The following is a 115,343-nucleotide window of genomic DNA, read 5'->3' as shown; positions in this document are numbered from 1 at the left end:
TTAACCTTATTTACAGTCTATGTAGTTTTAGAGTTTGAAACAGTAGAAAAGAAAAATTTAGTTGAAGATTATGATCCAGGAGAAAATACCTATGTAATTAATGAAACTCCACCAATGGCATTTATAAAAGATATTCCAAAGCCAAAATTTGATGAGCCCGTTAAGCCAAAAACAACAGCTATTTTAAACGTAATTGATAAAGTAGATGAGACACATATTGAAAATGTGATAGATAAGCCAACAGATATAGTAGATACACCTATTTTGAATCCAGACGATATTGTTGAAGTTGTGATTGATGACCCAATTGAAGATGAGATCCCTTTCATAAGAATTGAAGAAGCTCCAATTTATAGAGGTTGTGAAGGTTTGTCTGAAGTTGAAAATAAAAAATGTTTTGTTAGAAAAATATCTAAGCATGTGCAAAAACACTTTAATAGTGGTTTGGGGCAAGATTTGGGTTTGTCTTCTGGTAAACAGAAAATGTATGCTTTGTTTGTAATAGATAAAATAGGGAATGTTACACAAGTAAAAATAAAAGCACCTCATAAAAGATTAGAAAAAGAAGTACAAAGAATTGTAGATAAAATTCCACAGTTTACTCCTGGAAAACAAAGAGGCAATGCTGTTAAAGTTAAATACACTTTACCCATTACATTTCATGTAGAATAATATTTTAAAACTCAGCTTTATTGCTGAGTTTTTTTATTTTTGCTATTAATGAATATCAACAATTACATAGATAGTACCTATCTTAAAACCGCTGAACAGGCTCATATTTCTGTTGAAGAAACTACTCAAAGAAATGTTGAGCTTATTGAAGATGCAATTAAATATGAAATGAAGTTGGTAATGCTTCGTAGCAACTATATTACTGTTGCTAAAGAATTGATTAGTGAAAATAATTCAGAGGTTTTAATTGGAACTGTAATAGATTTTCCTGAAGGAAACTCTTCGGTTGATGTTAAGATATCCGAAGCAAAAAAGGCAATTGAATTAGGTGCAGACGAACTCGATTTTGTTATCAATTATAATGCATTTAAAAATGGAGATTTAACATTGATAAAAACTGAAGTTGTAAACTGTACAAAACTTTGTTTAGAAAATAATAAAACTGTAAAGTGGATCATAGAAATTGCAGCGTTATCAAATGAAGAAATAATTGTACTTTCACAACTGATTAAAAATATAGTTATCAGTAATTTTGAAGAATCAAATTTTGAAAATATTTTTGTAAAATCTTCTACAGGATTCTTTCAAACTGAAAATAACAAACCAAGTGGAGCAACTTTTGAAGCAATGAAGTTAATAGTAGAAAATGCTTCACCATTAAAAATAAAAGCAGCTGGAGGTGTAAAAACTTTAGAACAAGCTAAAAAAATGATTTCAATTGGAGTTGATAGAATTGGAACTTCATCAGCAAAACAGATTATTTTAAATTTAAATACAGAAACCGACTACTAATAATGAGTGATTTTTTTGCACATGAAACGGCTGTTATAGACAACGGATGTACAATTGGAAATGGTACAAAAATTTGGCATTTCAGTCATATTATGCCAAATTGTACTATTGGAGAAGGTTGTAATATTGGTCAGAATGTTGTAGTTTCTCCAGAAGTAATTTTGGGTAAAAATGTAAAAGTTCAAAATAATGTTTCTATTTATACAGGTGTAATTTGCCAAGATGATGTTTTTCTTGGGCCATCAATGGTTTTTACGAATGTTATAAACCCAAGAAGTGCTGTAAATCGTAAAAATGAATACCTGAAAACTACTGTAAAAAAAGGTGCCAGTATTGGTGCAAATGCAACCATTGTTTGTGGAAATGATATAGGTGAGTTTGCTTTTATTGGAGCAGGTGCTGTTGTTGTTAAAGAAGTTTTACCGTATTCTTTAGTTGTTGGTAATCCATCAAAACACATTGGTTGGGTTAGTGAATATGGTCATCGCCTTAATTTTGATGAAAACGGATTGGCAACTTGCTCAGAGAGTTTAGAAAAATATCAACTAAAAGAAAATAGAGTTACAAAACTTTAATACATAATGAAGAAATCTATACTTGTTTTACTTCTTATTATTCCTACATTAATTTTTTCACAGAATTCTGAACGTTATCCAATGTTTAAAGAATGTGAAGATGTTTCTGCAGAAGAACAAGAGAAATGTTTTTATCAGCAAGCAAATACATATTTCTTTAAGGAGTTTAAAGTCCCAGAAGTATTAGAAAAAGAGAGTTTCAACAAAACAGTTAATGTTCTTTTTTATGTTGATGAAAAAGGAGTTTTTAATAGCTTATTAGTTAATTCTCCATATAAAGAATTACAAACTGAAGTTAATCGTGTTTTTGCTAAAATGCCAGCAGTTAAAGCCGCAACCTACAATAATCATACTGTAGAAATGCGCTTTGTGCTTCCTATAGCATTTCCGCTTTCAGAAAACCCTTCGGGAATTAAAATAAATGCAGAGCCTAAACTAGATATTAATGTTGTAGTTGCTCAGCAAAAACTAGCAGATAGTACTTTTTTAGAACACAATAGTCAGTTGAATATTCCTTTTACACATCAAAGTTATGTGGATTATGAATATGCTTTACATAAAAACAAAGGTACTCATACGGCTTCAAAGCCCTATATTCACAATGAAATTAACAAGGTTTATGATTTTGAAAAAGAAAAAACACCTTTTTTAAAGCCAGAAAAAAAATCTTGGTTTGGACGTAAACTTTGGAATGAGCATTTACTTCAAGTAAAGAAGGAAGATTATTGGTTAACATTAGATTTTCTAGTTGATGTTCAATTAGGAAAAGATAATTCTGATAGTCAAAAGTATACGTATAATAATACGCGTTTTATGAAAATTGATGGAGGCTTAGGTGATAAGTTTTCGTTTTCTACAACAATATATGAAAGCCAGGGAAGGTTTGCAGAATATGTAAACTTATATGCAAGTAATCCAGATAAGGAAACCTTTAAACCAGTAAGTTCAGAAGGATTAGTTCCGGGAAGAGGTAAGGCAAAAGAGTTTGGAACTGGTTATGATTATCCTGTAGCGGAAGGTTATATGTCTTATACGCCTAATAAGTTTTTGAATGTTCAACTAGGTCATGGAAAAAACTTTATTGGAGATGGTTATCGTTCTTTTTTACTTTCAGATGTTTCTTCTCCAGCAACTTATTTAAAAATGGATGTTAGTTTTTGGAAGTTTAAATACACTAACATTTGGATGTGGGCACAAGATGTAAGAGAATTTGCTGCAAATGCAAATGATAGAGCACATTTGCGTAAATACATAGCAATGCATTATTTGAGTATTAATGTAACAGATAAATTTAACTTAGGTTTCTTTGAGGCAGCTGTTTCTGCAGGGGAAAACGGAATAGACATGTCCTTTTTTAATCCGTTAATGTTTTACCGATCTGTGGAATTTAACAGAGGTGAAGATGTTGGTAATGCTTTAATAGGAATAACTTCGAAATATAAATTTTCAGATAAGTTTATGGGATATTCTCAATTGCTGATTGATGAATTTTCTTTCGGAAACTTAACCAATTTAAGTGATTGGAGAAATAAGTTTGGCTTACAATTGGGTGCAAAATGGTTTGACGCGTTAAATGTGAAGAACCTTTTTCTGCAAGGAGAATTTAATTATGCTAGGCCTTATACATTTGCACATCAAAATCCGGTGTTAAATTATGGACATTATAGTCAGCCAATTGGGCATTTATGGGGAGCAAATTTCTGGGAAATGATTGGTATTGCTCGCTATAAGAAAGATCGTTGGAGTGGTTATGGAAAATTAATTTTAGGAAAAAGAGGTTTTGATAAAGATGGAACTGTTAGTTATGGTGGTAATATTTATCAATCCTATGACATTAGGGTAAGTGATACAAACAATTCAATAGGACAAGGAAATACAGCCACAATTTTTATGTTTGATGCTCAGGGTAATTATTTATTGAATCCATCAAACAAACTAAGTTTATTTGCAGGTTTGTCATATAGAAAGTTTTCTCCTGAAACTCCAACCGCAACATTTAAAGCAGATACCAATATTTGGTTTACAGTTGGCTTGCGTGCAGATTTGTTTAACTGGTACTTTGATTTTTAGATAAGTAATCTTATTTTCCTATAATTAGCCATGAAAATTATGGTAAATCCATATTTATAGAATATCTTTGCAATCGAATTATTTTCGATGAATTCTACCATTATTTCAAACAATAAAACATCTGTGAAAACGCTCATTTCAGACTTTAAACAACTTACCAAAGTAGGCTTGTCTTTAAGTGTTGTTTTTTCTTCGGTTGCAGGTTATTTATTGGCGGCAGAAACTATAAATTATACTACCTTAATTTTACTTACAATTGGTGGTTTCTTAATGGTTGGTGCTTCAAACGCTTTTAATCAAGTAATTGAGAAAGACACCGATGCTTTAATGCAAAGAACCAAAGATAGACCTTTACCAACAGGTAGAATGAGTGTAAATACAGCTTTAACAATAGCAATTCTATTTACAATTGTTGGTCTTTCAATTTTATATTACATAAACCCTAAAACGGCTTTATTTGGGGCTATTTCAATATTTTTGTATGCTTGTGCTTATACACCGTTAAAAGCGGTAACACCATTAACTGTTTTTGTAGGAGCAATTCCAGGTGCAATTCCTTTTATGTTAGGTTGGGTTGCAGCAACAAATCAGTTTGGTATAGAAGCAGGAATGCTTTTTATGATTCAATTTTTCTGGCAATTTCCTCACTTTTGGGCAATTGGATGGTTACAATTTGAAGAATATAAAAAAGCAGGATTTGGTATGTTACCAATGAATAAAAAAGATAAAGGTGCTGTAAAGCAAATTATTTTTTACACAATAATAATGATTTTAGTTTCTGTTGCACCAGTTTTAAAAATGTCAGGAAACTTTTATATATGTCCATTAACAGCAATAATTATAGCACTATTAGGTGGAATTATGTTGTACTTTGGAATAAAGTTACACAAATCTGAAAGTAATATTGATGCGCGTAAATTAATGTTGTCGAGTGTTTTATATATAACGCTAGTGCAAATAATTTATGTCGTAGATAAATTTTTACATTAAATGAATAATAGAGAACAAGTAGATAAAGAATTAACTGTAGCTAGAAGAAAATCTGCAAAACCTATGTTATGGGTTTCAATGATTAGTATGGTTATGTTTTTTGCAGGTTTAACAAGTGCTTATGTTATTAGCATGAAACGTGATGATTGGGTAACTTTTGATTTGCCTCAAGCGTTTTATATAAGTACAGCATTAATTGTTTTAAGTAGTATAACATTATTTATATCGCAAAAATTATTAAAAAAAGATAATGTACCAACATCAAGAATATTTCTAATAATTACATTAATTTTAGGAATTGGATTTATTTGGTATCAATATGTAGGCTTTGATCAACTAAAAAGTTCTGGACTTTATTTTACTGGTCCAGGGAGCACAGTGTCTACTTCTTTTATCATTGGAATAACATTAATGCATGTTTTACACCTAATTGCAGGTGTAATTGTGTTATTAGTTGTTATTTATAATCATTTTAAAAACAAGTATAATGCCACGGAAACGCTTGGTTTTGAGCTAGGTGCAATCTTTTGGCATTTTGTAGATGTACTATGGATTTATCTATTTTTCTTTTTCTATTTTATTAGATGATAGAAAATGATTAATTTTGGCAAACTATTAAGAAAAATAACAAACTGAAATATATATGGAAGCAAATGTTGCTATACCTTCTGACAGCAAAGAAACTTGGGGCGGAGGCGGAGTAAAACCTTTTGGAGCTAGTTACGGTAAAATGATGATGTGGTTTTTTATCGTGTCTGATGCATTAACCTTTTCTGGTTTTTTAGCCGCTTATGGTTTAACTCGTTTTAAATTTATTGACTCTTGGCCAATTGCCGATGAAGTGTTTACTCACTTCCCATTTTTACACGGTGTACACGCACCAATGTATTATGTGGCTTTAATGACCTTTATTTTAATATTTTCTTCGGTAACAATGGTGTTGGCTGTAGATGCTGGTCATCAAATGAAAAAAAAGAAAGTTACTTTCTATATGTTTTTAACTATTGTTGGAGGAATTATATTCTTAGGTTCACAAGCTTGGGAATGGAAAAACTTTATTAATGGTTCTTACGGAGCAGTTAAAACTACAGATGGTAAAGTTTTACAATTTGTAAAAGACGGTCATCAAATAGCACTTGCAGATTTTGTAACTGGAGATAGAATGGACGAACGTGTTCAACAAACGCCTACAAACGGTTTATGGTTTGAAGGAGAAGGAGCTATGTCTCAATATTCTGTAGCTCAAGTTCAAAAATCATTTGCTTCAAATCCAGATGTAGCTATTCGTTCGGAGTTAATAGATCCGGCAACCAAACAAAAAATAATTTTATCAAGAGAAAAAGGTTTAGCAGAACTTGCTAAAGCTAAATTAGTGGTAGAAGGAGCAAACTTAAAAGTAAATGAATATGGTAATACAATTTTTGCCGATTTCTTTTTCTTTATTACAGGTTTTCACGGTTTTCACGTATTTACAGGAGTATTGATAAATATCATCATTTTCTTTAATGTAATCTTAGGAACTTACGAACGAAGAGGACATTATGAAATGGTAGAAAAAGTAGGATTATATTGGCACTTTGTAGATTTAGTTTGGGTATTTGTATTTACCTTCTTCTACTTAGTTTAAGATAAGCTTTTAAGATGTTTGCATCTTAAATTTCTATAGAATTGTCATTCCCGTGAAAACGGGAATCTAATAAAAAAATAAGCGAAAAAATGGCACACGCACACGAATCAAACACAAAGAAAATCTGGATAGTTTTTGGATTATTATCTCTTATAACTATTGTTGAAGTAATTTTTGGAATTATAAAACCAGATGTTTTACACCTTACTAGCTTTTTAGGCACAAGTCCTTTAAACTGGATCTTTATTATCTTAACATTAGTAAAAGCTTACTACATTACTTGGGCATTTATGCACATGGATGGTGAAAAAAAATGGTTAAGACGATCGGTAGTTTGGTCATCGGTGTTTTTAATATCATATTTAGTTACCTTGCTATTAATTGAAGGTGGTTATTTATACGAAACATTAGCACCACTTGTAAAATGGTAATTTAAAAAATATTTAAGGTGGTTTTAACCACCTTTTTTTATGACTAATTTTTATGACAAATAAAGTAAAAAAAACATTTGTATTATCAGCATTATTCCTATTACCATTATTGCTGTATATATTTATATCATCTGGAGTTAATAACTTTGGGAGGTTACCAATTCTTTCAGAAAATGTAATAGATGTTTCAGAAATTGATAGCGCAAAAACTACAACCTTTAAAAGAAATATTTCTATTGTTGTTTTTTTAGGTGAAGATATAGAAAGTGTAAAAGGAGGTTTTTTTAATTTGAATCAAAAAATATACAAACCTTTTTACGGTTTTAAAGACTTTCAATTAGTAGCTATTTATCCTAATGATAAAAAAGAAGATGTTTTAAAATTAAAACAAGAAATAGGAAAATTTACTGATTTAATTAAATGGAAATTTATCGGAGCTTCAGCTGTAGAAATAGAAGCAGTTTATGAAAGTTTTTCTACCAATGACTCTCTTAGCAATTTATATGCAAACAAAGCATTTATAATAGATAAAGAAGGTAAGTTAAGAGGTAGAGTAGACGATAAAGAATCCGTAGATGGAAAATTGTACGGATACAATATGCATTCTGTTGCAGAGTTAAACAATAAGATGAAAGACGATGTAAAAGTTGTACTTGCAGAATATAGATTAGCATTAAAGAAGAATAACGCAGATAGAGAAATATAAGAATTTTCTATCATTCCTGCGAAGGTAGGAAGCTCTTTAAAAAGAATAACTAAACAATAATAAGATTCCTGTCTTCGCAGGAATGACAAGTTGAAAATGAATAAAAAACACTCATATATAGGTATTTCATTTATTGTATTACTCTTCGGAATTTACGCAGTTCCAAAAATTGTAAAGCATTTTCAGAAGGCAGATTTGCATACTTTTACTAAAGTGCCTGCTTTTGAGTTTACAAACCAAGAAGGAAAAACAATTACAAATCAAGATTACTTAGGAAAGGTATATGTTGTTGAGTTTTTCTTTTCAACTTGCCCAACAATTTGCCCAATTATGAATGAGCAAATGCTTACTATACAAAATGAATTTTTTGGCAATCCAGAATTTGGGATAGCTTCAATTTCAATTACACCAGAAATTGATACACCTAAAGTTTTAAAAGAGTATGCGGATAGAATGGGAATTACGCATAAAAACTGGCATTTATTAACTGGGAAACCAGAAGCAGATGTGTATAAATTATCTAATCATGGTTTTAAATTATATGCTGGAAAAGGAGAACAAGATCATGGTGGGTTTGAGCATTCTGGTTTATTCGCTTTAGTAGATAAAGACGGTTATATTCGCTCACGTTATGATGAACATGGAAACCCAATAATGTATTATAGAGCACTACCTGAACAATCGTTTCCTAATCAAATTTCAGAATTAAAAAAAGACATTAAACTGTTGTTAAATGAATAACCAATTACAAGAAAAGAAATACAAAAAAATAATAACAATTTTATCAATTGCTATTCCAGTAGCTGTTGCCGCATTATTTGTTATTAAGATTCCTAATGTAGAACCTTTACGTTTTTTACCGCCAATTTATGCATCTATAAATGCATTAACAGCCGTTTTATTAGTTACAGCAGTTGTTGCCATAAAGAAAGGCAATAAAAAGTTACATGAACAATTAAACACAACAGCAATTATATGTTCTGTTTTGTTTTTAGTTTTATATGTAGCCTATCATATGACATCAGATTCTACAAAATTTGGTGGAGAAGGAATTGTTAAATATATCTATTATTTTATATTATTTACACATATTTTATTGTCGATAATTATTATTCCGTTTGTATTAATTACCTTTATGAGAGCTAGGTTGGGTAATTTCCCAGAACATAAAAAGATAGCAAAGATTACATTTCCATTATGGTTATATGTTGCTGTAACTGGAGTTATAGTGTATTTAATGATTTCACCTTATTATATTTAAAGATGAAAAAAAGTGTATTAATTATTTTAATGCTATTTATAGTTGAAATTTCTTCCGCGCAATGCGCCATGTGTAAAGCTGTAGTAGAAAATGGAAACGAATCTATGGGTGAAGGCGTAAACGACGGTATTACCTATTTAATGGTGTTTCCATACATATTAGTTGGTACTTTATTCTACTTTTTATACAAGCATAAACAGAAAGAAAAAAATTAACACTTTAATAAATAAGAATTAGTGTAACAAATTTTGTTTTTGAACGTCTTATTAAAACTATTAGTAAAAAGTCAACTTAATAATCTTATAAAAATAACGTGTTGAAAACTAAACTTATATTTTTTGCTGCTTTAATTGTATCAATTTCAGCATTTTCTCAAAAAAAATGGACGCTTAAAGAATGTGTAGATTACGCATTAGAAAACAACATTACTATTAAGCAAAACAAATTTAATATAGACATAGCAGAATCTGATGTTAAAAGCGCAAAAGGAAATAAATTGCCTTCTGTAAATGGATCTACAGGAGGAAACTTAAGATTCGGTTCTGGTTTTAATCCTATAACAAATGATAGAGTTTCAACAACAAATTTTGGAGGTTCTATTGGTGTAAATGCAGGTATTACTGTGTTTAATGGTTATAGAGTTTTAAACACTTATAATCAAGCAAAATTAGGTGTAGAAGGAAGTAAATTAGACTTAGAAGTAATTGAAAACGATATTGCATTACGTATAGTTAATACATATTTAAATGCATTATTTGCTAAAGAAAATTTACTAGTCGCTACAACTCAAGCTGAGATAAGTCAAAAACAAATAGACAGAGCAAAAGCACAATTTGACGCAGGGACAATCCCAAAAGGTGATTTGTTAAACGTGCAATCTACAGCAGCAAATGATACACAAAATGTGGTTTCTCAAGAAAACGCATTAAATTTAGCATTACTTAATATTTCTCAAATGCTACAAGTTCCTTTTGAAGGTTTTGATGTTGCAAAAATCGAAGTAGATTCACCTTCTGCGGCAATGTTATATAGTACTTCGGAAGAGGTATATCAAAAGGCATTAAGTAACAGACCTGAGATAAAAAGAGCGCAATTAAATATTGAAAGTGCAGATCTTTCTATCGAAATAGCTAAATCAGCATACAAACCATCAATTACAGCCTCTGCTAGTGTAGGGTCAAATTTTAATTATAATTTAGATTTACCAACTGGATTTTCTAATACAGGTTTCTTTGATCAATTAGATGAAACTTTAGGTTACGGTTTAGGATTTAATGTTAGTATTCCAATTTTTAACGGTTTTAAAACTGATGCAAATGTGGAGCGTAATAAAATCAGTAAATTAATAACAGAAACAAGATTAGAAAGCGAAAAACTACGTTTACAACAAACTATAGAACAAGCTTTCCAAGATGCAAAAGCAGCAGCAAAAGCATTTGAAGCAGCGGAAATTTCTTTAGCAGCACAAACTGAAGCTTTTAAAAACGCGCAAGAAAGTTATAATTATGGAGCAATGACATTATTTGATTTTGATCAAGTTCGAAATCGATTAGTTAATGCAGAAGGAGCAATGATTAGGGCGAAATACAATTATGTTTTTACTACTAAAGTTTTAAAGTTTTACTACGGAGAAAATATTTTACAAGACTAAAAACAATTTTAATATATATTGAAGACTCATCAACCCTAATGTTGATGAGTTTTTTGTTTTTAAAGCCTATCTTTGCTCAAATTTTTAGATTTTGGCACTTATACTTAATATAGAAACAGCAACCAAAAATTGCTCAGTTAGCTTAGCAAAAAACGGAGAAATTATTGCAATAAAAGAAATGAATAATGGAAATTATTCTCATGCAGAAAAGTTGCACCCTTTTATTGTTGAAATTTTAGAAGAAGCTAATACTTCTACAGATAAAATTGATGCTGTTGCTGTAAGTAAAGGTCCGGGTTCTTATACTGGATTAAGAATTGGTGTTTCTGCAGCTAAAGGTTTGGCTTTTTCTTTTGATAAGCCTTTAATTTCTATTGAGACATTAACTTCTTTAGCACATGCTATTAAAATTGAGGATGGTTTAATTGTACCTATGATTGATGCTCGTAGAATGGAAGTGTATGCTGCGGTCTATGATTCAAATTATAGTAAAACTAGAGAAATTCAAGCACAAATTATTGACGAAAATTCTTTTCAAGATGAATTATCAAAAGGGAAAGTATATTTTTTAGGAGATGGAGCAGCCAAGTGTAAAACTTTAATTACGCATAAGAATGCTGTTTTTATACAAGATAAATTCCCTTCAGCAAAAGAAATGGCTTCTTTATCATTTACTAAATACAAAAAAAACGACATCGAAGATGTCGCTTATTTTGAACCATTTTATTTAAAAGATTTTATTGCTATTCCTGAAAAGAAGAAATTATTTTAATGAAGTATAATATTTAAATATTTTAATTAAATCTTTTTCTTTCTTTAATTTAAGTTTATTTTTTTTAATAAAGGTCTTTACTTCTTTTGATTTATTTGAAACTATTTCTAAAAACTTTTTTGTTTTTGTTGGAATTTCTATTACCTCATCAGAATTTTTAAACTTTACAAAGTTAGTGTCTTTTTTTCGTTTAAAAGTTGGTGGTGTATAAGAACCATAACCAGTTTTAGCTTCAACTTCTTCTTTTAAAAGAATATTTTCTTTGAGTAGAATTTTAAATGAAGGATCTTCATGTTTAATTACATAGAAAGTTTTTTCATTTTGATTCTCACTTTTATTAAAAGCAGCATAAACTTTATTAGTGTAGACAAAAGTAAGTTTTAAAGGGCTTTTAACAGTAAAATATTTTGTTTGTCCTTTTCTTAAAACTTCAAAATAATCTTGATGAGCATTGTATCTAGCTTTTAAATCTGTCTCCTTATAGCCTTCAATAGTAACTGGTCTCAAGTCTTTATTAATAAAAGGAGTTCCTTTAAAGTTTTTATCAACATCTGAGAAAGTTTTAAATGACATAGAAGATGATAAGGAGTATCTATTCTCCATTTGTGCTGTTAATAATAATGCTTGTAATAATAGTAATATTGTTAATTTATATTTCATCTTATTTATTTTGGTTACAAAGTACAATAATTATACCATTTTTAATTTTCTTTATGAATCTCTACTGAATGTGGATAAGGAATTTCTATTCCAGCTTTATCTAACGCTATTTTTGTGTTTTCAGTAACATCAAAATAAACAGTCCAATAATCTTCTGTTTTACACCAAGGTCTTACAGCAAAGTTTACGGAGCTATCTGCTAATTCAGAAACATTTACTGTTGGAGTAGGGTCTTTTAAAACTTTAGGATGTGAAGTTAAAACATTCATTAAAACATCTTTTGTCTGTTTAATATCAGCGTCATAAGAAACTCCAAAAGTTAAGTCTACTCTACGAGTTCCTTCCGAAGAAAAATTAATAATATTTCCATTTGATAAAGCGCCGTTAGGTATTATTATTTCTCTGTTAGATAAGCCAGTAAGTTTGGTTGTAAAGATTTCTATTTCTTTAACAACTCCAATTTCTCCTTGTGCTTCTATTAGATCTCCAATTTTAAAAGGTTTAAAAATCATAATTAAAGCGCCTCCAGCAAAATTAGCTAAAGAACCTTGTAATGCTAAACCTAAAGCTAAACCAGCAGCACCAATTATTGCTGCAAAAGAAGTAGTTTCTATCCCTAGTTTAGCAATTACAGTAATTATTAAAAGTATTTTTAATGCCCAACCAAGTAGGTTACCGAAAAATTTTTGAAGTGTAATGTCAATTCCACGTTTATGCAATATTTTTTTTACAGCTTTAATTATTAGGTTTATAATAAATAAACCAACTATTAAAATTGCTAATGCTGTAATTACTTTTGGAGAGTATTCAACAAGTAACTCTTTAATTTGTACTATATATTTTTCCATTTCGTATTGTTTTTAATCAATACAAAAATACAGTAAAATGCTAGATTTTTTCTAAAGAAAAAGTGAAATTAATCCTAAGGTTGCAGGAATAGATTGAATATATAATATTTTAGTTTTTTTAGTAGAATAAGCTCCGTAAATACCCGCAACGAAAACACATGCTAAAAAGAAAATTGCTACATCCGTTTTATTTGAAACCATAGACCAAATTAAGCCTGCAGCTAAAAAACCATTATATAAACCTTGATTTGCTGCCATAACTTTAGTTTCTTCGGCAAACTCTTTGCTTTTTAATCCAAAAGCTTTTATTCCCTTTGGTTTTGTCCATAAAACCATTTCTAATATTACAATGTAAATATGTATAAGTGCTACAAAGCCAATAAGTGTAAGTTGAAGTATATTCATATTTCAAATATAGTAAAAACAATAATGCGATTTTACAAAAGTAAAACCGCATTATAAAGTAGTAGAAAAATATACAAAACTTACTTCACTTCGAAAGTAAGCTTTAGGTTTACTCTAAATTCAGTAACATCGTCTCCGTTTACTACTGCACTTTGAGATTGTACAAAAACAGATTTGATGCCTTTTACAGATTTAGAAGCTTGTTTTACAGCTTTTTTTGTAGCGTCTTCCCAGCTTTTTTCTGAGTTTGCTAATACTTCAATTACTTTCATTACTGCCATAACTTTTTGTTTTTTTAATTATAATTCTACCGTAAATATATATTTTTTCATTTTAAAAAAGCTAAACCATTTATAATAATTAATCGCAATGTTAATTTAATGTTATGTAAATATTGCTTTATTGTAAAAAAGAACTTATATTTGTAAAGGAAATGTAAATATAAAAATAGATATTATGAAAAAATTAATTATAATCGCTTGTATTTTAGCAGTCTCTTTAACACAAGCTCAAGATAAAAGTCCTTCATTTGAAAAAGTTGGTGATTTAGTTAAAGCTACTTATTTTTATGAAGATGGAAGTATTGAAAAACAAGGTTTTTTTAAAGATAAAAAATTAGAAGGAACTTGGACTTCTTTTGATACTAAAGGAAATAAAACAACAATTGCTCACTATAAAAGTGGTAAAAAAGTTGGTAAGTGGTTTATGTGGGAAGGAAATGTTTTGCGTGAAGTAAACTTTGAAAACAGTACTGTAGCTAGTGTACAAACTTGGAAAGAAGATACCAAGATAGCTGTTAAATAAATTTCATTTTTTGATTGAAAAGATATTTTTCTCAATAAAAAAAACGCGCCATTTGGCGCGTTTTTCATGTAATTAATTCAAATAATTAGTGCAATAATATTATTTATTGTCTTGTCCAACCTGCTCCCCAGGTAGCATAGTCAGTTCCTGTTGCAGTTGCATCTTCTGTATAGAAATCTGCATCTGTAAAAGTTTCACCTGTATCGTTTTTCATTTTTACAGTTATATCTTCAAAAGCTACAGAGCTAACATCTAAATCTCCGTTTATAACTCCTGTTCCTGTTGGGTTAGCACTTGTTGCTCCAGCATCACCATCAAGATCAAATCCTTCAGCAAAACCTTTTAATAAAACATTGCTAAAGATTGCTTGAGTTCCTGCTCTTAAACGAACAGCTTCATTACCAGTTCCAGAACCTAAACCAATAATAGTTAAGTTGTTTACTGTAGGTTTAGACCAAAATAAAGGGCTAGAGTTGTTTCCTATGTCTGTATTGTAACCATCAGCTTCAATACCTTTATCGTGATCAGTACCATGTTTTACATAAGCATCAGTAATTGTACCTGTATAACCTTCTGTCCAGTCAATAGAATCATCTTGAGCGTTTACAATAGAAATGTAACTTACATTTACTGTTCCTCCGTAAAACTCAACACCGTCATCTTTTCCTTCATACATTTGAATGTATTCTACTAAAGTTGAATTACCAACACCGTAAAAAGAGAATCCGTTGTTTTCTGAATTTCCATCAGCCTTTCCACCAGAATATTCAACACGTACATAACGTAATTTTCCAGAATCATCTGAAGCATCATTACCTCCAAAAGGTAAACTTGCAATTTCTGAAGTAGAAGTTCCTGAACCAGAAACAGAGTTAATAGGAGCTTTACCTAAAAGTATTAATCCTCCCCAATCACCAGCATTTGGTGTATTAGCAGCAGAAGTAAAAATAATTGGTTGGTTAGCTGTTCCTTGTGCGTCAATTTTTGCGCCTTGAGAAATAGCAACATAAACGTCAGCTCCTGTTGCAGCTGCTTTAATTGTCATTCCTGCAGGAATTGTTAAAGTTGCACCGTCTTCTATAATTACTGGACCAGTAACTATGTACGTATTAGCAATATCTAAAGATAAATCTGAAGCATAGTTTCCGTTTAATTCTATTTCTTGGCCTGTAGTTGCTGTACCACCACCATTTGTGTTGTTTGTTACGCTATTATCATTAATAATGATATCAGCTGTTCCGTCTTCACCACATGAAGCGAATAGTGTTGTTGCTATAGCTAATGCTAATAAATTATTTTTCATTGTTTTAAAGTTTGAATTTTTCATTTTTATTATTAAAGTTGTTTTATTTTTTAAAATTTATACGTAAGACCTAAGCCTAAGTTCATTCCTAATTTATATTCTGAAAGAGTTACATCTCCAATTGAAGTATTTTCTCTAATTCTTTTTATCGATGGGTCTAGTAAGTTTTTAGCACTTAAGTTTAATTCCCAATCTTCACCAATTTTATTTTTCCAAACAAAGTCTAAAACAGGAATTCCTTTTTCAATAATGTTTCCTAATTGTCCAGAACCTAAAGCATCTATTCTATCAGAGAAATAAGAAAATACTAATGATGCAATTGGTTTATAGTTTTCAAAGTTTGTTGGACTATAATTAATGTTTGCATTTACTAATATTGGAGATGCACCTTGTAGCTCATCACTAGTTCTATTAAATGATACACTGTATAAACCAGACACGTTTTTTAAGTCTTGTTTTGTGTGCATGTACGTAAAGTTGAAACCTGCGGAAAGTTGTGTTTGTTCATCTTCATTTAAAATTAAGTTTTTACGAGCTTCTAATTCCACACCATAAACTTCTGCTTTGTCTCCAGATCTAAAGTAACGTTGGTTACCAGAAGCGTCATTTGCTACTACTAAGTTTATTGGATTGTGTATTTGTTTTGTAAAAGCACTAAATGATAAAAGTTCATCTCTTGTTATAAACCATTCGTATTTTAAGTCTAAGTTATATACTTCAGAAAATGAAGGGTCGTTTAATAAATCTGGATTACCACCAACGCTTTCACCAATACCTTCGTAAAGGAATGGTGTAACTTCTTTAAATTCTGTTACAGATACTGTTTTACTAAAAGTAAAACGTAAATTTTGATTATCTGTTAAAGCGTATTTTGTATTTAAACTTGGTAAGATAAATGTTTCGTTTGCCTCTCTAAATTTAGCATCATTTGGATTAATATTAATTACATCATAACTAATATCTTGGTTAAATGACTCTAAACGAACACCAGGAACAATTGTCCATTTTTCGTTAGGTGTAATAGCTGCAGAAACATAACCTGCATATACACGTAACTCTCCAGAATACGTATTCTCATCTAAACCAGGTAAGTTTGTACTACCAAGTGTTGGAGGATCTATTGCATTAAAAACCTCTGTATTATATAGGTTTCCGAAGTTATTAATATTAATAATTGAATTGATATTGTTTACATCCGTTATTTCTTGGTTTGTGTTAATAAAGTCGTAACCGTAACGAATGTTTGTAAAATCTCTCGTTTTAATTCTTCCGTTATAACCAAAGTTCCATGTTAATTTATCGGAAGCTTTATATTCTAGGTTTATTCTACTATTTAATTCTTCATCTATAATCTTTTGAAAATAACGTTGATTGTCAAAAACTATGTTATTGTAAAAAGATGGATTTGTATTTGGGTCGTTATCTAAAGCTAAATGATAGTTTTCTAAACTAATTCTTTTTCTATCTGGTTCGTGTGCAAAAACATTGTTATACCCAATTCCCCAAGTAAGTTTAAGTTTGTCTTCTTCTATAGTATGCTCTCCAACCAATTGATTTACAAAAATTAAATCTTGGTTGTATTGCACATTCATTTGATAAAAACCTTTATCAGTATCTAATTGTGCATCTCTATTTTTACCTAAACCTTCTGTACCATAATAACCAACTTCGTCACTAGAGTTATTTAAGAATAATGAAGTGTATTTTAATTTATGGTCATTATTAATTCTATAAATAGCACTTGCCATTGCTGTAGTTGCTGTAGAATATTCATATTCTTTAGCATTCGGAAATTCTTTTTTAGCAACATTTGTATAGTTTACTAAGGGGCCTTCTCTGTATTTAAAGTCTCTTTCAAAAGAAACAGTACCAAAAAGACTTAAACGAGATTCGTTTTCAAAATCGAAAGATTTACCAGCGTTAATACCAATAGAGGTATTTATTGGTTCACCTGCGTCTACAGGATCAATTCCGTGAGATAAAACTACTGCAAACGGATTGTGTTTAAAACGGTTGTAGTAACCAAAATAACCGGTTCCTTCGCTCTTTTTAAAATTTTCTCCAGCTGCTCTTGTGTTTATTCCAGAACTAATATTAGCAGTTAAAAAACCATTTCCTTTATATTCTTTTGAAGTAATGTCTACATTACCAGCTGCAAAATCTCCATAAAAGTTAGAAGAATATGCTTTACTTATAGATACATTCTGAATGATATCTGAAGGAAAAAGATTTAAATTAATATTCTTTTTATTAATATCATTAGAAGGTAATGACAAACCATTCATTGTAGTATTTAAATACCTATCACCTAAACCACGTACATAAACATTGCTTGAACCTTCTTGTTTAGAAACACCTGAAATTTTTGCTACCGCACCAGCTGCGTCACTAATTCCTTTAGTAGCTAATTCTTCTGCTCCAATACTTTCTTTTATAACAACTGCTTTCTTTTGGTCTAATAAAAGAGCACTAGCTTTTTCTCTTGTAGTTACAGCTTTTACTTCTATTTCATCTAGAGCAACACCTTCTTCGGCGCTCATTAATTGATTTATAGTTATGGTTTCACCTGCTTTAATGATTAAAGGCTTTTCAATAGTTTTATAACCAATAAAACTAAAGACAATAGTGTAGTTTCCTTCTGCAATAGATAATGAGTATAAACCATCTATGTCTGATGTTGTACCTATAGTAGATCCTTTTATAAAAACATTTGCAAAAGGCAACGCTTCATTATTCATTTCTTTATCAGTTAATAAACCTTTAACTGAACCTTTGCTTTGAGCAAAACTAAATTGACTTACTGCCAATATTAAAATCAATACGATTTTTTTCATTTCTGTGAATTCTAATTTTATTCACGGCAAAGATGTGGTGCTTTTGTAAAATGAATGTTAGCTCTAATTTACGGTTGTATTATAGAAACATTAAGGCAATGTTAAGTTGAAATCTATTGGTAACAGTTTTTTAATTATCCCGAAACATTTAAGTAAATATCGAGTCTCATATTTGTATTAATCTTTTAAGATTTAAAATGTCATTATAAATTAATTAGTTTTTGTCGACTATTTTATATGACTTAACTGCCTTACATCAAGGCAGTTTTTTTTGTTTTAATAATATTTGATTAACATTAATTTAACATAATTATTGGTTATTTGCGGCGACAAAAACTAATAATTATGAAATTTAAATCAATACTTATAACGATAAGTATGATTGCCTTCTTGAGCGCTAATGCTCAAGAAACAAACGCTCCAAAATTTGGGAAAGGATTGTTTAATTTAGTAGGAAAAGACAGTACTTGGTCAATGAATGTTGGTGCAAGAATGCAATTTTTAGCAACAACACAATGGGATTCTAATAGCGATGGATTAACAAATCCAGAAACTTCTTTCTTAGTAAGAAGAGCTCGTTTAAAGTTTGGTGGATTCGCGTTTTCTCCTAAATTAAAATATAAATTAGAGCTAGGGTTGTCTAATAGAGATATTTCTGGAGCTTCAGAATTTACAAGTAATGCGCCAAGATATATTTTAGATGCGGTTGTAAAATGGAATTTCTATCAAAATTTCGAATTATGGTTTGGGCAAACTAAATTGCCAGGAAACCGAGAACGTGTAATTTCTTCGGCAAACTTACAGCAAGTAGATCGTTCATTATTAAACAGTAGATTTAATATTGATAGAGACATGGGCTTTCAATTAAGACACCATTTTAATCTTACGGATACTTTTATTGTAAAAGAAGCATTCTCGATTGCACAAGGTGAAGGTAGAAATATTACATCAGGAAACTTAGGTGGACATCAATATACTACTCGTTTAGAGTTTTACCCATTCGGTAACTTTACAAGCAAAGGAGATTATAAGGGAAGTGATTTAAAATTTGAAAAGAAACCAAAACTTGCAGTTGGAGTTTCGTATGATTTTAATAACGATGCTGTAAAGAATAGGTCTAATCAAGGTTCTTATATGACAAATGATGTTGGTTTTTATTCAACAAATATCTCTACAGTATTTGTAGATGCTATGTTTAAATATAAAGGATTCTCTTTTATGGGAGAATTTGCAAATAGAGATGCAGCAGATCCTTTAGCAAAAAATTCAGATGGAACGTTAACGGGAGCAGAAGTACAAGTTGGTAACGGATTAAATTTACAATCTGGTTATATGTTGTCTAAAACACTAGAGCTTTCAGGAAGGTATACCAATATAGATTGGGATAGAAATATTACAGGTAAAGGAGCAGAAAATCAATATACTTTAGGGGTTTCTAAATATATTGCTGGTCATAAATTAAAAGTACAAACAGATGTTAGTTATTTGGATTTATCTGATAAGACAAACGAGCTAATGTTTAGGTTACAAGTAGATGTACATTTTTAATTGAAGAAACTTTACTAAAGATTTTTTAAAATGTTTAGTATACACAAACATAACACAAACGTAACATAGGCAATATTGGATGTCTATTATATTTGCAAAAAATTAAAATTAAATTATGGATAATATTTATTTATTTATGTTAATCGCAATTATAGTATTAGCTGTTGCTGATATTATAGTAGGAGTTAGTAATGATGCAATTAACTTTTTAAATTCAGCAATTGGGTCTAAAGCCATTTCACTAAGAACTATTATGATAGTTGCTAGTTTAGGTATATTTATAGGTGCAGTTTTTTCAAGTGGTATGATGGAAGTTGCCAGAAAAGGTATTTTTGTCCCTGCCCAATTTGAGTTTGGAGAAATTATGCTAATTTTTATGGCTGTAATGATTACCGATATTTTGTTATTAGATTTTTTTAACACACTTGGTATGCCAACATCAACTACAGTTTCTATTGTATTTAACTTATTAGGTGCAGCTGTAGTAATGTCTTTAATTAAAATAAGTCACTCAGAAACACAAACTTTAGCAGATTTAGGAACTTATATAAATACAGCAAAAGCTATAGAAATTATATCTGGTATTTTACTTTCTGTAGTAATTGCATTTTCTGTAGGTGCGTTGGTTCAATGGGTTTCCAGAGTTATATTTACTTTTAATTATGAAAAAAGAATAAAGAACTTTGGAATTTTATTTGGAGGTGTAGCATTAACAGCTATTACTTATTTTATTTTCTTAAAAGGATTAAAAGGGACACCTTATTACAAAGAATTAAAAGGAATATTAGCAGGTAATGAAATCTATATTATACTTATCAGTTTTGCTTTTTGGGTTTTATTTTCTTTCGTTTTTGAAAAATTAACTAAAAAGACAGTACTATTAGTTGTTATTGCTGTTGGTACATTTGGATTAGCATTAGCATTCTCTGGTAACGATTTAGTAAACTTTATTGGTGTGCCAATGGCAGCTTATCATTCTTATGAAGCTTGGGTTGCTGGAGGTATGGATTCTACAATGTCTATGGCAGTTTTAGAGAAAAAAGTACCAGCAGAACCAGTTTTACTTTTTATTGCTGGAACTATTATGGTATTAACTCTATGGTTTTCTAAAAAAGCAAAAACTGTTGCGGAAACAGAAATAAGTCTTTCTCGTCAAGGAGAAACTCATGAAAAATTTGAACCAAACAGCCTTTCAAGAGGTGTTGTAAAAGTAACAACAAAATTATCTAGTTACTTTTCTGCAATTATACCGGCATCATTTAGTAGTAAAATTGGTAAAAGTTTTGAAAAGCCAAACTTTACAATGACTAAAAGTCAAAGTATAGACGCACCCGCTTTTGATATGATTAGAGCTTCTGTAAACTTAATGGTTGCAGGAGTGTTAATTGCAATTGCAACTTCAATGAAATTACCGTTATCTACAACGTATGTAACTTTTATGGTTGCAATGGGAACATCTTTAGCAGATAAAGCTTGGGGTAGAGAAAGTGCAGTTTATAGAGTTGCAGGTGTATTAAATGTAATTGGTGGATGGTTTGGTACAGCACTAGGCGCTTTTATTGCTGCTGGTACTGTAGTCTTTTTAATTAGTTTTAACCCACGTGTTATTATTCCAATCTTACTTTTATTAACTGTAATTTTATTATACAGAAACTACAAATCTCATAAAAAGAAATCTACAAAAACAGAAGATGAAGATAGCTTAAGTGATGCGGAAAGTAGTTCAGTACAAGGAGTAATTCACGAAAGTGCTAAAAACATTTCTAAAGTAGTTAAGCGTACCAATAGAATTTATACAAATTCTGTTGCTGGTTTAGCAGAGCAAAAATTACCTTTACTTAAAAAGAGTAAAAGTCAAGTTGTTAAATTATCTGATGAAATTGATGATTTAAGAGATAATATTACCTATTTCATTAAAAATTTAGATGCATCAAGTTTAAATGCAAGTGGATTTTACATTAATATTTTAGGTCATTTACAAGACATGTCTCAATCTTTAGAGTACATTTCTAAGATTAGTTATAAACACATTAATAATAATCATAAGAATTTAAAATCAACTCAGATTAATGAGCTTAAAGAAATTGATGACAAATTAGAAACTTTTTTCTCAGACATAGAAAAAGCATTTAAATCGGAATCTTTTGAAGAAATAGGCGTTATTTTAAATGAAAAGAAAGAGATTTTTGATTTGGTAAATGAAAAGATTACAAAACAAATAGCTAGAACTAGAACAGAAGAATCTAGCCCAAAAAACACAACATTGTATTTTGGTCTTCTTATAGAAACTAAAGATTTATTAAATGCAACCATGAATCTTTTAGAAGAATATCATGCTTCTTTTGACGGTTCTGTTGAGCCAGCAACAATAAGTCCATCAAAATAATTTAATAAAAATTAAATAGATATAAACCGATACGAAAGTGTCGGTTTTTTTATGCTTAACATATTAGGAATAGTGCATTGAGCGTAGTCGAAATGTGGGCGTTACCTTGCAGGTCGCGCTTTCACTACTCGCTGTTTCGTTCCTCAACGAGCTTAAACAAACCGTTCAATCGCTAACGCGGGCGTATTTAGTAAAGTAAGAGATTAACTATAAATAACATCAAATTTATAAACAGGATTCCTTTCTTCATATTCAAAAATCTTAGAATAATCCATCACGTTAGCTATGTTGTCTAAAGCACATAAATGAGAAACAACAGCACACAAACCATTAAACAAAGTTTCTTTATCAGTTGGGTTTTTAGGTTTTGGATTGTAATGACAAAGCGGAGTTTTAAATCCGCAGGCTTCCAAAAAAATCTTTTCAGTTTCTAATAATTCCAACGGAGAATACCCATTAAATTTCCTTCCTAAGTTCTCATGAACACGCCCAACATAACTTAGCTCTAAAGAACCATGACTGTTAGACAGATGTTTCCAACTATCAAAATTATCTAATATATTTCCAACAGCACAAGCCGTGCAACATTCCGGATTTAATTCATCATTATGAAACGAATTGTATAATTTAATTAAAGCCTCTTCTAAACGTTTAGGTGTCTTCATTCTTATAGGATTTGCTCACTAAATATACAAAATAATGGTTGTACCTTTGCAAAAATGTTTTTTTGATGACAACTTTTCTAGACTTAGACCTTTCCAAACAATTGCAATATGCAGTAGATGATTTAGGTTTTACCAATCCAACACCAATTCAAGAACAAGCCTTTTCTGTAGTAAGATCTGGAAAAGACGTTGTTGGTATTGCACAAACCGGTACCGGAAAAACATTTGCGTACATGATGCCAATTATTAGAGATTTAGCGTTCTCTAAACAAGTATCTCCGCGCGTATTAGTTTTAGTACCAACAAGAGAATTGGTAATACAAGTTGTAGATGAAATAGAAAAACTATCAAAATATATTAATTTACGTGTTTTAGGAGTTTATGGAGGAACAAACATAAACACACAAAAACAAGCTGTAGCGCAAGGAACCGATATAATTGTTGCAACTCCAGGACGTTTGTATGATTTGGCTTTAAGCAATGTTTTAAAGCTAAAAACAATACAAAAATTAGTTATTGATGAGGTAGATGTAATGTTAGATTTAGGTTTTCGTTTTCAGTTATTAAACATTTTCGATTTGTTACCACAACGAAGACAAAACGTAATGTTCTCAGCAACTATGACGCAAGATGTAGACGAGTTAATTGTAGATTTCTTTAAAAACCCAACAAAAATATCGATTGCAATTAGCGGAACACCGTTAGATAATATTAAGCAAGAATCGTACAATATTGTTAACTTCTACACAAAGGTTAACTTATTAAATTATTTATTACACGATAAAGAAGAATTTAATAAAGTATTGGTTTTTGCACCTAATAAAAGAACAGCAGATAGAATTTTTAATTGTTTAGAAGAATCGTACAATTCAGAAGCTTGTGTTATTCACTCAAACAAAACTCAAAACTATCGTATACGATCTATAAACCAATTTAACGAAGGTAAAAACAGAATTTTAGTTGCTACTGATGTTATGGCACGTGGATTAGATATTGATGAAATTAGCCACGTTATAAACTTCGATACACCGCATTTTCCTGAAAACTACATGCACAGAATTGGTAGAACTGGTAGGGCGGAAAAAGAAGGAAAAACCATCTTATTTTCAACAGAAAAAGAACAAGAAGCTAAAGCCAGAATTGAAGAATTAATGGATTATAAACTTCCATTATTAGAACTTCCAGAAGCGGTAGAAATATCAAAAGAACTTACAGAAGAAGAACGTCCGAAGGAAGAAAGAGAGGTTTCTAAAAACAGAACTTCATTAGAATATGTTCCTGGACCTGCATTTCACGAGAAGAGTGAAAAGAATAGTAAAGTTAATTTAGGAGGTTCTTATAGGCGAGAAATTGCAAAAAAATACAAGAAGCCAAAAACACGTGGCGACAAAAACTACAACAAACGTAACAAGAAAAAGTAATGCAAATTTTAACGGAACAAGAATTGCACAACTTAGCAATGAATATTGTTGGTAAGAGATTGCAAGAAATGGGTTATGAGTTTCAGGCAATTAATAGTCAGTTAAAAAGACATCCGCAATTTGTATTATTTAAAAAAGGCGAACCTACTATTTTTGTCTTAGTAAAAGCAACTCAAAATATTCAAAATCCAGAAGAATACGATGTTTTATGGATGGAAACCTTTAAAGAACACGCCAAAAAGCAAAACGCAAAAGTATGGTTTGCCGGCGTTGGTTTAGCAAATGCAGAAAGTGTAGAAAATCCAGTTTTTAAAGACCAGCCGTATTATGTAGCCTTTGAAGATTTTATAAAGATCCTTTAAGTTTTTACTCTTGTTTAATGAACAAAAATCTTTATTTGTTCAAAACTCCTTTCATTTTATAGATTTTTAAAATTAAGTGTTTTCCCCTAATTTTAAAAAGTGTTATTCATAATTATATGTAAATCAGTATATTGTATATTTATTGTACACTTTAAATGATTTAATTATGAAAAATTTACTATCCGTTATTTTAATTTTATTTCTTGCTATTGGAGCAAATGCGCAAATAAAAAAAGTAAATACTAAAAAGAAGCCTTTGAAGATAAAGGTTAATAAAGATAAAAAGTTACAATTAATTAAACTTAAAAAATCAAATCTTGTTTTTTTGAAAGAATTTAAAGTTAAAGATAACTTTACAAGTAACTCCGATACTTATGGTGAAAGGAGGATCAAAATTATTTCAACAGACTATGAGGATAAAGTTAAAACAAAAGTAACAGATGTAGGTTCTAAAGAAATTGAAGAAGGCTTTGAGTGTGTAAACCAATCTATAACTATTGATGCAAATAGCAGTTCTTTCAAAGAGTTTACTACACAAGGTATAGCAGATTGGATTAAGCCTGGAGTGCTTCTTAATGTTGTCGATTATTTAGATTTTAACAGGAAGGCAATTACTTTACCAAGACAACCAATAAATATTTCTACTAATTTATCTAAAAGTGGAAGTTCTATTCAAACTATAGAAAATCCAGAAAAAAATAGTGAAATGCAAGAAGCTGTTAATAAATTAAAAAGAAATGGAAATGTAGCTTCAAATTTTACTTTTGATTATTCTGAAGTACACAACATAGATCAGCTAAGTTTTGATGTTTTTGGTGAATACAGAAACAATTTATTAGGTTTAGAAACTAGTGTCGGTTTTAGTAGTGATAAAAGAAAAGAAAGGCATTATTATAAAGTAGAGTTATTTCAAAATATGTTTAGTATTAGTGTTGATGCGTTAAATGCTGAACAACTTTTTGAGGAGAAACCTACAAATATTAATATGAAAGATTTAATGTATGTTTCTAAAGTTAACTATGGAAGACGTGTTATTATTATTCTTGAATCTAAATTTAAATTAAGTTCAAAAGAAGTAGAGTTAGAATCACAAATCAATAGGTTACTTCAAGGAGGAGAGATGAGCTATGGTTTTGAGCGTTTAAAAGTAAATCAAAACTTAAATATCAAAGCTTTTTTCTATGGAGGAACTACTGGAGATGACTTTAGAGCTTTGGGTAATTTAATTGAATCAGGAACTCTTAATGTAAACGAAACACTTAAAAGTTATTTTAATAGTTTACAATCAAATTCTGAGGAAGCATTACCTATAAGTTATGAATTAAGAAATTTAAATAATGATAGATTGGGAATGGAAAGTGCATTTACTCAGAATATTAGAACATGTACTCCGAAATTAACTGAAAATTTAAAATTAAAAGTTACACTGACAGGTATTCAAAACATCCATACAAGAGATTCTAAAACCAAAGCTGATAAGTATGGCCTACAACAGTATATTGATTTTAAGTTAAAGAGAGGAGAAATCACTGATTTAACTATGAACAAACAAAGCATTAAAGAAAGAGCTGAATATCGTAGGTTCTCAAATAGAATTGGTGTTAAAAATGAAGATGGAAAAATACATGTAAATCAAGTTATTAATGGGAGTAAAAACAACATAATTTCTGTACAAGAAAACAAAGTAGATAACCCTTCTAATATTAACAATTCTCTAACTTTTACAATTACACCATCACTTTTTAAAGAGGATGTAAATTCACAGTTTAGAGTTTATTCTTGGTTAAAAGAATACACACATAGAAAAAGAGGAGCAAAGAAAGATGTAAATCCAACTGTACTTGTAAATTGGGAATATATTGATGTAGACTTAAAAGTAGTTATTCAGTATTTATTAAATCCGAATTCAGGGATGATTTTTGATAAAGCGTATCATGATAAGAGGTTGATAGATGATGGAGGATACATGTATTCGGGCGCTGAGAATGTTATTATGCCTTTAAAAAAAGCAAATGATGCAACTTCATTGATTGGTCCAATAAGATTGAATAAGTCTGGAACAAACGCAACAGCTATAGCTTGGTATAGATTTGAGTTGGTAGATTAAATTTAAAAATTTATATAAAAAACAAAACAACCAAGTATAATATTTGGTTGTTTTGTTTTTTAATGATCTACCGTATTACATAGCTTTGGATGATTTTTTTAAGATTTTGGAGTAGATTTCACTAATGTGTTTTAGCAAAACAGCATAATAACTATAAATCTTGTTATTTACTTACTGCTTTTTAGTACTTTAAATATGGTGTTGTCAATTTGAACAAGGTATAATCCATCACTCCAATTAGTTGTAACAATAAATTTAGGTACTTCATTGTTTTTGTAAACTAATCTTCCTTGAATATCTAATATTTTAATGGTTAAATTTTTACTGTTTTGTAAATTCGTAATAGTTAAAACATCTTTTACAGGATTTGGAAAAAATTTAAATCTGGGGCTTTCTTCATCTTGCAAATTAAGAGTTATTAATTCATTTTCAATTATTCCTAATCGTTTTGTATCAAAATTACTGTGTGCATACCAAACAATGTCGTTGTCAGAATCATTATCTAAGTCACCTCCCGTTACATAGGAATATTCGTATGTAGAATCAATAAGGTTTGGTGTGCTTAAATTACCATTTCCATCATTAGTTCTATACCTAATTTCCTGTGGTGATATTGGAGTATAGATAACTTCAGAAAAAGTATCAGCATCTAGATTTATAAATTTAAAAGAAGGGTTTTGTACTACTCCAACATTAAAATTATTGGACTGAAAAAGGCTAAAATTACCAACACCATCATTCTTTAATGTTTTTATATTACCAGATTGCGAATTATCTCTATAAAAAACATCAAAATCTCCATCATTATCTATATCATGTGTTTCTAACAAAGCATGTAGTTCATTCGTAATTATTTGAGATGTAAAAGTAAGATCTTGATTATTTGTGTAAAGTTGAAGACCAAATGCTGAATTCACAAAGAAATCTACAAAACCATCATTGTTATAATCTTTTACAACTAAGTTATAGTATTCACTATTATTTGCTACACTTATTTGGTTTGAAAAAACACCATCTGTGTTTAAGTATATAGATACATCTATTTCGTGAGCACTAATTATATCTAGGTCTCCATCATTATCTAGATCTGCAAACATACTTCTTGATATACCAGCAGGAATATTTTCATCTATAATGGTTTCTTCCCAATTTGTACCATCACTCATGTTTTTAAATACATGTATTTTTGATAAGTCAGCGCTATTTGATACTAAAAGGTCTTCTAAACCATTTCCATCTATATCTGCATAATCTATATAAACAGGTTTGTTCATAGAATTTGTTATTGCAGGCATTTCAGTAAAATTGAGATTTTCATTTTTGTACCATATAATCGAGTTGTTACTGTATGAAACAATAATATCTTTTTGATTATCATTATTTAAATCAATAATTTTGATGTTTTTTATATGTTCAAGGTCATCATCATCAATAACAACAGGTTGCCTAAATTGACAAAAAGATACATTAGAAGCTATAATAAGTATGAATAATATTATCCCTTTCATGTTTATTATTTTAATTACTACCTATTTAGTAAAATTCCTTATTTTCAATATTGTAAAATTAGTAAGGATTCCTAACATAAACAAATTATTTTATACCTAGTTTACTTTTTGTTTAAATTCTGAAGTGATTTTATAAATGATATGTGTTGATTAAACAACACATGTTAAAAATTAGTGAGCTTATTCTTTTTTAATGTGAAAATTATAGCGGATAAACTACTTGTAAATTGAAAAAAAACCTCGCAGATTGCGAGGTTTTAAATTATATAAAATAGCTAAAAACTACTCAGGTTTTTGCTCTAAAATATCAAAGAATTCTTCTAGTTTAGGTAAGATAACAATACGTGTTCTACGGTTTGTTGCTCTTCCTTCTACAGTATCATTACTTTCTAAAGGAACATACTCGCTACGTCCAGCAGCAATTAAACGTTTAGGATCAATGCTAAAATCGTTTTGTAAAACTCTAACTACAGAAGTAGCACGATTTACACTTAAATCCCAGTTGTCTTTTGCGTTAGCTGAAGAAATTGGCACATTATCTGTATAACCTTCAACTTGTACTTCCATTTCTGGTCTAGATGCAACTACTTTTGCAACTTTTCCTAAAACTGCTTTTGCTTTCTCAGAAACGGTAGAACTACCACTTCTAAATAATAATTTATCAGCTATAGAAATATAAACTACCGTTTTTTCAACATCAATTTGTATGTCTTGATCTTGAATACCTGCGTCTAATTCTTTCTTTAAGTGAAATGCAACCGCTAAATTAATAGAGTCCTTTTTAGTCATTGCACTTCTAATACCGTTAATGTATTTATCTTTTTCGCTAAGTTGAGAAACAACTTCTTTAATGTTATCACTTGCAGATTGTGTTAAAACCGTTAAGTTTTCTACTTGTTTTAAAGATTGCGCTTTATCAATTTTTAAATCTTTAATCTGATTTTCTAATAATTCAACTTTCCCTTCAAGACCAGATACATTAGAGGTTCCAGCGTTCTTTTCAATCAAGCACTTTTGTAAATTGGCTTTTACATCTACTAATTCTTGCTGGCTACTAGTTAATCTAGATTGTAATGCAGCATATTCTTTGTTAGATTTACAAGAACTCATTAAAACTGCAACCGCAATAAATAAAATTGTTTTTTTCATCATTTATACTAATTAACGTGAATAACAAAGTTAAAAAAAGCAAAGCACAAAAAAGACAAAAGAGCATAGTTTTATGAGCATTTTATGATTTATCTTTGCTAAGCACAATTAAAACTAAAATGAAAAACACGTATTTAGTATTTCTTCTTTCTTGTATTTTTCTTCTTTCTTGTAAGGATAAACATCATTTAGATTCGGTAAAAATTAGTGGTAATGTCTTTGGAACTACCTATAACATAACGTATTTAAATACTAATGTGAGTTATCAAAAATCAATAGATAGTTTGTTTTTATTGGTTAATAAATCGTTGTCTACTTATATACCAACTTCAGATATTTCAAAAATTAATGCTGGTGATTCTACCATTGTTATTGATGAATTTTTTACTGAGGTTTTTCATAAATCGATTAAAATCCACAAAGAAACTAACGGTTATTTTGATCCAACTGTAGGTAATTTGGTAAATGCTTGGGGTTTTGGGCCTAAAAATGAAAAGAAGAATTTAGATAGTTTACAAGTTACAAAGATGATGCAGCTTGTAGGTTTGGATAAAGTTTCTTTGGTTGAAGGTAAAATTAAAAAAGAAACTCCTGAAATTTATTTAGATTTTAACTCAATTGCAAAAGGATATGGAATTGATGTAATTGGACGCTTTTTTGAAAGTAAAAACTTACATAATTATCTAATTGAAATTGGTGGAGAGATTAGAGCTAGAGGTAAAAATGCTAAAAACAAAATCTGGAGAGTAGCAATTGACAATCCTAATACAGATGGAACAAGAAGTTTTGCAGATGTTGTAGCTTTGGATAATCAATCCATGGCAAGTTCGGGTAACTATAGGAAATTTAGACTTACAGAAAATGGACAGAAATATGTACACACTGTAAATCCAAAAACGGGTTTTGCTACAGAAAGCAATTTATTAAGTGCAACGGTTTACGCTCCTTTAGATTGTGCAGATGTGGATGCGTATGCAACTGCATTTATGGCAATGGGGCTTGAAAAAACTAAAGAATTTTTAGAAGAACACAAGGAAGTTAAAGCCATTTTAATGTATGTAAATAAAAATGGAGATTTAGTTGAATATAAAAATAACAACTAAAGCTTATAACAAACTGGCAAAATTTCACCTTTCATTAATGCAAATCGTTTTAGTAAATCTGGAGCGATTTTTTTTGTGTAATCAATTTCATCAACTTTAAAACCTATTGACCTGAGCTTGTCAAAATAATCGCTGCCATAAACTCTTACATGATCGTATTGCCCAAATATTTTTGCACGTTCTTTAGGATCTGTAATAGAATTATCTTCAAAAGTTTCTGCTCTATTTATGTCTTGTGGAATCTGAAAAATCCCCATTCCATTCGGTTTTAAAACACGATATAATTCTTGCATTGCTTTTGTGTCGTCCGGAATATGTTCTAAAACATGATTGCAAAAAACAATATCAAATTCGTTGTCTTTAAAAGGTAAATCGCAAATATCTGCTTTTACATCTGCTATTGGAGATTCTAAGTCAGACGTTATATATTCTAGGTTTTTTTGTTTTCTAAAAATATCTAAAAAGCATTGCTCAGGTGCAATATGTAATACTTTTTGTTTTTCTATTGCAGTAAAAAAAGAAGTTTCATCTTTTAAAAACAACCACATTAATCGATGTCTTTCTAATGATAAAGTCGAAGGAGAAAGTGCGTTTTCTCTTTGCTTTCCGTAACCATAAGGTAAAAACTTTTTGAATGATTTACCATCAATAGGATCCGTATAATTATCACCTTTTAACCACCAAGCAATTGTAGGGCGAACCCAATAACTCATTTTTATTAGAAATGGTCTTGGTATGGTATTTAATATGGTTTTGAATAAAGACATTTATTGATTTAAAATATCTTTATAGTTCTTGTTAGTTAGCAATTTCCAAATTAATAGGATTGCAGAAATGATTTTTAAAAATGTACCAACTGTTAATAATTCTGATGCAAATTGCCAATGTAAAATTTTAAAAAGTGCACCTAAAACAATTAATATAAACCCTAATATAAATATGATAATTATATGTTTATACTTCATCATTATACGTTTCTAAACTCATCTTCTTCATTAGAAGTAATTCCTAATGCGTCATAAATATATTTAAAGGTAGAAAGTAATTCTGGTTTTCCGTTTACAATAGCAACATCATGTTCAAAATGAGCAGAAGGTTTGTTGTCTAACGTAGTAATTGTCCAACCATCATTATGTTGTCTAATTTTTTGAGTTCCTAAGTTTATCATAGGTTCAATAGCAACCACCATTCCTTCTATAAACTTTTTACCACGACCACGTTTACCATAGTTTGGCATTTCTGGGTCTTCATGCATTGTAGTTCCAAGTCCATGACCAACTAATTCTCTAACAACTCCGTAACCGTGTTTTTCACAGTAATTCTGAATTGCAAAACCAACATCACCAACACGATTACCAACTTTTAATTGTCTTATACCTTCGTATAAACTTTGTTTGGTAACGTCAAGTAATTTTTGAGTTTCTGCAGCAATTTCTCCAACAGCAAAAGTATATGCATGATCTCCGTAAAAACCGTTCTTAATAGCACCACAATCTATAGAAATAATATCTCCTTCAATTAATGGTTTGTCATTCGGAATTCCATGTACTACTTGAGAATTTGGACTCATACAAAGTGTATTAGGAAAATCATACAAACCTAAAAAACCAGGAATTGCATCTTGCTCTCTAATAAAATCTTCTGCTAATTTGTCTAAATATAAGGTAGTAACTCCGGGTTTAACTTCTTTTGCAAGCATTCCTAAAGTTCTTGAAACCACTAATGCACTTTCTCGCATTAATTCGATTTCTTCACTTGTTTTTACTTTTATCATTTTGAAAAAATTGAAAGGCAAAGATACTGTATTTTAAGATATTTTACTTTGCGTACGAATGTTTATAATCTTGTCCAGAAACTATCTTTAAAATATCTTTTTCTATAGTTTCTCTAGGATATTCTACAAAACGACCAATTTCTTTTCCTTTTTTATAAAAAATGAAAGTCGGTACTTTAATAATATCTAAACCTTCTTGTAAGTTATCTGGAGTTTTTTTAGAACGATTTACTGTTGCTAATTCAACTTTATCTTGATTAAAACCAACTTGGTCTAAAATCTTATAAAATTTAGGTGTTTCTCTTTTACTATCTCCACACCAAGTTCCCATAAAACCTTTTATAGTAACTCCTTTTAGATTCTTTTTAATTTCTGAAACAACTGTAGCATCTGGTGTAAAATTATCGTAGTTTCTATTAAACCAAGAACTATATGGCGCTTGATTAAAAGATTCTTTATTAGCTAAACCAACAAGGTTTCCTTTTGCATTTTTCTCTGCATTAATAACTGGTTTTTTGGTTGTTTCGCATGCAGTTAAGCAAATTATAAATGCGAAAAGAATACTAAGTTTTTTCATGTTTAATGTTTTATACAAGTGAATTTTGTGTCATTTCTTCTGGCTTTTCAACTCCCATTAAATGAAGAATTGTTGGCGCAATATCGCCCAATATACCACTTTTAACTGATTTTATTTCTTTATCAATTAAAACAAAAGGAACAGGATTTGTTGTGTGTGCTGTATGTGGGGAACCATCTGGATTCATCATAGTTTCACAATTTCCATGATCTGCTATTAATAAAATTGAATAGTCATTTCTTAAACCAGTTTCAATAACTTCTTTAGCGCATTCGTCTACAGCTTCACAAGCTTTAATGGCTGCTTCCATAATTCCTGTATGCCCAACCATATCTCCGTTTGCAAAATTTAAACAAACAAAATCGGTTTCTCCTTTTTCTAAATCTTCACAAAGAGCATCTGTTAATTCATACGCAGACATTTCTGGTTTTAAATCATACGTAGCAACTTTTGGAGAGTTTCTTAAAATTCTAGATTCACCTTTAAAAGGCTCTTCTTGTCCTCCAGAAAAGAAAAATGTAACGTGTGGATATTTCTCTGTTTCAGCAATTCTAATTTGCTTTTTTCCAGCTTTTGATAAAACTTCACCTAACGTATTTTTAATATTATCTGTATTATAAATAACGTTTATCCCTTCAAAACTTGCGTCATATAAAGTTATAGTTGTGTAATAAAGGTCTAATTTTTTCATTCCAAATTCAGGAAAATCGTTTTGAGACAACGCATTTGTTAATTCTCTTCCTCTATCTGTTCTATAGTTGAAGAACAGCACAACATCTCCTTCTTTAATTTGTGATTTTGGTGAACCATCTTTATTAGTTACAATTATTGGTTTGTGAAATTCATCTGTAATACCAGCTTCGTAATTTGCTTTTACAGCATCAATTGCATTCTCAGTTTTTGTTCCAATTCCATTAACAAGACCATCATAAGCTTCTTTTATACGTTCCCATCTATTGTCTCTATCCATTGCGTAATAACGACCTGTTACTGTTGCAATTTCACCTGTACTTTTATCCATATGTTCTTGCACTTCATTTAAGAAATAAGGTGCCGATTTTGGATCACAATCTCTACCGTCTGTAAATGCGTGTAAAAACACATTGTCTACTTCATTTTCTTTAGCAACATCTAACAATCCTTTTAAGTGATTAATGTGTGCATGAATTCCTCCATTAGAAACTAATCCTAATAAATGAACGGTTTTGTTATGCTCTTTTGCGTATTTAAAAGTGTCTAATAAAACTTTTTCTTTTCCTAAAGTTTTTTCTTTTACGGCTTTATTGATACGTGCTAAATTCTGATACACAATTCTACCCGCACCTAAATTCATATGACCAACTTCTGAGTTACCCATTTGTCCTTCGGGTAAACCAACATGTTCTCCGTCTGTACGTAATTCCGCATTTGGGTATTTGTCATACAAAGAGTTAATGTAAGGCGTTTTGGCGTTATAAATTGCTGATACTTTTGGATCTTGGGTAATTCCCCAACCATCCAATATCATAAGTATTACTTTTTTGTTCATCAGAATAAGTTTGAACAGTAAAAATACAAAAGATTTTAAGGAGATTTTTAAAAATCTACGAAACCGTTAACTTTACAGTTTTAATACTTGTGGAATGCGAAAAAGTAAATAAATACACATAGTAGAACAATAAAAATAATACTATTTTTAACTAGTGTCTTTTTGTTTTCTTCTTGTAGTTTCTCTTTGATAATAGTAAGCTGTTTTTTTGATGCTTTTTTATCAAAATGAAGTTTTCCAGAAAGACCACCAGTATTTTTTAATTTCTTAAAAGCACTAGTTCTTTCACGTTTATTACTTTTTAAACTCGATATCATCGCAGAAACTGAACCACCAAAACTCATAGCAAATAAATTTAAAGTTACATCTATGTGTCGCTAAAACTCAACAAATGTTACAATAAAAAAATGCTTTCAGTTTTTCTGAAAGCATTTTTAGTGAAGTTTTATATTTAAAAATTAACGCCTATATTTTGCAATAGCTTCGTTGATTTTTTCAATTCTATTTTCTGGATCTGGATGCGAGCTTTGAAATTCTGGAACTCTATTTGGTCCAGCTGCGGCTTTTAAAATTTCCATAACCCCAATTAATTCTTCAGGATTGTAACCTGCGTCAATCATTAGTTTTACACCTAATTCATCACTTTCTAACTCATCTCCACGCCCGTTTTTAAGTAAGGTTTGTTGCCCAATTCCGTTGGCCAAACTCCCTAAATCTGCACCAACAGAAGCGCCCATTGTTAAGAGTTTCCAGAAATTTGCATCTGTAATTCTTTCATTGGAATGTTTACCTAAAACATGCCCAATTTCGTGCCCTAAAACACCGGCTAATTGATCTTCATTTTTCAATTTAGAAAATAATGCGTAGGTAATAAAACATTGTCCACCAGGTAATGCAAAAGCGTTTATTGCTTGGTCGTCACGCAGTAAATGGAATTCATATTTATAGCCAGAGTTTTTGGCAATTGTATTATTTATTAATTTTGCACCAACTTGGTCTACTAATTTCTGTGCATTATCATTTGGATATAAACCACCATGTTGCTGTGCCATAGATGGCGCTTGTTGCAAGCCAATAGCTATTTCTTGATCTACAGATAAACTAACTGCTTGTGTTTTTCCAGTATATTTATTTACTTCCTGTTGACTACACTTTTTTAAATAGGCAAATGCTACAATTGCCACACCTATTAATAAACGTATTTTAAATCCGCTACTTTTTCTCATTATTACTTTGATTTCTTGTTGTTTGCGTAAATATACAAAATCTGTATATTTTTTAACACCTTAAATTAAAGTATTGAATTGTAAAATTCGTAATTTTACAAGGTAAAATTTATTATATTTTTAATGAAAACTCATTTTGAACTTAACCAGGTTACCAAGAAATTACCAAAACATTTACACAAGTTTGTGGTAAAACAACCATATGACGAATATACTGCGCAAAACCAAGCTGTTTGGCGTTATGTAATGCGTATGAATGTAGATTACTTGAGCAAAGTAGCGCACAAATCATATACAGTAGGTTTAGAAAAAACAGGTATTTCTGTTGAATCTATTCCTAAAATGGAAGGAATGAATAGAATTTTACAAGATATTGGTTGGGCTGCAGTTTCTGTTGATGGCTTTATTCCGCCGAACGCATTTATGGAATTTCAAGCATACAATGTACTGGTTATTGCTTCAGATATGAGAACAATAAATCATATAGAATACACGCCTGCGCCAGATATTATACATGAAGCTGCAGGTCATGCGCCAATTATAGGGAATCCTGAATATGCCGAATATTTAAGACGATTTGGAGAAATTGGAAGCAAAGCAATATCTTCTGCCAAAGATTATGAAATGTATGAAGCAGTAAGATTATTGTCTATTCTGAAGGAAAATCCTAATTCAGATGAAAAAGAAATTGCGGAAGCACAAGAAAAAGTAGAGTGGTTGCAAGATAATATGGGCGAATTATCTGAAATGGCTCAAATAAGAAACTTGCATTGGTGGACGGTTGAATATGGTTTAATAGGAACACTTGAAGAACCAAAAATATACGGAGCAGGTTTGTTATCTTCTATCGGAGAAAGTGCTTGGTGTATGAAAGATGAGGTGAAAAAAATACCGTATTCTTTAGAAGCTTCAAACATCAATTTTGACATTACAAAACCGCAACCTCAGTTGTTTGTAACACCAGATTTTGCACATTTAAGTTTAGTTTTAGAACAATATGCAAACACCATGGGAATTAGAACTGGTGGAACAAAAGGTGTTCAGAAGTTAATTAACTCTAAGAATTTAGGTACAATTGAATTAAGTACTGGTTTACAAATTTCAGGTGTTTTTACAAATGTTATTAAAGATGAAGATGGTAAGGCAATTTATGTGCAAACCACTGGAAAAACAGCTTTAGCTAATAGAGATAAAGAACTAATTGGTCACGGAACTGCATATCATGCAGAAGGTTTTGGAAGTCCAATAGGTATGTTAAAAGGAATAAATATTCCTATTGAACATATGAGTCCTAGAGATTTAGGAGCTTATCAAATTCATGAAGGAAAAAGAATAACTCTAGAATTTGTTGGCGGCATAAAAGTTGAAGGTGAAGTAATAACAGGAACAAGAGATTTACGAGGTAGAATTCAATTAATTTCTTTTAAAGATTGTACTGTTACGCATAAAGATACTGTGTTGTTTCAACCAGAATGGGGAGTTTATGACATGGCTGTTGGTAAGGAAATTAAATCGGCATACTCAGGAACGGCAGATTTAAATTCTTTTGTAGATAGTAGTAAAATTTCTGAAACGAAAACACATAAAATCAAGTATTCTGACTTTGAAAAAGGATTGTATGAATTGTATGCTGAAGTAAGAAATATGAGAGAAAATGTTGAGGTTTCAGAAGAAAAAATTAAAGTTATATTTGCTACTTTGCAAACCACTTATAAAAGCGATTGGTTATTACCTTTAGAATTATACGAATTAGCTGTCGAAAATAATTTTAGTACACAATCAGAAATTTTAAAGTATTTGGGAGATTTGCAAGAAAATACAACATATAAAAAATTAATACAAAACGGATTGGATTTATTAAAAATCAATCAATATTCATAAAAAAGTAAAATGGGATTATTTGGAATGTTTAGCAAAAAAGATGCTACAAACGAAATTAAAGAATATTTAGAAAAAGGAGCTGTAATTTTAGATGTTAGAACTAAAATGGAATGGAATGAAGGTCATTCAGAAGGTGCAAAACATATTGTTTTGACAACCATTCCTTTAAATATTGATGAAATAAAATCTTGGAATAAGCCTGTAATTGCGGTTTGTAAAAGTGGTGGAAGAAGTCATCAAGCAGCACAATTTTTAACAAATCACGGACTTGATGTTATAAATGGAGGACCTTGGCAAAATGTTGATCAGTATTTAGATTAATTTTTGCTTTTTAGCTTTTAAAATAGCTTCTATTTTATTGTGTACTTGTAGTTTTTTATAGATGTTTTCTATGTGTTTTCTAACTGTAGAAGGAGATATAATTAAGTTTTCTGCAATTAAATTGTAATTAAGACCTTTGCTTAAGTGTAATAAAATTTCGGACTCTCTTTTAGATAGTTTTATGTCTTCTAATTTTTCTGTTACAATAATTGGATTTCTTAGTAAATTTAACGCTTTTAAGGCTATACTTGGTGTCATTGGGGCGCCGCCATTAATAACTTCTAAAATGCTTTTGTGTAATTTTTCAGCATCTATTTCTTTTAGTAAATAACCATTTGCACCAGCTTTTATTGAGCTAAAAACACTGTCGTCATCATCTACAACAGTTAACATTATTACTTTTATTTGTGGATATTTATTCTTAACAATTTCTGTGGCTTTTACACCATTCATTTCTGGCATTTGAATATCCATAAGAATAGCATCGATATTATGATTCTCTTCTAACTTACCAATAAGTTCTGCGCCATTTTTTGCTGTAAACTTTATAACAATGTCTTCAAAAAATGACAGCTTTTCCTTTATAGCTTTTGCTAAAAAGTGATTGTCTTCTGCTATGCAAATTTTTAGTTTCATAAAAGTCTGATTAGGTGCTAGGTAAATTTAAGTTATTTTAAACTTAATTTTTATACGTCATCTGCCGTATTTTCTAAAACAACTGAAATCAAGATTTTTGTTCCTTTTTTTTCTTCTGAGTTTATCTTAACTTTTCCATTAATTTCACTCATTCTTTTCTCCATATTACTTAGTCCGTTTCCTAAGTCTATCGATTTTATATTAAATCCAACTCCGTTGTCCTTAATAATAGCTTCAAAAAAGTTGTTTGTTTTTTGAAGTTGAACTTCAATTTTAGTTGCTTCCGCGTATTTTAAAGAATTGTTTATTGCTTCTTGAATTACTCTAAAAATATTCATTCCAACAAGAGAAGAAAAAGACATGTTTTTGTCTATATCGTAATTTACTTCAAACTCAATTTTTTCGGATGCTGTTTTAGCTTTTTCAACAAAGGTTAATATTCTAGAATGTAAATCTTCAATAGTAATTTTAGATTTATTCATTGCCCAAATAGTATCTCTTAACTCGTAAATAGTTTGAGATGTAAATGAGCTAATTGTAGATAATTTGTCTTTTAACCTTTGATTTACATCAATAGAAACATACTTTAAATTATCAATTGAAGAAATTATAAATGTAAGCTGAGAACCGATATTATCATGTAAATCTCTTGAAATTCTTAAACGTTGTTCTTGTAATCTGTTTTGTGTTTTTATTGTAGACAATGCATCTTTTAAATCAATTTCTTTTTGTAGTTGTTTTCGTTTAAATTGATGCTTCTTATAAAAACCTATTGATATTATTGCTAAAATTAATAATGCGGACCCTAATAAAACAGCGTAAAGAGTTCTGTTTTTTATAGACAATTCTTTTTCTAAAAGTTGTTCTTTTTGAATTGCAATTTCTTTTTCTTTTTTTGAAGTTTCATACTTGAATTGCAGTTCAGCAATATCTTTAATTTTCTCTTTTTTAAAGAGACTGTCTTTTAATTTTAAGTGTAGTGTTAAATATTCATTTGCCTTTTTAAATTTTTGGACCTTAGCATAGCTTTTGGCCAAATTTTTACTAGAATTAGAAATAAATTCTAGCGCATTTACTTCCTTTGCAAATTCTAATCCTTTCTCTCCAATTTTAATAGCATCTGCATATTTTTTTTGTTTATAATTTAGGTTGCTATATGCATTGTATAGAAAAGCTAATTCGTAGGGTTCTCTATTTTTTGTTTGTAACTTTATAGCTTCGAGGTAGTTCTTTTTAGCTTTTATTGGCATGTTTAGACTGTCATAAGAAACTGCTATATTAGTAATTGGGTAAGCACTATATCTAATATAATTGTTATCAATAAAATATTTCTTAGCAATTTCTGCGCTTTCTATTGCTTTTCTATAGTTTTTATTTTTATTATAAACACCGGCTAAATTATTATTTATTGCAGCTACGTTTAGCAAGTCATTTTTGTCTTCAAAAATCTTTATGGCTTTTAAATTGAATTCAATACACTTATCTAATTCTTTAACCTTTTTTAAGTCTACAGCTATATTAAGGTAGCCAATAGCAATGTTTTCTGTGTCATTTAATTTTTCGTAAATAGAAATAGCTTGATAAAAGTTTTTAATAGCCGTTCTAAAATCACCTAATCGACTACTTACAATTCCAATACCCGAATATGAATTTGCAATGAGTGTAGAATCCTTTAATTCATTACTCATTCTAAGAGATTCTTCGAAATGTTTAAGTGCTTTAGAATAATCAGAATTTTCTCTAGCAAAATTTCCTAATTGATGTGTGGTTACAATTATTAATTTTTGATTACCAGATGAAGTAGAAATTTGATGAGCTTTTTCCGAATAAAGTTTAGCCGAATCTAAATTTCTACCAGTGTAGAGTTCAGCAATTTTAATATAAGACTCAATTTTATTGGTATCATTTTGAGTTTTTGATAATATTCTTAGACTATCTATTGGATCTGATTGACTAAACAATGCTGAAGTACAACAAGGTAAGAACGCAAAAAATAATAATAGTTTTATGTATAATTTCATATTACAACTTGTAAATTATTCTGGTCTATTAATTCACTTTAAAAAACACCTTAAAATATCTCTTTCAAAGTATAATCAATATTCAAAATATCAACTTTAATTTTTTGGGTTTTTTTTACAATTTCATCATTTATGGCGGTTAACTCTTTATTGCTATACTTTAATTTTTTAGCTATACTTTTCTCAAAATGTATTTCTGAAGATAAAATATGTATTTTATTAATCTCAATTGTTTTTATGTTATAATAATCTTTTATAAAATAGATAATTAATACAATTGCTAATATTAGTATAAAGAATAATAATTCTGTTTGCATTGTTGTATAGAGTGTTTTTTTATTCTAGATAAAAGGATGTTTTTTGCCCCTTTACTTTATTATTCATCAAGAAAATACCTTTTATATAGATGTTTTTTGCTGCTATATATTCTGGCTTGTCATAGAGTGTTAAACTTGTAGTTAAGTCTTTATTACTTGTATGATTTAACATCCAGAATTTTTTCCCTTCACCTAAATCTAAAAAAGAATCTATTTTGTAATAACCAGTAGCATCCTTTTCTCTACTTTCCATTTTTATGGTTATAGAAACGGTGTTACCTTTATTCATCTTAGGTCCATCAGTAACATTTAGTTTAAAACTTCCTTTTGCGGGAAGTACTTTTCCGTTTAAATTAGCATACGTGTATTTCCAAGATTTACTTTTAAAGTTAGGTATTAATGGATTGTCATTCTCATTTTTATTCTTTTTGGGAGTTTTTTTAATTACCTTCTTTTTTAAAGGAACAACAGCAACATTATCAAAATTTCCATGTAGATTAATAAAATATTTATCAAAATTTGTGCTTCCAGTAACATCTCCATTAGAAAAGTAAATTTCTCTAAAATAAAAATATTGATACTTACCAGAGCGATAGTGTTTTTTTACCCAATTATCTTTTTTATCGTAAACATAATTATATGTTACGTCTGATTTTTTATCTGAAGTAGTATTTGTAGCTCTAATTAAATTGTCATTATCATCGTATATATAGCTTTTATTGGAGTTTGAGTATTTGCTATTAGATGTATATTTTGTTTTAACACCATCTTCATAGTAGGTTACATAAGTTCCTATGATACTACCGTCTTTAGAGTTGTAAGAAGTATAAGTGTTTGTTTTTTTGTCTCCGCTATACGTATTGGTTCTTTCTCCAGTTAATTTCCCTGATTCTGAATATGAAGTAGAACTTATTTCCCTGTTTTTTTTATCGTATTTAAATTCTTTATAAGAGAATTTTCCAGGATTAAAATGGGTTTCCTCTTTAACAAGATTACCTTTATTATTGTAAAAATATTTTTTAGTTGAAGAATATTTTCCTTTTACATCACTTACATCTTGTGTATTAATAAGTTGGTTTTTATTATTGTAGTTGTATAGTTTTTTAATGGCATTACTAGTTTCACTGTATTTGCTATTGTATAAAGAATAGGTTTCAATTAAATTTCCATCATCATTAAAATTATCAATATTAACAGATTGCTTAACAAAACCACCACTTTCTTTATCATAACTATAGTAATGTTGAATTACCTTACGAACCTTTTTATGTAAGTTTTTTCCTTTTAAGTTAAGATTACTTACTTGCGCTTTTGTTAGGAATGAAAAACTTAATAAAAGCAAAAATGTTAAGTTTAGTTGTTTCATAGTAAAAGTTTGTGGTTGTGGTTTAAATTTAAGAATATTTTCTGTAAAAGAATAGTAATATTTATTTAATTTATGACTAATCAGTTGTTTACTGTTTTAAATAGCCTTTTTTTAGAAATAAAAAAGATAGTCGATTTTTAAAAATAGCACCCTTAAAACTAAATTTAATATCTCTCAACTACCTTAATTATTTTTGATTATTTTCTAACTCTTTTATTGCTTTTCTGCACTAAATTCTCCTTGAGTAATTGTTTTATTTGTGCTATCTGAAGAGTTTAATCCAGTAAAAGAAAAGGTTCCTTTTACATGCGTAGCGCTATCTTCTGTTATTTCTACAGTTCCGTTACCTATGTCAAAAGTTGTAGTCCAAGCTGCTAAAGGTGTTACTGAACCATAAGAAAGAGAACTTACATTTGTTATTGCATCTCCAGTTGTATAAGTTCCTACACCTGTGTAACTTGTAATGTTTATTCTTATATAATCTCCTGAGTTATTAGAGCCTTGAACAGCTAAAACATCTCCAGCTCCTCCTGTTCCTATAGAAGCTCCTATAGAATCTTCAAAAGAAGAAAAGTCAGCGCCATCTACTTTGGCAGTTAAAAATTCATCTCCACTTGATGGGTTATTACTGTCATCGGAACAACCAACCCATAATAAAGTTGCAAATAATAAAATTGATAATTTTTTTAAAGTTTTCATATTAATAGATTTTTAGATTAACACTACAAAACTCTCAAATATTTACTCACAAAAAAATACGGCAATTGCCGTATTTTTTTCTTTTTTACCTATAAATGAATCTTCTACATTTTAAAATCTTACAAAAGGAAGGTTTTTTTGAAGGTTTTCGATTTTTTGATTTAACTTTTCTAAAAACTGTTGATGCTGTTCTGAGTTTTCATTAAATGGTCTATGCGTTAATCCTTTTTGTATAGTTGCTACTTCTTTCATTGTTTTGATTGCATTATCAGAAATCCAAACATCAGAAAATTTTTGCCAGATATAATTGATGGCTGTTTGGTTAGGATGAATCATGTCTTCTGCATAAAAACGATAATCACGTAATTCGTCCATCATAATTTCATAAGAAGGAAAATAGAAAGAATTTCGTTTATCAATTATTTGATTAATTGCCGAAATTAAATGCGCTTTACTTTGAGTATTTTCTACAAAACCATCTTTTAAATGTCTTACTGGGGAAACTGTAAATAATACGGTTGCTCTATTATTTATCGATTTTATTAGTGCAATTATAGCCTCTAAGCTTTCACTAACTTCATCAACAGAAAGAATCTCTTTTAAGAATTTTTTCTGCGGTATTTTATGGCAATTCGCCACAATGGTATCTGAAGAAATGTCTCTATAAATCCAAGAAGTTCCAAGTGTAATTATAATATGAGAAGCGTTTTTTAATTGTTGATGTGTATCTTGTACAGCATTGTTTAAATTGGATAATAATTCGTTTTTATTATTAGAACTTAAACTTGAATGAGCTTCAAAACAATGCCAACGTTCGTTGTGAGAGAAAACATCACTATCAATATATTTTTTCTCATTAATTGCATTAGTAATTAAATTTTCAATTGCTTTTGGTTGGAATAATATTCCTAAAGGATTTTGTGCAGATTGAAATTTAAAATAAGTCAATTTATTACCGATGTTTTCAGAAAAACAAGATCCAATTAATACTAATTTTGAACTATAATCAATTTTATTATGAGGTTGTTTTTTTAAAGGTACTTGAGTTTGAAACTGCATCGATTATTTTAATAAGTAGTTCAAAATAAAGATATTTTTGTCAGAATTCATCAATATATTTTGATAATATATTTTAAATAGTATCTTTGTTTAACTTAAAATAAAATACATTGAACAATATTAAGAGTGTTTTTACCATAAAAGATTTAGAAAATATTTCAGGAATTAAAGCACATACAATCCGTATTTGGGAGAAAAGATACAATCTTTTAGTACCAGAAAGAACAGATACTAATATACGTTATTATTCTTCAGATAATTTACAAAAATTATTAAATGTTGTTTTATTAAACAATAATAATTTTAAGATTTCTAAGATTGCATTAATGTCTAACGATACAATAAAAGTTAAAGCGCGCGAGCTTGCTTTTAATAAAGCGGTTAATGATGAGGCTTTAAATTCTTTAAAATTATCAATGTTTCAATTCGATAAGATTTTATTTAATAATACTTATAGTGTTTTACTTCATAAAAAAACGTTTAGAGAAGTTTTTAAAGAAGTATTTATCCCTTTTTTAGATCAAATAGGTTTGTTGTGGCAAACTGACACCTTGCTCCCTGCTCATGAACATTTTATATCTAATTTAATTTCTCAAAAAATACAGATAAATATAGAAAAATTAGATTATACAATCACAAAATCTAAAACTACTTATGTGTTGTTTTTACCTGAAAACGAAATACACGAATTAGGATTAATGTATTTAAATTATGAATTAGCTTTAAGAGGTTTTTCTACTATTTATTTAGGGCAAAGTTTACCTGTAGATAATTTAAGTTACTTCATAAAAAATGAAACAGAAGTTTGTTTTGTTACTTCTCTAACAGTAAAACCTTTTGATGATAAAGTACTTTCTTATTTTATGAGTATAGATGAGAAAATTACAGGTACTAAACATCGTTTAATCGCTTTTGGTAGAAAAACAACCTTAGTTGAAGGCAGTAAATTTAATTCTAACATCAGTTTATATTCCTCTTTAACGGAATTACTTTCTTCATTATAAAACATTTTGTTCAACTAAAATTTGTATTAGTTAAACAAAATATATATATTTGCATTGTTGTTTTGTTTATCAAAGCATTTTTTTTCGAAAAATATCATTTTGTTTAACAATTATTAATTTAAATTAAACAAAAGTCTTAAAAGCTGAAAAAAGACTTAAAAAAGAAAGTAGGCAAATATTAAAACATCAATTATGAAAATCAAGAATTTAACCAAAACAATTTTATTTTTAAGCTTATTTTTAAGTGTAACATTCTTTACATCATGTTCGGATGATGAAAATCAAGAAGTTGAACAAGAAGAGCAAATAGATATTGTACAAACTGCAATTAACTCACCAGATTTAAGCATTTTAGTTGCAGCTTTACAAAGAGCAGAATTAGTATCTGCTTTACAAGGAGAAGGGCCTTTTACAGTATTTGCACCAACAAACACTGCCTTCCAAGCTTTGCTAGATAGCAATGCTTCATGGAATTCTCTAGAAGATATTCCGGTAGCAACTTTAAAGTCTGTTTTATTGTTTCATGTTTTGTCAGGAAAGGTAATGGCTTCAGATTTATCTGATACTTTTGTAAATACATTAGCTACTGGTCCAGGAGATAATTCATTATCGTTACAGGTAGAAGTAACCGGAGGCGTTGAGTTTAATGGAGATGCTAAGCCAATTAGTACAGATATTATGGCAAGTAATGGAGTAATACATGTTATAGATAAAGTAATGTTGCCTGCAAATATTGTTACGTTAGCACTTAATAATGCTGGTTTTTCAACTTTAGTTGCTGCGTTAACAGATAATCGTCATACTACTGATTTTGTTACTTTATTACAAGCAGATGGTCCTTATACAGTGTTTGCTCCAACAAATGATGCTTTTCAAGCTTTATTAGACAGTAACTCTTCATGGAATTCTTTAGGAGATATACCAATTGCTACGTTAGATGCAGTTTTAAAATATCATGTTTTTGCTGGAGGAAATGTACAATCTTCAGAGTTAGCAGACAATCAAGTGATAACAATGTTTGATGGAAATGATATAACTGTAGATTTATCAAACGGAGCAAAAATAGAAACATCATCTTCTCAATCTGTAACTATTTCTTTAACAGATGTTCAAGGAGCAAATGGAGTAATACATGTAGTAGATAGTGTTTTATTACCGTAATTATTTATAACAAAAATTGTGAAAAAGAAAATACACATTATTGGTTCAGGTTTTTCTTCATTGTCAGCTGCTTGCTATTTAGCTAAAGCTGGCTTTGAGGTTACTGTTTTAGAAAAAAACAATACAATTGGAGGTAGAGCAAGGCAATTATTAAAGGAGAATTTCACTTTTGATATTGGTCCAACTTGGTACTGGATGCCAGATGTTTTTGAGAAATTCTTTGCAGATTTTGACAAAACTCCCTCAGATTTTTATGAGTTAGAAAAATTAGATCCTGCGTATCAAGTATATTTTGATAAAGAAGACTCTATAACCATTCCAGGAAGTTTAGAAGAAATTTATGAAGTATTTGAAGCTGAAGAAAAAGGAAGTTCAAAACATTTAAAAGAGTTTTTAAAATCAGCCAAATACAATTATGATGTTTCTATAAACGATTTAGTTTATAAACCTGGAGTTTCACCTTTAGAATTAATAACACCTGTAACAATAGGGAAAGTATCTCAATTTTTTTCAACAATCAGAAAACAAGTTAGAAAAAAAATAAAAAGTAAAAAATTAATTCAGATTTTAGAATTTCCTGTATTGTTTTTAGGTGCAAAACCAAGTAATACACCAGCGTTTTATAATTTTATGAACTATGCTGATTTTGGTTTAGGAACGTGGCATCCAAAAGGAGGAATGTACAAAGTTATAGAAGCAATGGAAACTTTAGCTGCAAGTTTAAATGTAACATTTAAAACCAATGCAAATGTGCAAGAAATTACAGTAAATGAATTGGGTGAAGCAATTGGATTGGTGGTAAACGAAGAGTTTATTCCTTCAGATATTATATTGAGTGGAGCAGATTATTATCATACTGAAACTTTGGTTCCGGAGAAATATAGACAATATTCAGAAAAATATTGGGATAAAAAGGTTTTTGCACCTTCTTCACTATTATTCTATGTTGGATTTGATAAAAAATTAGAAAATGTTTGTCATCATACTTTATTTTTTGATACAGATTTTGATGTACACGCAAAAACAATCTATGATTCCCCAAGTTGGCCTAAAGAACCACTGTTTTATGCCAGTTTCCCTTCAGTGACAGATGGTTCTTTTGCGCCAATTAATAAAGAAGCAGCAACTTTTTTAATTCCATTAGCACCAGGAATTAAAGATACTCCAGAAATTAGAGAGAAATATTTCAACATAATTATAGAAAGATTAGAGAAATTAACGAATCAATCTGTAAAAGATGCAATTTTATTTAAAGAAAGTTTCTGTGTAAACGATTTTGTTAAAGATTATAATTCTTATAAAGGTAACGCCTACGGATTAGCAAATATATTAACTCAAACAGCTTTTTTAAGACCAAAAATAAAAAGTAAAAAAGTTAAAAATTTATTTTTTACAGGACAACTAACTGTTCCAGGTCCTGGTGTTCCACCAGCGTTAATTTCTGGTAAAATAGCTTCAGATTTAATTTTAAAAAATCATTAAAAATGAAAAAACAATTGTTTGATGAGGTTTCCTTTGCAAGTAGCAAACTTGTTACCAAAAAGTACAGTACCTCTTTCTCTTTGGCTACAAGAATGTTATCGCCAAAAATTAGAGAAGCAATTTATAATATTTATGGTTTTGTTCGTTTTGCGGATGAAATTGTAGACTCTTTTCATGGTTTTAATAAAGAAAAACTATTAAATAAATTTGAAGCGGAGTATTACGATTCTAAAAATGATGGAATTAGTTTAAATCCTATTTTAAACTCATTTATTCAAACAGTAAATAAATATGATATTTCTGATGATTTAGTTCAGGCTTTTTTAAAGAGTATGAAAGCAGATTTATTCAAAACAGAATATAAAACTGAAGAAGAATATAACGCTTATATATATGGCTCTGCAGATGTAGTTGGTTTAATGTGCTTAAAAATATTTGTAGATGGAAATCAAGCAAAATATGACGAATTAAAAGATGCTGCTCAACGTTTAGGCTCTGCATTTCAGAAAGTAAACTTTCTACGTGATATAAAAGATGATTTTGAAGAATTAAATCGTTCTTATTTTCCGAATGTGAATTTTGGCGATTTTAATCAACAATCTAAAGAAGAAATAATAAAAGACATTGAAGCAGATTTTGATTTTGCTTTTAAAAACGGAATTTTAAAATTACCAGCAGAAGCTAAATTTGGAGTATACGTTGCTTATAGATATTACAGAAGACTTTTAAAGAAATTAAAGGATGTTCATCACACGAAAATTATGGAAACACGTGTTAGAATTTCTAACCCAATGAAAATAAATTTATTGGCAAGAAGTTATGTAAAGTATAAACTAAACATCATTTAATGTTTTTAAAAATAACAGCAATATTTCTATTTTTAGGTATGCAAAATAATACACCAGATTTTGTAAGTCAATTTCATGCTTCTTTAACCGAAAAAGAAGAATTAAATTACATCAAAAAATATAAGGATAACAAGAGTGTTGACGTACAAGCATATGTTGTTTCTTTACAAATGAAACAAGCTAAATACAAAACATTTCCTTGGAGTAAGTTGTCAGTTTTTAACAAACAAAAAAAAATATTAAATAAACTTATAAAAACGCATCCTAAAAATGTACATTTAAGATACGTAAGATTAGTTATTCAAGAAAAAACACCTAAAATTTTAGGTTATAATGATCATATTAAAGAAGACAAAACTTTTTTAAAAGCTATTCTTAAAAAGAGTGATAAGTCAGATTATTTAGACGAATTTATAATTAAAAACACCTCATTATGATTTGGTTTTATTACATATTAATTACGCTCGGCGTATTTATTACAATGGAAGGAATTACCTGGTGCACTCATAAATATATAATGCACGGTTTTGGATGGTTTTTACATGAAGATCATCATCAACCAGGTTATCCACATGTTTTTGAAAAAAACGATGCTTTTTTTGTTGTATTTGCAATACCAAGCATTTTGTTATTTTATTTTGGAATAAGACCAGAACTTAATTTTTTGTTTTTTATTGGATTAGGAATTTTATTTTACGGAATCGCTTATTTTTTAGTGCACGATGTGCTAATTCATAGACGATTTAAGTGGTTTAAAAACACCAATAATCAATATTTAAAAGGATTGAGAAAAGCACATAAAATTCATCATAAACATTTAGATAAACCAGATGGAGAATGCTTTGGGATGTTATTTGTACCGTTTAAATACTTTAAGAAAAGACAGTGAGCCAATACTTGTATCTCATATTAAATTTAGGAAGCATAAGTATTCCTTTGTTATATAGCATTTTTGAAAAAAAATTCCATTTTATTCAATATTTTAAAATTGCTTTTATAAGTATTCTTTTAGTTGCAATTCCTTTTTTAATTTGGGACGGACTTTTTACCATAAACGGAATTTGGGGTTTTAATTCAGATTATTTTATTGGTACTAAGTTTTTTGGGATGCCAATGGAAGAGTGGTTATTTTTCTTTTGTATTCCTTATGCATGTTTGTTTACACACGAAGTTTTAAAATATTATGTACCTAATTTTAAATTATCAAAATCCGTTACGGTAATTTTAAGTTTTCTGTTGATAGTTTTAGTACTATTATTACTGATTTTCAACTTCGGAAAATGGTACACAACTTTAAATTTTAGTGTTTTTTTACTATTAATGGTGTATAGCTTAAAATATCATATTAAAACTTTACAAGAATATTACCCGAGTTTTTTAGTGATTTTAATTCCTTTTTTAATCGTAAACGGAATCTTAACAGGCAGTTTTATAGAAGAACCTGTTGTTTGGTATAATAATGATGAAAATTTAGGATTTAGAATTTTTACAATACCATTTGAAGATGTTTTTTATGCGTTTAACTTGTTGTTTTCAATTCAGTTAGTATTCAATTATTTAAAAAAGAAACAACTTGAAAAGTAATAAATACATACGGTTTATACTATTTTTAATTGCTAACTTTTTAGCGCTTGGAATTGGAGGGTTGTTAATGAAAAATGGACCACAAACAGAATGGTATCTTTTATTAAATAAAGCACCTTGGACGCCTCAAGGTTGGGTTTTTGGAGTTGCTTGGACAAGTATTATGATTTTCTTTTCTTTTTACATGACAAAGCTGAGTTTTGAATATCGGTTTTTAGACAAAAAACTTGTAAGGCTTTATATAGTTCAATGGATTTTAAATGTAAGTTGGAATTATTTTTTCTTTAATAAGCATTTAACAGTTGTTGGGTTGGTTGTAATTACTTTATTATGGTTGTTAATTGGATATTTTACATTTAAAAACTTTAAAAAAATAAAAGTGTTTACGTTGTTAATACTTCCGTATTTAATATGGATGACCATTGCAACAAGTTTAAACGCTTACATAGTGTTTTACAATTAAAAATATGGCAAAAAAAAAGTACATAACACAAGATAAAATAATTGATTGGTATATGAATTCGGTTTTAATAACTGGTAAGCCAACTTCTGTTTTTTCATTTGCAAAAGAAAATAATTTCGAAGAATCAGATTTTTACAGTCATTATTCAAATTTTGAAAGTTTAGAAAAATCAATTTTTAAAATTTTTGTTGAAGAGACAATTCAACTTTTACACTCAACAGAAGCGTATCAAGAGTATTCTTCTAAAGATAAATTATTAAGCTTTTATTTTACCTTTTTTGAATTTCTGGCTGCAAATAGATCGTATGTTTTGTTTTCATTTAAAGAGATAAAATCCAACTTTTCTAAAGTAACAGTATTAAAAGAAATGCGTTCAGAATTCATCAATTTTGTGCATAGTATTAATATAGAAACTCTTGATTTTAAGAACGATAAAATTAACAAAATTCAAGATAATACTATTGCAGAAGGCTATTGGTTACAATTATTAATGGTTTTAAAATTTTGGATAGAAGACACATCTTCAAACTTCGAAAAAACAGATGTTTTTATTGAAAAATCAATTAAAGCAAGTTTCGATATTCAGCAAATTGCACCTATAAAAAGTGTGATAGATTTAGCAAAATTTTTGTGGAAAGAAAAAGGAACATCAATATGAAAAGATTAAATAAAATACCGACTTCAAAAATTGAAAGAGCGACTAAATTGGTTACAACCGGTCTCAAAGTTGGCGTTAATTATGCCAAGTATTATGGGAGTAAAATAACAAAAACAGAAGAAGAGGCAAGAAGTAAATTAAATGAAGACAACGCTGCAGATATTTACGATGGTTTAAAAGAATTGAAAGGCTCTGCATTAAAAGTAGCACAAATGTTAAGCATGGAAAAAAGTTTGTTGCCAAGTGCTTATGTAGAAAAGTTCTCATTATCTCAGTTTTCTGTACCACCACTTTCTGGTCCTTTAGTGGTTAAAACATTTCAAAAATACTTTAAAAAATCACCAAATGAAGTATTCGATACATTTACAGTAGAATCTGTAAATGCTGCAAGTATTGGGCAAGTTCATAAAGCTACTAAAAACGATAAAACGTTAGCAGTAAAAATTCAATATCCAGGCGTTGCAAACAGTATTTCTACAGATTTAGCAATGGTTAAGCCAATTGCCATGAAAATGTTTAATATTAAAGGTGAAGGTTCTGACGAGTATTTTAAAGAAGTTGAAAATAAATTATTAGAAGAAACCAACTATGTTTTAGAGTTAAAACAAAGTAACGAGATTTCTGATGCTTGTAGTCATATTCCAAATTTAAAATTCCCAAAGTATTATGAAGCATATTCTTCGGATAGAATTTTAACAATGGATTGGATGGAAGGAATTCACCTTTCTGAGTTTACAAAAAAAGAACAAAACCAAGCTACTGCAAATAAATTAGGACAAGCTTTATGGGATTTTTATATGTATCAATTACATGTCTTAAAAAAGGTACATGCAGATCCGCATCCAGGAAATTTTTTAGTTTCTGAGAATGAAGAATTAATAGTGATAGACTTTGGTTGTATGAAAGAAGTTCCGCAAAGTTTTTATGTACCTTATTTTGAATTAGCTGTGCAAGAAAACATTGATGATCCTGCTTTTTTTGAAAGTAAACTTTATGAGTTAAAGATTCTAAGAAAAGACGATAAGCCAGAAGAAATAGCCTTTTTTAAAGAGCTATTTTATGAAATGTTATCCTTGTTTACACAACCATTTCAACAAGAAGAATTCGATTTTTCTGATGAAAATTTCTTTGGTAAAATAGCAGATTTAGGTCAAAAATATTCTCAAAGTACAGAGTTAAGAAAAATGAATGGTAATAGAGGTTCAAAACACTTTATTTATATGAATAGAACTTTTTTTGGACTGTATAATTTAATGCACGATTTAAAAGCAACTGGCATTAAAATTAATAACTATAAAAATATATAATGCATTTATCTAGAAGAGAAATAGATGAAATGGACCATTTATACAAAATAAATTTAATGAACAGTATTTCTGGCTATAAATCAGCAAATCTAGTAGCTACAAAGTCAAAAGATGCAATAACAAACGTTGCCGTTTTTAGTTCTGTAGTGCATTATGGTTCTAGTCCTGCAATTCTAGGTTTTGTGTTGCGCCCAACCACAGTGGTTAGAAACACGTATGATAATATAAAGAAGACAGGTTTTTATACCATAAATGCTATAAGTGAAGATATGATAGCAGATGCGCACCTTACTTCTGCTAAATATCCTTCTGAAATTTCTGAGTTTGATAAAACAAATTTATTACCAGAATATAAAAACCAATTTCATGCTCCATTTGTAAGTCAATCCCCATTGCAAATTGGAATGAAATTTTTAGAAGAGTATCATATAAAAGCTAACGGAACTATTTTAATCTTAGGTGAAGTTACGGATGTGTATTTTGAAAAAAACATGCTTAATAAAGATGGTTTTTTAAACTTATCGAAAGAAAAAATAACCACAATAAATGGTTTAGATGGCTATGCCGTACCTAATTTAAAAACTAGAGTTGAATATCAACGACCAAAAAAAGAGAATTAATATAGATGAAAATTCTAATCACAGGAACAACAGGTTACATTGCTAAAAGATTGGTGTTAAAACTGCTTGAAGCAGGAGATCAAGTAGTTTGTTGTGTGCGTGATTTAAATAGAATTCCTGATGAAATAGAAAACAAGAAAAATGTTCAATTTATAAAAGTAGACTTTTTAGAGATAAAGGAAGTTGTTCTTCCATCAGATATTGATGTTGCTTATTATTTAATACATTCAATGGCAACCAATGCTACTAATTTTGAAGATTTGGAGCAAACATGTGCTAAAAATTTTAAAAATTTAGTAGAGAAAACAACGTGTAAACAAGTTGTTTATTTAAGCGGTATTGTAAATGATAGTAATTTATCTAAACACCTATCTTCTCGTTTTCAAGTTGAAAAAAACTTACAATCAGAAAAATATGCTCTTACAACATTTAGAGCAGGAATTATTGTAGGTAGCGGAAGTGCATCTTTTGAAATTATAAGGGATATTGTAGAAAAACTTCCTGTAATGATTACCCCAAAATGGTTGAATACTAAATCACAACCAATTGCCATTAGAGATGTTTTATCCTTTTTAGAACGTGCAGTTGGTAATCAGAAATTGTACAATAAATCTTTTGATATTTGTGGAACAGAAGTACTTACTTACAAGGAGATACTCTTGCAATTTGCAGAAGTTAGAGGTTTTAAAAGATATATTTTTACGTTACCCGTTTTAACCCCAAAATTATCATCTTACTGGTTGTATTTTGTAACATCTACCTCTTTTAATTTGGCACAAGCTTTGGTAGATAGCATGAAAGTTGAGGTGATAGCAAAGCCAAGTGCTATAAATCAGCTATTAAATATTCAACCTATTTCTTATAAAGAATCAGTTGATTTGGCCTTTCAGAAGATAGAACAAAATGCAGTTGTTTCAAGTTGGAAAGACGCTATAAGTAGCGGTGTTTTTCAAGATCAATTATCAGATCATATTCAAATACCAGAATATGGTTGTTTTAAAGACATACGCTCACTAAAAATTACTGATGAAGAATTCACGCTCACTAAAATTTGGTCAATAGGAGGAAAAAATGGGTGGTATAGTTTTAATGGTTTGTGGAAAATACGTGGCTATGTAGATAAGGTTTTTGGAGGTGTTGGTTTACGAAGAGGAAGAACACATGATACATATTTAGAAGCAGGTGACCCATTAGATTTTTGGCGTGTATTATTGGCTGATAAAAAAGAAAAACGATTGCTATTATTTGCTGAAATGAAGTTGCCAGGAGAAGCATGGTTAGAGTTTAAGATTGTAAAAGACAAACTATATCAAACAGCAGTGTTTAGGCCAAAAGGTGTTTTAGGGCGCTTATACTGGTACGCCGTTTTACCATTTCATGCCTTTGTTTTTAAAGGAATGATAAATGCATTAGTCAAAAAATAAATATTCATCCAAAAATATAAAATTATGACGTGTAGAGAATTAGACCGAATTATAGAAATGGCTTGGGAAGATAGAACCACTTTTGATGCAATAAAGTTTCAGTTTGGTTTAAAAGAGCAAGAGGTAATAAGTTTAATGCGTAAAGAATTAAAATTATCTAGTTTTAAACTGTGGAGAGCTAGGGTAACAGGTCGTAGCAGTAAACACCAAGCAAAAAGAGACTTTGTAAAAGGTAGGTTTAAATGTACAAGACAACAAAATATTAGTAACAATAAAATTTCTAAACGATGAAAAAAAATAGGAAAAAGTTAGTAGAGCAAGCGTTAGATTTTGAAGTGAATTATAAATCATTTAGAACCAGAAATGAAAAGATAATTGCTGCGCGTACTGCAAAAGAAATTGTCTTATCAATTAATGAAATTTATAAAAAGACAAAAGAAGACACTTTAATGGATGTTATGAAAAGAATTACAGTGATTAAAAGAAAATTAGAGCTAAGATTAAAAGGTAGATTAACAGCAAATTAATAATTTATGAAAACAATTTTGGTAGTAGGAGGAAGTAGAGGTATTGGTAAAGCTATTGTTAATGCTTTAAAAGATACGCACAAGATTATTAATTTTAGCAGAAATAGAATTGAAGATCATGTTAATGTAACTCATTATTCTTTAGATGTTTTAAAGGATAATTTACCAGAGATAGAAGTGCTTAACGGGCTCGTTTATTGTCCAGGAAGTATAAATTTAAAGCCAATTGGGCGTTTAAAAATTAATGATTTTCGTGAAGATTTTGAAATTAATGTTATTGGCGCTGTAAAAGTTATTCAGAAGTATATCAATCCATTAAAAAATAATAACGGAAGTGCAGTCTTTTTTAGTTCTGTAGCAACTAAAATGGGAATGCCATTTCACGCTAGTGTTTCTGCAAGTAAATCTGCTGTAGAAGGCTTAGTAAAATCTTTAGCAGGAGAATTTGCTACAAAAGTTAGGTTTAATTGTATTGCGCCAACAGTTACAGATACTTTGTTGGCTGAAAAATTATTAAGAAATGACAAACAGCGTGAAAATATGAAAGAACGTCATCCTCTTAAAAAAATTTTAAAAGCAGAAGAAGTTGCAAGTTTATCAACCTATTTATTGTCTGATCACGCATCTGCAATATCAGGACAAGTTTTTCCAATAGATGCAGGAATTGTGTCGTTAAAATTATAAGAATGAAAACGCTCTTACATCTTTTACTAATTACTTTTTTTACTTCAGAAATAATGGTCTTTAATTTTAATAAAAACGCAGATATAAATAAGTGGTTAATTACCAATGATGATGTTATGGGTGGTTTATCTACTTCTAAAATGACACTCAATACTGAAGGAAATGGTGTTTTTTCAGGAACTGTTTCTTTAGATAATAATGGAGGGTTTGCTATGACACGGTTGCCAGTTGACCTAATGATTGATGACAAAAAATCTAAAATTGTTATCAAGTTAAAAGGTGATGGTAAAATGTATCAATTTAGAATAAAATCAAGTAAAAATCAACGTTATTGGTATATTCAAACATTTCAAACAACAACATCTTGGCAAACAATAGAATTACCTTTAAACAGTTTTTTTCCTTCTTTTAGAGGAAATAAATTAAATAAAGATAACTTTTCATCAAACACAATTAAAGAAATTGCCATTTTAGTAGGTAATAAAAAGAACGAAGCGTTTAAATTAGAAATAGAAAAAATAGTACTTAAATAAGCAGATTTTTATAGATGATAAACTTTAAAAAACATTCCGGTATTTATACGTTAAAAACCCAACAAGAACTAAATATATCGATAGAAAAAGCTTGGGATTATTTTTCGTCCCCAGAAAATTTAGCAAAAATAACGCCACCCAAAATGGGATTTAATATCACTTCACAAGTAGATAAAAAAGCCTATCAAGGACAAATAATTACTTATAAAGTATCTCCAATTCCATTTATTAAAACAAATTGGGTTACAGAAATAACTCAAGTTAAAGAACAAGCTTTTTTTATAGATGAACAACGTTTTGGGCCTTATAAAATGTGGCATCATGAGCATTGGTTTGAAGAATTAACGAACGGGAATACATTAATGAAAGATAAAATATCGTATAAAATTCCGTTTGGGTTTTTAGGACATTTAGCACAAAGTGTATTTATTAAAAAACAATTAAACACTATTTTTAATTATAGATTTATAACATTAGAAAAACTATTTAATGGCAAATAAAGTTTCTGTTTTTTGGTATCGTAGAGATTTACGTTTAGAAGATAATGTAGCATTGTTTAATGCGTTAAAATCCAGCAATAAAGTACTGCCTGTTTTTATTTTTGACGAAGAAATTTTAGATAGATTATCAAAAGATGATGCACGAGTTTCTTTTATTTATTCAACTTTGTCAAAGCTAGATGGGCAATTAAAAAGTGAAGGTTCGTCGTTATTGGTTAAAAAAGGAAATCCAATAGAGGTCTGGAAAAGTTTAATTTCTGAATTTGATATTTCAGCTGTTTATACAAATAAAGATTATGAACCGTATGCTATAAAAAGAGATCAAGAAGTTAAAGCGTTTTTAACTTCAAACAATATTGAATTCTATAGTTATAAAGATCAAGTTATTTTTGAAGAAAATGAAGTAACCAAAAATGACGGATTGCCATACACTGTTTATACACCTTATAAAAACAAGTGGTTACAAGGTTTTAATAGTGAGATTGATACCAAAGAATATCCTATAAATTTTTCAAGTTTTCATCAATTTTCTGTAGATTTTCCTTCATTACAATCAATAGGTTTTGAAGAGAGTGTTATAAAAGTAAAGCCGTACAATTTATTGAACTTAGAAAATTACGATGAAATTAGAGATTACCCTTTTCAAGATAAAACATCGTATTTATCACCTTATTTCCGCTTTGGATTAGTAAGTGTTCGTAAAATGGTTCAATTTGCGTTAAAAACAAATGCTACTTTTTTAAATGAATTAATTTGGCGTGAATTTTTCATGCAAATTCTATTTCATTTTCCGAAAGTAGTTACCAATAATTTTCGCCAAAAATATGATGCAATTCCTTGGAGAAATAATGAAGCTGAATTTAAAAAATGGTGCAAAGGAGAAACAGGTTATCCAATGGTAGATGCAGGTATGCGAGAGCTTAATAAAACTGGTTATATGCACAATCGTGTACGTATGATTACCGCAGGATTTTTATGTAAACATTTATTAATTGATTGGCGTTGGGGCGAAGCTTATTTTGCAGAAAAGTTATTAGATTATGAGCTATCGGCTAATAACGGAAATTGGCAATGGGCAGCAGGAACAGGATGTGATGCTGCTCCATATTTTAGAGTTTTTAATCCAGAATCTCAATTAAAAAAGTTCGACAAAGATTTACAATATATTAGAAAGTGGATTTTAGATTTTGATGAATTAACCTATCCACAACCAATGGTAGAACATAAGTTTGCTAGAGAAAGGGCTATTTCTACCTATAAAAAGGCGTTGCAATAAAAAAAGGCTCAAAGAAATAAATCTTTGAGCCTTTGTAGCTTTTACACTTTGTAGTTTTTTAAACTAAATAATCTTTAGCGCGTTCTAATACTTTTGGAATTCCGCCAGGATTTTTACCACCTGCAGTTGCAAAGAAAGATTGTCCACCACCACCACCGTGAATAGCTTTCCCTAATTCTCTAACAACTTGACCAGCATCATAACCACGTTCTGTTGTTAATTCTTTAGAAATATAACAAGTTAACATTGCTTTTTGTGGAGAGTCTGAAGTAGCAAAGAATAAAAATAAATTTTTATATTCTTGTCCAAGTTCAAACATTAAGTTTTTAATACTATTCTGATCTAAATCTATTTTTTTTGATAAAAATCGAACCCCATTTATTTCTTGGAGTTGATTCTTAATTTCAATTTTCATGTTATTTGCCTTGTCCTTTAATAACGATTCAATTTGCTTTTGTAAAGAAACATTCTCATCTTGAAGTTTCTGGACAGCTTTTATAGGATCTTTTGTATTATTCAATAGTCCTTTTACTTCATGTAAAGCTTTGTTGTTTTCAGTATAAAAATCTTTTACAGCATCGTTTGTGATTGCCTCAATTCTTCTAATTCCTGAAGCAACTGCGCCTTCAGATTTAATTTTAAAATGCCATATGTCTCCCGTGTTTTGTACGTGAGTTCCTCCACATAATTCAATAGATTGCCCAAACCTTACTGTTCTAACTGAATCTCCATATTTCTCACCAAACAATGCCATTGCACCTTCTTCAATTGCCTTTTCCATGGGTACACTTCTATTTTCTTCAAACGGGAGTTTTCCTTCAATTCTTCTGTTTACAAAATTTTCTACTTCTGTTAATTGCTCTGAAGTTACTTTAGAAAAATGAGAAAAATCGAATCGTAAATATTTAGAATGAACAGCAGAGCCTTTTTGCTCTACATGTTCACCTAAAACTTCTCTTAATGCTTGGTGTAATAAGTGCGTTGCAGTATGGTTGCATTCTGTTCTGTATCGTTGTTTTGCATCAACTACTACTTTTAATACTTCGTCTTTATGTTTAGGTAAGTTTTTTGCAAAATGAATAATTACATTATTCTCCTTTTTTGTATCTAATATATAAACTACATCACCATGCTCATCTTCCAAATACCCTTTATCACCAACTTGACCACCGCCTTCTGGATAAAATGGAGTTATATTAAAAACAAGTTGATACATTTCACCATCTTTTTTAGAAACAACTTTACGATAGCGCGTAATTTTTACATGCGCTTCTAAAGTATCATATCCAATAAATTCTTCAACTTCATCATGATGTAAGATTGTCCAATCATCAGATTTAACTTGAGATGCTTGTTTTCCTCTTTCTTTTTGCTCTTTAAGTTTTTGGTTAAATTCTTCGCTATTATACGTATAACCTTTTTCACGAAGAATTAAATCCGTTAAATCTTCAGGAAAACCATACGTATCTTTAAGTTCGAAAACTTTTTCTCCTGAAATTTCTTTTGAATCTGTCTTAGAAATAATTTTATCTAATAATAGTAGTCCTTGATCTAAAGTCCTTAAAAAAGAAGTTTCTTCTTCTTTTATTACGTTTTCTATAAGTTGTTTTTGTGCTTTTAACTCTGGGAAAGCTGTTCCCATTTTTTTGCTTAAAACATCAACTAATCGATATATAAAAGGTTCTTTTTTATTTAAGAATGTAAATCCGTAACGAACGGCACGTCGTAAAATTCTTCTAATTACATAACCAGCACCATTATTACTTGGTAATTGACCATCTGCAATAGAAAATGCTACAGCTCTTACGTGATCTGAAATTACACGAATTGCAATATCAGTTTTTTCACCTTTATTGTATTCAGTATTAGTAATTGTTTCAATTTCACGAATAATTGGTGTAAAAACATCAGTGTCATAATTAGATTTTACATCTTGTAAAACCATACACAAACGCTCAAAACCCATTCCTGTATCAATATGTTTATTTGGTAAGCCTTCTAAAGAACCGTTTGCTTTACGGTTGTATTGCATAAAAACTAAGTTCCAAATTTCTACAACCTGCGGATGATCTTCATTTACTAAAGTTTTACCATCTACTTTTGCTTTTTCTTCAGGAGTTCTAATATCTATATGAATTTCTGAACACGGTCCACAAGGTCCTTGTTCTCCCATTTCCCAGAAATTATCTTTCTTATTTCCCATAAGAATTCTGTCTTCCGGAATTAATTCTTTCCAAAGATCATACGCTTCTTGATCCATTTTTAGATTGTCAGCATCATCGCTTCCTTCAAAAACAGTAACGTATAAAATATCTTTATCTATACCGTAAACTTCAGTCAATAATTCCCAAGCCCAAGCAATAGCTTCTTTTTTAAAGTAATCTCCAAAAGACCAGTTTCCTAACATTTCAAAAAGCGTATGATGATAGGTGTCATAACCAACTTCTTCTAAATCGTTATGTTTACCAGAAACACGTAAACACTTTTGAGAATCTGAAATTCTATTATTTTTTGGAGTTCCATTTCCTAAGAAATATTCCTTAAAAGGCGCCATTCCAGAATTTACAAACATTAATGTTGGATCATCTTTAGTAACCATTGGTGCTGATGGTACTATTAAGTGCGATTTTTCTTTAAAAAAGTCTAAAAATTTTGCTCTTACTTCTTGAGATTTCATACAGTAAAACTGTTAAATTATCATTAAAAAACAACTAAAAAAAAGTAGTTGTAAAACATTTTGTAAATTTGTGAGTTTCCATTTTGGACGTACCAAATAGAAAACCACAAAAATAGCATAATTAGCTGTATGGCAAAAGTAAAATATTATTACGACGCAGAAACGCTTTCTTATCGTAAAATTGAAGTAAAAAAAAGCGTACTTTATAGAAAAACCATTTTTGGTTTCATGGCAGTTTTATTAATTGCTTTCTTCGGTTTTATTGGCTTTAGTCAATTCTTAATGTCACCAAATGAGCGTGCACAAAAGCATGAGTTAGATAATTTAATGCTCCAATATCAAGTTTTAAATAAGCGAATGGAAGAAAGTTCTAACGTTTTAGGACAGTTACAAGAAAGAGATAATAATATTTATAGAACTTATTTTGAAGCAAATCCAATACCAGAAGAACAACGTAAAGCAGGTTTTGGTGGAGTTAACAGATATAAACATCTTGAAGGTTTTGATAATTCTACAATGATTAAAGAATTGACTAAAAATGTAGATGTTTTGTCTAAACAGTTAGTGGTGCAGTCTAAATCTTTAGATGAAATTGTACAATTAGCTAAGGAAAAAGAAAAAATGTTAGCCTCTATTCCAGCAATTCAACCTGTAAAAAAAGAAGACTTAACTCGTATGGCATCAGGTTTTGGAATGAGAATGCATCCTATTTTAAAATACCCTAAAATGCATAATGGAATGGATTTTACAGCTCCAACAGGTACTCCAATTTACGCATCAGGAAATGGTAAAGTTATTCATGCAAAAAGAAGTTCAACTTTTGGTAAAGTTGTATATATAGATCATGGTTATGGTTATACTACCATTTATGCTCACATGAGTAAAATAAAAGCAAGAAAAGGTCAAAAAGTAAAAAGAGGAGATTTAATTGGTTATGTTGGTAATACAGGAAGATCTGTTTCTGCTCATTTACATTATGAAATCCATAAAGATAATAGACCCTTAAATCCTATTTATTATTATTATGGAGATTTAACTCCTGAAGAGTTTTTGGCTATGCAAAAAGCTGCTGAAGAAGAAGGCCAATCTTACGATTAATTTTTGAGTTTATAGACGAGAAATAAGAAATTTGGTGAGTTTAATTTATTCTTATGTATTCACTTTACTTTTTTTCATTTTTGAATACTGAATACTGAATACTGAATACTGAATAATGCATATAAATTTACCTGAAAAGAGATATTATAAAATTGGCGAAGTAGCCAAAGCTTTTGATGTAAACACATCGCATATTCGTTTTTGGGAAAAAGAGTTTGACATTATCAAACCAAAAAAGAATGCAAAGGGTAATCGACTGTTTACTAAAGAAGATGTAGAAAACTTCAAATTAATCTACAATTTAGTTAAAGAACGTGGTTTTACATTAGAAGGAGCAAAACAAAAGCTCAAGAAAAATCCTGAAACTGTTGTAAATAATCACGAAATTATTAGCAGATTAGAATCTGTAAAGGCAGAACTTCAGAAGATTAAAGACCAACTTTAATTTTACTTTCTTTTTAAAAAATCATCTTACATTTTAATTTATTATGCACGCATAATATTTTTCGTTATATTTGAGAACTAATCAAATTTAAAACTAAATATTATGCCAAAGAAGTATGTAGATCTCGAAACACTTAAATACATACTTTATGATATCCACAATTTAGAAAATTTACTTACAGCAGAAAGGTTTCAAGATCACGATATGGAATCTTTAAATCTTTTTATAGATTCTGTAAAAGAGTTTTCAGACAGAGAATTGTATCCATATTTTAAAGAAATGGATGAAAATCCTGCGTATCATAAAGACGGAACTGTAATTGTGCACAAACAAGTGGGCACAATGATGAAACAATCTGGTGAAATGGGCATTATTTCGGCCTGTTTTAACTATGAAGATGGAGGGTTGCAGATGCCTTTTTCGGCACTACAAGCTGCAGTTTATATTATGGATGCAGCTAACAATCATTTACCTGGTTATCCAAGTTTAACACAAGGTTCAGCAGAATTAATTACCGAATTTGGAACCGAAGAATTAAAGAAAACCTACGTACCAAATATGCTCTCTGGAGTTTGGGGAGGAACCATGTGTTTAACAGAGCCGCAAGCGGGAAGTTCACTTTCGGATATAACAACAAAAGCAACTCCAACTGAAGAAGGTTTCTATAAAATAAGCGGGCAAAAAATATTTATTTCTGGTGGAGATCATCAATACGCAGATAATTTTGTGCATTTGGTTTTGGCAAGAATAGAAGGTGCGCCAAAAGGAACCAAAGGAATTTCTCTTTTTGTAGTTCCTAAAAATAGATTAAAAGAAGACGGAACATTAGAATATAATGATGTAATGACAGTTGCCGATTTTCAAAAAATGGGACAAAAAGGTTATTGTACCACACATTTAGGTTTTGGAGATTCAGATGATTGTAGAGGTTGGCTTGTTGGTGAAGAACACAAAGGTTTAAATCAAATGTTTTTAATGATGAATGGCGCAAGAATTGCTGTTGGTCGTGGTGCTGCAGCAATTACTATGGCAGCTTATAGAGCATCGTTACAATATGCAAATGAAAGACCTCAAGGAAGAAAGTTAACTGCGGATGGAAAGAAAAATCCGACCGAAAAACAGAGTCTAATTATTGAACATCCTGATGTTAGAAGAATGTTGTTGTTGCAAAAAGCAATTGCAGAAGGTTCTTTAAGTTTGGTGTTTTTAGCATCAAAATATCACGATATTATTCATTCAACTTCTTCAAAAGAAGAGAAAGAAAAATACAATTTGTTGTTAGAAATGATAATTCCAATTGTAAAAACGTTTCCTTCGGAAGCTGGAGCAGAATCGGTAGATAATGGCTTGCAAGTACTTGGTGGTTACGGATTTTGTACAGACTTTTCTTTGCAACAATATTATAGAGATATTAGAATTTCTGCTTTGTATGAAGGTACAACCGGAATTCAATCACAAGATTTGTTAGGCAGAAAAGTGCCAATGCAAAACGGAAAAGGATTAGAGTTGTTGGTTGCTGAAATTATGCAAACAATTCAGTTGGCTTCTAAAGATGATGACTTAAAAAAGTATGCTGCTATTTTAGGAGAAAAATTACAGCTTTCACAAAAAGTATTGGGTCATTTAATGCCTTTTGCCATGAAAGGAAACTACGAGCGTTATTTAGCAGATGCCAATTTATTTATGGAGTATATGAGTATTATTACTTTAGGTTGGTTGTGGTTAGAAATGGCTGTTGATGCTAAAAGTGAATTAAATAATCCTAATAAAAAATATTCAGAAACATTTTATGAAAGTAAAATTCATACGATGAAATTCTACTTTAAATATGAGGTTCCAAAAACAAATTCGTTAGCAGAATCTTTAATGAATAATGAAGAAATAACCATCAAAAAAGACAAAGAATACATTTTATAATGAATATAAAAGAACAATTTAATTTAGAAGGAAAAGTAGCTATTATAACAGGTTCCAGTAAAGGAATTGGAAAGGCAATTGCCAAAGGTTTAGCAGAAAACGGAGCACAAGTTGTAATTTCAAGTAGAAATCAAGAAGCCTGCGATGAAGTTGCAAAAGAATTTACAAACGAAGGTTTAAAAGCAATCGGAATTGCCTGTCATATTGGTAAAGAAGATCAGCGTAAAAATTTAGTAGAAAAAACAGTTGAAGCTTTTGGACGCATAGATATCTTGGTAAATAATGCAGCAATAAATCCAGTTTTTGGACCTATTGAAGATGTAGATCCTGCAATTTTTGATAAAATTATGGATGTAAATGTAAAAGCGCCTTGGTCTTTATCTAACTTGGTGTTACCACATTTTAAAGCGAATAAAAACGGAAGCATCATTAATATTGCATCTGTAGAATCTTTAACTCCAGGTTTCGGATTGGGAATTTACAGCACAAGTAAAGCAGCAATTTTAATGCTGACTAAAAATCAAGCAAAAGAATGGGGACAACACGGTGTAAAAGCCAATGCAATTTGTCCAGGTTTGATTAAAACAAAATTCAGTGCAGCCTTATGGCAAAACGAAAAAATATTAGGTAAGATTGAAAAGTCTTTGCCAAGTGCAAGAATGGGAATGCCAGAAGAAATGGTTGGTTTGGCTTGTTTATTAGCTTCTGATGCAGGAAATTATATGACAGGAGGAGTTTACACTGCTGATGGTGGTTATATGATTGCTGGATAAACAATTAACATTTAACAATAATAAATTATCAATTTTTCATTTTTTTATAATTGATAACTGATAAAAGAACATTGAATAGATGAACTTCGAATACTCACAAAAATCAAAAGATTTACAGCAAAAGTTAAGAGCTTTTATTGATGAACATATTGTTCCTATTGAAGAAGAATTTATTGCTTTTCAAAGTAATAAAGACAATATGTGGAAGCGTTTTCCGAAGACAGAAACGTTAAAACAAAAAGCCAAAGAAGCTGGTTTGTGGAATTTATTTCTACCAAAAGATTATGGAGATTTAAGTCCAGGTTTAACCAATTTAGAATATGCGCCACTTGCTGAAATAATGGGCGAGAAAATCTGGATTTCAGAAATTTTTAATTGTTCAGCTCCAGATACAGGTAATATGGAAGTCTTGGCAAAATACGGAAATGAAGCCCAGAAAAAACAATGGTTAGAACCATTAATGAACGGAGAAATTCGTTCTGCTTTTTTAATGACAGAACCACAAGTTGCTTCTTCAGATGCTACAAATATTGAAACATCCATAGTTTTAGATGGCGATGAATATGTAATTAACGGAAGAAAATGGTGGTCTTCTGGCGCAATGGATCCGCATTGTAAAGTTGCCATTATTATGGGGAAAACCGATGTAAATGCGCACAGGCATCAACAACAAAGTATGGTGTTGGTTCCTATGAATACTGAGGGTTTAGAAATTATTCGTCCACTTTCTGTAATGGGTTATTACGATTCTCCTGAAGGTCACGCAGAAATTCAGTTAACAAATGTTCGTGTTCCGAAGGAAAACTTAATTTTAGGTGAAGGTAGAGGTTTCGAAATTGCCCAAGGTCGTTTAGGTCCTGGTAGAATTCATCATTGTATGCGTTTGGTTGGTATGGCGCAATATGCGTTAGAAACAATGTCTAAAAGAACGTTGGAAAGAGAAACTTTTGGTAAAAAGTTTTACGATTATAGTAGCATTCGTCATGAAATTGCAAAATCGCAATGCGAAATTGAACAAGCACGTTTGTTAACACTTTCTGCAGCCGATAAAATGGATAAGTTAGGAAATAAAGAAGCTAAAGATATTATTGCTATGATAAAAATTGTTGCACCCAATATGGCACTGAATGTTATCGATAGAGCGATGCAAATTTTAGGTGGAAAAGGTGTTGGTCCAGATACGTATTTACCGCATTATTTTGCCATTGCAAGAATGTTGCGTTTAGCAGATGGACCCGATGAAGTACATATGTATCAATTAGGAAAAAGTTGTATTAAGAAATACGGAAGTAAGTAATGAGTAACCAAAAAGTAAGAAAAGGCGAAGAGTTAAATGAAGTTTTATTGAAGAAATACCTTCAAGAAAATGAATTGATAAATTCAGTTGAAAGTTATTTGTTTGTCAATCAATTTACACACGGTTATTCTAACTTGACGTATTTACTTCAGATTGAAAATAAAGAATATGTGTTGAGAAAACCACCAGTTGGCGCCATTAAACGCGGTCACGATATGAGTCGTGAATTTAAAGTACAAAGTGGTGTAAGCAAAGCGTTTTCAAAAGTTCCTAAAATGTATAGTTTTTGTGAAGACGAAGCTGTTTTAGGAAGCGATTTCTACATTATGGAAAAAGTAGAAGGCATCATTTTAAACTATAAAGAAGCGAAACAAAGAAATATTTCGCAAGCGGAATATAAAATGATTGCAAACTCTTGGTTAGATACGTTGGTAGAATTACATAATGTAGATTATAAATCGGTTGGTTTAACAGATTTAGGAAGACCTGAAGGATATGTAGAAAGACAAGTTATCAATTGGGGAAAGCAATATGTAAAAGCAAAAACAGACGAGTATCCAGAAGCAGAAATGGTAATGAAATGGATGCAAGAGAATCAGCCAACAGCATACAATCATTGCTTGATTCATAATGATTTTAAGTACGATAATGTTGTTTTTAAAGATAATTCTTGGAAAGAAGTTTCAGCGGTTTTAGATTGGGAAATGGCAACGTTGGGAGATCCGTTAATGGATTTAGGAACTTCACTCGGTTATTGGACAATTGCCACAGATAATGATTTTGTGAAACAAGGAATTCCGTCGCCAACAATTTTTGAAGGAAACCCAATTAGAAGTGAAATAGCTCAAATGTATGCTGAAAAATCAGGAAGGAATGTAGATAATTTGGTGTTTTATTATGTCTTCGGATTATTTAAAATTGCGGTAATTGCGCAACAAATTTACTATCGATATAAAAAAGGTTGGACCACAGATCCACGTTTTGCTAATTTGAATAAAGCAGCCGAATTATGCTGTAAATTGGCTCTAAAATCGATAAAAACCAACAAAATTGATTAAAAAGAATCACGAACTGTCAGTTCGAGTGATTTTGAGGAACGAAAAAATTGTATCGAGAACACGCTAAAACTTCTCGATACAAAATTCTTGAAAAAAGAATTTCACTCGAAGTGACAATACTGAAGAAATATGGAAGAAAATCATCAAAATATAAATAAAGAAGGTTTAGCTGTTTTGTCAACTTTTGATGAAAGCACACCTGTTTTTATGCTTAATTATTTAAATTATAAAGAACAAGTTTCTTCCACAGGAAAAACAGGAAAAGAAACCTATAAAGAATATATGAAAGCTGCCTTTCCTTTTTTTCAAAAGATAGAAGCAGAAATCATTTTTAAAGGAAAACCAATGACAACAATAATTGGTCCTTCAGAAGAAAAATTATGGGATGAAGTTCTCATTGTAAAATATGCTAACAAAAACGAATTTTTTAAGTTGATGCAATTCAAAGAGTATCCAAGAGAATTAAGAGCATCCGCATTATCAGATTCAAGATTAATATGTTGTAAATTATAATATGACATCATAATTATTTTAACAAGACGGATTTGCGTTAGGGATTGAAACGGCATCCTTTTACTGTCAGTTCGAGTGAATTTTTGAAGAATGAAAAAAATTTGTATCGAGAACAAAGTAAAAGATATAGTGTAAAGCCCGACCTTTTTAGGAACGCCCAAATTAAAATTTAATAATATGGAAGTAAAAGATAAAATTGTAATAGTTACTGGAGCAGGTTCTGGAATTGGAAGAGCAACAGCAATTCATTTTGCAAAATTTGGAGCAACCGTTGTAGTTTCTGACATCAATACCGAAAGCGCTCAAAAAGTAGTTGATGAAATAATTTCAAACAAAGGAAAAGCAATCGTTAATAAATGTAATGTTGCAAAGTTTGAAGAGGTAGAAAACCTAGTAAATTCTACAGTAAATGAGTTTGGGAAGTTAGATGTAATAGTAAATAACGCAGGAATTGGTCCTAATTTATTAAGAACTCATGAGTCTAGATTAAAAGATTGGGATGCGGTAATTGCTGTGAATCAAACAGGGGTTTTTTATTGTATGAAGGTTGCATTACAACAATTTTTAGAGCAAGGTTATGGTAATATTGTAAATATTGCTTCTTTGGCAGGTTTAAAAGCGTCACCCAATAATATTAGTTACAGTGCAAGTAAATTTGCAGTTGTTGGTATGACAAAGTCTGCGGCGATGGAATATGCTACTAAAAACATTAGAGTAAATGCCGTTTGTCCTGGTTATACGGAATCGGCTTTATTAAATCAGTTAATTGGAGCAAAGCCAGAAATGGATGCCATTCTTAAAAGTGTAATTCCGATGAAGCGTTATGGAAAAGCAGAAGAAATTGCAGATGCAGTTGTTTGGTTGGCTTCCGATAATACACGCTTTATTACGGGGCAAACCATTACGTTAGACGGCGGAACATCGCTTTAAAAACTCGAATTTATTGCGTATTATTGTAAAACAAAAAATCAATCAAAAATTAAATATTTAGAAATTATGAAAAAATGGTTAGTACCCGTAATAATTCTTGCAGTTATTGCTTTCGCACTTTATAATTGGGGAGTTGGATTTAATAATGACGCTGTAGTTTTACAAGAAGACGCAAAAACTACATGGTCTAATGTAGAAAGCTCTTATCAACGTAGAAACGATTTAATAGGAAACTTAGTAAAAACAGTACAAGGAGCTGCAGATTTTGAAAAAGAAACATTAACAGATGTAATTAATGCAAGAGCAAAAGCTACATCAGTAAATATTAATGCTGGAGATTTAACACCAGAAAAAATGGCTCAATTTCAACAAGCGCAACAAGGTATGAGTGGAGCGTTATCAAAATTATTAGTTTCTGTTGAACGTTACCCTGAATTAAAAGCAAATGCTAACTTTTTAGAGTTGCAGAGCCAGTTAGAAGGTACAGAAAACAGAATTAATGTAGCAAGAGACCGTTTTAATGAAGGTGTAAATAAATATAATAAGCATATAAAAGTATTTCCTGGTTCTTTATTAGCAGGTTTATTTAATTTCGATGAAATGACTCGTTATAAAGCGGATGCTGGTTCTGAAAATGCTCCAGATGTTGATTTTGACTTCAGTAAAAAAGACAAATAAGAATGTCTAAAGTAGAAGATTTTCTATCTATAGAAGAAGAACAGGAAATTGTTTCTGCAATTAGACAAGCAGAAAGAAATACTTCTGGCGAAATTAGAGTGCATATCGAAAGAAAAACCGATAAAGCGCACTTTGAAAGAGCGTTAGAAGTATTTCACATGCTTAAAATGTTCAATACCCAACTAGAAAACGCAGTGTTGATTTACGTTGCCGTAGATGACCATAAGTTTGTTATTTATGGTGATAAAGGTATTGATGCAGTTGTACCTAAAAACTTTTGGGAAACAACAAAAAACACCATGCAAAATCATTTTAAAAACGGAAATTTTAAACAAGGAATTGTTGACGGTGTGTTAAGTGCTGGTAAAGAATTACAAGCTCATTTTCCTTGGAGTATTAAAGATGAAGATGAATTATCTAATGAAATTTCTAAGAACTAAAATGAGTTTTAAAAAAACTACATATTTACTTTTCTTAATTGGGCTTTTGTTTGCTCAAAACTTAATTGCGCAAGGATTTCAGATTCCTGAAAAACCTAAAAAAAATACAGATCAAACAAGTGTTTATGATTACGTAAACTTACTTTCTCCAAGTGAAAAGAAATCATTAGAAAATAAGTTGATTAAGTATTCTGATTCTACTTCTACACAAATTGTAGTAGCCATTATTAAATCTACTGAAGGTGAAAATATTGCTTATTTAGCAGCAAATTGGGGAGAAAAATGGGGAATTGGTCAAGAAAATGAAGACAATGGTATTTTAATGTTATTGGCAGAAGATGACAGAAAAATTACAATTGCTACAGGAAAAGGAACAGAACATTTAATGACGGATTACACTTCACGTCAAATAATAGAACGTGTTATTTTACCAGAATTTAGAAATGGAAGTTATTACAGAGGTCTAGACAAAGGTTCTGATTCAGTTTTTAAAGTAATGAATGGCGAGTATCAAGGAACTCGACAACAAAATTCTGATGGTAGTATTTTACCGTTTATTCTTTTTATAATTTTTATTGTCATTATTTTCATTTTAATTTCAAGAGGAAATAAAGGAAACGGCAATGGAAATAGAAGAAGCTATAGAAGAGATGGAAATACAAGAAGTATACTAGAAACTATTATTTTAAGTAACTCAGGTAGAAGTTCAGGTGGTTTCGGCGGCTTTGGCGGTTCTTCTGGCGGAGGAAGTTTTGGAGGCGGCGGCTTTGGCGGTGGTTTCGGAGGCGGAAGTTTTGGTGGAGGTGGAGCAACTGGTGGTTGGTAAACGTATCTATCATGAAAAATTATATACTTCTCTTTTCTTTTTTAACATTATTAAGTTGTCAAAACTATGGTAAACTTACTGTAGTTGCTGATTTGCCAAAAACTTTGAGTGAAGTTTCTGGAACAGAAGTTACACCAAATTCCGACTTAATTTGGATGCTTAACGATGGTGGAAATAAACCACGTTTATATGGGATTTCTTCTAAAGGGAAAATTGAGAAAGAACTTAAAATTCAAGCTAAAAATCACGATTGGGAAGATTTAACTTCGGATAAAGATGGTAATCTTTATATTGGAGATTTTGGAAATAACGATAGTAAAAGACAAAATTTAGCTATTTTAAAAGTTAAGAATCAAGATTTAGTTTCAAAAAGTGAAATAGAGATTGAAAGAATTCGATTTTATTATCCTGAACAAACTAAATTTCCCGCAAAGAAAAAAAATAGATTTTTTGACTCTGAATCACTACTTTATTGGAATAATAATCTATATGTTTTTACTAAAAGCCGTGTAAAAAATCACTATGGAAAAACAAGCTTGTATAGAGTTCCTGCTAAAAAAGGAAATTATAAAGCTGAGTTTATTTCAACTTTTGAAAACGATTGTAACGATTTATCTTGTTGGATAACATCTGCAGCAATTTCTCCTGACGGAGAAAAAGTAGTGTTGCTTACATCCAAATCGGTTTTGTTGTTTACAAATTTTAAAGGAGATGATTTTTTAAGTGGAACTGTGAAAAAACTACCTTTAGAACATACTTCTCAAAAAGAAAGCATCACTTTTAAAGACAAAAACACTTTATATATTTCTGACGAAAAAGCACATGGAGCAGGTGGCTTTTTATATGAGTTTTCTTTGAATTAAACTAGACTATAAATTTATAAGCTAAAAGTGCCCAGCCGCAAACTAAAAACAAACCTCCAAGAGGTGTAATTGGTCCTAGAAATTTTAGTTTCTTATTTTTTGCGGATGAAATTACCAAACCGTAAATTGAAAAAGAAAATAGTAATATTCCTATAATAAACGAATAAATAATGTACTTGTCTAAGCTAATATTTGGGTTTAATTGAAAACCTAAAACTAGTAAAACAATTGCATGATACATTTGATATTTTACGCCAGTTTCAAAAGAATTTAATTGCTCTTCAGATAATATTTTCTTTAAAGCATGTGCTCCAAAAGCACCAAATGTTACTGCTAACAATCCAAAGATAGCACCAATAGCTATTATAGTTTCTTGTGTCATATTTAAAATTTAAAACCTAAGCCTACAGCAAGTCGCATTCCATCTTCACTCTGAAAGGCAGCTATATTTGCACCTAACATGTTTGCTGCATTAAAGAAAACTCCAGCTCCATATGAAGTATTAAAACTTGTTGAAGGTAAAGAAGGTGTTCCCCAAACTTTACCATAATCGAAACCTCCATAAATTCCGACGTTTAATGGAACTAAACTCGTTTTAATTGTGCTTAAAAGTAAACGAACATCTGATGTATGATAAAAGGAATTCTTTCCAGTAAAACGTTGATTCCTATATCCTCTTAAGCCATGTTTATTCCCTCCAATACTTGCAGCTTGATAAAACTCATAACCGCTTCCAAATGTAAAATGAGAATGTAATTTAGTTGCGAAAACTAATTTTCCGCTATCCGAAAGTTTTTGATTAAATGAAATTGAAGGAATTAAATAACTAAAACTATTAGCGTTTTGCAAGTTTGCTGTGTAACCAACTTTTAGTTCGGTTTTCATTCCGTTTGTTGTAAAAGCAGGATTGTCTGTATTTTCAAACTCGTAACTGGCCTCTGTATTTAGAAAGTTTTGATTGCTAAAAATAGGGTTATTTGCATTGAATTGTGTGTTAATAAATCTATCAGGAGTGTTTTCTACTTTATAATTTTGGTAATTAGCGCCAATTTTAATTTTTGCTCCTAAATCTCCTTTCCAGTTTAAAGATGTACCTGCTGTTAATTTCTTTATTTTTACTCTATTAAAATCTAAGTTAGATTCTTCTTTATCGGCTTCAGGATTTAAACTACTATTTCCTAGTCCAAAGTAATTTATCGCAAAATTTGGACTTGTAAAATGTGCTTCTATTCCTAAATTCCATTTACCAATAACGTTTGCAAATTCACTTGAGTAATCTAATTCAAAACCATTAGTTGCAAAATAAAAGGCTCCAGATAGAATGTGTTGTGAAGTATATGGATTTCTTTCAAATTTATTAATCGTTAAAACATTTACTAACCCTAATTTTATTCCATCGTCTGGATTAAACCATATTGATGGATTTATAATGTTTAAACTATTAGGTATTTTTTTATAATTATAAACATTTGTTTCATAATCATCAGTTAGTTTGATGCTTCCGTTATTATTTGTAAAAGTGTTTTTCTTTGATTTTTGATCATAAATTTTCACCTTTTTGCCATTTTGAATAGTGTAGGTATCATTGTTTTGACCACCAATAATTCTGATTTTTATAAGGTCTTTAGCTTCTCCTTTTACAATAAAAGTATCATCATCATCCAAACCGTAAATCCAAATTTCTTTGGTTTTTGAAGTGCTATAAGTTCTTTGATGAAAAATAGTTGATTTTTCACCCTTTTTAATTCGATACCCGGTAACTTTTGTTTGCCCGTTTGGTAATCTTTCAATATCAAACCAATCATCTTTATTAGTTCCTTTTATTACTTGGTATTCATTCAAATGATTATAATAAGAATCAGATATTTTCTGTAAATTTCTTCTACGTCCTTGTAGTTTTCGTTTAATTTCTGATATCGTTTCATCTTTAACTTCATCAGGAAAAAGAGAAAAAGCATCATCAATAATTTCATCAGTAATTTTTGATGTGATTAATTTAACTTGAGCATCCCAATGTTGTTTATCAGACTTAATTAAAGACATGTCCAATGCGTTTGGTGATAAATTAAACCATTTTGGACTTTTTAATTCTTCACTATACGCTCTCATTCCTCTTAAAGTAGGTACATTATTAGTAGCAAAACCTAACAAAGCACCGTCTCCCATTATAGAAAACGCCTGATCTCTATCTCTTGGAATTGGTCTGTAAATTGTTTGTTTACCCTCTTTAAAAACGGCCCATCTCCACTGATCTTCATGTCTATCAAAGTCACCAATTAACATATCAAACAAACGTGCTTTTATGTAAGATCCTTCATCTATAACATGGTTTTCACTCTTAGTTAAATTCTTTAATAAATCGTCTGTACTAATTACTTCGTCAGCAAAACCAAAACTAGCTTTATCTCCATGTCCAGATGCGGCACGTTCTTCAATCATATACAATTCATCTCCAAATTCTGAGTTAAAGTGCCCCAAACTATTTTGCTTAGGAATGTAATATAAAACAGGATTTGTATGATAAACACCAATGGCATCAGATAATTTACCTATTGTAAATGGAGCGTAAGGATGTGATCCTGTAAAAACATCCATTAATAAACCCTCAGTTTTTGTATTATCAAATTGTCCTTCTATATATTGATCTTTAAAAGCAACTGCTTGTAGATATTGAACTGCATTTTTACGCAAAGCTCGCATAACATATTCGCGCCCTTTTTTATCTTTTAATCTCAAAGATTTAGATTGATGTCCGCCACCTTTTCTAACAGGTTTTAATCCGCCAAAAAGTGTATCTAAATCTACTGTTGGTGCACTTACTTCTGTCCCAAAATATTTTCTGTAACGTTCTCCCCAGAAATAACGATAAAGGCCATTTTTGGTTACTTCTTCTTTAGTATAAATTGAAGCTTTCTTTTCTGTAATTTTATTTTTAGGAAATGTATTGAAAACTTTTTTCTCATTTGGAGGTAAAACTTCAGTTTGATATACAATTTTATCATCTTTTACAGTATGAAAACTAACAGATGAAGATCCATCTTTATAAACATCTAATTTGGCAAAACCTTGAGCTGCATAGGTAAATTTTGCGCCTCCAGATAATTTTGTAGCCATTGTTTTAGAGCCAGAACCACTTATTATTTGTGGTAAATTATCTTGAACTATGTATTGTAAATTATGATCGTGACCAGACACAAAAATTGTTTTATCGTTTTCTTGAGAAATAGTAACTAAATGTTTTTTTAGCGCATTGTACTTTTTATTTTGAATATCGGTATTTGTTATTCCTGAAGATTTTCTAATTAAGTTTTTAAGTGTTCCTAAAACAGGTGTAGGTTTCATATGGCTTGCAAAAGAATATTTTCCTCCATGAGAACCATTTGTAAACATTGGATGATGCATTGCAATAATGGTAGTTTTTCCCCTACTTTTTTTAATTAAACCTTCAAATTCATCAAAAAACTTTGTTCTTGTTTTTATCTCACAATTGTCATTTATTGTTGGATGATTGTCCCAATTTGTTAAATACCAATGTGTGTCAACAATTATTAAAACAATATCTTTAGAGATGTTAACCTTCTCTAAAGGACAACCGTTTTGAGGTAAAAAAGATTTTTTCCCTAATACTTCTTCTACTAATCTTTCTTCACGTTTTAAGCCATCTAAACCGTTATACCAATCGTGATTTCCAGGAATAAATATTGATTGTCCTTTAAAATCTTTAGCAACATCTGTTTGCGCTTCTATTCTTCTTTTTGCTAAAGCATAATTTTCATTATTCTTATTTGGAATTCCAGTTTCATAAACATTATCACCTAAAAAAAGCAACGTAGCATTTTCGGAAGTATTTTCAGTTTTACGTTTTAAATAGTTTAAAGCGGGTGAGTTTTTAGTTAAAGTTGAGTTGCCAGCATCTCCAATTAAATAAAAAGAATGTTCTATTTCTTTGTTGTTAGCGTTGACTTTGTTTAGTTTATTTTCTGAATATTGAGGTTTGTAAGTTGCGCAATTTGTAACGAATATAAAAAGAATAAGGAATATAAAAGTTCTAGTTAACCTCATGGATTTAGTTTAGTTGATTCTGCTAATTTAATTTTTTTAGAATAAATGGAAAAAAGACACTGTTTATAGCTTTTTATAATCCTCTTTTGTGTCAATGTCAATTAGGTTAGAGGATTCTATTGAAATTAATTTTGAAGACATTTTTATTAATAGATTCTTAGCTCCTTTATCTCCTTTTAAATCTAATAACTCTAAAAAATAGCTCTTCGGAAAAATTGCAGGAACACCAATATTTTTCCCATAATTAGATGCTATTATTTTAGAAGGATTTTTTATTGATATTTTTAGTAATTCATTTAAAAATACGGGAGTTATTTTAGGTTGATCTGCCAACATAATTAAAACAGTATCAAAATTTTTAGGAAAAATATGATGAATTCCTGCAACAATACTTGAACTTAATCCTTCTTTAAAATTTGGATTTAAAATAGTTTCAACTTGCTGTTTTTCGATAGATTTTTTTATGATTTCAGCTTTATGTCCTAAAACACAAAAGACTTCGTTTGCTGTAGTTTTTTGTGCAGTTTCAATTGCAAAACCTAACAAAGTTGTGTTTTTATAAGGTAGTAATTGTTTTGTAGCTTTCATTCTTGTAGAACTTCCGGCCGCTAAAATAAGTATTGCTGTTTTTTGCATTTTAACTATGAATTCTTCCTGTGATTTTCTTTAAAGAAAACACTTCTTTTTTTCTAACTACGGATAATATTTCAGCTAATATTGATAAAGCAATTTCTTCTGGCGTTTCTGCTCCAATATTTAAACCTGCAGGCGTGTGAATTTTTTCTAAGAATTCGTCAGAGATATCGGGAGCAATATCAAATAACTCATTTAATAGTTTTTCTCGTCTTTTAGCGGCTCCTAAAATTCCAATATAAACTGGATTTTCATTTTGTAGAGTTGTTAAATAACGTAAATCATACGTGAAATTATGATTCATGATTACTATTGCTGTATGCTTATTTATGTTATTCAACTCAAGAATTTCAGGAGTTTGTGCGGTTACAGAAGTTGCTCCAGGAAAATCAGTTAATTCTTTAGGGTCTTTTATAGAAGTTATTACTTCTACTTGCCAACCTAATTGAATTGCTTGAGCGCAGAGCTTTACAGCATCGTGTTCTCCTCCAATAATTAGAAGTTTAAAAAGTGGTTGTAAGGTTTGAGAAAAAACTTCATTTTTTGTATTTATTTTCCCTTCTGAAAAAGTAAATTTTGCTCCATTTTCAAATTGAATTATTGAGCCAAAATCACCGAAAACTTCATCTTCTTTTTGGTAGTAAGATTCAATAATAAATGATTTTCTCTCTGATATGTTTTTTGAAAACTCGGTAAATAAATCATCAGAAATAAAAAAAGGTTCTAATAAAATATATAAAACGCCTTCGCAACCTAATCTGTAGCGACCATCATACGTTATAATTTTTGCTTTTTTGTCTTTAAAAACAGTTTGTGCTCTGCGTTGTATTTCTTTTTCTACACAACCACCACTAACCGCACCAACCATTTTATCATCAGAAGACAATAACATTCTAACTCCTGGCTTTCTGTAAGAAGAACCGTCTAAGTTTACTACAGTTACCAATACGTTATTCAAACCTTTTTTTTGGTTGATTAACGCTTGCTGTAAAATATTTATAAACTCGTGAGTCATGATTTCTAAAGTACAATAAATTATATTAAGAGCTACAACTTAGCATTGAACAACCAACTTTATTACGTGCCCATTCTGGTCTTTTTGCAAACCATTTTTCATTTTTTGGTTGTTCTGAATATGGGTTTTTAAGCATTTGATATAACTCATCAATTAACTTATAATCTCCTTTGTCTGCATCGTCAATTGCTAATTGTGCCATGTAATTTCGCAATACATATTTAGGATTTACCAAATCCATTTTTATTTTTCTTTCTGTATTAGAAAAAATCTCTCTTTGCAACCTTTGTAGATATCGTTTAAACCAATCTTGCCAATAATCTTTAATTTCGCCTCTAACTTCATCTAAAACATAAAAAGCATTTGTTACTTTTTTAAATGCTGAATCAACGTCATCGTTTGCTGATACATTGGCTAAATTTCTAAAGAAAATTGTCATGTCCGTTTCAGTAAGTTGCAAGGTTTCTTCTAAACGACCAATAAGTTCAGAGTCGCTTTCTTCCGAAGAAAATAAACCGATTTTTTCTTGCAACATTTTTAAGTATTTCTCCTTAAAAATAGCATGATAATCGTTTAGGATTTCCTGTAAAGGATCAACTTCTTCAATTAAAGGATACAAGGCATTTGCTAATTTCAGTAAATTCCAAATCCCAATATTTGGCTGATTTTCAAATCGATATCGTTTGTTTTGAATATCTGTTGTATTTGGTGTCCAACCTAAATCGTAACCTTCTAACCAACCATAAGGTCCATAATCTATGGTTAAACCCAAAATAGACATGTTGTCGGTATTCATAACTCCGTGCACAAAACCAACTCGTTGCCAATGCACAATCATGTCAATGGTTTTGTTTCTAACTTCGGTTAAAAAATCAAGATATTTTTGTTTTCCTTCGGAAGAAATTCCCGGATAAAAATGTTTAATTGTATAATCTGTAAGTTGTTTTAAAGTTTCAATATCTTGTCTTGAAGCAAGAATTTCAAAATTTCCAAAACGGATAAAACTCGGTGCTAAACGAGAAACTATTGCGCCTTTTTCGTACGCAGGATTTCCGTTGTACATAACATCTCGCAAAACTTCACTTCCAGATAAACTTAAACTTAAAGCACGCGTAGTTGGAACGCCTAAATGAAACATTGCTTCACTACATAAATATTCTCTAACAGAAGAGCGTAAAACAGCTAAACCGTCTGCAGTTCTTGAATATGGCGTTTCACCAGCGCCCTTTAACTGAATTGCCCAACGTTTATTATTGTGTACAATTTCTGTTAGGTTTATAGCTCTTCCATCACCTAATTGTCCAGCCCAATTACCAAATTGATGTCCGCCATAACACATTGCAAATGGCTGCGTATTTTCTAAGATTTCATTTCCTGTAAAAACGTTTAGAAAATCATCTGATTTTGCATCTTCAGAAGTTAAACCTATAGTTTCTAACATTTCTTTAGAAACATGTACTAAGCTAGGCTTTGCTGTTTTTGTTGGTGTAACAAAAGAATAGCAAGAGTTTACAACTTGCCTGCGTGAATTTTCTAAAATTGTATCTGCAGGTAGCTCTTTATTAAAAGTATCTTGAATATTTAACTTCATTTTGTTAAGGTAGTTAGATGGCTTTTATTTGTGTGATATTTTACAGGTTTCACAAATTAAAACGTCGTCTTTTAAGGTGATTTTGTCTAGTTTTTGTGCTACTTCATTTATAAAACTAGTATATAGGTTGTTGTCAGGTGTAATATTGTTGGCTTTTATTTTTTTGTAAAAATCACCTTCCCATTCTTGTTTTCCCCAACAATTAGGGCAAACTCCTTCTGGAGCTTTGCTAGTTGTTTGGTTGTTTGCTTTTTTACTGAAATAACTTTTTAAATTTTCTATTAAATTCATGTTTTAAAATTTTAGTTTTCTAGGATTGATGTATCAAAAATAACTTTACTTGCTAAAGTTTTATGCACTGGGCATTTAGAAGCAATTTCTTTTAACCGTTGTTTTTGCTTGTCGTCTAAATTACCAACAAATTTTAATTTTTTAGTTATAAAATCTAAATAAGTAGGTTTGTTAACTTGAACTTCTAGATCATCACTATGTTTTTTAGAGTGAGAAACATAAACAAATACCTCTTGTAAATCCCATTTTTTGCGTTCTGCATATAGCTTTAATGTCATTGCTGTACAGGCAATTAAACCTGCATTTAAATATTCATAAGGAGAAGGTCCAAAATCATCACCGCCAACAGATGTTGGTTCGTCTGCAATCATAAAATGATTTTTAGTTTGAATTGATGTGGTAAAATTATCTTCGAGTAGGTTTAAATGACCAACAATTTGTTCTCCTTTTGTGGTTAACATTTGGTTTTCTTTTGGCTCAAAATAACGTTCTGCCCAAGCTCCAATAACGTTTCCAACATAAATACTATCCTTAGCATTAGATAATAAATGATCTGTATTATCTAACGTTACAAAACTTTTTGGATGATGTGCATTGTGATAAATTTGTTCGGCATTTTTAATTCCAACAATAGTATCTGTTGGAGAATGAAGAATTAATAAAGGTTTTCTAAGATTCTTTACAACTGAAGGTAAATCTGTTTTATCAAAATTTTCAACAAAATCATTATTTATTTTAAATGGTCTTCCTCCAATATTAACTTCAACTTCTCCTTTGGATTTTATGTCTTCTATTCCGTGAGAAAATAAATGTTTTACATGACTAACAGTTGCTGGTGCGCCAACAGTTGCAACAGCTTTTACGGTATTAAGTTTAGCTGCTGCGGAAATAACTGCAGCGCCTCCTAAAGAATGTCCAACTAATAAAGTTGGCGCCTCATAATTAGATTCCATGTAATTACTTACTGCAATTAAATCATCAACATTTGCAGAAAAATGGCTTTCAGCAAATTCTCCTTCACTTCTTCCTAAGCCAGTAAAATCAAAACGAATGACTCCAAAACCGTAATTGGTTAGTGTCCTACTAATATTTTTTACAGCACCTAAAGAACTAGAACATGTAAAACAATGTGCAAAAATTGCATAGTAATTAGGTTTTTGATTTGCTGGTAATTCTAAAAATGCATTTAATTGCTGATTTTTTGAATTTGAAATAGTAAGTTTTGTGCTTTTCATTTTATAGATGATTTTGGTGTTCTGTTTTTAATTGTTTAGAAAATCGTTCTTGTAACAATTGTAATTTTGGATTGATGAATTTTTCGCAAAAAGGTTTCTTAGGGTTTGTGTAATAATAATTTTTAAATTGCTTTTCGGATGGCTTAAATTCTTTGAAATCTAATATTTGTGTAATGATTTCTACAGCTGATTTTGACTTAAAATAACGCATAACTTCTTCAATTAGCAGTTTTTGTGTGTCTGAAAATGTATAAATAGCTGATCTGTATTTTTTACGCATAGAATGGTTACTTGTGCTTTTATGTGTTAGTAAATGCACTTCAACTAAAGTTTTTAAAGAAATTTTTTCAGAATTAAAATGTACAACAACTGCTTCTGAAAATGTACTATTCTCATTAATAGATGCTACAAAACCTTGTGCTACTTCTTTAACACCTTTTAAGGATTGAAAGACAGCTTCTGTACACCAATGGCAACCACCGCCAAATGCTATTTTAGTTTCTTTATCCACTTTTCTAACTCTTTATCTGTTGGATTTCTTAGCTTTTTCTGATTAATAGTAATTGTAGGGAAATTTAGCTTTCTATTTTCATATAGATTACGTAATTCTTCTGCAAACTCATTATTTTTTTCTACATCTAAAAACGCGTAATCTAAATTACGCGTTTTTAAAAATGTTTGATAATATTGTGTTTTATGACAGCGTTGTGCTCCAAATAACTTTATCATTTTACTTTAATTTATCTGCATGTAGTTTTCTCAGTTTTGCCAACTTTGGTTCAATTACAAAACTACAATACCCTTGTTGTGTATTTTCTCTATAATAATTTTGATGCTCTTTTGTAGCTTTATAAAATATTGGTAAAGGACTTAATTCAGTTACAATTGTATCGTTATAATACGGTTGAATTTGTTTTAAAACCTCTTGTGCTATTTTTTGCTGAACTTCATTCTGATAAAAAATCACTGAACGATATTGTGTTCCTCTATCCGCACCTTGTTGGTTCAACGTTGTTGGATCATGAGTTGTCATAAAAATGACCAAAATATCTTCAAATGAAATTATATTTGAATCAAAAGTAATTTCAATTACTTCTGCATGACCTGTTAAACCAGAACAAATTTCTCTGTAAGTTGGTTCTCCAGGAACATTTCCTCCAGCATAACCAGAAACTACTTTCTCTACACCTTTTACTTCTTGAAATACAGCTTCTGTGCACCAAAAACAACCTCCGCCTAAAGTGGCAATTTGTAAATTATTAGTTGTCATTTTCTGCTCCTTTCTCTAGTTGCATAGATTCTGAATTAATACAATAACGTAATCCGCTTGGTTCTGGTCCATCAGGAAAAATGTGTCCTAAATGTGCGTCGCAAGTATTGCAAAGCACTTCTACACGTACCATTCCAAGAGTAATATCCTTATGATACTTAATTGCGTTTTCTTCAATTGGTTGTGTAAAACTAGGCCAGCCAGAACTAGATTCAAATTTAATTGTAGAATCAAATAGAGGGGTTTTGCAACAAACGCAATTATATTTACCTTCTTCGTAAATTGAACAGAGTTCGCCAGAAAAAGGTCTTTCAGTTCCTTTTAAACGTGTTACTCTAAACTGTTCTGGAGTTAGTAATTCTTTCCATTCATTTTCCGTTTTTTCAACTCTTTTTGTTGGAGTCGGGTTTCCATTTACAGTAAAATTAATAATGTTTTTCCAAGTAAGCATAATAAATTTCGTTATTTTAAGTTATTAAAAATATGAAAATTTTGAGCAAAAAATATAGTACAATCTCAATAATTATTGAAACGGTACTATTTAATTTTTCACTTATTATTTTAGTCGGAAATTTGTAATAAAACTTACATTGTTAAAAGTCCTAAAAACTTTACTTATTTTTACTTTTTAAAATTACTCAATTTATGGATACTTTGATTTCAAAAACAGAAAATTTTGTTATTAATTTTTTAAACTCAAACTTAGAAAAAAGTTTTGTGTATCATAATGTTTCTCATACACAGCGCGTAGTAGAGAAGACTGTGGAGTTAATTGAGATTTTAGATTTATCTGAAATTGAAAAAGAAAATTTAATATTAGCCGCTTGGTTTCATGATATTGGTTACACCAAGGTTATGGATGGTCATGAGACGGAAGGAGTGAAAATTGCTGCTAAATTTTTAAAAGAAAACGGTTTAGCTTCTGAGAGAATTGAAGCAATTTCACAGATGATTCTTTCTACAGAAATGGGAGTAGAACCTGTTTCCGAATATGAAAAGATATTAAATGATGCAGATTGTTCTCATTTAGGAAGTAAAAACTTTAGTTATTTAACAGAGTTGCTTAGAAGAGAATGGGAGCTTTCCAAAGATAGGGTTTTAAATGAATCTGATTGGTTGAAAGAAAACATAGATTTTTTAACTAATAAGCACCGTTATTATACTAGTACAGCCTCAAAAATTTGGGACAAACAAAAAAGTAAAAACTTAGCACAGTTAATAAAAACGGAAAAGAAAATAAAAACTGAAAGCACAAAGTTAAAACATAAAAAAGAAGAATTAGCTCACAAAAAAAGTAAGATTGAATTACCAGAGCGAGGTGTTGAAACTATGTTTAGAGTTGCACTTAGAAACCATATTACATTAAGTGATATTGCCGATACGAAAGCAAATATTTTACTTTCTGTAAATGCTATTATTATTTCTATGGCACTTTCTACTTTACTCCCAAAACTAGATAACCCATCTAATGATTATTTAATAACTCCGTCTATTATTTTTATAGCATTTACTGTTGCATCTATAGTTTTATCTATAATGGCAACTAGACCAAATGTTACGCAAGGAAAATTTACAAAAGAAGATGTAGCAAATAAGAAAGTAAATTTGTTGTTCTTTGGAAATTTTCATCAAATGAAATTACAAGAATTTGAATGGGCAATGGAAGAAATGATGAAAGATAGAGATTACCTTTATAGTTCTCTTACAAAAGATTTGTATTTCTTAGGATTGGTTTTAAATAGAAAATATAGTCTTTTAAGACTAACTTATACTGTTTTTATGATCGGTATTTTGGTAAGTGTTATTGCTTTTGTTTTTGCTTTTTATGCACAAGGTAAAGCCTAACTGTTTTATTTTAACTCATTCATTAACTGATCTATTGTTATTGTTTTTTTAGCATCAAAATCTTCTTTGTAAATTATTTTTACACGTAAAGCTTTTAAGCCAGAAACGCCTTGTAAATCTTCTAGTTCTAACTCTTCAATTTTACCTAGTTGATTTTTAGATTGTAAGAAATTTATATATTTAATATATTCTAGCTTGTCTTTATCTTGAGAATAAACTATTGCAATTTTACCAGGAACAGTTAATCTTTCATCGGTTCCTTTTATATGGGCTTTGTCTATACGTTTTTTGATGATTTCGTAACGAATATTGTAAGCGCCATCAACATCAAACTGCTTTTCATCCATTCTAAATTTAATAGCCAAAGGATTGCTGTGAACCAATATTAAAGAAGCAACACGTAATTTGTGTTCCATTTCTTTGGTAGCATTCATGGCAAGGTTTTCCATTTCATACATTAACTGTATTTGCCAAAAACGAAGATTGTATAAGTACAGATTATCAAACTTTTTCTTTTTTGTTAAAGATTCACCTATATACATGTTAAACTCAACGCCATCGGTTTTATAACGTTCAAAATAATGAGGAAACATTTGTTGGGCTCCTTCTTGTTTTTTGTCGATATATTTAGAAAGCTTATCATTTAATAAAGTTACACTTTCTTCATAGGCTTTCCTTTTTTCATATACAACTTGTAAGTTATTATCTAACCTGCCCATGTAAGTATTTACTAGAGTTTCGAGTTCTAAATTTATGTCTTTTATGTGTGTGAAAACGGGATAAATTTCCGTCTTTAAAAAATCTAAAATCGCAATTTCATCTCCTGCTTTTAATCCTTTTTTCACCTCTTTTAAATAGGCTGAAACACGAAACATTAATTCATTGTAAATAGGTAAATTTTCTGAATTACAAGCTTCTCTTAACACAGAAATTGCTAATGTAAGTTGTGTTGTTAAGTCTTCTAAAATTGCGTTATTTCGGGCAACAGAAGATCCTTTTATGTCTAGTTGACCATATAGCGGATGTACATCATTAAAAATTATTTCTTCTGGTTTTGGGTTTTCCGCATTTTCAAAAATATCTTGAAGATAGTTTTCTGCAGCGTTATTAAATTTCCATTTTACAGAAGGGTGAATAGAGGTGTAATGTTCTTGTATTGTTGCCTCTAAAGTGTTAGCGTATTCTTCAGAAAAACGATCTACGGCTGCTTTTAATACAGGGATTATATCTTGAAGCTTTTGTTTGTTTACAGAGTTTAATTCGTAAGCTCTTGGAGAACCAATTTCTAATAAAGCAAGATCATTATTCTCAGATGTTTTTATTGGAATTAATATTATGCTTCCAATATTTCTTGACTTTAATTTTTTGTAAAATGGATTTTCATTACTGCCTACACCATATTTTTCAACGTCAGAGATTACAATACTTTTGTTTTTATGGAATACATTTTCCATTATATGATCACAGAAAAAATCTGAACATGAAATGCTTTTTTCGTTATCAAGTAAAATACTATCTGCTTTTTTTATTTTGCTAGTCCCGTAATTTAATTCTGATGTATCAAAAATAGAAAACCCTACTTTAAGGTCTTTAATATTATAAAAAGAACTTAAGTCTTCTTGAAGTTTTTCAACAATACTTCCATCATCTTTTCGTAATAAATTTGTTCTTATAGAAGATATTGTTTCATCTGCGGTAACGTCAAACAAATTCATGATACCAAATCCTTTGAAAATATAACTTTTTAACGGGAATTTTTCTTTCCAAACGTCAATATTATCATAATTATCTAGCAGTAATTTTATATCTTCCTCTGTAATTTTTGGAGCATTTTTAGATGGAAATATTTCCATAAAATCAGCATTAAAAGCAACTCTATAGTTCTTTGTAATGCCTAATTTTTTGTCAGGAATATCAAAGAAAAAAGGGCGTTTTAAGTCTATTGGGTGTTTGTATACTGAATTTAAAATAAAAGTACATGCCATAATATATAAGGCATTTTCTTCTATGTTTCTTATTTTTAACTCATAATCGTCACCAGCATTTTTTAAGATATTTTCAAAGCGCTTTGTAAACTTAAATGAAGTAAAGGTAAAAGGAATTGTTACTGCTTTTATTTCATTTAAAGTAAGTAATTCAGGAAACAAAGCTTCTAATAAAAGTTCAATTAAATCTTCGTGTTTTTTTAGCGTAGTTAAATCTGTAAAACCTGTTATTAATTCAGGATTTTTCTCAACTTCTTCTACGATAATTTTTGATGAAGCATAAAAAGGGTGGCTTTTAGATACTGGACTTGCGTATGTTTTAAGCATGTCGTATATCTTCTCAAAACTAATATTTAGTTGAAGTGGTAAATCTAAATTCTCTAATCCTTTATGTAATTTTACTTCCAAAATTCAATATTTAATATAACAAAGTTACAAAATGTAGAATAATAGTCGGTTTTTAGTATGTAGGTTTACAAAAAGGACATTTTAAAAATGCATGTTGTAATCCCTAACTTTTCCTTTTTGACCTAAACTATTAAACTTCCAGTTAAAGCCCAACATAAAATATTGTTGTAAAACTGTGCTTTCTGAATCTTCAATATAATTAGCGGTAGCTCTTCTTTGTGCGTTTGTGTTTTGATTTAATAGATCGTACGCTTTTAAAGTAATTGAAGCTTTATCATTTAGAATTGAATAGGCTAAAGTTGAATTCCAAAACCATGAAGATTGATTAAAACCAACAACATTTGGGTTAAAGTTATAACGAATATCGTTACGCCATTCTAATTTTTTAGGAACCGTAGTTTTTGTTCTAACTCTAAATGAGTGTCTTGTAAACTTTTGATTTTGGAAATTACTTAAATCGTAATTCGTTTCCGAAAAAGAGATTGTATAACTTGGTTCAATACTTACAACTTTGTTCCATTCATAGGTTAAACCTAGATTTGGAGATATTTCAGTTGTTTTTGCGCCATATTCAGTATCATTAAAAAAGTTTATGTTTTTATTGATGTTTAAACGCGTACCAACTCTTATTTTTAAATTGCTAATTGTATCTAATTTTACACTTTTACTATAGCTTCCGCCACCCCAAACATCATAAGCACCGTCAACGTTTTCATAAGTGGTATTTCTTACTAAATCATCTCCAATTATACTTTTAGAAACTACTTGGTTGTTTCTTAATCCACCACTTACATAAAGGTATAATCCAGTACGTTTTTGCCAATTAAATTTGTTGAAATTAACATACATTCTATGGTTGTTAGAGGGTTTTAAGTTTGGGTTACCAGTAACAATGTTTAATGGATTAGAAACATCTGTAAAAGGTTGTAGTTGATTAATTCTAGGCGCTCCGTTTTCTAAGCTATAATCGAAGTAAATAGAAGCTTTTGAGTCAAAACGATAACGTAAACCTGCATCTAAATTAACATTATTAAAATCTCTTTTTAAGTTTAAATTAGGTCTTAATTTATCTTCGTTTTCAATAGTTCTGTTTTGAAAACCAGTTTCAAAATTAAAACGCCATTTTTTATCTCTATATACAATGGCTAACGAAGGTGTTTTTGTAATATCATTAAAAGTAAAATCTGAACTTAATTGTGTGTTAAAATCAGAAAATTGCTGCGTATTTGTGTCAAAATCAAATGTACTTTCCTTGTTTTCACGTTCGTCTTTTTGATAAATATATTTAGCATCTAAAAATAACTTTTTAGCAATTAAAGGAAAACGATAGGTTACTCTTGTTCTAAGTCCGTTTAAATTATTTTCAATATCACTAAACTGATTTCTTATTTCGGTTGAAGGATTGTTTCCAAAAATTTCAATGGTAGAATTATTGTAATCGTCCGTATTTGTTTTATCAATTTGGTTTCTAACAGATGCTTTAATAAAAGAGCCCTTGCTTCCTATTTTTTTAGTTAAATCAATTTCGTTGCTAAAGTTTTTCGCTGAAGATTCTGAGCGAGTATTACTATTAGAACTGTTCGTTAAAACATTGTTTTCATCTAAAGACTCTTCAAATTTATTATAAGAACCTTTACGGTCATTTAATACAAAAGACGGATTTACATTAATTAGAAAAGTTGAATCTATTTCAATGTCAAATTCTAAATCTAAACTATGATTGTCGTTTTCGTCTTCAGAAGAAGAGTTAGAATTAGAGAAATAACGCCTATCTGGTAAGATGTTTTCACGATTATTTTTAGACTCATTGTTAGAGCTACTTCCAGAATAAAAATAATTTGCATTTACGTCTAAACCTTTACCGTATTTATCGGCATAAGTTACTCCTCCAATTTTAGATTTTACAATTCCTTGTCCTCCTCCAAAATTTCTTCCATTTACGTTAAAAGCACCATTGCTACTAAATCCAATTCCACCGCCTCCGCCAAACATTTTCTGAATTTCACCAAAGCTAAAACCAGGCGAATTAATGTTATTTGTACTCGCTAATACACTAACACGAGTTTCATTATCAAAACGATTTACCATGGTTGCTGCTTCGTATCTTTTTTCGGTTCCAGCACCAGCAGAAACTCTACCAAACCAACCTTTATTGTTTTCTTTTTTAATGGTTAAGTTAATGGTTTTGTTATTATCATCACCTTTTTCTCCAGTAAAACCTTCCGACTTAGTTTTTGTGTTGGTTATTTGAACTTTTTCAATAATATCTTTGGTTAAGTTTTTTGTTGTTATAGACGGATCATTACCAAAAAACGGTTTTCCATTTACTAAGATTTTATTTACTTCTTTACCATTTACGGTAATTTTTCCTTCAGCATCTACTTCAACTCCAGGTAATTTTTTTAGTAAATCTTCAACATTAGCGTCTTTTTTTGTTTTAAAAGACTTTACATTAAACTCTAAAGTATCTTTTTTAATTGTTATCGGAGCACGAGATTTAACTACAACTTCTTGTAAAAGATTATCATCTTCTTTTAAGCTTATTGTGCCCAAATTAAAGTTTGATTTTGTAAGTATTATTTCTTTTGAATACGATTGCATTCCAACAAAAGAAATAAATAGTTTTAAGTTATTATGAAAAGATTTTCCTTCCAAAGAAAAATTTCCTTTCTCATCTGTTATAGTATAAGAAACTATAGCACTGTCTTTTGCTTTTTCTAAATGAATAGTTGCAGATTCAATTGGAGCTTTTTCTTTTTCAGAAACAACTATTCCTTTGATTTTGAAGTTTTTAGACTGAGCAAAAGAATTTACTGCGAATAATATCGCAATTAATAGTATAGTTTTTTTCATAGCGGAATTCGTTTTTCGGTATAAAAAACCGAAAAATATTAAAATTAGTACTCTAATAAAACGTTAATGTTTTTCTTAGGGATGTTAAAATTTATTTTTGTCTAAAGTAAATTACAATTGGCACACCGTTGAAATCGTAAATTTCACGCATTTGATTTTCTAAATAACGTCTATACGGATCTCTAACATACTGTGGTAAATTTGCGAAAAACGCAAACTGTGGAGTATGAGTTGGCAACTGCATACAGTATTTTATTTTTACAAACTTCCCTTTTATTGCTGGTGGTGGAAAATTTTGAATAATTTCCAACATAGTTTCGTTTAACTTGCTAGTTTGTATTTTACGTTTTCTGTTCTCAAAAACTTCAACAGCAGTTTCTATAGCTTTTAAAAGACGTTGTTTTGTAAGTGCAGAAATAAAGATAATTGGCACGTCTGTAAAAGGCGCAATTTGTCTACGGATTTTTGCCTCATAATCTCGCATTGTGTTGGTCTCTTTTTCAATTAAATCCCACTTATTTACTAAGATTACAATACCTTTTTTATTTTTTTCGGCCAACCAAAAAATCTTTTCATCTTGCCCTTCAAACTCACGAGTAGCATCAATAACTAAAACGGCAACATCACAATGTTCAATTGCACGTACAGCTCTCATTACAGAATAGAATTCTAAATCTTCTTTTACTTTAGATTTTTTTCTAATTCCGGCAGTATCCACCAAGTTAAAATCAAATCCAAAACGGTTGTATTTAGTATCAATAGAATCTCTTGTAGTTCCTGCAATATTGGTTACAATGTTTCTATCTTTTCCAATTAAAGCATTTATAAACGAAGATTTTCCTGCATTTGGTCTTCCAACTACGGCAAATCTTGGTAATTCTTCTTCTACATTTTCTTCCTCTTCAGGAATTTCTTTTGCAATAGCGTCTAATAATTCTCCCGTTCCACTTCCGTTTATTGAAGAAATTGTAAAGTATTCGCCTAAACCAAGGTTGTAAAACTCAACTGCATCCGCATCTCGCATTGCATTGTCAACTTTGTTAACAGCAATAAATAATGGTTTCTTTTCTTTTCTAAGGAGTTTAGCAACTTCATTATCCATTGGCGTAATTCCTTGCTCAACATCCACTACAAAAACAATAATATCTGCTTCATCCAAAGCTAATTCTACTTGTTTTCTAATTTCAGCTTCAAAAATATCATCAGAACCTTTAATGTAACCACCAGTGTCAATAACCGAAAATTCTTTTCCGTTCCAGTCAGATTTTCCGTAATGTCTATCTCTAGTAACACCACTAACCGAGTCTACAATAGCTTCACGGCGCTGTACTAATCTATTAAATAAAGTGGATTTTCCAACATTTGGTCTTCCAACAATGGCTACAATACTCATCTTGATTATTTTGGCGCAAAGATAGTCTTAATTTACGAGTAGAGAATTACAATTTTAATTCATTTTTTTATTGGGCGTTTCCCTTTGGGTCGCGCTTTCCGTTATATCTTTTTTGTGTTTCGGCTACGCTCAACAACCAAAAAAGGATGCCACTTCAATCGCTAACGCGTGCGTATTTGCTAAATGTAGTATTTTCTTGTAGCTTTGAGTAAATCTATAATTACTAATGAATAGAGAAGAATACGAAGAAAGTCAATTGTTTTTACGCCCTAGATTTTCGATAGATTGTCAGAGAAACGTTTCTGAAGTTTTAGAAACAGTAATAAATAATTTAAAAGAAACCAATCATAATTTTATTACAAAAACATCTGATAGTCATGTAATTATTGATGTTCCTCAAAAAGATGCACATTTCTGGTCGCCACAATTACATTTTAGAGTAGAAGAGGAGCAAGGAATAACTAAGATAAAAGGATTGTTTGGTCCAAAACCAAGTGTATGGACGCTGTTTATGTTTGTTCATTTTTTTGTAGCAACTGCTTTTATTGGATTTGCAATACTTTTTTATGTAAAAAATAAGTTAGACGAAAATGTAGTTTTTCCTGTAGTAATGTTAGTTGTTTTACCAATTGTTTGGTTTTTACTTTATTTTTTAGGCCAAATAGGAAAAGAAACTGGTAAAAATCAAATGAATGATTTAAAACAGTTTATGTATAAAGTATTAGAAAATGTTAATTAATCTTCAGGTTTTTAAAACCTGAAAGGTCTTTTATTATACACTTTTCTTCTTCTTAAAGAATGCAATTCCAATATTAAATAATAGAATAACAAAAGACGAACAGCATAATAATAGTAGTGTGCTATAGAAGTTTTCTACTCTACTAAAATATGTTCTATTATTAATATAGTTTTCTATGTTTTTAAAGTCAGTATTTATAAAGTTTGGCAGTATCCAAAGTAAAAGTATAGGAACTAATAATAAAAAATAACTTATAAAATCAAGTTTGTAGTAGGTCTTTCTTTCAAAGCGAAAAATAAGCCAATAAGTAAAACCAAATAATAATACGACTAAAGAGAGTAGAGTTGAAAGATGAAAAATTGAAATATTAATATATATATTGCCGATATTTATATGGGTAATATCATTAAAAATAAAACCCAATAATAATATTAAAGGAATAGAGCAAAAGAACAATAAATACGGTTTCTTCTTTAGCATAAATAATTAATCTTTGTAACCGAAACGTTTAAGTTGACGCTCATTAGATCGCCAGTTTTTATTCACTTTAACGTACAATTCCATAAAAACTTTTTTTCCGAAGAAACGTTCTAAATCTTTTCTGGCTTCTGTACCAACACGTTTTATGGCGCTTCCTTTGTGGCCAATAATAATACCTTTTTGGGTATCACGCTCAACCATAATTACAGAACGAATCTTAATAATACTTTCTTCTTCGTTAAATTCTTCGGTTTCAACTTCTACCGAATACGGAATTTCCTTCTTATAATGTTGTAGTATTTTTTCTCTAATGGCTTCGTTAACAAAAAAACGTTCTGGTTTATCGGTAAGTTGGTCTTTTGGATAAAAAGCAGGGCCTTCTGGTAATAATTCTTTAATTTTTGCAAAAACACTTTCTACATTAAATTTTTCTAAAGCAGATATTACGTGAGTAGAAGCATTGGGAACTTTGTTACGCCAATATGTAACTTTTTCTTCAACTTCTTCTTGAGTAGATTTATCAATCTTATTCAAAAGTAAAATAACAGGTATTTCACTATGAATTATTTTATTGAAAAAAGCTTCGTTTTTAAGTTCTTTCTCACCAACTTCAACCATATAAATTAACACATCTGCGTCATCAAAGGCAGATTTTACAAAATCCATCATAGATTCTTGCAATTCGTAAGCTGGTTTTATAATCCCTGGAGTGTCAGAAAATATAATTTGATAATCATCATCATTAACAATTCCTAAAATTCTATGGCGAGTTGTTTGCGCCTTAGAAGTTATAATTGATAGTTTTTCACCCACTAACGCATTCATTAGAGTGGATTTACCAACATTAGGATTTCCGATTATGTTTACAAAACCTGCTTTGTGTGTCATGCTGCAAAGATAGTTTGTTTTTTAAATTGTTGTTCTTATAAATGGAATAAAATAGCATTCAGAAAAATAAAAGTAATAAAGTTTGGTTAGATCTTAAATAATGTAGTATATTTGCAGTCCAAATCGCGGGATAGAGCAGCAGGTAGCTCGTCGGGCTCATAACCCGAAGGTCACTGGTTCGAGTCCAGTTCCCGCTACTAGAAAAGAGTAATCATTTTTGATTACTCTTTTTTTTATGGAATAATTTCAAATGTACTTTAAGGGTAAAAAATATACTGCTTTAAGTTGGTGTGTTTTTAGTTGTCTTTTTTAATATAGTTAAAGTTATTTATTAATTCTAAGATTAGATCTTTAATTTTCATTTTAATAAACTAATTCTTAAAAATTAATGATATTCAGTGTTTTTAAGGGTTTTCTTATTGAAAATGTTTAAATTTTTAACATAATATTTTATTTAATCCTGCTAAATTAATATATTTATGCTAAATTAATATATATATGAATGTAGATTTATGTCCAAATTGTGGGTCAGACCATTATATTAAAAGCGGAATAGTCAATAATAGGCAGCGTTATAAATGTAAAAAATGTAATTATTTTTTTTCTGTAAATAAGATGGGGAAGAAGATAGATGATTATTACGTTAATAAATCTTTACAATTATATTTAGAAGGTTTAACATATCGAGAAATTGAACGCATTTTAGGGATTTCTCACGTAAGTATTATGAATTGGGTAAAAAAATACAACATAAAACGTCCTTATAATACTAATTATCACCCAACTTACAAAATTTTAAATGCTGTAGAGCTTGCGAATTATTTTTCTAATTCAGAAAATATAAAAGGCGCAGGTGTTGTTGTTACAGAGTTAGGAGATAAGTTTATGTTAATAAAATGGGAGCGTTTTAAAGATTAGTATATTAAATTAACAAAAAGATATATTAATTTTTTGTTAACAGATTGTTTTTAAGAGTTTAGCTGTGCACACAAAACTAATTAAACACTAACTAATCCTTTAAAACAATGAAAAAACAAACTTTTTTGTTGATTGGTCTCTTCTTTATGTCCTTTCAATTTATGGTTGCTCAAGGCTCTCCAGATTACTCAGGAGGTCTTAAGTTTAAATTTAATGAAGATGGTTCTAAATATCTTCGACTAATTTCTTGGGCACAGGTTCAAGCCAATTATAATACAGATGCAACATTTGATGGAAACGGAAACGAAAACAGTAAATTAAATTTTAATTTACGCCGTGCTCGTGTTTTAATGTTTGCTCAAATAAACAAAGACTTTTTAATTCTCACACATTTTGGAGTAAATAGTTTAACGAGCACAACTTTAAGTCCAACGGGAAAAGGAGATGGTTCTCAGCTCTTTTTTCATGATGTTTGGGCACAATATAATTTAGGGGAAAACCATACTATTGGAGGTGGTTTGCATTATTTTAATGGTATTTCTAGGTTAAATAATCAGAGTACTTTAAATATGATGACCTTAGATAACAACCGCCAATCTTGGGCAACTATTGGATTGTCTGATCAATTTGCACGTCATTTAGGTGTGTTTTTAAAAGGTAAATTTGACAAATTACAATATAGAGTTGCAATAAATGATGCAGCTGCTTCAACATTAGACAGTCGTACTGCAATTGCAGGAGGAGATGCTGTTTATAATGGACGTGCTTCTTTAGGTTCTGGCGATGCTGGTAAAACGTATGCAGGATATTTTGATTATCACTTTCTAGACCAAGAGTCTAATTTTTTGCCTTATAAAGTAGGAAGTTATCTTGGAGGAAAAAAAGTGTTTAATATAGGAGCGGGTTTCTTTTTACATCCAAAAGGCGCAGTAATAGATAACGGAACTGCTTTGACTCCTAACCTTGTAGGTGAAGATGTTTCAATTTTTGCTATCGATGCTTTTTATGATACACCAATTGGAGAGGGCGGAAGTGCATTAACTGCTTATGCAGTTTTTCAATCTAGCGATTATGGAAAGAACTACTTGTTTAGCGCTTATGGTACAGGAAGTATGTTTTATAGTCATGTTGGATATGTTTTTAACGGAGATAAAACTAAAACAAGATATCAACCTTATGTAAGTTATGGTTCACATAGTTATGACGCTGTTAATGATAATAGAAGCACTTTTGGTTTAGGTGTAAATGCATATATGAGTGGTCATAATTCAAAATTAACTTTAGAATATAAAAATCAGCAATTTGGCGCTTTAGACTCAGGTGTATTATCGCTTCAAGCAATGATTTACCTATAAAAACAAAACTATGAGTAATAAACAACAACACGCATCAGCATACTGGAAAGAAAATATTAAATACTTAGTAATACTGCTTTTAGTATGGTTTGTAGTATCCTTTGGATGTGGAATCTTATTTAGAGAAGAGTTAGATACTATTAGACTTGGTGGTTTTAAACTAGGTTTTTGGTTTGCACAACAAGGTTCAATTTATGTATTCGTTATTTTAATATTCGTTTATGTTAGATTGATGAACAAACTAGATAAAAAATACGGTTACGACGAGTAATCCTTAACTAAACTTAAAAATAAAAAATTATGAGTGTACAAACGTGGACTTGGATATTAGTAGGGGTTACTTTTGCCCTATATTTCGGAATAGCAATTTGGGCTAGAGCAGGCTCAACAAAAGAATTTTATGTTGCAGGTGGAGGTGTTTCTCCGTTGGCAAATGGTATGGCAACTGCAGCAGATTGGATGAGTGCTGCCTCTTTTATAAGTATGGCAGGAATTATTTCCTTTTCAGGATATGATGGCTCAGTTTATTTAATGGGTTGGACTGGTGGATATGTACTTTTAGCATTATTACTAGCCCCCTATTTACGTAAGTTTGGTAAGTTTACAGTGCCAGATTTTATTGGAGATCGTTATTATTCTAACACTGCAAGAACAGTTGCTGTAATTTGTGCATTAATAGTGTCATTTACCTATGTTGCTGGTCAAATGCGTGGTGTAGGAATTGTGTTTTCTCAATTTTTACAAGTACCTATTTATTGGGGAGTTATTATTGGAATGGCAGTAGTATTAACCTTTGCTCTTTTAGGTGGAATGAAAGGTATTACATATACGCAAGTAGCACAGTATTGTGTTTTAATCTTTGCTTTTATGGTACCAGCATTTTTCATCTCAATGCAAATGACAGGTAATATTATTCCTCAAATAGGAATGGGAGGAACCGTTGAAGGCGGAGAATTCTTACTCGATAAATTAGATAAATTACATGTAGAATTAGGTTTTAGTGAATATACAAGTGGTAAAAAATCAACTTGGGATGTTTTTGCTATTACCTTAGCATTAATGACCGGTACAGCTGGTTTACCTCACGTAATTGTGCGTTTCTTTACAGTACCAAAAGTAAAAGATGCACGTAAATCTGCGGGTTATGCATTGTTATTAATTGCAATTTTATATACAACAGCACCTGCAATTGCAGTATTCTCTAGAACAAATTTAATTGAAACAGTAAGTAATACATCGTATTCTGAGATTCCTGAATGGTTTAAAAACTGGGAAGATACAGGGTTAATTGCTTGGGCAGATAAAAATGGTGATGGAAAAATTCAATATGTAGCTGGAAGTGCTTTAGAAGGTAAAAAACCTGTTTACACAGATGCTAGAGGCGTAAGTGGAGAACGTATGGTTTCTAATGCAAGTGAAGCAAAAAATGAGTTATATGTAGATAGAGATATCATGGTATTAGCAAATCCAGAGATAGCTAATTTACCAAATTGGGTAATTGCATTAGTAGCAGCAGGTGGTTTAGCAGCAGCTTTATCAACAGCAGCTGGATTATTATTGGTGATTTCTACATCAATTTCTCATGATTTAATTAAAAAACAATTAAAACCAAATATTTCAGATAAAGGAGAATTAACAGCAGCTAGAGTTTCTATTTTTGTAGCAATTTTAATTGCGGGGTATTTTGGTATCAATCCACCCGGATTTGTCGCCGCCGTCGTTGCGCTCGCTTTTGGTTTAGCAGCAGCTTCCTTTTTTCCAGCTATTATTTTAGGAATTTTTGATAAGAGAATGAATAGTCAAGGTGCCATTTCAGGAATGGTTGTAGGTATTGTATTAATGTTATTTTATATGATGAAATTTAAATTAAACATGTTTGGTGGAGGTACAAGTGAAGATTGGTGGTTTAAAACATCTCCAGAAGGATTTGGTACAATCTGTATGCTGGTAAACGTTGTAATTTCATTAGTTGTTTCAAGAATGACACCAGCTCCGCCACAAGAGGTTCAAGATATGGTAGAAAGTATAAGAATACCTTCTGGAGCAGGTGAAGCTTCTGACCATTAGATTGCAGTTCTTAATTAATTTGAACTTAATCAATTTTAGTTAGTTAGTAATCAGCATTACATTTATGTAGTGCTGATTTCTTATATTAGTTGTATAATCGAAAATTTATATCCAATTAGCCAAATGAAAAAACGTCACGAGCAAAAACTTGTTGTACTTTCTATAGCATTGTTTTTAATGTTTAATATTCCGTTTATTCTAATTTTTAATTTTGAAGGTGCGGTTTTTGGTGTTCCAACTTTATATTTTTCAATATTCTCTATTTGGTTGTTTTCAATAGTTGTTTCATATATCGTATTAAAACGTCACTATGAATAATTATACATTAATTACTATAATTATTATCTACTTAGCAGTGCTTTTTTATATTGCTTTTCTAGGTGAAAAAAAGAGTCAAAGTAAGTGGGTTAATAATCCGTATGTATATAGTTTGTCTTTAGCGGTATATTGTTCTGCCTGGACGTATTATGGAAGTGTTGGTATTGCCGCAAATTCAGGAATTAGTTTTCTGCCAATTTATTTAGGACCAGTTATTGCAGCTCCTTTATGGATTGTTGTTCTTCGAAAAATTATTAGAATTTCCAAACAACATAAAATTTCTTCTATTGCAGATTTTATATCACTTCGTTATGGGAATAACAGGTTTTTAGGCGCATTAGTAACCATTGTTTGTTTATTTGGAACTTTACCTTACATTTCATTACAGCTAAAAGCAGTTTCTGAAACTTTTGAAATTATGTCTGATGATTCAGGATCAATTACAACAGTAGGACTTAGCGACTCAACATTTTATGTAGCATTATTACTAGCTGTCTTTGCTGCTTTTTTTGGAACTCAAAGAACAGATGCTTCCGAAAAACATAAAGGTATTATTGCTTCTGTGGCATTTGAATCTGTTTTAAAACTTGTTTTCTTTTTAATTATTGGTGTTTATGTAACCTTTTATTTATTTGATGGAACTTCAGATATTTACAATCAAATGTCTGTTACTCCAAATTTTAAAGAGTTAACAACAATAAGTAGTTTAGAAGATGGCTTTAATTGGTTGTTTTTAATTTCTTTATCCTTTATGGCTATTTTTTTACTACCAAGACAATTTCAAGTTTCAGTTTTAGAAAATAATAGAGAAAAACATTTAAAAAAGGCAATTTGGCTATTCCCCTTGTATTTATTATTATTCAATCTTTTTGTAGTTTTTATAGCTTGGGCAGGAAAACTAACTTTTGGTAATACTAAAAATGCAGAATATTTTTCTTTGTTTCTTCCGCTTGAAAACGGAAACACTTTTTTGGCATCACTTGTTTTTTTAGGTGGTTTTTCAGCAGTAATTTCAATGGTTATTGTTTCTACTTTAGCCTTATCTACAATGGTGAGTAATAACTTAATTATTCCATATGGTTTTTTAGATAAGTTTATAAAAAATCAACCAGAACGTAATTCTAAATACATTAAAAATATTCGTCGAATATCCATTTTTACGATTATAATTACGGCATATTTCTTTTATGTAATTTTTTCAAAAGAACTTTCATTATATTCAATTGGTTTAATTTCATTTGTTATTATATCTCAATTAGCACCTTCTTTTTTTGTTGGTTTATATTGGAATAGAGGATCTTCAAAAGCAGCAATTATTGGTATTCTTGTTGGTTTTTTTATTGCATTATACACATTGGTTTTACCTTTTACCTTACAAGCTTATACAGGTACGGATGATTTTACACAAAATGGTCTTCTTAATATTTCTGCATTAAAACCTTATGCATTATTTGGAGTCGATTTCTTAAGTCCGCCAGCACACGCCTTTTTTTGGAGTATTACCTTTAATGTTATGTGTTACTTGGTGTTTTCATTAGTGGCGAAAGGAAATTATAGAGAACGTAATTATGCTGAAATGTTTGTAGATACAAAAAACTTTACAACACTTCAAGACAGTGCTTTGGTTTGGAAAGGAGAAGCTTATGTTGCAGATATTAAAAATGTACTCATTCGTTTTTTAGGCGAAAAAAGAGCAACTAGAGCATTAAATATTTTCTTTACCAAATATAGTTTACCAAAAGATACCCAATTGGCAGATGCAAGGTTAATTAATTTTTCTGAAAAACTTTTAACAGGAAGTATAGGTTCTGCATCCGCAAAAATATTAATTGCAAGTGTGGTAAAGGAAGAGCAGATTAGTTTAGTTGAGGTGTTAAAAATTTTAGAAGAGTCTAAAGAAAATATTATTAGTAATAAAGTGTTGTTAGAGAAGTCCAATGAGCTAACTCAGCTTTCTTCTAAACTTAAAGACGCTAATGAAGAGTTAATTTCTAAAGACAGGCAAAAAGATGAATTTTTAGACACTGTTGCACATGAGTTAAAAACACCAATTACAGGTATTCGTGCAGCAACCGAACTTTTAATGGATGAAGATGATGAAATGCCAAAAGAAATTAAGGCCCAATTTTTAAAAAATATATTGCAAGATTCTGATCGTTTAGGGCGATTAATTCATAATATTTTAGATTTTGAAAAATTAGAAACAGGTCGTTTACATTTAGATTTTCAATATCAAGATATTCAAAAAACCATAACAAAAGCCATTAGTAGTATTTCTCAAATTGCTGCAAAAAAAGAGGTTCAAATAATAAATAAAAATCGACATAGTTTTAACACTAATTATGATGAAGATAGAATTCTTCAGGTTTTAACCAATTTATTGTCTAATGCTATTAAATTTTGTGCTTCTAAAACAGGAAAAATAACTGTAGATTATAAATTAGGAAATGAATTAATTGAAGTTTCAGTAGCTGATAATGGTAAAGGGATTCCGGAAGAAGATCATGATTTTATTTTTGATAAATTTTACCAATCAAAAGATCAAAATACAAGAAAACCACAAGGTAGCGGATTAGGTTTGGCGATAACCAAACAAATAGTAGAAAAGCACAATGGAAATATTTGGGCAAAAAAAGGCGTAAAAAATGGAGCAACGCTTGTTTTTACCATACCTTTTAAGTAAATTGTAGTCGTAAAGTATGAAGAAGAAAATTTTAATTGTTGACGACGAACCAAATATTGTAATGTCGTTAGAATATACCTTCAAAAAACAAGATTTTGAAGTGTTTATTGCAAGAGATGGAAGTGAAGCTTTAGAGATATTAAAACATCAGATTCCTAACGTTGTTTTGTTAGATATTATGATGCCAAATGTAGACGGTTATCAAACTTTGACACACATTAAAAATACGGCTAGTTTAAAAGATACCAAGGTGGTGTTTTTAACAGCAAAAAATAAAGCTTCAGATATTGAAAAAGGTTTAAAACTTGGAGCAGATAAGTATTTAACAAAACCTTTTTCAGTAAAAAAAATAGTTTCAGAAATACTGGAACTAGTAACTTAGAAATAGTTTTTTAAGTTTTTTTAAAATTGGTTTTGTGTGCAAACAAACTAAGTTTAATTAAAGTTTAAAGACATGAAATTTCGTATCAACCCATTAGCGTCAGATATAATAATTACTATCTACATTATTTCTACGCTCTTTTTAAGGTTTAAATTTGAAAATAAAACCAATGTAAGTCCTATGCTATCTATAGTTATGGGAGTTTGCTTCGTGGTTATTATTTGGGCATTAATCAAATTAAAAGTACTTAATCCTAATTGGTTTGGCTTGTTTAATTACAAAAAGGCCTAGCAATTAATTTCCTAAAAAATAAAATTTTTAAAATATATATTATGAGTAATTACCACATTAAACACCTAGAAGAATATTATCAAGTTTATAGAAAATCTGTTAGAGAGCCAGAAAATTTTTGGGAAGAAATTGCTGGAGAACATTTTTTATGGCGAAAAAAATGGGATAAAGTTTTGGAATGGGATTTTACCAAACCAGAAGTAAAATGGTTTCAAGGAGCAAAGTTAAATATTACAGAAAATTGTATAGATAGACATTTGGCAACTCGTGGAGATCAAACAGCAATTTTATTTGAGCCAAATGACCCAAAAGAAGGAGCTGAACATATTACGTACAGGCAACTGTATCATCGTGTAAATAAATTTGCAAATGTTTTAAAAGAACAAGGCGTAAAAAAAGGAGATCGTGTCTGTATTTATGTGCCAATGATTCCAGAACTAGCTATTTCGGTTTTAGCATGTGCAAGAATTGGAGCTATACATTCTGTAGTTTTTGCAGGATTTTCTGCAACAGCCTTAGCAACTAGAATAAACGATAGTGATTGTAAAATGGTAATTACTAGTGATGGTTCTTATCGTGGAGCAAAAACAATTGATTTAAAAGGAATTGTAGATGAGGCTTTAGAAAATACGCCAGGAGTTGAAACTGTTTTAGTAGCAAAGCGAATTAATTCAGATATAAAAATGAAAGAAGGTCGTGATAAATGGTTACAACCTTTTTTAGATAAAGCTTCCGATCAATGTAAGGCAGAAATTATGGATGCCGAAGATCCATTATTCATTTTATACACTTCTGGTTCTACTGGAAAACCAAAAGGTATGGTACACACAATAGCTGGTTATATGGTGTACACAGCTTATACGTTTAAAAATGCATTTCAATATAAAGAAAACGATGTGTATTGGTGTACAGCAGATATTGGCTGGATTACTGGGCACAGTTACATTGTTTACGGTCCGTTAGCAAATGGGGCAACAAGTGTTATGTTTGAAGGTGTACCAAGTTATCCAGATTTTGGACGTTTCTGGGACATTGTAGAAAAACATAAAGTGAGTCAGTTTTACACAGCACCAACAGCAATTAGAGCTTTAGCAAAACAAGGTGTAGAATTAGTAGAAAAGTATGATTTATCTTCCCTAAAAGTTTTAGGAAGTGTAGGTGAACCAATTAATGAAGAAGCTTGGCATTGGTATAATGATAATGTAGGAAAAGGAAAAAGCCCAATTATAGATTCTTGGTGGCAAACAGAAACTGGCGGAATTATGATAACTCCAATTCCGTATGTAACACCAACAAAACCAACGTATGCAACCTTACCTTTTATAGGAATTCAACCTTGTTTAATGGATGAAAATGGAGAAGAATTAAAAGGGAATCAAGTTGAAGGTCGTTTGTGTATTAAATTTCCTTGGCCAAGTATTGCACGAACCATTTGGGGGAATCACCAACGTTATAAAGATACCTATTTCTCAACTTATGAAAACAAATATTTTACAGGAGATGGATCTTTAAGAGATGAGGTTGGTTACTACAGAATAACTGGTAGAGTAGATGATGTAATTATAGTTTCTGGACATAACTTAGGAACAGCTCCAATTGAAGATGCAATTAATGAACATCCAGCAGTTTCCGAAAGTGCCATTGTAGGTTTTCCGCATGACGTAAAAGGAAGTGCATTGTATGGTTATATTACGTTAAAAGACGTTGGTGAAAGTAGAAACCATGATAATCTTAGAAAAGAGATAAATCAATTAATTTCCGATAGAATTGGGCCAATAGCAAAACTAAATAAAATTCAATTTACGGATGGTTTACCAAAAACACGAAGTGGAAAAATTATGCGCCGTATTTTACGTAAAATAGCCGAAAAAGAAACCAGTAATTTAGGAGATATTAGTACACTTTTAAACCCAGAAGTAGTTCAAAATATTATGGATAACGCATTGTAATAAAATGAAAAAAAGTTAGGGGGTTTATTTATAAACCCCTTTTAGTATAATAGTTAAGAGTGTTAAAATAGCTTAGTTATTTTAAACAAATTGTACTATACTAAAATATTTATAATATATTTGATATCTAAAATTACTATAAAACTACTATGAAATTTTTATTTAGGGTTTCAATTCTAATATTATTCTTCTCTTCTGCAAGCCAAACTTCTGCACAAGAAACTTTACCAATATTCTCTGATTATTTATCGGACAATGTTTATTTATTACATCCAGCAGCAGCTGGAATTGGTACATGCGGAAAAGTTAGATTGACCGCAGGAAGATATTGGGAAGATAATGAATTACAAACGTTAAGTTTTCATAGTAAGTTAGGTGAAGATACAAATGCATCTGCTGGTGTTGTTCTTTTTAATGATAAAAATGGATTTCATTCTCAAAAAGGTGTACAAGGTACTTTTGCATATCATTTAGATTTATTTAGAGGAGGTGAATTTAATCAACTTTCTTTTGGATTGTCTTTAGGAGCAGTTCAGAATACTGTGGATCAAACTACGTTTACTGGAGATCCAACTGTGGCACAGTTAATTGAAAGCGATTTTTATTTTAATGGAGATTTTGGTGTTGCTTATCATTATGGGGGTTTATCTTCTTATTTTACAGTTAAAAATTTATTTTTATCAGCTAAAGGAAATCTAAATGATAGATTTGAACCTTTAAATTTACGTAACTATATTTTTGGTGCTGGTTATTTCTTTGGGAATGAAGAAAAGTTCCAATATGAGCCTTCAGTAATGCTTCAGTTTAAAGAAGGTACAAGTGAAAATTATTTAGATATAAACATGAAAGTTTATAAAAAATTAGATAAAGCCCAACTTTGGGCTGCGCTTTCTTACCGTAGAAGTTTTGATGGTAACCCAGTACAAGAGGTACAGCAAATTACACCTATTTTAGGTGCTAATGTTGGGCAGTGGATGTTTTCTTATACGTATTCTAAACAATCTGGAAGTGTAGTTTTTGAAAATGCTGGTTTCCATCAATTAACTGTTGGTGTAAATGTACTGTGTAGAAGACCAAGAGCTTCAGCTTGTCCTAATATAAACGGTAGCTTTTAAAAAGTTAACTCTTCTATTCTTATAGATTTAGATTTTCGTAAAATTGCTCTTAATACATCACTTTTTTTGTTGATGTAAAAAGTATGAGTTTTCATTCTACGATTTAAATTTATTAGCTTATCTTTTTCTAAAACAGCTTTTGTTTGTTTTGCAACTGCTTCTCCAGAGTCTATAATATTTACGTTATCACCTACAATATTTCTTATTTGAGATGTTAAGTATGGATAATGTGTGCAGCCTAAAACTAAACAGTCCATTTCCTGTTGAATCATTGGTTGGAGGTAGCTATTTAATAAAGTGGTCATTTCTGCGGAATTGATATTACCACCTTCTATTAATTCTACTAAGCCTTCACCAACTTGTTCAATTATTTTTATAGTAGCATCTATATTGCTTGAAGTTTTTTCGAACAACTCGCTATTTAAGGTTCCTTTAGTAGCTAAAATACCTATGCAATTAGTCTTGGTTTTTAAAGACGCGGGTTTTATAGCTGGTTCAATGCCAATAAAAGGAACATCATAATTTTCTCTGAGATATTTAATTGCATTTGTTGTTGCTGTATTACAAGCAACTACAATTGTTTTGCAATTTTTGTTTAATAAAAATTCAGTGTTTTTAATAGACAATTCTATAATTCTATCTTTTGATTTTTGCCCGTAAGGAGCATTTTTACTATCAGATAAATAAATGGTTTCTTCATTTGGTAAGAGGTGGTTAATTTCTTTCCAAATGGAAGTACCTCCGATACCAGAGTCAAAAATTCCAATAGGTTGTTGGGGTTTTGCTTTTGTCATTTATACAAAAATAAAAATCCTGCTTGTTTAAGCAGGATTTTTTATTATTTATTTTTTAAGTTCTTTAGAAGCCTAATTTAGTTTTAACCGCTTCAAGAATATCATCACCAGTTTTAAATACTAATAATCCTTTACCGTTGGCAGCGTCTAAAACGTAAACGATACCTTTTTCAGCAGCTACAGCTTTAATAGCATCTTCTGCTTTCTTTAAGATAGGGTTTAACTTATCTTGATATTTCTTTTGCATTTCTTGAGTTGCAGATTGTTCAGCTTGATAAATTCTAGCTCTTTCTTGTTGAACTTCTTGTGCTCTTTGTTGGTTAACCTCTAATGTTTGAGTTTTACCTTCAGCTTCGTATTTTTTAATTTTTGCTTCTAGTTTTTTAGCCATAGCTTCAATATCGTCTTTATAAGTTTTAGATAGCTTAGCTAACTCTGCTTGTAAAGATTTTGTTTCTGGCATTTGAGATATTAATAAGTCTGTATTAATATGTGCAGTTTTTTGTGCGTTTGCTACACCACCTAATCCAATTGTGAAAATTGCAACTAATAATAGAGTTTTAATTTGTTTCATTTTTGTTGTTTTAATTGTAAATTTATTATTCTTTTTTTGTTATTCGTTTCCGTTTTCTTTTTCGGCTTCTTTTTTCTTTTTAGCTTCTTCTCTAGCTTTTCTTAGCGCTTCTTTTTTTTCTAGTAATAATTTTCTTTTTTTGTCTCGCTCTTTAATTCTGGCTAGCCTTTTAGCTTCTATTTCTTTCCTTTTAGCTTCTCTATCCTGTTCTTTTTTGTCTTTTAATGTTTGTTTTGCATCTAGACGTTTTTGTTGTTCTTCTGTTAGCTCTTTGTTTACAACAGCATTCTTTTTTGCTTCAATTTGTTCTTTCTTATTTTGTTTTTTTATATCAACATTAATTGCTTTTAAAACAAGGTCGCTAATATCGTGTTTTTTGTTAGAAAACAGCATAACTAAATCACCAGATTTATCAAAAACAAAATCGTACTTTTTACGAGAAGCTATATTTTGTACTGCATTGTATACTTGGTCTTGTACAGGTTGTATTAATTGTTTTCTTAATTGATACATTTCTCCGTTAGGTCCAAAATATAAAGATTCTAATCTTCGCAATTCTTGTTGTTGTACAGTTATATCTTCTTCTCTCTCTTCAATTAAATCTTTAGTTAAAATTGCTTTCTCGTTAGATAAGTCGGTTTTTAAAACTTCAATGCTACGAGCATCTTTGTCTAATCGATTTCTCCATTTTTCAACTTTAGCATTTAAAGAGTTTTGAGCTTCTGTATAGGCAGGAACATTTTCTAGAATGTATTCCATATCTATATAAGCTATGCGTTGGTATTTTTGTGCTGAAACAAAAGTTACAGTAATTAAAAGAACGATTGATAAAATGTATTTTTTCATCTTTATAGTATGTGTTTAGAAAAAACCGTGCCAAAAAAAATGCACGTTTACAAATGTACGTTTTTATTAGAACTGTCTTCCGATTATAAAATGTGTTTGCCAACCCGATTTTGTAGGGTTTATAGATTGGTCTCCTGGTAACGGGTCGAAACCGTGAGCAAAATCTATTCCTAATAAACCAAATGCTGGCATAAATATACGAACTCCTAATCCTGCAGATCGTTTTAATTCAAACGGATTAAAGCTACTAAAATTGTCATAAGAATTTCCTGCCTCTAAAAAGCCTAATGTATAAATAGATGCAGAAGGTTTGTCAGTTATAGAATAACGTACTTCTAGTTGAAATTTATTATAAATTGAACCACCATCCACTGATGATAATTGATTGTTTTCATATCCTCTTAAACCAATTGTTTCACGACCGTCTAATTGTCCTTGGGCGATACCATCTCCACCAACAAAATAGCGCTCTACAGGTGTTAAGCCTAATTTGTTGTTGTAAGTACCTAGATACCCAAGTTCAAAATTAGACATTAAGACTAATTTCTTAGCTAATTGCGTGTACCATTTTCCTTTAGCAGAAATCTTGTAGTATTCTAACCACTTGTATTGATCAGCTAACCAGTCTCTTCTTGCAGTTGGTGTTAAATTTTCAGGTTCGTCATAATCTCTTCCGTTTACTAAAGAGTAAGGAAAGGTTGCTTTACCTTGTAATGTAAATTGAGAACCATACGTAGGGAATATTAAACTAGGCCCTGCAGAGTTTCTGCTTAAAACTAAGTTGTAAGCAAGGTTGTTAAGTGTTCCATTGTCTAATATGTTGTTTGAGGAACCAACCCTATATGCATAATCGTTTAATTTAATTCTTTGGTAAGTAATACTTTGGGATAATTGAAAATAATCATCTGGCCATTGTAAACGTTGTCCTAAACCTAATGTAGCTCCAATTATACTTAAACTTTGATCTTTATCTACATCTCCTGTAAATTGATCAAATCTAAATTGTTCAGAATAATAAATAGAAGCTGTTAAAGATTGTGGTTTTTTACCACCTAACCATGGTTCAGTAAATGAAAAGCTATAAGTACTATAGGTCCTACTTGCTTGTAAACGTAACGATAAACTTTGCCCATCTCCCATTGGTAAGGGTTTATAGGCGTCTTTTTTAAATAAATTCCTTATTGAAAAGTTATTAAAGGATAGTCCTAAAGTTCCAATAAAAGAACCACCACCGTAACCACCTTGTAATTCTATTTGGCTACCACCTTTTTCTAAAACAGTAAAGTCTATATCAGTAGTTTTGTCTTGGTAATTAGGTTTTATATCAGGTGTAACATTAGTGTCAAAAAAACCTAATTGACCAATTTCTCTAATTGAACGAATAATATTTTGTTTACTATATAAATCTCCTGGTTTAACACGTAGTTCTCTATAAATTACGTGGTCATTAGTTTTATCATTACCAATTACCGTTACTTTTTTAATTGTCGCTTGTTCATCTTCTCTAATTCTAATTTCTACAGTAATAGAATCGTTCTTTACTTTAGTTTCTACTGCATTTACTTGAGAAAATAAATATCCATTATTTTGATAAAATGATGTTAAATCTTGTGAGTCTGGTGTTCCATCTCCAGATATACGTTCTTTTAGAACTTTACCATTATAAATGTCTCCTTTGTCAATTCGTAAAAATCTTTGTAATTGTTCGTCTGTGTAAGATTTGTTTCCAACAAATAAAATTTCATTAAATCTGTATTGACGACCTTCTTCTAGGTCTATATCAAGATTTATAGTATTATCATCATTCCAAGTAAGATTGTCACTTAAAATACGTGCATCTCTATAACCTCTTTCACTATATTTTTCTAAAATATTTTCTAAATCGGCTTTATAATCTTCTTGTATATATTTTGATCCTTTCCAAAAACGCCCAAAAACTTTACGTTTTGTGTTTTTCATTGCGCCTCTTAGTTTTTTGTCTGATAGCGCTTCATTTCCATTAAAATTTATGCTTTTAATTTTAATTTTACTTCCTTTATCAACATGAACATTCATGTTTAAAGTATTAATGTCTGATGTGTCTTTTTCAGTATTTAAAGACACTTTAGTTTTTAAGAAACCTTTGTCAGTATATTTTTTCTTTATGTAGTTCTTAGAGGTTACCAATAAATTATCAGTAATCATAGCACCTTTTTTAAGCTCAGTCTCTTTTTCTAATTCTTTTCTTTTAGATTTACTTAAACCTGTAAATGTAACCTTGTTAAGTTGTGGTAATTCAGTAACATCAAATTGGAGATACACAGTTTCTCCATCTAATTTAGATAAATAAACGTCTACTTCACTAAACTGTTTACTGTCGTATAGTTTTTTTATTGCTGAAGTAAGTTTATCTCCAGGTAATTTAATGACTTGGCCATCTTTTAAACCTGTGTAAACTTTAATAGTTCCTTCACTAAATTTCTTTAGACCAGTAACACTTATACCACCTAAAATGTATTCTTTTCCTTTTTCAAAAGAAAAGTTATTGTTTTTAGGAATGCTGTCGTTAGCATTGTCTTGAGCTTTAATTGTTAAATTGCTAAATGCAATTACAAAAAATACTAGTACTAATGAATATTTATTCATTCGATGTAATTTGTTCACTTGTTTTTCCAAATCTTCGTTCTCTGTTCTGATATTCAATTATTGCATCAAAGAAGTTTTCTTTTCTGAAGTCTGGCCAAAGCATTTCTGTAAAATACAATTCTGCATAAGCCATTTGCCATAATAAAAAATTACTAATTCTTTGTTCGCCGCTCGTTCTAATCATTAAATCAACGTCGGGCAAATTAAATGTATATAAATGATTATTAATAGTTTTTTCGTCTATATTTTCAATATCTAGTTGAGTATTAACAACTTTTTTAGATATGTTTTTGATTGCGTTAACAATTTCTTCCCTAGATCCATAACTTAAAGCAAAGGATAAAGTTATTTTAGTATTGTTTTTGGTTTGGTCTATTACCTTTTGTAAAGTTTTTTGCGCCTTACTTGGTAATGAAGAGATATTACCAATAGCGTTTACTTTTACATTTTTACGTTGAAATTCAGGTAACTCTTTATTAAGTGTAGTAACTAAAAGGTGCATTAATGCATCAACTTCAAACTTTGGCCTGTTCCAGTTTTCGGTAGAAAAGGCATACATTGTAATAAATTTTGTGCCAATTTCTGAAGCTCCATCAACTGAGTCTCTAATTGCAGTCATTGCATTTCTATGTCCAAAAACTCTATTCATACCTTGTTTTTTTGCCCAACGACCATTACCGTCCATAATTACGGCAATGTGATTTGGAACTTTGTTAAGGCTAATAGTTTGTAGTTTTTTATCCATAAAATATTATCGTGCGTCTGTATAACAAGCAGGTCTTCCAAAAGTGTAAACAATTGAAATTCCTGTAAACATGTACCAATCATTCTGTGAGCCACCAAAATCTAAATTAATAGCTGTATTATTGGGTGCGTAATACGGGCCAGTATAATCAATATCATCAACTAACGCGTATCTAAACTTTGTTTCTACTGCGTAAGCTAAATTCCCAGACAGTAATCCTTTTATACCTAAACCGAAAGGTAATGCATAGGAAATAGAATTTCTTAAAATTACATCTCCATTAAGATCAATTCTTTCAGGTTTTTTATAGCTAAAAGCTGCAGCTTCTACTAATATATATGGTGTAAAAGATGTTTTGTGTTCAGAAATATTATATTCAAAAAAATTATATTCTAAACCTATTGCTAGTTCATGTATTGTGTTTGTAAAACTAATGCCACGTTGTTCTCTATATGGATTTGAGGCATTTGCATCATCACCTTCTGTTGGTAAATAACTATATGTACCTCTAAAAGCCATTCTTGGGTTGTAGTTGTATTTGTAAATTAATCCTCCAGCTATGCTGTTTGGACTTATGTAACTTGTGCTACCGATGTCACCTACGTAATTAGATCCACCTACAAAAAAACCAATTTCATGGATTTGTGAAAATGAAATGCTTGTAATACAAGTAAATAGTAAGCTTAAAATATGTTTCTTCATCATTAAAAATGCGTGCAAATATAGGGAATTGAATTCGCTTTAGAAAGTTAATAAATAGTCTTTTTTGATTAACTCCTTTTTTGCTTTTTTATTGTAAAGTTTAACTATGGATTTGATTCGTTACGTGTGTCTTCTCCCCATAATAACTTGCTGCGAAGTGTTCTTAGGTAAGATTGATTTTTTGGAAGTATGCTTTTTATTGTAAAAGGTGCCTTTTCTATAAAGATTTTGGTTTGTTGTGGAACGGTTGCTATTCTTGAGTCTAAAGAGATTAGGAAATCTTTTTCTCTTGCACTTATTTCTAACTGAATTGTTGTTTTATCAGGAATAACCATTGGTCTTGCATTTAAATTATGCGGAGCAATTGGTGTAACAACTAAGCTCTTTGAATCTGGTAATATTACAGGTCCGTTACAACTTAAAGAATATCCTGTAGAACCTGTTGGTGTTGATATTATTAAACCATCTGCCCAATAGTTTGTAAGATATTCATTGTTAAGATAGGTTTTTGCTCCAATCATAGAAGTGGTGTTTTTACGTGCTATAGTAACTTCATTTAAAGCAAAATTAATCTCTGAAAATTCTTTTGTTTCTGGGATTGTTTTTATTTGTAGTAAAGTTCTTTCCTGTATGGTGTATTCTCCTCGTAAAACACAAGCTAAACTTTCTTCTATTGCATCTTTTTTTATGGTTGCTAAAAAACCTAATCTTCCAGCATTTATACCAATAATAGGTATGTTTAAATCTCTAATATAAGTTACTGCTCTTAAAATAGTTCCGTCTCCACCAATAGTAATCATGGCGTCAAAAGAGTCACTTAAGTCGTGGAATGAGGTAAAAGTTGGGTACTTTTTACTTATTGAATTATTCTCTTTCAGTAATTCATAAAAATCTTTTTCAAAAAAAGCAACAATGTTGTTTTTAGAAAGTACTGATAATAATATTTGAACCTCTTTTTCAGAAGTAATAGTGTAAGATTGTCCGTAAATAGCTACTTTTTTCACAAAAATATTTTTTGATTAAATGACTTTTAAAGCCTTACATTTCTAAGTATTTCTTAAGATATTCTGACCTGTTTTTGAGGTCTTCTATATAAGAGTCGTCTTGATGAATTGTTACAACTGTATAATCGTATCGTCTAAAAGTTTGAACTATTTCATTCAATTCTTCAGAAATTATTTTAAGTGTAACTTTTACTTTGTCTATTGATTGTGACGAAATGTACATGCCTAATAACTTGGCTTTATTTGATTCTACAATCTGAGAAATTTCACTCATAGAGTAATCATCAACATTTTTTTCTACAATTATAGTCTCGCTTTCATTGTGTAGAAAAGGGCTATCTGCAAAAGCATCTAAAATATCGCTCAATTCGTAATAACCAATATAGTTTTTTGCTTCGTTTAAAACCGGAATAATATTACAATCATTATCAGCAAAAAGTGTAATTAAGTCTAAAAGTGTTGTTTTTTCATCCGTGAAAAAATGATCTAACAAATATGAATATTCTTTTAATTCTCTATTCTTATTTTCAATAGTTCTTAAATCTCTTTCAGGGAAAGAGCCGAGTAATTTACCGTTTTCAACAACTGGAAAGTGAGAAATGGGAACGTCTTTACAAAGCCTTTGAGCACTTTTTACAGTACTTTGCAGTGTAAGAGGGTTAATGTATTGTGATATGTAATCGTTAATATTCATTGCTACGAATATAGTTTAAAATGTTTGAATGCGTTACTTTTGTATTTTAAAATATAAGATGACAAAGTTAAGTGTAAATATTAATAAAATAGCAACATTACGTAATTCTCGTGGTGGGGATGTACCTAATTTAATTAAGGTGGCGACAGATATTCAAGAGTTTGGTGCGGAAGGAATTACAATTCACCCAAGACCAGATGAAAGACACATTAAATATCAAGATGCATACGATTTAAAACCAATTGTTACTACGGAATATAATATTGAAGGAAACCCGATTGATAAATTTATGGAATTAGTTTTAGCAGTAAAACCAACCCAAGTTACTTTAGTTCCTGATACTATTGGTCAAATTACGTCTAATGCAGGTTGGGATACTGTAAAGCATCAATCTTATTTACAAGAGGTTATTGCAGAGTTTAAAAACAACGGAATTAGAACTTCAATTTTTATTGATACTGATTTAAAATTGATTGAAGCTGCAGCAAAAACCGGTGCAGATAGAATTGAATTGTACACAGAAGAATTTGCTACACAATTCGATTTAGGAAATAAAGATGCGGTAAAACCATATACGGAAGCTGCTATTTTAGCACACGATTTAGGTTTAGGTATAAATGCTGGTCACGATTTAAGTTTAGAAAACATTAAGTTCTTCAAACAAAATATTCCAAATTTAGCCGAAGTTTCAATCGGGCATGCTTTAATTGCAGAAAGCTTGTATTTAGGGTTGGAAAACGTTGTTAATATGTATTTACATAGATTGAAGTAGTTTTTAATAAGCAGTAGAAGTTTTCAGTCGTCCATTATTAAAATATATAATTGTCATTTCTAAATAAGCTTTTTTAAGCGATTGAGAAATCTAATAATCTAATAGTTCAAATGTCTAATAATTTAATACTACATTCAAGAATCCTTGGCGAAGGAAAACCGTTGTTAATTTTACACGGTTATTTTGGAATGGGCGATAATTGGAAAACTCATGCGAATAAATTTGCAGAAGACGGTTTTGAAGTTCATTTAATAGATCAAAGAAATCACGGTCGTAGTTTTCATTCAGATGCTTTCGATTATGAGTTAATGGTTGAAGATTTACATAACTATATTGTTCATTATCAATTAGAAAGCGTTAATTTACTTGGGCATTCCATGGGCGGAAAAACAGTAATGTTGTTTGCTGTTGAATATCCTGAATTAGTAGATAAATTAGTAGTTGCAGATATTTCTCCAAGAATGTACCCGCCACATCATCACGATATTTTAGATGCGTTAAATTCTGTTGATTTTTCTATTCATAATTCTAGAAAATTAGTTGATGCACAGTTGGCTACATTAATTCCAGAAATTGGAGTTCGTGGTTTTTTAAGTAAAAGTTTGTTTTGGAAAGAAAAAGGGCAATTAGCATTCCGTTTTAACTTAGAATCACTTACCGAAAATAATAATGAAGTTGGAGTAGCTTTACCTTCATTCACAACTTTTGAAGGGGAAACGTTGTTTTTAAAAGGTGAAAACTCTGGTTATATTTCTGCAAATGAAGAACCAATTATAGAAGCTCATTTTCCAAACTCTAAAATTGTATCGATTGCCAATGCAGGTCATTGGTTGCATGCAGAAAACCCAACAGATTTTTATACTGAAGTTGCTGCTTTTCTGAAGTAAGAAAACTTACTTCATGTCTAAATTTAGTTTAGGCATTGTTAGTTCAAATAAACTTTCAGGATGTATTAATCCCCAAATTATTGGTGTTAAAAAAAGTATCCAAACAATAATTAGTAAAACTTTATTCTCGGCCTTTTTATTTAATAGAAAAATTAAAAATAAGACTATTAAATAATACATGAATATTACACCTGTAGAAGCTGCAATAATTGAAATCATTGATTTAAATGAAATTAAAATTAAGGTTATAATTAGTAAAATAACAAGTATAATGATGGTGCTTGTTTTTAAGAATTTAATCATTTTTCTACATCTTTTTTAGGTAAACTTCTTGTAATAACAGTTGCTTTTTTAGGGTCTGATCTTAAGAATTTTATCGAAATAGAATCTCCTAATTCAATCTTGTTAAAGACGGTTTTTTCATCAACATAAAAACTATTGTTGTATGTTTTGTTTCTGTAATTGAAAGTGTAAGAAACTAGGTAATTAAATTCTTCAATCTTGTTTATTTTACTGCCTTCTTTTTGGGTGTAAGAAGTATCTTCTATTTCTTTATGTGTTACGGTTCCTTTTGAGTAATAACCGTATTTTTTAGCCATTTCTTGTTCATAATAATATAGTAAACTAGATGGCATTGTGTAAAAGATGATAAAGAGAGGGATTCCAATAAATAAGGTTCCAAAAATTAATATGTAAGCGGAGAGATTTGTTTTAGCAGCAAAATATATAACAATAGAGCCAACAATAATAAATGGTAAACAAAGAAGTAAAATTGGAGCATTCTTTTTTAAAGATACTAGTGCAAATTTTAATTTATCTTTAAAAGGGATTGTTGTCATTGATTTAGAGGTAAATTTTGAGCGTTCGCTAACGGTTTTGTGTATGATTAGTGGCGTGTTCCACGCACCTAATTTAGCAAATAAAAACCAGATAGAAAATCCGCGAGGATTTTCGTAAGTAAGCTTGAACTAGCCATTAATTATACACGTTGTTGTAAAACGTACTTTATGTCAGACTTCGATTGAAATATTGACTTTTCCGCCAAGTCCTTTCTCAACGATATCAAATAAGGTTTTTAAAGTCAGATTACTTCCATTATTTTCTACACGAGAAATATAAGTTCGCTTTTTGTCAATCAATTCGCCAAGTTGCTCTTGAGTCAGATTTTTTTCTTCTCGTGCATTTCGTAAAAGTAAACCGATTTTAAATGACTCAAAATCTCTGTCGAGTTCGTCTCTACGTTCCGTTCCTTTTTTTCCGTAAACGGTATCTTTAATGTCTTTCCAGCTTTTAGTTTCCATTTCCTTTGTTTTTTTCTTCGTAATACTCTTTCATTAATCGGACAGCTTTGTCGATTTCTTTTTTTGGTGTTTTCTGCGTCTTTTTTGTAAATCCGTTTAAGAGTATAACTAACTTACCTTTGTCGAAGAAGCAAAAAACTCGCCAAATATTCGAGCCTAATTTTATTCGGGCTTCAAATAGTCCTTTTTGAGTTTTCATTGGTGCCAAATATGTTTTCGGCACGTGCTGATAGGTTTCGATTATTTCAATGACCTTAAATATTTTGTCTTGAACCTTTTTCGGCTGAGCAAGCAAAAACTCCTCGAAATAATTTTTATATTGTATTACTTGCCTAACTTTTTCCATTCAGACAAAGGTAACTTAAAAGTTACTATTTTCAAAAATTTCAGATGTTTATTTTGAAAGCCGAATTTTTCTTCGGTATGTTTTACAACTTAAATGATATGCCGAGTTTTAATTCGATATATCAGGAGTTAGCGAAGTTATATTTTTTTAAGTTTAGATACAAACCAAATTATAAAGCAGAAACTGCCAAAACTGCAGTTTTTTAACTTTGGTATAGTTATCGCTTTAAATTAAGTATGAAAATATTTTTAAAACTCTTATTAACTGCCGTTGCGGTGGTTGTATTATCACAAATGTTACCAGGAATAACCGTAGCAAATTATGGAACAGCAATTTTGGTAGCGGTAACAATATCCTTATTAAACATGTTTGTGCGTCCATTATTGGTATTGTTTACATTGCCAGTTACCATACTAACATTGGGTTTGTTTCTCTTTGTAATAAATGCTTGTATAATTTTATTGGTAGGTAATTTAATAACAGGTTTTGCCGTAAGCGGATTTTTAACAGCACTTTTATTTAGTGTATTGTTGTCTATTTTTAGATCATTCCTGTTTTCATTATTGAAAGAAGAAAAATAAAAAAGAGATTCAAGATGTTTAAAATCAAGCTTCAAGACTTAAAAACGAAACTAAAAAGTCTTTAT

117 protein-coding genes and 1 tRNA gene (1 of these 118 only partly in view) are annotated in these 115,343 nt (G+C 30.1%); 68 read left to right on the top strand and 50 right to left on the bottom strand.

The features are described from left to right. The 14 genes from LPB136_RS09425 to tsaB all read left to right on the top strand — a co-directional run. Positions 1–672, top strand: partial view of an energy transducer TonB gene (locus LPB136_RS09425; RefSeq protein ID WP_072556081.1) — the 3' portion only. 75 nt of this gene lie to the left of the window's left edge; only the last 672 of its 747 coding nucleotides appear in the window; the start codon falls outside the window, past its left edge; it ends in the stop codon at positions 670–672. 48 nt (positions 673–720) lie between these two features. Continuing rightward, a complete protein-coding gene (gene deoC / locus LPB136_RS09420; RefSeq protein WP_072556080.1) occupies positions 721–1,464 on the top strand; it encodes a deoxyribose-phosphate aldolase in 744 nt (247 codons plus the stop codon). A gap of 2 nt (positions 1,465–1,466) precedes the next feature. Continuing rightward, a complete protein-coding gene (locus tag LPB136_RS09415; protein WP_072556079.1) occupies positions 1,467–2,039 on the top strand; it encodes an acyltransferase in 573 nt (190 codons plus the stop codon). Between the two features lie 6 nt (positions 2,040–2,045). Next, positions 2,046–4,109, top strand: a complete 2,064-nt coding sequence (locus LPB136_RS09410) for a hypothetical protein (protein WP_072556078.1) — start codon at positions 2,046–2,048, stop codon at positions 4,107–4,109. Positions 4,110–4,196: 87 nt separating this feature from the next. After that, positions 4,197–5,099 (top strand): heme o synthase, encoded by a 903-nt coding sequence (cyoE, locus tag LPB136_RS09405; RefSeq protein WP_072556077.1) that lies wholly within the window; start codon positions 4,197–4,199, stop codon positions 5,097–5,099. Continuing rightward, positions 5,100–5,687, top strand: coding sequence for a cytochrome c oxidase subunit 3 (locus tag LPB136_RS09400; RefSeq protein WP_072556076.1), 588 nt, complete (start codon positions 5,100–5,102; stop codon positions 5,685–5,687). 55 nt (positions 5,688–5,742) lie between these two features. Further along, entirely contained in the window at positions 5,743–6,726 is a 984-nt protein-coding gene (locus tag LPB136_RS09395; protein WP_072556075.1) for a cytochrome c oxidase subunit 3, read from the top strand. 89 nt (positions 6,727–6,815) lie between these two features. After that, positions 6,816–7,157, top strand: coding sequence for a cytochrome C oxidase subunit IV family protein (locus LPB136_RS09390; protein ID WP_072556074.1), 342 nt, complete (start codon positions 6,816–6,818; stop codon positions 7,155–7,157). Between the two features lie 52 nt (positions 7,158–7,209). Then, positions 7,210–7,863: a hypothetical protein gene (locus LPB136_RS09385; protein ID WP_072556073.1), complete on the top strand. Its 654-nt coding sequence runs from the start codon at positions 7,210–7,212 to the stop codon at positions 7,861–7,863. 96 nt (positions 7,864–7,959) lie between these two features. Next, on the top strand, positions 7,960–8,604 hold the full coding sequence (locus LPB136_RS09380) for an SCO family protein (RefSeq protein WP_072556072.1): 645 nt from the start codon (positions 7,960–7,962) through the stop codon (positions 8,602–8,604). Beyond that, positions 8,597–9,124, top strand: coding sequence for a DUF420 domain-containing protein (locus tag LPB136_RS09375; protein WP_072556071.1), 528 nt, complete (start codon positions 8,597–8,599; stop codon positions 9,122–9,124). The genes LPB136_RS09380 and LPB136_RS09375 overlap by 8 nt, the downstream gene beginning before the upstream one ends. A gap of 2 nt (positions 9,125–9,126) precedes the next feature. Beyond that, entirely contained in the window at positions 9,127–9,339 is a 213-nt protein-coding gene (locus tag LPB136_RS09370) for a hypothetical protein (RefSeq protein WP_072556070.1), read from the top strand. Between the two features lie 98 nt (positions 9,340–9,437). Then, on the top strand, positions 9,438–10,775 hold the full coding sequence (locus tag LPB136_RS09365; RefSeq protein WP_237267372.1) for a TolC family protein: 1,338 nt from the start codon (positions 9,438–9,440) through the stop codon (positions 10,773–10,775). Positions 10,776–10,866: 91 nt separating this feature from the next. Next, positions 10,867–11,547 (top strand): tRNA (adenosine(37)-N6)-threonylcarbamoyltransferase complex dimerization subunit type 1 TsaB, encoded by a 681-nt coding sequence (gene tsaB, locus LPB136_RS09360; RefSeq protein WP_072556068.1) that lies wholly within the window; start codon positions 10,867–10,869, stop codon positions 11,545–11,547. On the opposite strand, the gene LPB136_RS09355 is transcribed toward tsaB, so the two are convergent. From LPB136_RS09355 to LPB136_RS09340, 4 genes are all read right to left on the bottom strand, one after another. Next, complete coding sequence (locus tag LPB136_RS09355) at positions 11,539–12,207, bottom strand: hypothetical protein (protein ID WP_072556067.1); 669 nt, start codon at positions 12,205–12,207, stop codon at positions 11,539–11,541. The genes tsaB and LPB136_RS09355 overlap by 9 nt on opposite strands. A 41-nt stretch (positions 12,208–12,248) precedes the next feature. Next, a complete protein-coding gene (locus LPB136_RS09350) occupies positions 12,249–13,055 on the bottom strand; it encodes a mechanosensitive ion channel family protein (protein ID WP_072556066.1) in 807 nt (268 codons plus the stop codon). Positions 13,056–13,106: 51 nt separating this feature from the next. After that, positions 13,107–13,460 carry a DUF1304 domain-containing protein gene (locus tag LPB136_RS09345; protein WP_072556065.1) on the bottom strand — a complete coding sequence of 118 codons (354 nt, stop codon included), beginning with the start codon at positions 13,458–13,460 and terminating at the stop codon, positions 13,107–13,109. Positions 13,461–13,540: 80 nt separating this feature from the next. Next, on the bottom strand, positions 13,541–13,741 hold the full coding sequence (locus LPB136_RS09340; protein WP_072556064.1) for a dodecin family protein: 201 nt from the start codon (positions 13,739–13,741) through the stop codon (positions 13,541–13,543). Positions 13,742–13,916: 175 nt separating this feature from the next. On the opposite strand from LPB136_RS09340, the gene LPB136_RS09335 reads away from it, so the two are divergent. Further along, complete coding sequence (locus tag LPB136_RS09335; protein WP_072556063.1) at positions 13,917–14,264, top strand: toxin-antitoxin system YwqK family antitoxin; 348 nt, start codon at positions 13,917–13,919, stop codon at positions 14,262–14,264. A gap of 103 nt (positions 14,265–14,367) precedes the next feature. On the opposite strand, the gene LPB136_RS09330 is transcribed toward LPB136_RS09335, so the two are convergent. Beyond that, entirely contained in the window at positions 14,368–15,567 is a 1,200-nt protein-coding gene (locus LPB136_RS09330) for a multidrug transporter (protein ID WP_072556960.1), read from the bottom strand. Between the two features lie 50 nt (positions 15,568–15,617). Next, positions 15,618–18,401 carry a TonB-dependent receptor gene (locus tag LPB136_RS09325; protein ID WP_072556062.1) on the bottom strand — a complete coding sequence of 928 codons (2,784 nt, stop codon included), beginning with the start codon at positions 18,399–18,401 and terminating at the stop codon, positions 15,618–15,620. Between the two features lie 345 nt (positions 18,402–18,746). On the opposite strand from LPB136_RS09325, the gene LPB136_RS09320 reads away from it, so the two are divergent. Next, positions 18,747–19,949 (top strand): porin, encoded by a 1,203-nt coding sequence (locus LPB136_RS09320; RefSeq protein ID WP_072556061.1) that lies wholly within the window; start codon positions 18,747–18,749, stop codon positions 19,947–19,949. 115 nt (positions 19,950–20,064) lie between these two features. Then, on the top strand, positions 20,065–22,335 hold the full coding sequence (locus LPB136_RS09315; RefSeq protein WP_072556060.1) for an inorganic phosphate transporter: 2,271 nt from the start codon (positions 20,065–20,067) through the stop codon (positions 22,333–22,335). A gap of 203 nt (positions 22,336–22,538) precedes the next feature. Here LPB136_RS09315 and LPB136_RS09310 read toward each other — a convergent pair whose 3' ends face one another. Then, a complete protein-coding gene (locus LPB136_RS09310; protein ID WP_072556059.1) occupies positions 22,539–23,000 on the bottom strand; it encodes a Na(+)-translocating NADH-quinone reductase subunit F in 462 nt (153 codons plus the stop codon). 65 nt (positions 23,001–23,065) lie between these two features. Between LPB136_RS09310 and LPB136_RS09305 the strand changes: the two genes are divergently transcribed. From LPB136_RS09305 to LPB136_RS09295, 3 genes are all read left to right on the top strand, one after another. Then, positions 23,066–24,421, top strand: a complete 1,356-nt coding sequence (locus LPB136_RS09305; protein WP_072556058.1) for a DEAD/DEAH box helicase — start codon at positions 23,066–23,068, stop codon at positions 24,419–24,421. After that, entirely contained in the window at positions 24,421–24,783 is a 363-nt protein-coding gene (locus LPB136_RS09300; protein WP_072556057.1) for a Na(+)-translocating NADH-quinone reductase subunit F, read from the top strand. The genes LPB136_RS09305 and LPB136_RS09300 overlap by 1 nt, the downstream gene beginning before the upstream one ends. Before the next feature lie 166 nt (positions 24,784–24,949). Beyond that, a complete protein-coding gene (locus LPB136_RS09295; RefSeq protein WP_072556056.1) occupies positions 24,950–26,890 on the top strand; it encodes a thiol-activated cytolysin family protein in 1,941 nt (646 codons plus the stop codon). A gap of 167 nt (positions 26,891–27,057) precedes the next feature. On the opposite strand, the gene LPB136_RS09290 is transcribed toward LPB136_RS09295, so the two are convergent. Both LPB136_RS09290 and LPB136_RS09285 read right to left on the bottom strand, forming a co-directional pair. Further along, a complete protein-coding gene (locus LPB136_RS09290) occupies positions 27,058–28,398 on the bottom strand; it encodes an FG-GAP-like repeat-containing protein (protein WP_072556055.1) in 1,341 nt (446 codons plus the stop codon). 282 nt (positions 28,399–28,680) lie between these two features. Continuing rightward, a complete protein-coding gene (locus tag LPB136_RS09285; RefSeq protein WP_335743859.1) occupies positions 28,681–29,550 on the bottom strand; it encodes an OmpA/MotB family protein in 870 nt (289 codons plus the stop codon). Between the two features lie 116 nt (positions 29,551–29,666). Here LPB136_RS09285 and LPB136_RS09280 point away from each other — a divergent pair, with 116 nt between their 5' ends. Next, positions 29,667–30,650 (top strand): FAD:protein FMN transferase, encoded by a 984-nt coding sequence (locus tag LPB136_RS09280; RefSeq protein WP_072556053.1) that lies wholly within the window; start codon positions 29,667–29,669, stop codon positions 30,648–30,650. Here LPB136_RS09280 and LPB136_RS09275 read toward each other — a convergent pair. The 7 genes from LPB136_RS09275 to LPB136_RS09245 form a co-directional block, all read right to left on the bottom strand. Further along, on the bottom strand, positions 30,647–31,417 hold the full coding sequence (locus LPB136_RS09275; RefSeq protein ID WP_072556052.1) for a class I SAM-dependent methyltransferase: 771 nt from the start codon (positions 31,415–31,417) through the stop codon (positions 30,647–30,649). The two genes, LPB136_RS09280 and LPB136_RS09275, sit on opposite strands and share 4 nt — an antisense overlap. Beyond that, positions 31,418–31,618 (bottom strand): GldL-related protein, encoded by a 201-nt coding sequence (locus tag LPB136_RS09270; RefSeq protein WP_237267371.1) that lies wholly within the window; start codon positions 31,616–31,618, stop codon positions 31,418–31,420. Then, positions 31,618–32,424: a type I methionyl aminopeptidase gene (map, locus tag LPB136_RS09265; protein WP_072556050.1), complete on the bottom strand. Its 807-nt coding sequence runs from the start codon at positions 32,422–32,424 to the stop codon at positions 31,618–31,620. The genes LPB136_RS09270 and map overlap by 1 nt, the downstream gene beginning before the upstream one ends. Before the next feature lie 43 nt (positions 32,425–32,467). Then, positions 32,468–33,001 carry a thioredoxin family protein gene (locus LPB136_RS09260; RefSeq protein ID WP_072556959.1) on the bottom strand — a complete coding sequence of 178 codons (534 nt, stop codon included), beginning with the start codon at positions 32,999–33,001 and terminating at the stop codon, positions 32,468–32,470. Between the two features lie 10 nt (positions 33,002–33,011). Further along, complete coding sequence (gpmI, locus tag LPB136_RS09255) at positions 33,012–34,529, bottom strand: 2,3-bisphosphoglycerate-independent phosphoglycerate mutase (RefSeq protein WP_072556049.1); 1,518 nt, start codon at positions 34,527–34,529, stop codon at positions 33,012–33,014. Between the two features lie 80 nt (positions 34,530–34,609). Beyond that, positions 34,610–34,873, bottom strand: a complete 264-nt coding sequence (locus LPB136_RS09250; protein WP_072556048.1) for a hypothetical protein — start codon at positions 34,871–34,873, stop codon at positions 34,610–34,612. A 114-nt stretch (positions 34,874–34,987) separates the two neighbouring features. Next, the gene (locus tag LPB136_RS09245; RefSeq protein ID WP_072556047.1) at positions 34,988–35,755 is read right to left on the bottom strand and encodes a M48 family metalloprotease; all 768 of its coding nucleotides are present in this window, start codon (positions 35,753–35,755) and stop codon (positions 34,988–34,990) included. A gap of 123 nt (positions 35,756–35,878) precedes the next feature. On the opposite strand from LPB136_RS09245, the gene LPB136_RS09240 reads away from it, so the two are divergent. Both LPB136_RS09240 and LPB136_RS09235 read left to right on the top strand, forming a co-directional pair. Beyond that, the gene (locus tag LPB136_RS09240; protein WP_072556046.1) at positions 35,879–37,636 is read left to right on the top strand and encodes an aromatic amino acid hydroxylase; all 1,758 of its coding nucleotides are present in this window, start codon (positions 35,879–35,881) and stop codon (positions 37,634–37,636) included. A 9-nt stretch (positions 37,637–37,645) separates the two neighbouring features. Next, positions 37,646–37,957: a rhodanese-like domain-containing protein gene (locus tag LPB136_RS09235; protein ID WP_072556045.1), complete on the top strand. Its 312-nt coding sequence runs from the start codon at positions 37,646–37,648 to the stop codon at positions 37,955–37,957. On the opposite strand, the gene LPB136_RS09230 is transcribed toward LPB136_RS09235, so the two are convergent. The 6 genes from LPB136_RS09230 to LPB136_RS09205 form a co-directional block, all read right to left on the bottom strand. Next, on the bottom strand, positions 37,949–38,593 hold the full coding sequence (locus LPB136_RS09230; RefSeq protein WP_072556044.1) for a response regulator: 645 nt from the start codon (positions 38,591–38,593) through the stop codon (positions 37,949–37,951). The two genes, LPB136_RS09235 and LPB136_RS09230, sit on opposite strands and share 9 nt — an antisense overlap. Positions 38,594–38,643: 50 nt before the next feature. Further along, a complete protein-coding gene (locus LPB136_RS09225; protein ID WP_072556043.1) occupies positions 38,644–40,614 on the bottom strand; it encodes an ATP-binding protein in 1,971 nt (656 codons plus the stop codon). A gap of 50 nt (positions 40,615–40,664) precedes the next feature. Next, positions 40,665–40,931, bottom strand: a complete 267-nt coding sequence (locus LPB136_RS09220) for a hypothetical protein (protein WP_072556042.1) — start codon at positions 40,929–40,931, stop codon at positions 40,665–40,667. Between the two features lie 19 nt (positions 40,932–40,950). Next, positions 40,951–42,297 carry a hypothetical protein gene (locus LPB136_RS09215; RefSeq protein ID WP_072556041.1) on the bottom strand — a complete coding sequence of 449 codons (1,347 nt, stop codon included), beginning with the start codon at positions 42,295–42,297 and terminating at the stop codon, positions 40,951–40,953. 213 nt (positions 42,298–42,510) lie between these two features. Further along, the gene (locus LPB136_RS09210) at positions 42,511–42,996 is read right to left on the bottom strand and encodes a DUF6252 domain-containing protein (RefSeq protein WP_072556040.1); all 486 of its coding nucleotides are present in this window, start codon (positions 42,994–42,996) and stop codon (positions 42,511–42,513) included. Between the two features lie 111 nt (positions 42,997–43,107). Continuing rightward, a complete protein-coding gene (locus tag LPB136_RS09205; RefSeq protein WP_072556039.1) occupies positions 43,108–44,055 on the bottom strand; it encodes a GSCFA domain-containing protein in 948 nt (315 codons plus the stop codon). A gap of 110 nt (positions 44,056–44,165) precedes the next feature. Here LPB136_RS09205 and LPB136_RS09200 point away from each other — a divergent pair, with 110 nt between their 5' ends. The 18 genes from LPB136_RS09200 to LPB136_RS09115 all read left to right on the top strand — a co-directional run bounded on the left by LPB136_RS09200 (position 44,166) and on the right by LPB136_RS09115 (position 58,126). After that, the gene (locus tag LPB136_RS09200; protein ID WP_072556038.1) at positions 44,166–45,059 is read left to right on the top strand and encodes a MerR family transcriptional regulator; all 894 of its coding nucleotides are present in this window, start codon (positions 44,166–44,168) and stop codon (positions 45,057–45,059) included. 192 nt (positions 45,060–45,251) lie between these two features. Continuing rightward, positions 45,252–46,220, top strand: a complete 969-nt coding sequence (locus LPB136_RS09195; RefSeq protein WP_072556037.1) for a fasciclin domain-containing protein — start codon at positions 45,252–45,254, stop codon at positions 46,218–46,220. 18 nt (positions 46,221–46,238) lie between these two features. Then, positions 46,239–47,702: a phytoene desaturase family protein gene (locus LPB136_RS09190; RefSeq protein ID WP_072556036.1), complete on the top strand. Its 1,464-nt coding sequence runs from the start codon at positions 46,239–46,241 to the stop codon at positions 47,700–47,702. A gap of 2 nt (positions 47,703–47,704) precedes the next feature. Next, a complete protein-coding gene (locus LPB136_RS09185) occupies positions 47,705–48,550 on the top strand; it encodes a phytoene/squalene synthase family protein (protein ID WP_072556035.1) in 846 nt (281 codons plus the stop codon). Continuing rightward, positions 48,550–48,987 carry a hypothetical protein gene (locus LPB136_RS09180; protein WP_072556034.1) on the top strand — a complete coding sequence of 146 codons (438 nt, stop codon included), beginning with the start codon at positions 48,550–48,552 and terminating at the stop codon, positions 48,985–48,987. Before LPB136_RS09185 ends, LPB136_RS09180 begins: the two co-directional genes overlap by 1 nt. Next, positions 48,984–49,439: a sterol desaturase family protein gene (locus LPB136_RS09175; RefSeq protein WP_072556033.1), complete on the top strand. Its 456-nt coding sequence runs from the start codon at positions 48,984–48,986 to the stop codon at positions 49,437–49,439. The genes LPB136_RS09180 and LPB136_RS09175 overlap by 4 nt, the downstream gene beginning before the upstream one ends. Further along, positions 49,436–50,134 (top strand): lycopene cyclase domain-containing protein, encoded by a 699-nt coding sequence (locus LPB136_RS09170; RefSeq protein ID WP_072556032.1) that lies wholly within the window; start codon positions 49,436–49,438, stop codon positions 50,132–50,134. The genes LPB136_RS09175 and LPB136_RS09170 overlap by 4 nt, the downstream gene beginning before the upstream one ends. Next, the gene (locus LPB136_RS09165; RefSeq protein WP_072556031.1) at positions 50,124–50,597 is read left to right on the top strand and encodes a TspO/MBR family protein; all 474 of its coding nucleotides are present in this window, start codon (positions 50,124–50,126) and stop codon (positions 50,595–50,597) included. Before LPB136_RS09170 ends, LPB136_RS09165 begins: the two co-directional genes overlap by 11 nt. Positions 50,598–50,601: 4 nt before the next feature. After that, positions 50,602–51,255 carry a TetR family transcriptional regulator C-terminal domain-containing protein gene (locus LPB136_RS09160; RefSeq protein WP_072556030.1) on the top strand — a complete coding sequence of 218 codons (654 nt, stop codon included), beginning with the start codon at positions 50,602–50,604 and terminating at the stop codon, positions 51,253–51,255. After that, on the top strand, positions 51,252–52,562 hold the full coding sequence (locus LPB136_RS09155) for an ABC1 kinase family protein (RefSeq protein WP_072556029.1): 1,311 nt from the start codon (positions 51,252–51,254) through the stop codon (positions 52,560–52,562). Before LPB136_RS09160 ends, LPB136_RS09155 begins: the two co-directional genes overlap by 4 nt. Next, complete coding sequence (locus LPB136_RS09150) at positions 52,562–53,182, top strand: flavin reductase family protein (RefSeq protein WP_072556028.1); 621 nt, start codon at positions 52,562–52,564, stop codon at positions 53,180–53,182. Before LPB136_RS09155 ends, LPB136_RS09150 begins: the two co-directional genes overlap by 1 nt. 5 nt (positions 53,183–53,187) lie before the next feature. After that, positions 53,188–54,606 carry an SDR family oxidoreductase gene (locus LPB136_RS09145; RefSeq protein WP_072556027.1) on the top strand — a complete coding sequence of 473 codons (1,419 nt, stop codon included), beginning with the start codon at positions 53,188–53,190 and terminating at the stop codon, positions 54,604–54,606. Positions 54,607–54,630: 24 nt separating this feature from the next. Then, positions 54,631–54,897: a TIGR03643 family protein gene (locus LPB136_RS09140; RefSeq protein ID WP_072556026.1), complete on the top strand. Its 267-nt coding sequence runs from the start codon at positions 54,631–54,633 to the stop codon at positions 54,895–54,897. Then, positions 54,894–55,133 carry a hypothetical protein gene (locus LPB136_RS09135; protein ID WP_072556025.1) on the top strand — a complete coding sequence of 80 codons (240 nt, stop codon included), beginning with the start codon at positions 54,894–54,896 and terminating at the stop codon, positions 55,131–55,133. The genes LPB136_RS09140 and LPB136_RS09135 overlap by 4 nt, the downstream gene beginning before the upstream one ends. Before the next feature lie 6 nt (positions 55,134–55,139). After that, positions 55,140–55,817, top strand: coding sequence for an SDR family NAD(P)-dependent oxidoreductase (locus LPB136_RS09130; RefSeq protein WP_072556024.1), 678 nt, complete (start codon positions 55,140–55,142; stop codon positions 55,815–55,817). A gap of 2 nt (positions 55,818–55,819) precedes the next feature. Beyond that, positions 55,820–56,350 carry a CIA30 family protein gene (locus tag LPB136_RS09125; RefSeq protein ID WP_072556023.1) on the top strand — a complete coding sequence of 177 codons (531 nt, stop codon included), beginning with the start codon at positions 55,820–55,822 and terminating at the stop codon, positions 56,348–56,350. Positions 56,351–56,364: 14 nt separating this feature from the next. Beyond that, positions 56,365–56,850: an SRPBCC family protein gene (locus LPB136_RS09120; RefSeq protein ID WP_072556022.1), complete on the top strand. Its 486-nt coding sequence runs from the start codon at positions 56,365–56,367 to the stop codon at positions 56,848–56,850. Beyond that, positions 56,840–58,126 carry a cryptochrome/photolyase family protein gene (locus tag LPB136_RS09115; protein ID WP_072556021.1) on the top strand — a complete coding sequence of 429 codons (1,287 nt, stop codon included), beginning with the start codon at positions 56,840–56,842 and terminating at the stop codon, positions 58,124–58,126. The genes LPB136_RS09120 and LPB136_RS09115 overlap by 11 nt, the downstream gene beginning before the upstream one ends. A 58-nt stretch (positions 58,127–58,184) precedes the next feature. Here the strand turns inward: LPB136_RS09115 and alaS are convergent, their stop codons facing one another. Then, complete coding sequence (gene alaS, locus LPB136_RS09110; protein ID WP_072556020.1) at positions 58,185–60,803, bottom strand: alanine--tRNA ligase; 2,619 nt, start codon at positions 60,801–60,803, stop codon at positions 58,185–58,187. Positions 60,804–60,932: 129 nt separating this feature from the next. On the opposite strand from alaS, the gene LPB136_RS09105 reads away from it, so the two are divergent. The 12 genes from LPB136_RS09105 to LPB136_RS09050 all read left to right on the top strand — a co-directional run bounded on the left by LPB136_RS09105 (position 60,933) and on the right by LPB136_RS09050 (position 71,641). Next, positions 60,933–61,901: a M23 family metallopeptidase gene (locus tag LPB136_RS09105; RefSeq protein WP_072556019.1), complete on the top strand. Its 969-nt coding sequence runs from the start codon at positions 60,933–60,935 to the stop codon at positions 61,899–61,901. Between the two features lie 115 nt (positions 61,902–62,016). After that, positions 62,017–62,346 carry a MerR family transcriptional regulator gene (locus tag LPB136_RS09100; protein ID WP_072556018.1) on the top strand — a complete coding sequence of 110 codons (330 nt, stop codon included), beginning with the start codon at positions 62,017–62,019 and terminating at the stop codon, positions 62,344–62,346. A 102-nt stretch (positions 62,347–62,448) separates the two neighbouring features. Beyond that, positions 62,449–64,263: an acyl-CoA dehydrogenase gene (locus LPB136_RS09095; protein WP_072556017.1), complete on the top strand. Its 1,815-nt coding sequence runs from the start codon at positions 62,449–62,451 to the stop codon at positions 64,261–64,263. Continuing rightward, entirely contained in the window at positions 64,263–65,036 is a 774-nt protein-coding gene (locus LPB136_RS09090) for an SDR family NAD(P)-dependent oxidoreductase (protein ID WP_072556016.1), read from the top strand. The genes LPB136_RS09095 and LPB136_RS09090 overlap by 1 nt, the downstream gene beginning before the upstream one ends. Positions 65,037–65,115: 79 nt before the next feature. Next, positions 65,116–66,333, top strand: coding sequence for an acyl-CoA dehydrogenase family protein (locus LPB136_RS09085; protein ID WP_072556015.1), 1,218 nt, complete (start codon positions 65,116–65,118; stop codon positions 66,331–66,333). After that, complete coding sequence (locus LPB136_RS09080) at positions 66,333–67,391, top strand: phosphotransferase family protein (RefSeq protein WP_072556014.1); 1,059 nt, start codon at positions 66,333–66,335, stop codon at positions 67,389–67,391. The genes LPB136_RS09085 and LPB136_RS09080 overlap by 1 nt, the downstream gene beginning before the upstream one ends. A gap of 129 nt (positions 67,392–67,520) precedes the next feature. Then, complete coding sequence (locus tag LPB136_RS09075) at positions 67,521–67,904, top strand: hypothetical protein (protein WP_072556013.1); 384 nt, start codon at positions 67,521–67,523, stop codon at positions 67,902–67,904. 177 nt (positions 67,905–68,081) lie between these two features. Next, positions 68,082–68,834, top strand: coding sequence for an SDR family NAD(P)-dependent oxidoreductase (locus LPB136_RS09070; RefSeq protein WP_072556012.1), 753 nt, complete (start codon positions 68,082–68,084; stop codon positions 68,832–68,834). 66 nt (positions 68,835–68,900) lie between these two features. Next, positions 68,901–69,512, top strand: a complete 612-nt coding sequence (locus LPB136_RS09065; RefSeq protein WP_072556011.1) for a LemA family protein — start codon at positions 68,901–68,903, stop codon at positions 69,510–69,512. Between the two features lie 2 nt (positions 69,513–69,514). Beyond that, positions 69,515–69,952: a TPM domain-containing protein gene (locus LPB136_RS09060; RefSeq protein WP_072556010.1), complete on the top strand. Its 438-nt coding sequence runs from the start codon at positions 69,515–69,517 to the stop codon at positions 69,950–69,952. A 1-nt stretch (position 69,953) separates the two neighbouring features. After that, positions 69,954–70,778, top strand: coding sequence for a TPM domain-containing protein (locus LPB136_RS09055; RefSeq protein ID WP_158009628.1), 825 nt, complete (start codon positions 69,954–69,956; stop codon positions 70,776–70,778). Positions 70,779–70,789: 11 nt separating this feature from the next. Beyond that, complete coding sequence (locus tag LPB136_RS09050) at positions 70,790–71,641, top strand: hypothetical protein (RefSeq protein ID WP_072556958.1); 852 nt, start codon at positions 70,790–70,792, stop codon at positions 71,639–71,641. 1 nt (position 71,642) lies between these two features. On the opposite strand, the gene LPB136_RS09045 is transcribed toward LPB136_RS09050, so the two are convergent. The 11 genes from LPB136_RS09045 to msrB all read right to left on the bottom strand — a co-directional run bounded on the left by LPB136_RS09045 (position 71,643) and on the right by msrB (position 82,189). Then, positions 71,643–72,023, bottom strand: a complete 381-nt coding sequence (locus LPB136_RS09045; protein WP_072556008.1) for a DUF423 domain-containing protein — start codon at positions 72,021–72,023, stop codon at positions 71,643–71,645. Positions 72,024–72,025: 2 nt separating this feature from the next. Continuing rightward, positions 72,026–75,703 (bottom strand): metallophosphoesterase, encoded by a 3,678-nt coding sequence (locus LPB136_RS09040; RefSeq protein ID WP_072556007.1) that lies wholly within the window; start codon positions 75,701–75,703, stop codon positions 72,026–72,028. A 63-nt stretch (positions 75,704–75,766) separates the two neighbouring features. Next, complete coding sequence (locus tag LPB136_RS09035; protein ID WP_072556006.1) at positions 75,767–76,339, bottom strand: nucleotidyltransferase family protein; 573 nt, start codon at positions 76,337–76,339, stop codon at positions 75,767–75,769. A gap of 1 nt (position 76,340) precedes the next feature. Beyond that, complete coding sequence (locus LPB136_RS09030) at positions 76,341–77,351, bottom strand: XdhC family protein (RefSeq protein WP_072556005.1); 1,011 nt, start codon at positions 77,349–77,351, stop codon at positions 76,341–76,343. A gap of 25 nt (positions 77,352–77,376) precedes the next feature. After that, the gene (locus LPB136_RS09025) at positions 77,377–78,942 is read right to left on the bottom strand and encodes a protein adenylyltransferase SelO (RefSeq protein ID WP_072556004.1); all 1,566 of its coding nucleotides are present in this window, start codon (positions 78,940–78,942) and stop codon (positions 77,377–77,379) included. Between the two features lie 24 nt (positions 78,943–78,966). Next, on the bottom strand, positions 78,967–79,233 hold the full coding sequence (locus LPB136_RS09020) for a hypothetical protein (RefSeq protein WP_072556003.1): 267 nt from the start codon (positions 79,231–79,233) through the stop codon (positions 78,967–78,969). An 11-nt stretch (positions 79,234–79,244) separates the two neighbouring features. Next, positions 79,245–80,468 (bottom strand): bifunctional alpha/beta hydrolase/OsmC family protein, encoded by a 1,224-nt coding sequence (locus LPB136_RS09015; RefSeq protein WP_072556002.1) that lies wholly within the window; start codon positions 80,466–80,468, stop codon positions 79,245–79,247. 1 nt (position 80,469) lies between these two features. Continuing rightward, positions 80,470–80,979 (bottom strand): peptide-methionine (S)-S-oxide reductase, encoded by a 510-nt coding sequence (locus LPB136_RS09010; protein ID WP_072556001.1) that lies wholly within the window; start codon positions 80,977–80,979, stop codon positions 80,470–80,472. Next, positions 80,958–81,197 carry a glutaredoxin family protein gene (locus tag LPB136_RS09005; protein ID WP_072556000.1) on the bottom strand — a complete coding sequence of 80 codons (240 nt, stop codon included), beginning with the start codon at positions 81,195–81,197 and terminating at the stop codon, positions 80,958–80,960. Before LPB136_RS09005 ends, LPB136_RS09010 begins: the two co-directional genes overlap by 22 nt. Before the next feature lies 1 nt (position 81,198). Further along, entirely contained in the window at positions 81,199–81,738 is a 540-nt protein-coding gene (gene msrA, locus LPB136_RS09000; RefSeq protein ID WP_072555999.1) for a peptide-methionine (S)-S-oxide reductase MsrA, read from the bottom strand. After that, positions 81,728–82,189 carry a peptide-methionine (R)-S-oxide reductase MsrB gene (gene msrB / locus LPB136_RS08995; protein WP_072555998.1) on the bottom strand — a complete coding sequence of 154 codons (462 nt, stop codon included), beginning with the start codon at positions 82,187–82,189 and terminating at the stop codon, positions 81,728–81,730. The genes msrA and msrB overlap by 11 nt, the downstream gene beginning before the upstream one ends. 194 nt (positions 82,190–82,383) lie before the next feature. Here msrB and LPB136_RS08990 point away from each other — a divergent pair, with 194 nt between their 5' ends. Beyond that, entirely contained in the window at positions 82,384–83,583 is a 1,200-nt protein-coding gene (locus LPB136_RS08990; protein WP_072555997.1) for a Pycsar system effector family protein, read from the top strand. A 5-nt stretch (positions 83,584–83,588) separates the two neighbouring features. On the opposite strand, the gene LPB136_RS08985 is transcribed toward LPB136_RS08990, so the two are convergent. From LPB136_RS08985 to der, 3 genes are all read right to left on the bottom strand, one after another. Then, entirely contained in the window at positions 83,589–85,976 is a 2,388-nt protein-coding gene (locus LPB136_RS08985; protein ID WP_072555996.1) for a GAF domain-containing protein, read from the bottom strand. An 81-nt stretch (positions 85,977–86,057) separates the two neighbouring features. Next, a complete protein-coding gene (locus tag LPB136_RS08980; protein WP_072555995.1) occupies positions 86,058–88,829 on the bottom strand; it encodes an outer membrane beta-barrel protein in 2,772 nt (923 codons plus the stop codon). Between the two features lie 91 nt (positions 88,830–88,920). Beyond that, the gene (gene der / locus LPB136_RS08975) at positions 88,921–90,222 is read right to left on the bottom strand and encodes a ribosome biogenesis GTPase Der (RefSeq protein ID WP_072555994.1); all 1,302 of its coding nucleotides are present in this window, start codon (positions 90,220–90,222) and stop codon (positions 88,921–88,923) included. A gap of 226 nt (positions 90,223–90,448) precedes the next feature. Here der and LPB136_RS08970 point away from each other — a divergent pair, with 226 nt between their 5' ends. Continuing rightward, complete coding sequence (locus LPB136_RS08970; RefSeq protein ID WP_072555993.1) at positions 90,449–90,961, top strand: hypothetical protein; 513 nt, start codon at positions 90,449–90,451, stop codon at positions 90,959–90,961. A gap of 486 nt (positions 90,962–91,447) precedes the next feature. On the opposite strand, the gene era is transcribed toward LPB136_RS08970, so the two are convergent. Beyond that, the gene (gene era / locus LPB136_RS08965; RefSeq protein WP_072555992.1) at positions 91,448–92,329 is read right to left on the bottom strand and encodes a GTPase Era; all 882 of its coding nucleotides are present in this window, start codon (positions 92,327–92,329) and stop codon (positions 91,448–91,450) included. A gap of 124 nt (positions 92,330–92,453) precedes the next feature. On the opposite strand from era, the gene LPB136_RS08960 reads away from it, so the two are divergent. From LPB136_RS08960 to LPB136_RS08910, 10 genes are all read left to right on the top strand, one after another. After that, positions 92,454–92,526, top strand: a tRNA-Met gene (locus LPB136_RS08960). A 301-nt stretch (positions 92,527–92,827) separates the two neighbouring features. Continuing rightward, positions 92,828–93,247 carry a transposase-like zinc-binding domain-containing protein gene (locus tag LPB136_RS08955; protein WP_072555991.1) on the top strand — a complete coding sequence of 140 codons (420 nt, stop codon included), beginning with the start codon at positions 92,828–92,830 and terminating at the stop codon, positions 93,245–93,247. Positions 93,248–93,354: 107 nt separating this feature from the next. After that, positions 93,355–94,602, top strand: coding sequence for a hypothetical protein (locus tag LPB136_RS08950; RefSeq protein ID WP_072555990.1), 1,248 nt, complete (start codon positions 93,355–93,357; stop codon positions 94,600–94,602). A gap of 10 nt (positions 94,603–94,612) precedes the next feature. Beyond that, positions 94,613–94,873, top strand: a complete 261-nt coding sequence (locus LPB136_RS08945) for a DUF4212 domain-containing protein (RefSeq protein ID WP_072555989.1) — start codon at positions 94,613–94,615, stop codon at positions 94,871–94,873. 29 nt (positions 94,874–94,902) lie between these two features. Next, positions 94,903–96,669: a sodium:solute symporter family protein gene (locus tag LPB136_RS08940; protein ID WP_072555988.1), complete on the top strand. Its 1,767-nt coding sequence runs from the start codon at positions 94,903–94,905 to the stop codon at positions 96,667–96,669. A gap of 123 nt (positions 96,670–96,792) precedes the next feature. Further along, positions 96,793–96,987, top strand: a complete 195-nt coding sequence (locus LPB136_RS08935; RefSeq protein ID WP_072555987.1) for a hypothetical protein — start codon at positions 96,793–96,795, stop codon at positions 96,985–96,987. Further along, the gene (locus tag LPB136_RS08930; protein WP_072555986.1) at positions 96,980–99,670 is read left to right on the top strand and encodes a sensor histidine kinase; all 2,691 of its coding nucleotides are present in this window, start codon (positions 96,980–96,982) and stop codon (positions 99,668–99,670) included. The genes LPB136_RS08935 and LPB136_RS08930 overlap by 8 nt, the downstream gene beginning before the upstream one ends. A 16-nt stretch (positions 99,671–99,686) precedes the next feature. After that, a complete protein-coding gene (locus LPB136_RS08925; protein ID WP_072555985.1) occupies positions 99,687–100,052 on the top strand; it encodes a response regulator transcription factor in 366 nt (121 codons plus the stop codon). A 332-nt stretch (positions 100,053–100,384) separates the two neighbouring features. Further along, the gene (gene acs, locus LPB136_RS08915) at positions 100,385–102,292 is read left to right on the top strand and encodes an acetate--CoA ligase (RefSeq protein WP_072555983.1); all 1,908 of its coding nucleotides are present in this window, start codon (positions 100,385–100,387) and stop codon (positions 102,290–102,292) included. A 149-nt stretch (positions 102,293–102,441) separates the two neighbouring features. Further along, positions 102,442–103,407 (top strand): PorP/SprF family type IX secretion system membrane protein, encoded by a 966-nt coding sequence (locus LPB136_RS08910; protein ID WP_072555982.1) that lies wholly within the window; start codon positions 102,442–102,444, stop codon positions 103,405–103,407. Here LPB136_RS08910 and murI read toward each other — a convergent pair. The 8 genes from murI to LPB136_RS08870 form a co-directional block, all read right to left on the bottom strand. Then, a complete protein-coding gene (murI, locus tag LPB136_RS08905; protein WP_072555981.1) occupies positions 103,404–104,201 on the bottom strand; it encodes a glutamate racemase in 798 nt (265 codons plus the stop codon). The genes LPB136_RS08910 and murI overlap by 4 nt on opposite strands. Before the next feature lie 64 nt (positions 104,202–104,265). After that, on the bottom strand, positions 104,266–104,775 hold the full coding sequence (locus LPB136_RS08900; protein ID WP_072555980.1) for an OmpH/Skp family outer membrane protein: 510 nt from the start codon (positions 104,773–104,775) through the stop codon (positions 104,266–104,268). A gap of 39 nt (positions 104,776–104,814) precedes the next feature. Beyond that, positions 104,815–105,621 carry an OmpH/Skp family outer membrane protein gene (locus LPB136_RS08895; RefSeq protein WP_072555979.1) on the bottom strand — a complete coding sequence of 269 codons (807 nt, stop codon included), beginning with the start codon at positions 105,619–105,621 and terminating at the stop codon, positions 104,815–104,817. A gap of 66 nt (positions 105,622–105,687) precedes the next feature. After that, positions 105,688–108,246, bottom strand: coding sequence for an outer membrane protein assembly factor BamA (bamA, locus tag LPB136_RS08890; RefSeq protein ID WP_083426208.1), 2,559 nt, complete (start codon positions 108,244–108,246; stop codon positions 105,688–105,690). Beyond that, the gene (locus LPB136_RS08885) at positions 108,239–108,991 is read right to left on the bottom strand and encodes an isoprenyl transferase (RefSeq protein WP_072555978.1); all 753 of its coding nucleotides are present in this window, start codon (positions 108,989–108,991) and stop codon (positions 108,239–108,241) included. The genes bamA and LPB136_RS08885 overlap by 8 nt, the downstream gene beginning before the upstream one ends. Before the next feature lie 6 nt (positions 108,992–108,997). Then, positions 108,998–109,696 carry a type IX secretion system protein PorG gene (gene porG, locus LPB136_RS08880; RefSeq protein WP_237267370.1) on the bottom strand — a complete coding sequence of 233 codons (699 nt, stop codon included), beginning with the start codon at positions 109,694–109,696 and terminating at the stop codon, positions 108,998–109,000. A 101-nt stretch (positions 109,697–109,797) separates the two neighbouring features. Continuing rightward, complete coding sequence (locus LPB136_RS08875) at positions 109,798–110,697, bottom strand: NAD kinase (RefSeq protein ID WP_072555976.1); 900 nt, start codon at positions 110,695–110,697, stop codon at positions 109,798–109,800. A gap of 34 nt (positions 110,698–110,731) precedes the next feature. Continuing rightward, on the bottom strand, positions 110,732–111,391 hold the full coding sequence (locus tag LPB136_RS08870; protein WP_072555975.1) for a CBS domain-containing protein: 660 nt from the start codon (positions 111,389–111,391) through the stop codon (positions 110,732–110,734). A 58-nt stretch (positions 111,392–111,449) separates the two neighbouring features. Between LPB136_RS08870 and LPB136_RS08865 the strand changes: the two genes are divergently transcribed. Further along, complete coding sequence (locus LPB136_RS08865) at positions 111,450–112,163, top strand: pyridoxine 5'-phosphate synthase (protein WP_072555974.1); 714 nt, start codon at positions 111,450–111,452, stop codon at positions 112,161–112,163. Between the two features lie 110 nt (positions 112,164–112,273). Beyond that, complete coding sequence (locus LPB136_RS08860) at positions 112,274–113,050, top strand: alpha/beta fold hydrolase (protein ID WP_072555973.1); 777 nt, start codon at positions 112,274–112,276, stop codon at positions 113,048–113,050. 6 nt (positions 113,051–113,056) lie between these two features. Here the strand turns inward: LPB136_RS08860 and LPB136_RS08855 are convergent, their stop codons facing one another. From LPB136_RS08855 to LPB136_RS08840, 4 genes are all read right to left on the bottom strand, one after another. Continuing rightward, complete coding sequence (locus LPB136_RS08855) at positions 113,057–113,353, bottom strand: hypothetical protein (RefSeq protein ID WP_072555972.1); 297 nt, start codon at positions 113,351–113,353, stop codon at positions 113,057–113,059. Next, positions 113,350–113,889: a hypothetical protein gene (locus LPB136_RS08850; protein WP_072555971.1), complete on the bottom strand. Its 540-nt coding sequence runs from the start codon at positions 113,887–113,889 to the stop codon at positions 113,350–113,352. Before LPB136_RS08850 ends, LPB136_RS08855 begins: the two co-directional genes overlap by 4 nt. A 171-nt stretch (positions 113,890–114,060) precedes the next feature. Further along, positions 114,061–114,351 carry a helix-turn-helix domain-containing protein gene (locus LPB136_RS08845; RefSeq protein WP_042247315.1) on the bottom strand — a complete coding sequence of 97 codons (291 nt, stop codon included), beginning with the start codon at positions 114,349–114,351 and terminating at the stop codon, positions 114,061–114,063. Continuing rightward, complete coding sequence (locus tag LPB136_RS08840; RefSeq protein ID WP_072555970.1) at positions 114,341–114,697, bottom strand: type II toxin-antitoxin system RelE/ParE family toxin; 357 nt, start codon at positions 114,695–114,697, stop codon at positions 114,341–114,343. The genes LPB136_RS08845 and LPB136_RS08840 overlap by 11 nt, the downstream gene beginning before the upstream one ends. A gap of 236 nt (positions 114,698–114,933) precedes the next feature. On the opposite strand from LPB136_RS08840, the gene LPB136_RS08835 reads away from it, so the two are divergent. Further along, positions 114,934–115,278, top strand: coding sequence for a phage holin family protein (locus tag LPB136_RS08835; protein ID WP_072555969.1), 345 nt, complete (start codon positions 114,934–114,936; stop codon positions 115,276–115,278). Positions 115,279–115,343: the final 65 nt, after the last annotated feature.

It is taken from the genome of Tenacibaculum todarodis, assembly GCF_001889045.1.
Lineage (GTDB): Bacteria > Bacteroidota > Bacteroidia > Flavobacteriales > Flavobacteriaceae > Polaribacter > Polaribacter todarodis.
This window is presented reverse-complemented; position numbering and strand designations above follow the sequence as displayed.

What these genes read in the sequence shown, in the direction of transcription:
- deoC (WP_072556080.1), top strand. Translation starts at nt 721, where the DNA reads ATGAATATCAACAATTACATAGATAGTACCTATCTTAAAACCGCTGAA.
- LPB136_RS09415 (WP_072556079.1), top strand. Translation starts at nt 1,467, where the DNA reads ATGAGTGATTTTTTTGCACATGAAACGGCTGTTATAGACAACGGATGT.
- LPB136_RS09410 (WP_072556078.1), top strand. Translation starts at nt 2,046, where the DNA reads ATGAAGAAATCTATACTTGTTTTACTTCTTATTATTCCTACATTAATT.
- cyoE (WP_072556077.1), top strand. Translation starts at nt 4,197, where the DNA reads ATGAATTCTACCATTATTTCAAACAATAAAACATCTGTGAAAACGCTC.
- LPB136_RS09400 (WP_072556076.1), top strand. Translation starts at nt 5,100, where the DNA reads ATGAATAATAGAGAACAAGTAGATAAAGAATTAACTGTAGCTAGAAGA.
- LPB136_RS09395 (WP_072556075.1), top strand. Translation starts at nt 5,743, where the DNA reads ATGGAAGCAAATGTTGCTATACCTTCTGACAGCAAAGAAACTTGGGGC.
- LPB136_RS09390 (WP_072556074.1), top strand. Translation starts at nt 6,816, where the DNA reads ATGGCACACGCACACGAATCAAACACAAAGAAAATCTGGATAGTTTTT.
- LPB136_RS09385 (WP_072556073.1), top strand. Translation starts at nt 7,210, where the DNA reads ATGACAAATAAAGTAAAAAAAACATTTGTATTATCAGCATTATTCCTA.
- LPB136_RS09380 (WP_072556072.1), top strand. Translation starts at nt 7,960, where the DNA reads ATGAATAAAAAACACTCATATATAGGTATTTCATTTATTGTATTACTC.
- LPB136_RS09375 (WP_072556071.1), top strand. Translation starts at nt 8,597, where the DNA reads ATGAATAACCAATTACAAGAAAAGAAATACAAAAAAATAATAACAATT.
- LPB136_RS09370 (WP_072556070.1), top strand. Translation starts at nt 9,127, where the DNA reads ATGAAAAAAAGTGTATTAATTATTTTAATGCTATTTATAGTTGAAATT.
- LPB136_RS09355 (WP_072556067.1), bottom strand. Translation starts at nt 12,207, where the DNA reads ATGAAATATAAATTAACAATATTACTATTATTACAAGCATTATTATTA.
- LPB136_RS09350 (WP_072556066.1), bottom strand. Translation starts at nt 13,055, where the DNA reads ATGGAAAAATATATAGTACAAATTAAAGAGTTACTTGTTGAATACTCT.
- LPB136_RS09345 (WP_072556065.1), bottom strand. Translation starts at nt 13,460, where the DNA reads ATGAATATACTTCAACTTACACTTATTGGCTTTGTAGCACTTATACAT.
- LPB136_RS09340 (WP_072556064.1), bottom strand. Translation starts at nt 13,741, where the DNA reads ATGGCAGTAATGAAAGTAATTGAAGTATTAGCAAACTCAGAAAAAAGC.
- LPB136_RS09335 (WP_072556063.1), top strand. Translation starts at nt 13,917, where the DNA reads ATGAAAAAATTAATTATAATCGCTTGTATTTTAGCAGTCTCTTTAACA.
- LPB136_RS09330 (WP_072556960.1), bottom strand. Translation starts at nt 15,567, where the DNA reads ATGAAAAATAATTTATTAGCATTAGCTATAGCAACAACACTATTCGCT.
- LPB136_RS09325 (WP_072556062.1), bottom strand. Translation starts at nt 18,401, where the DNA reads ATGAAAAAAATCGTATTGATTTTAATATTGGCAGTAAGTCAATTTAGT.
- LPB136_RS09320 (WP_072556061.1), top strand. Translation starts at nt 18,747, where the DNA reads ATGAAATTTAAATCAATACTTATAACGATAAGTATGATTGCCTTCTTG.
- LPB136_RS09315 (WP_072556060.1), top strand. Translation starts at nt 20,065, where the DNA reads ATGGATAATATTTATTTATTTATGTTAATCGCAATTATAGTATTAGCT.
- LPB136_RS09310 (WP_072556059.1), bottom strand. Translation starts at nt 23,000, where the DNA reads ATGAAGACACCTAAACGTTTAGAAGAGGCTTTAATTAAATTATACAAT.
- LPB136_RS09305 (WP_072556058.1), top strand. Translation starts at nt 23,066, where the DNA reads ATGACAACTTTTCTAGACTTAGACCTTTCCAAACAATTGCAATATGCA.
- LPB136_RS09300 (WP_072556057.1), top strand. Translation starts at nt 24,421, where the DNA reads ATGCAAATTTTAACGGAACAAGAATTGCACAACTTAGCAATGAATATT.
- LPB136_RS09295 (WP_072556056.1), top strand. Translation starts at nt 24,950, where the DNA reads ATGAAAAATTTACTATCCGTTATTTTAATTTTATTTCTTGCTATTGGA.
- LPB136_RS09290 (WP_072556055.1), bottom strand. Translation starts at nt 28,398, where the DNA reads ATGAAAGGGATAATATTATTCATACTTATTATAGCTTCTAATGTATCT.
- LPB136_RS09285 (WP_335743859.1), bottom strand. Translation starts at nt 29,550, where the DNA reads ATGATGAAAAAAACAATTTTATTTATTGCGGTTGCAGTTTTAATGAGT.
- LPB136_RS09280 (WP_072556053.1), top strand. Translation starts at nt 29,667, where the DNA reads ATGAAAAACACGTATTTAGTATTTCTTCTTTCTTGTATTTTTCTTCTT.
- LPB136_RS09275 (WP_072556052.1), bottom strand. Translation starts at nt 31,417, where the DNA reads ATGTCTTTATTCAAAACCATATTAAATACCATACCAAGACCATTTCTA.
- LPB136_RS09270 (WP_237267371.1), bottom strand. Translation starts at nt 31,618, where the DNA reads ATGATGAAGTATAAACATATAATTATCATATTTATATTAGGGTTTATA.
- map (WP_072556050.1), bottom strand. Translation starts at nt 32,424, where the DNA reads ATGATAAAAGTAAAAACAAGTGAAGAAATCGAATTAATGCGAGAAAGT.
- LPB136_RS09260 (WP_072556959.1), bottom strand. Translation starts at nt 33,001, where the DNA reads ATGAAAAAACTTAGTATTCTTTTCGCATTTATAATTTGCTTAACTGCA.
- gpmI (WP_072556049.1), bottom strand. Translation starts at nt 34,529, where the DNA reads ATGAACAAAAAAGTAATACTTATGATATTGGATGGTTGGGGAATTACC.
- LPB136_RS09250 (WP_072556048.1), bottom strand. Translation starts at nt 34,873, where the DNA reads ATGAGTTTTGGTGGTTCAGTTTCTGCGATGATATCGAGTTTAAAAAGT.
- LPB136_RS09245 (WP_072556047.1), bottom strand. Translation starts at nt 35,755, where the DNA reads ATGAGAAAAAGTAGCGGATTTAAAATACGTTTATTAATAGGTGTGGCA.
- LPB136_RS09240 (WP_072556046.1), top strand. Translation starts at nt 35,879, where the DNA reads ATGAAAACTCATTTTGAACTTAACCAGGTTACCAAGAAATTACCAAAA.
- LPB136_RS09235 (WP_072556045.1), top strand. Translation starts at nt 37,646, where the DNA reads ATGGGATTATTTGGAATGTTTAGCAAAAAAGATGCTACAAACGAAATT.
- LPB136_RS09230 (WP_072556044.1), bottom strand. Translation starts at nt 38,593, where the DNA reads ATGAAACTAAAAATTTGCATAGCAGAAGACAATCACTTTTTAGCAAAA.
- LPB136_RS09225 (WP_072556043.1), bottom strand. Translation starts at nt 40,614, where the DNA reads ATGAAATTATACATAAAACTATTATTATTTTTTGCGTTCTTACCTTGT.
- LPB136_RS09220 (WP_072556042.1), bottom strand. Translation starts at nt 40,931, where the DNA reads ATGCAAACAGAATTATTATTCTTTATACTAATATTAGCAATTGTATTA.
- LPB136_RS09215 (WP_072556041.1), bottom strand. Translation starts at nt 42,297, where the DNA reads ATGAAACAACTAAACTTAACATTTTTGCTTTTATTAAGTTTTTCATTC.
- LPB136_RS09210 (WP_072556040.1), bottom strand. Translation starts at nt 42,996, where the DNA reads ATGAAAACTTTAAAAAAATTATCAATTTTATTATTTGCAACTTTATTA.
- LPB136_RS09205 (WP_072556039.1), bottom strand. Translation starts at nt 44,055, where the DNA reads ATGCAGTTTCAAACTCAAGTACCTTTAAAAAAACAACCTCATAATAAA.
- LPB136_RS09195 (WP_072556037.1), top strand. Translation starts at nt 45,252, where the DNA reads ATGAAAATCAAGAATTTAACCAAAACAATTTTATTTTTAAGCTTATTT.
- LPB136_RS09185 (WP_072556035.1), top strand. Translation starts at nt 47,705, where the DNA reads ATGAAAAAACAATTGTTTGATGAGGTTTCCTTTGCAAGTAGCAAACTT.
- LPB136_RS09180 (WP_072556034.1), top strand. Translation starts at nt 48,550, where the DNA reads ATGTTTTTAAAAATAACAGCAATATTTCTATTTTTAGGTATGCAAAAT.
- LPB136_RS09175 (WP_072556033.1), top strand. Translation starts at nt 48,984, where the DNA reads ATGATTTGGTTTTATTACATATTAATTACGCTCGGCGTATTTATTACA.
- LPB136_RS09160 (WP_072556030.1), top strand. Translation starts at nt 50,602, where the DNA reads ATGGCAAAAAAAAAGTACATAACACAAGATAAAATAATTGATTGGTAT.
- LPB136_RS09155 (WP_072556029.1), top strand. Translation starts at nt 51,252, where the DNA reads ATGAAAAGATTAAATAAAATACCGACTTCAAAAATTGAAAGAGCGACT.
- LPB136_RS09150 (WP_072556028.1), top strand. Translation starts at nt 52,562, where the DNA reads ATGCATTTATCTAGAAGAGAAATAGATGAAATGGACCATTTATACAAA.
- LPB136_RS09145 (WP_072556027.1), top strand. Translation starts at nt 53,188, where the DNA reads ATGAAAATTCTAATCACAGGAACAACAGGTTACATTGCTAAAAGATTG.
- LPB136_RS09140 (WP_072556026.1), top strand. Translation starts at nt 54,631, where the DNA reads ATGACGTGTAGAGAATTAGACCGAATTATAGAAATGGCTTGGGAAGAT.
- LPB136_RS09135 (WP_072556025.1), top strand. Translation starts at nt 54,894, where the DNA reads ATGAAAAAAAATAGGAAAAAGTTAGTAGAGCAAGCGTTAGATTTTGAA.
- LPB136_RS09130 (WP_072556024.1), top strand. Translation starts at nt 55,140, where the DNA reads ATGAAAACAATTTTGGTAGTAGGAGGAAGTAGAGGTATTGGTAAAGCT.
- LPB136_RS09125 (WP_072556023.1), top strand. Translation starts at nt 55,820, where the DNA reads ATGAAAACGCTCTTACATCTTTTACTAATTACTTTTTTTACTTCAGAA.
- LPB136_RS09120 (WP_072556022.1), top strand. Translation starts at nt 56,365, where the DNA reads ATGATAAACTTTAAAAAACATTCCGGTATTTATACGTTAAAAACCCAA.
- LPB136_RS09115 (WP_072556021.1), top strand. Translation starts at nt 56,840, where the DNA reads ATGGCAAATAAAGTTTCTGTTTTTTGGTATCGTAGAGATTTACGTTTA.
- alaS (WP_072556020.1), bottom strand. Translation starts at nt 60,803, where the DNA reads ATGAAATCTCAAGAAGTAAGAGCAAAATTTTTAGACTTTTTTAAAGAA.
- LPB136_RS09105 (WP_072556019.1), top strand. Translation starts at nt 60,933, where the DNA reads ATGGCAAAAGTAAAATATTATTACGACGCAGAAACGCTTTCTTATCGT.
- LPB136_RS09100 (WP_072556018.1), top strand. Translation starts at nt 62,017, where the DNA reads ATGCATATAAATTTACCTGAAAAGAGATATTATAAAATTGGCGAAGTA.
- LPB136_RS09095 (WP_072556017.1), top strand. Translation starts at nt 62,449, where the DNA reads ATGCCAAAGAAGTATGTAGATCTCGAAACACTTAAATACATACTTTAT.
- LPB136_RS09090 (WP_072556016.1), top strand. Translation starts at nt 64,263, where the DNA reads ATGAATATAAAAGAACAATTTAATTTAGAAGGAAAAGTAGCTATTATA.
- LPB136_RS09085 (WP_072556015.1), top strand. Translation starts at nt 65,116, where the DNA reads ATGAACTTCGAATACTCACAAAAATCAAAAGATTTACAGCAAAAGTTA.
- LPB136_RS09080 (WP_072556014.1), top strand. Translation starts at nt 66,333, where the DNA reads ATGAGTAACCAAAAAGTAAGAAAAGGCGAAGAGTTAAATGAAGTTTTA.
- LPB136_RS09075 (WP_072556013.1), top strand. Translation starts at nt 67,521, where the DNA reads ATGGAAGAAAATCATCAAAATATAAATAAAGAAGGTTTAGCTGTTTTG.
- LPB136_RS09070 (WP_072556012.1), top strand. Translation starts at nt 68,082, where the DNA reads ATGGAAGTAAAAGATAAAATTGTAATAGTTACTGGAGCAGGTTCTGGA.
- LPB136_RS09065 (WP_072556011.1), top strand. Translation starts at nt 68,901, where the DNA reads ATGAAAAAATGGTTAGTACCCGTAATAATTCTTGCAGTTATTGCTTTC.
- LPB136_RS09060 (WP_072556010.1), top strand. Translation starts at nt 69,515, where the DNA reads ATGTCTAAAGTAGAAGATTTTCTATCTATAGAAGAAGAACAGGAAATT.
- LPB136_RS09055 (WP_158009628.1), top strand. Translation starts at nt 69,954, where the DNA reads ATGAGTTTTAAAAAAACTACATATTTACTTTTCTTAATTGGGCTTTTG.
- LPB136_RS09050 (WP_072556958.1), top strand. Translation starts at nt 70,790, where the DNA reads ATGAAAAATTATATACTTCTCTTTTCTTTTTTAACATTATTAAGTTGT.
- LPB136_RS09045 (WP_072556008.1), bottom strand. Translation starts at nt 72,023, where the DNA reads ATGACACAAGAAACTATAATAGCTATTGGTGCTATCTTTGGATTGTTA.
- LPB136_RS09040 (WP_072556007.1), bottom strand. Translation starts at nt 75,703, where the DNA reads ATGAGGTTAACTAGAACTTTTATATTCCTTATTCTTTTTATATTCGTT.
- LPB136_RS09035 (WP_072556006.1), bottom strand. Translation starts at nt 76,339, where the DNA reads ATGCAAAAAACAGCAATACTTATTTTAGCGGCCGGAAGTTCTACAAGA.
- LPB136_RS09030 (WP_072556005.1), bottom strand. Translation starts at nt 77,351, where the DNA reads ATGACTCACGAGTTTATAAATATTTTACAGCAAGCGTTAATCAACCAA.
- LPB136_RS09025 (WP_072556004.1), bottom strand. Translation starts at nt 78,942, where the DNA reads ATGAAGTTAAATATTCAAGATACTTTTAATAAAGAGCTACCTGCAGAT.
- LPB136_RS09020 (WP_072556003.1), bottom strand. Translation starts at nt 79,233, where the DNA reads ATGAATTTAATAGAAAATTTAAAAAGTTATTTCAGTAAAAAAGCAAAC.
- LPB136_RS09015 (WP_072556002.1), bottom strand. Translation starts at nt 80,468, where the DNA reads ATGAAAAGCACAAAACTTACTATTTCAAATTCAAAAAATCAGCAATTA.
- LPB136_RS09005 (WP_072556000.1), bottom strand. Translation starts at nt 81,197, where the DNA reads ATGATAAAGTTATTTGGAGCACAACGCTGTCATAAAACACAATATTAT.
- msrA (WP_072555999.1), bottom strand. Translation starts at nt 81,738, where the DNA reads ATGACAACTAATAATTTACAAATTGCCACTTTAGGCGGAGGTTGTTTT.
- msrB (WP_072555998.1), bottom strand. Translation starts at nt 82,189, where the DNA reads ATGCTTACTTGGAAAAACATTATTAATTTTACTGTAAATGGAAACCCG.
- LPB136_RS08990 (WP_072555997.1), top strand. Translation starts at nt 82,384, where the DNA reads ATGGATACTTTGATTTCAAAAACAGAAAATTTTGTTATTAATTTTTTA.
- LPB136_RS08980 (WP_072555995.1), bottom strand. Translation starts at nt 88,829, where the DNA reads ATGAAAAAAACTATACTATTAATTGCGATATTATTCGCAGTAAATTCT.
- der (WP_072555994.1), bottom strand. Translation starts at nt 90,222, where the DNA reads ATGAGTATTGTAGCCATTGTTGGAAGACCAAATGTTGGAAAATCCACT.
- LPB136_RS08970 (WP_072555993.1), top strand. Translation starts at nt 90,449, where the DNA reads ATGAATAGAGAAGAATACGAAGAAAGTCAATTGTTTTTACGCCCTAGA.
- era (WP_072555992.1), bottom strand. Translation starts at nt 92,329, where the DNA reads ATGACACACAAAGCAGGTTTTGTAAACATAATCGGAAATCCTAATGTT.
- LPB136_RS08955 (WP_072555991.1), top strand. Translation starts at nt 92,828, where the DNA reads ATGAATGTAGATTTATGTCCAAATTGTGGGTCAGACCATTATATTAAA.
- LPB136_RS08950 (WP_072555990.1), top strand. Translation starts at nt 93,355, where the DNA reads ATGAAAAAACAAACTTTTTTGTTGATTGGTCTCTTCTTTATGTCCTTT.
- LPB136_RS08945 (WP_072555989.1), top strand. Translation starts at nt 94,613, where the DNA reads ATGAGTAATAAACAACAACACGCATCAGCATACTGGAAAGAAAATATT.
- LPB136_RS08940 (WP_072555988.1), top strand. Translation starts at nt 94,903, where the DNA reads ATGAGTGTACAAACGTGGACTTGGATATTAGTAGGGGTTACTTTTGCC.
- LPB136_RS08935 (WP_072555987.1), top strand. Translation starts at nt 96,793, where the DNA reads ATGAAAAAACGTCACGAGCAAAAACTTGTTGTACTTTCTATAGCATTG.
- LPB136_RS08930 (WP_072555986.1), top strand. Translation starts at nt 96,980, where the DNA reads ATGAATAATTATACATTAATTACTATAATTATTATCTACTTAGCAGTG.
- LPB136_RS08925 (WP_072555985.1), top strand. Translation starts at nt 99,687, where the DNA reads ATGAAGAAGAAAATTTTAATTGTTGACGACGAACCAAATATTGTAATG.
- acs (WP_072555983.1), top strand. Translation starts at nt 100,385, where the DNA reads ATGAGTAATTACCACATTAAACACCTAGAAGAATATTATCAAGTTTAT.
- LPB136_RS08910 (WP_072555982.1), top strand. Translation starts at nt 102,442, where the DNA reads ATGAAATTTTTATTTAGGGTTTCAATTCTAATATTATTCTTCTCTTCT.
- murI (WP_072555981.1), bottom strand. Translation starts at nt 104,201, where the DNA reads ATGACAAAAGCAAAACCCCAACAACCTATTGGAATTTTTGACTCTGGT.
- LPB136_RS08900 (WP_072555980.1), bottom strand. Translation starts at nt 104,775, where the DNA reads ATGAAACAAATTAAAACTCTATTATTAGTTGCAATTTTCACAATTGGA.
- LPB136_RS08895 (WP_072555979.1), bottom strand. Translation starts at nt 105,621, where the DNA reads ATGAAAAAATACATTTTATCAATCGTTCTTTTAATTACTGTAACTTTT.
- bamA (WP_083426208.1), bottom strand. Translation starts at nt 108,246, where the DNA reads ATGAATAAATATTCATTAGTACTAGTATTTTTTGTAATTGCATTTAGC.
- LPB136_RS08885 (WP_072555978.1), bottom strand. Translation starts at nt 108,991, where the DNA reads ATGGATAAAAAACTACAAACTATTAGCCTTAACAAAGTTCCAAATCAC.
- porG (WP_237267370.1), bottom strand. Translation starts at nt 109,696, where the DNA reads ATGATGAAGAAACATATTTTAAGCTTACTATTTACTTGTATTACAAGC.
- LPB136_RS08870 (WP_072555975.1), bottom strand. Translation starts at nt 111,391, where the DNA reads ATGAATATTAACGATTACATATCACAATACATTAACCCTCTTACACTG.
- LPB136_RS08865 (WP_072555974.1), top strand. Translation starts at nt 111,450, where the DNA reads ATGACAAAGTTAAGTGTAAATATTAATAAAATAGCAACATTACGTAAT.
- LPB136_RS08860 (WP_072555973.1), top strand. Translation starts at nt 112,274, where the DNA reads ATGTCTAATAATTTAATACTACATTCAAGAATCCTTGGCGAAGGAAAA.
- LPB136_RS08855 (WP_072555972.1), bottom strand. Translation starts at nt 113,353, where the DNA reads ATGATTAAATTCTTAAAAACAAGCACCATCATTATACTTGTTATTTTA.
- LPB136_RS08850 (WP_072555971.1), bottom strand. Translation starts at nt 113,889, where the DNA reads ATGACAACAATCCCTTTTAAAGATAAATTAAAATTTGCACTAGTATCT.
- LPB136_RS08845 (WP_042247315.1), bottom strand. Translation starts at nt 114,351, where the DNA reads ATGGAAACTAAAAGCTGGAAAGACATTAAAGATACCGTTTACGGAAAA.
- LPB136_RS08840 (WP_072555970.1), bottom strand. Translation starts at nt 114,697, where the DNA reads ATGGAAAAAGTTAGGCAAGTAATACAATATAAAAATTATTTCGAGGAG.
- LPB136_RS08835 (WP_072555969.1), top strand. Translation starts at nt 114,934, where the DNA reads ATGAAAATATTTTTAAAACTCTTATTAACTGCCGTTGCGGTGGTTGTA.